111 protein-coding genes, 1 other RNA gene, 1 riboswitch and 1 other annotated feature (1 of these 114 running past the window's edge) are annotated in these 115343 nt (G+C 37.9%); of the genes, 95 read left to right on the plus strand and 17 right to left on the minus strand.

The genetic code is table 11. The annotated features are described in order from the left end of the window. Window positions 1-582 precede the first annotated feature (582 nt). From KI375_RS02600 to purU, 26 genes are all read left to right on the plus strand, one after another. Window positions 583-1908, plus strand: a complete 1326-nt coding sequence (locus KI375_RS02600; protein ID WP_212972018.1) for an ABC transporter substrate-binding protein — start codon at window positions 583-585, stop codon at window positions 1906-1908. 307 nt (window positions 1909-2215) lie between these two features. Beyond that, window positions 2216-2812, plus strand: coding sequence for a YphA family membrane protein (locus KI375_RS02605; RefSeq protein ID WP_212972019.1), 597 nt, complete (start codon window positions 2216-2218; stop codon window positions 2810-2812). Window positions 2813-3294: 482 nt separating this feature from the next. Continuing rightward, a complete protein-coding gene (gene der, locus KI375_RS02610; protein ID WP_212972020.1) occupies window positions 3295-4605 on the plus strand; it encodes a ribosome biogenesis GTPase Der in 1311 nt (436 codons plus the stop codon). 30 nt (window positions 4606-4635) lie between these two features. Next, window positions 4636-5691, plus strand: coding sequence for an NAD(P)H-dependent glycerol-3-phosphate dehydrogenase (locus KI375_RS02615; RefSeq protein ID WP_212972021.1), 1056 nt, complete (start codon window positions 4636-4638; stop codon window positions 5689-5691). Between the two features lie 666 nt (window positions 5692-6357). Further along, the gene (locus KI375_RS02620) at window positions 6358-6633 is read left to right on the plus strand and encodes a DUF2768 domain-containing protein (RefSeq protein ID WP_244852218.1); all 276 of its coding nucleotides are present in this window, start codon (window positions 6358-6360) and stop codon (window positions 6631-6633) included. Between the two features lie 51 nt (window positions 6634-6684). Next, entirely contained in the window at window positions 6685-7386 is a 702-nt protein-coding gene (locus KI375_RS02625) for a hypothetical protein (RefSeq protein WP_212972022.1), read from the plus strand. Window positions 7387-7539: 153 nt separating this feature from the next. Continuing rightward, complete coding sequence (gene spoIVA / locus KI375_RS02630; protein ID WP_212972023.1) at window positions 7540-9018, plus strand: stage IV sporulation protein A; 1479 nt, start codon at window positions 7540-7542, stop codon at window positions 9016-9018. 326 nt (window positions 9019-9344) lie between these two features. Continuing rightward, window positions 9345-9617, plus strand: coding sequence for an HU family DNA-binding protein (locus tag KI375_RS02635; RefSeq protein WP_057988285.1), 273 nt, complete (start codon window positions 9345-9347; stop codon window positions 9615-9617). 231 nt (window positions 9618-9848) lie between these two features. Next, window positions 9849-10073, plus strand: a complete 225-nt coding sequence (gene mtrB / locus KI375_RS02640) for a trp RNA-binding attenuation protein MtrB (RefSeq protein ID WP_207452271.1) — start codon at window positions 9849-9851, stop codon at window positions 10071-10073. 101 nt (window positions 10074-10174) lie between these two features. Further along, window positions 10175-10972: a heptaprenyl diphosphate synthase component 1 gene (locus KI375_RS02645; protein WP_212972024.1), complete on the plus strand. Its 798-nt coding sequence runs from the start codon at window positions 10175-10177 to the stop codon at window positions 10970-10972. Continuing rightward, window positions 10972-11679 carry a demethylmenaquinone methyltransferase gene (locus tag KI375_RS02650; protein WP_212972025.1) on the plus strand — a complete coding sequence of 236 codons (708 nt, stop codon included), beginning with the start codon at window positions 10972-10974 and terminating at the stop codon, window positions 11677-11679. The genes KI375_RS02645 and KI375_RS02650 overlap by 1 nt, the downstream gene beginning before the upstream one ends. A gap of 19 nt (window positions 11680-11698) precedes the next feature. Continuing rightward, window positions 11699-12661: a heptaprenyl diphosphate synthase component II gene (gene hepT / locus KI375_RS02655; protein ID WP_212972026.1), complete on the plus strand. Its 963-nt coding sequence runs from the start codon at window positions 11699-11701 to the stop codon at window positions 12659-12661. A gap of 86 nt (window positions 12662-12747) precedes the next feature. Next, complete coding sequence (ndk, locus tag KI375_RS02660) at window positions 12748-13194, plus strand: nucleoside-diphosphate kinase (protein WP_207452275.1); 447 nt, start codon at window positions 12748-12750, stop codon at window positions 13192-13194. A gap of 74 nt (window positions 13195-13268) precedes the next feature. Continuing rightward, window positions 13269-14042 carry a CheR family methyltransferase gene (locus KI375_RS02665; RefSeq protein ID WP_212972027.1) on the plus strand — a complete coding sequence of 258 codons (774 nt, stop codon included), beginning with the start codon at window positions 13269-13271 and terminating at the stop codon, window positions 14040-14042. Between the two features lie 57 nt (window positions 14043-14099). Continuing rightward, the gene (gene aroB / locus KI375_RS02670) at window positions 14100-15203 is read left to right on the plus strand and encodes a 3-dehydroquinate synthase (RefSeq protein WP_212972028.1); all 1104 of its coding nucleotides are present in this window, start codon (window positions 14100-14102) and stop codon (window positions 15201-15203) included. Window positions 15204-15323: 120 nt separating this feature from the next. Continuing rightward, on the plus strand, window positions 15324-16211 hold the full coding sequence (locus tag KI375_RS02675; protein ID WP_212972029.1) for a hypothetical protein: 888 nt from the start codon (window positions 15324-15326) through the stop codon (window positions 16209-16211). 169 nt (window positions 16212-16380) lie between these two features. Beyond that, window positions 16381-17643: a tetratricopeptide repeat protein gene (locus KI375_RS02680; RefSeq protein ID WP_244852221.1), complete on the plus strand. Its 1263-nt coding sequence runs from the start codon at window positions 16381-16383 to the stop codon at window positions 17641-17643. 26 nt (window positions 17644-17669) lie between these two features. Continuing rightward, window positions 17670-18230 (plus strand): ReoY family proteolytic degradation factor, encoded by a 561-nt coding sequence (locus tag KI375_RS02685; protein ID WP_212972030.1) that lies wholly within the window; start codon window positions 17670-17672, stop codon window positions 18228-18230. A 177-nt stretch (window positions 18231-18407) separates the two neighbouring features. Next, window positions 18408-18857 (plus strand): YpiF family protein, encoded by a 450-nt coding sequence (locus KI375_RS02690; RefSeq protein WP_212972031.1) that lies wholly within the window; start codon window positions 18408-18410, stop codon window positions 18855-18857. A 158-nt stretch (window positions 18858-19015) separates the two neighbouring features. After that, window positions 19016-19528 carry a QcrA and Rieske domain-containing protein gene (locus KI375_RS02695; RefSeq protein WP_280528620.1) on the plus strand — a complete coding sequence of 171 codons (513 nt, stop codon included), beginning with the start codon at window positions 19016-19018 and terminating at the stop codon, window positions 19526-19528. 17 nt (window positions 19529-19545) lie between these two features. Continuing rightward, entirely contained in the window at window positions 19546-20220 is a 675-nt protein-coding gene (gene qcrB / locus KI375_RS02700) for a menaquinol-cytochrome c reductase cytochrome b subunit (protein ID WP_158322321.1), read from the plus strand. A 36-nt stretch (window positions 20221-20256) separates the two neighbouring features. Beyond that, complete coding sequence (locus KI375_RS02705) at window positions 20257-21036, plus strand: menaquinol-cytochrome c reductase cytochrome b/c subunit (RefSeq protein WP_212972032.1); 780 nt, start codon at window positions 20257-20259, stop codon at window positions 21034-21036. 72 nt (window positions 21037-21108) lie between these two features. Beyond that, complete coding sequence (gene lhaT, locus KI375_RS02710; RefSeq protein ID WP_244852223.1) at window positions 21109-21705, plus strand: lipoprotein heptaprenylglyceryl N-acetyltransferase LhaT; 597 nt, start codon at window positions 21109-21111, stop codon at window positions 21703-21705. Window positions 21706-21777: 72 nt separating this feature from the next. Next, the gene (ypjB, locus tag KI375_RS02715; protein ID WP_212972033.1) at window positions 21778-22566 is read left to right on the plus strand and encodes a sporulation protein YpjB; all 789 of its coding nucleotides are present in this window, start codon (window positions 21778-21780) and stop codon (window positions 22564-22566) included. 65 nt (window positions 22567-22631) lie between these two features. Next, complete coding sequence (locus tag KI375_RS02720) at window positions 22632-23309, plus strand: zinc metallopeptidase (protein ID WP_212972034.1); 678 nt, start codon at window positions 22632-22634, stop codon at window positions 23307-23309. A gap of 501 nt (window positions 23310-23810) precedes the next feature. Beyond that, a complete protein-coding gene (purU, locus tag KI375_RS02725) occupies window positions 23811-24710 on the plus strand; it encodes a formyltetrahydrofolate deformylase (RefSeq protein ID WP_244852225.1) in 900 nt (299 codons plus the stop codon). A gap of 92 nt (window positions 24711-24802) precedes the next feature. Here purU and KI375_RS02730 read toward each other — a convergent pair whose 3' ends face one another. Next, a complete protein-coding gene (locus KI375_RS02730; protein ID WP_212972414.1) occupies window positions 24803-25678 on the minus strand; it encodes a YitT family protein in 876 nt (291 codons plus the stop codon). Between the two features lie 323 nt (window positions 25679-26001). On the opposite strand from KI375_RS02730, the gene KI375_RS02735 reads away from it, so the two are divergent. From KI375_RS02735 to nth, 15 genes are all read left to right on the plus strand, one after another. Further along, entirely contained in the window at window positions 26002-26343 is a 342-nt protein-coding gene (locus KI375_RS02735) for a nucleotide pyrophosphohydrolase (RefSeq protein ID WP_212972036.1), read from the plus strand. Further along, entirely contained in the window at window positions 26340-27143 is an 804-nt protein-coding gene (gene dapB, locus KI375_RS02740) for a 4-hydroxy-tetrahydrodipicolinate reductase (RefSeq protein WP_212972037.1), read from the plus strand. Before KI375_RS02735 ends, dapB begins: the two co-directional genes overlap by 4 nt. Before the next feature lie 135 nt (window positions 27144-27278). After that, window positions 27279-27995: a bacillithiol biosynthesis deacetylase BshB1 gene (gene bshB1, locus KI375_RS02745; RefSeq protein WP_212972038.1), complete on the plus strand. Its 717-nt coding sequence runs from the start codon at window positions 27279-27281 to the stop codon at window positions 27993-27995. Further along, window positions 27992-29119, plus strand: a complete 1128-nt coding sequence (gene bshA, locus KI375_RS02750) for an N-acetyl-alpha-D-glucosaminyl L-malate synthase BshA (RefSeq protein WP_212972039.1) — start codon at window positions 27992-27994, stop codon at window positions 29117-29119. The genes bshB1 and bshA overlap by 4 nt, the downstream gene beginning before the upstream one ends. 13 nt (window positions 29120-29132) lie before the next feature. Continuing rightward, complete coding sequence (locus KI375_RS02755; RefSeq protein ID WP_244852227.1) at window positions 29133-30350, plus strand: CCA tRNA nucleotidyltransferase; 1218 nt, start codon at window positions 29133-29135, stop codon at window positions 30348-30350. Then, the gene (locus KI375_RS02760) at window positions 30311-31291 is read left to right on the plus strand and encodes a biotin--[acetyl-CoA-carboxylase] ligase (protein WP_212972041.1); all 981 of its coding nucleotides are present in this window, start codon (window positions 30311-30313) and stop codon (window positions 31289-31291) included. The genes KI375_RS02755 and KI375_RS02760 overlap by 40 nt, the downstream gene beginning before the upstream one ends. Before the next feature lie 274 nt (window positions 31292-31565). After that, window positions 31566-32399 (plus strand): 3-methyl-2-oxobutanoate hydroxymethyltransferase, encoded by an 834-nt coding sequence (gene panB, locus KI375_RS02765; RefSeq protein WP_212972042.1) that lies wholly within the window; start codon window positions 31566-31568, stop codon window positions 32397-32399. A 1-nt stretch (window position 32400) separates the two neighbouring features. Continuing rightward, window positions 32401-33252, plus strand: a complete 852-nt coding sequence (gene panC / locus KI375_RS02770) for a pantoate--beta-alanine ligase (protein ID WP_212972043.1) — start codon at window positions 32401-32403, stop codon at window positions 33250-33252. Window positions 33253-33264: 12 nt separating this feature from the next. Continuing rightward, window positions 33265-33648: an aspartate 1-decarboxylase gene (gene panD, locus KI375_RS02775; RefSeq protein ID WP_207452293.1), complete on the plus strand. Its 384-nt coding sequence runs from the start codon at window positions 33265-33267 to the stop codon at window positions 33646-33648. A gap of 320 nt (window positions 33649-33968) precedes the next feature. Beyond that, the gene (gene dinG / locus KI375_RS02780; protein ID WP_212972044.1) at window positions 33969-36773 is read left to right on the plus strand and encodes an ATP-dependent DNA helicase DinG; all 2805 of its coding nucleotides are present in this window, start codon (window positions 33969-33971) and stop codon (window positions 36771-36773) included. Between the two features lie 216 nt (window positions 36774-36989). Then, window positions 36990-37469 (plus strand): cell wall elongation regulator TseB-like domain-containing protein, encoded by a 480-nt coding sequence (locus KI375_RS02785; RefSeq protein WP_212972045.1) that lies wholly within the window; start codon window positions 36990-36992, stop codon window positions 37467-37469. A gap of 17 nt (window positions 37470-37486) precedes the next feature. Then, the gene (locus tag KI375_RS02790; RefSeq protein ID WP_280528621.1) at window positions 37487-38677 is read left to right on the plus strand and encodes a pyridoxal phosphate-dependent aminotransferase; all 1191 of its coding nucleotides are present in this window, start codon (window positions 37487-37489) and stop codon (window positions 38675-38677) included. A 263-nt stretch (window positions 38678-38940) separates the two neighbouring features. Continuing rightward, a complete protein-coding gene (gene asnS / locus KI375_RS02795; protein WP_212972046.1) occupies window positions 38941-40233 on the plus strand; it encodes an asparagine--tRNA ligase in 1293 nt (430 codons plus the stop codon). A gap of 133 nt (window positions 40234-40366) precedes the next feature. Beyond that, window positions 40367-41059: a DnaD domain-containing protein gene (locus KI375_RS02800; RefSeq protein ID WP_212972047.1), complete on the plus strand. Its 693-nt coding sequence runs from the start codon at window positions 40367-40369 to the stop codon at window positions 41057-41059. Window positions 41060-41068: 9 nt separating this feature from the next. Next, the gene (gene nth, locus KI375_RS02805; RefSeq protein ID WP_212972048.1) at window positions 41069-41734 is read left to right on the plus strand and encodes an endonuclease III; all 666 of its coding nucleotides are present in this window, start codon (window positions 41069-41071) and stop codon (window positions 41732-41734) included. Window positions 41735-41850: 116 nt separating this feature from the next. Here nth and KI375_RS02810 read toward each other — a convergent pair whose 3' ends face one another. Both KI375_RS02810 and recU read right to left on the minus strand, forming a co-directional pair. Next, window positions 41851-44490, minus strand: a complete 2640-nt coding sequence (locus KI375_RS02810; RefSeq protein WP_212972049.1) for a penicillin-binding protein 1A — start codon at window positions 44488-44490, stop codon at window positions 41851-41853. Between the two features lie 25 nt (window positions 44491-44515). After that, window positions 44516-45127, minus strand: a complete 612-nt coding sequence (recU, locus tag KI375_RS02815; protein ID WP_212972050.1) for a Holliday junction resolvase RecU — start codon at window positions 45125-45127, stop codon at window positions 44516-44518. Window positions 45128-45552: 425 nt separating this feature from the next. Between recU and KI375_RS02820 the strand changes: the two genes are divergently transcribed. The 3 genes from KI375_RS02820 to KI375_RS02830 all read left to right on the plus strand — a co-directional run bounded on the left by KI375_RS02820 (window position 45553) and on the right by KI375_RS02830 (window position 47259). Then, the gene (locus tag KI375_RS02820) at window positions 45553-45747 is read left to right on the plus strand and encodes a hypothetical protein (protein WP_212972051.1); all 195 of its coding nucleotides are present in this window, start codon (window positions 45553-45555) and stop codon (window positions 45745-45747) included. A 641-nt stretch (window positions 45748-46388) separates the two neighbouring features. Continuing rightward, a complete protein-coding gene (locus KI375_RS02825; protein ID WP_212972052.1) occupies window positions 46389-46751 on the plus strand; it encodes a YppE family protein in 363 nt (120 codons plus the stop codon). 58 nt (window positions 46752-46809) lie between these two features. Continuing rightward, window positions 46810-47259 carry a YppG family protein gene (locus KI375_RS02830; RefSeq protein WP_212972053.1) on the plus strand — a complete coding sequence of 150 codons (450 nt, stop codon included), beginning with the start codon at window positions 46810-46812 and terminating at the stop codon, window positions 47257-47259. Between the two features lie 51 nt (window positions 47260-47310). Here the strand turns inward: KI375_RS02830 and KI375_RS02835 are convergent, their stop codons facing one another. Then, entirely contained in the window at window positions 47311-47772 is a 462-nt protein-coding gene (locus tag KI375_RS02835) for an Hsp20/alpha crystallin family protein (RefSeq protein ID WP_212972054.1), read from the minus strand. 349 nt (window positions 47773-48121) lie between these two features. On the opposite strand from KI375_RS02835, the gene KI375_RS02840 reads away from it, so the two are divergent. The 4 genes from KI375_RS02840 to KI375_RS02855 all read left to right on the plus strand — a co-directional run bounded on the left by KI375_RS02840 (window position 48122) and on the right by KI375_RS02855 (window position 49679). Continuing rightward, window positions 48122-48433: a spore coat protein gene (locus tag KI375_RS02840; protein ID WP_212972055.1), complete on the plus strand. Its 312-nt coding sequence runs from the start codon at window positions 48122-48124 to the stop codon at window positions 48431-48433. A 192-nt stretch (window positions 48434-48625) separates the two neighbouring features. Beyond that, window positions 48626-48931, plus strand: coding sequence for a cell division regulator GpsB (gpsB, locus tag KI375_RS02845; RefSeq protein ID WP_212972056.1), 306 nt, complete (start codon window positions 48626-48628; stop codon window positions 48929-48931). A 72-nt stretch (window positions 48932-49003) separates the two neighbouring features. Beyond that, window positions 49004-49389: RNase P RNA component class B (gene rnpB, locus KI375_RS02850), an RNA gene on the plus strand. A 116-nt stretch (window positions 49390-49505) separates the two neighbouring features. After that, window positions 49506-49679, plus strand: coding sequence for a hypothetical protein (locus tag KI375_RS02855; protein ID WP_212972057.1), 174 nt, complete (start codon window positions 49506-49508; stop codon window positions 49677-49679). Between the two features lie 106 nt (window positions 49680-49785). Here the strand turns inward: KI375_RS02855 and KI375_RS02860 are convergent, their stop codons facing one another. Beyond that, window positions 49786-50874, minus strand: a complete 1089-nt coding sequence (locus tag KI375_RS02860; RefSeq protein WP_244852230.1) for a bifunctional 3-deoxy-7-phosphoheptulonate synthase/chorismate mutase — start codon at window positions 50872-50874, stop codon at window positions 49786-49788. Between the two features lie 362 nt (window positions 50875-51236). Next, window positions 51237-51464, plus strand: a binding site (T-box leader). 45 nt (window positions 51465-51509) lie between these two features. Here KI375_RS02860 and aroC point away from each other — a divergent pair. The 10 genes from aroC (at window position 51510) to KI375_RS02910 (ending at window position 64244) form a co-directional block, all read left to right on the plus strand. Then, window positions 51510-52682, plus strand: a complete 1173-nt coding sequence (gene aroC / locus KI375_RS02865; RefSeq protein WP_212972059.1) for a chorismate synthase — start codon at window positions 51510-51512, stop codon at window positions 52680-52682. Between the two features lie 15 nt (window positions 52683-52697). Continuing rightward, a complete protein-coding gene (hisC, locus tag KI375_RS02870; protein WP_212972060.1) occupies window positions 52698-53771 on the plus strand; it encodes a histidinol-phosphate transaminase in 1074 nt (357 codons plus the stop codon). Between the two features lie 23 nt (window positions 53772-53794). Then, window positions 53795-54898 (plus strand): prephenate dehydrogenase, encoded by a 1104-nt coding sequence (locus tag KI375_RS02875; protein WP_212972061.1) that lies wholly within the window; start codon window positions 53795-53797, stop codon window positions 54896-54898. 356 nt (window positions 54899-55254) lie between these two features. After that, window positions 55255-56538 (plus strand): 3-phosphoshikimate 1-carboxyvinyltransferase, encoded by a 1284-nt coding sequence (gene aroA, locus KI375_RS02880; RefSeq protein WP_212972062.1) that lies wholly within the window; start codon window positions 55255-55257, stop codon window positions 56536-56538. Window positions 56539-56581: 43 nt separating this feature from the next. Then, the gene (locus tag KI375_RS02885) at window positions 56582-57664 is read left to right on the plus strand and encodes a type III polyketide synthase (RefSeq protein WP_212972063.1); all 1083 of its coding nucleotides are present in this window, start codon (window positions 56582-56584) and stop codon (window positions 57662-57664) included. A 2-nt stretch (window positions 57665-57666) separates the two neighbouring features. Then, on the plus strand, window positions 57667-58182 hold the full coding sequence (locus KI375_RS02890; RefSeq protein ID WP_212972064.1) for an isoprenylcysteine carboxyl methyltransferase family protein: 516 nt from the start codon (window positions 57667-57669) through the stop codon (window positions 58180-58182). A gap of 127 nt (window positions 58183-58309) precedes the next feature. Beyond that, window positions 58310-61915: a dynamin family protein gene (locus tag KI375_RS02895; protein WP_212972065.1), complete on the plus strand. Its 3606-nt coding sequence runs from the start codon at window positions 58310-58312 to the stop codon at window positions 61913-61915. Between the two features lie 12 nt (window positions 61916-61927). After that, entirely contained in the window at window positions 61928-62764 is an 837-nt protein-coding gene (locus KI375_RS02900) for a sulfurtransferase (protein WP_212972066.1), read from the plus strand. A gap of 255 nt (window positions 62765-63019) precedes the next feature. Next, the gene (locus KI375_RS02905) at window positions 63020-63928 is read left to right on the plus strand and encodes a 5'-3' exonuclease (protein WP_212972067.1); all 909 of its coding nucleotides are present in this window, start codon (window positions 63020-63022) and stop codon (window positions 63926-63928) included. A gap of 25 nt (window positions 63929-63953) precedes the next feature. Continuing rightward, window positions 63954-64244 (plus strand): DUF6123 family protein, encoded by a 291-nt coding sequence (locus tag KI375_RS02910; RefSeq protein ID WP_244852232.1) that lies wholly within the window; start codon window positions 63954-63956, stop codon window positions 64242-64244. 14 nt (window positions 64245-64258) lie between these two features. Here KI375_RS02910 and KI375_RS02915 read toward each other — a convergent pair whose 3' ends face one another. Then, entirely contained in the window at window positions 64259-64645 is a 387-nt protein-coding gene (locus KI375_RS02915; protein ID WP_212972069.1) for a reverse transcriptase-like protein, read from the minus strand. 84 nt (window positions 64646-64729) lie between these two features. Here KI375_RS02915 and KI375_RS02920 point away from each other — a divergent pair, with 84 nt between their 5' ends. Beyond that, window positions 64730-65395, plus strand: coding sequence for a reverse transcriptase-like protein (locus KI375_RS02920; RefSeq protein WP_212972070.1), 666 nt, complete (start codon window positions 64730-64732; stop codon window positions 65393-65395). 133 nt (window positions 65396-65528) lie between these two features. Beyond that, window positions 65529-65594, plus strand: a complete 66-nt coding sequence (locus tag KI375_RS27890; protein WP_374706799.1) for a hypothetical protein — start codon at window positions 65529-65531, stop codon at window positions 65592-65594. Window positions 65595-65631: 37 nt separating this feature from the next. Here the strand turns inward: KI375_RS27890 and cspD are convergent, their stop codons facing one another. Beyond that, window positions 65632-65835, minus strand: a complete 204-nt coding sequence (gene cspD, locus KI375_RS02930) for a cold-shock protein (RefSeq protein ID WP_207452320.1) — start codon at window positions 65833-65835, stop codon at window positions 65632-65634. A gap of 244 nt (window positions 65836-66079) precedes the next feature. Here cspD and mntR point away from each other — a divergent pair, with 244 nt between their 5' ends. The 12 genes from mntR to KI375_RS02990 all read left to right on the plus strand — a co-directional run bounded on the left by mntR (window position 66080) and on the right by KI375_RS02990 (window position 78827). Next, a complete protein-coding gene (mntR, locus tag KI375_RS02935) occupies window positions 66080-66520 on the plus strand; it encodes a transcriptional regulator MntR (protein ID WP_207452321.1) in 441 nt (146 codons plus the stop codon). 122 nt (window positions 66521-66642) lie between these two features. Then, the gene (locus KI375_RS02940; RefSeq protein ID WP_212972071.1) at window positions 66643-68538 is read left to right on the plus strand and encodes an ABC-F family ATP-binding cassette domain-containing protein; all 1896 of its coding nucleotides are present in this window, start codon (window positions 66643-66645) and stop codon (window positions 68536-68538) included. Between the two features lie 144 nt (window positions 68539-68682). Then, on the plus strand, window positions 68683-69804 hold the full coding sequence (locus KI375_RS02945) for a conserved virulence factor C family protein (RefSeq protein ID WP_212972072.1): 1122 nt from the start codon (window positions 68683-68685) through the stop codon (window positions 69802-69804). Window positions 69805-69875: 71 nt separating this feature from the next. Continuing rightward, window positions 69876-70307, plus strand: coding sequence for a BrxA/BrxB family bacilliredoxin (locus KI375_RS02950; RefSeq protein ID WP_212972073.1), 432 nt, complete (start codon window positions 69876-69878; stop codon window positions 70305-70307). Window positions 70308-70944: 637 nt separating this feature from the next. Next, window positions 70945-72027: a Gfo/Idh/MocA family protein gene (locus tag KI375_RS02955; protein ID WP_212972074.1), complete on the plus strand. Its 1083-nt coding sequence runs from the start codon at window positions 70945-70947 to the stop codon at window positions 72025-72027. A gap of 38 nt (window positions 72028-72065) precedes the next feature. Continuing rightward, window positions 72066-72788, plus strand: coding sequence for a ThuA domain-containing protein (locus tag KI375_RS02960; protein WP_212972075.1), 723 nt, complete (start codon window positions 72066-72068; stop codon window positions 72786-72788). 239 nt (window positions 72789-73027) lie between these two features. Next, on the plus strand, window positions 73028-74224 hold the full coding sequence (locus tag KI375_RS02965; RefSeq protein ID WP_212972076.1) for a Gfo/Idh/MocA family protein: 1197 nt from the start codon (window positions 73028-73030) through the stop codon (window positions 74222-74224). Between the two features lie 271 nt (window positions 74225-74495). Then, entirely contained in the window at window positions 74496-75107 is a 612-nt protein-coding gene (locus KI375_RS02970) for a YpjP family protein (RefSeq protein WP_212972077.1), read from the plus strand. 118 nt (window positions 75108-75225) lie between these two features. Then, window positions 75226-75912 carry an anthrax toxin lethal factor-related metalloendopeptidase gene (locus KI375_RS02975; RefSeq protein WP_212972078.1) on the plus strand — a complete coding sequence of 229 codons (687 nt, stop codon included), beginning with the start codon at window positions 75226-75228 and terminating at the stop codon, window positions 75910-75912. A 20-nt stretch (window positions 75913-75932) separates the two neighbouring features. Beyond that, window positions 75933-76727: a thymidylate synthase gene (locus KI375_RS02980; RefSeq protein WP_212972079.1), complete on the plus strand. Its 795-nt coding sequence runs from the start codon at window positions 75933-75935 to the stop codon at window positions 76725-76727. Next, on the plus strand, window positions 76724-77209 hold the full coding sequence (locus KI375_RS02985; protein ID WP_212972080.1) for a dihydrofolate reductase: 486 nt from the start codon (window positions 76724-76726) through the stop codon (window positions 77207-77209). Before KI375_RS02980 ends, KI375_RS02985 begins: the two co-directional genes overlap by 4 nt. A 307-nt stretch (window positions 77210-77516) precedes the next feature. Beyond that, window positions 77517-78827 (plus strand): ABC transporter substrate-binding protein, encoded by a 1311-nt coding sequence (locus KI375_RS02990; protein ID WP_244852234.1) that lies wholly within the window; start codon window positions 77517-77519, stop codon window positions 78825-78827. A gap of 61 nt (window positions 78828-78888) precedes the next feature. On the opposite strand, the gene trhA is transcribed toward KI375_RS02990, so the two are convergent. Continuing rightward, on the minus strand, window positions 78889-79539 hold the full coding sequence (gene trhA, locus KI375_RS02995) for a PAQR family membrane homeostasis protein TrhA (protein ID WP_207452332.1): 651 nt from the start codon (window positions 79537-79539) through the stop codon (window positions 78889-78891). A 140-nt stretch (window positions 79540-79679) separates the two neighbouring features. On the opposite strand from trhA, the gene KI375_RS03000 reads away from it, so the two are divergent. The 7 genes from KI375_RS03000 to deoD all read left to right on the plus strand — a co-directional run bounded on the left by KI375_RS03000 (window position 79680) and on the right by deoD (window position 84974). Further along, on the plus strand, window positions 79680-80522 hold the full coding sequence (locus KI375_RS03000) for a DegV family protein (RefSeq protein WP_212972081.1): 843 nt from the start codon (window positions 79680-79682) through the stop codon (window positions 80520-80522). 732 nt (window positions 80523-81254) lie between these two features. After that, window positions 81255-82052, plus strand: coding sequence for an SGNH/GDSL hydrolase family protein (locus KI375_RS03005; RefSeq protein ID WP_244852236.1), 798 nt, complete (start codon window positions 81255-81257; stop codon window positions 82050-82052). A gap of 20 nt (window positions 82053-82072) precedes the next feature. After that, window positions 82073-82657, plus strand: a complete 585-nt coding sequence (locus KI375_RS03010; protein ID WP_212972082.1) for a YpmS family protein — start codon at window positions 82073-82075, stop codon at window positions 82655-82657. Between the two features lie 119 nt (window positions 82658-82776). Further along, window positions 82777-82947, plus strand: coding sequence for a YjcZ family sporulation protein (locus KI375_RS03015; protein ID WP_212972083.1), 171 nt, complete (start codon window positions 82777-82779; stop codon window positions 82945-82947). A 786-nt stretch (window positions 82948-83733) separates the two neighbouring features. Further along, window positions 83734-83958, plus strand: coding sequence for a YozE family protein (locus tag KI375_RS03020; RefSeq protein WP_212972418.1), 225 nt, complete (start codon window positions 83734-83736; stop codon window positions 83956-83958). Window positions 83959-84004: 46 nt separating this feature from the next. After that, window positions 84005-84175: a YozD family protein gene (locus KI375_RS03025; protein ID WP_212972084.1), complete on the plus strand. Its 171-nt coding sequence runs from the start codon at window positions 84005-84007 to the stop codon at window positions 84173-84175. Between the two features lie 97 nt (window positions 84176-84272). Further along, window positions 84273-84974 (plus strand): purine-nucleoside phosphorylase, encoded by a 702-nt coding sequence (deoD, locus tag KI375_RS03030; protein ID WP_212972085.1) that lies wholly within the window; start codon window positions 84273-84275, stop codon window positions 84972-84974. Between the two features lie 795 nt (window positions 84975-85769). On the opposite strand, the gene KI375_RS03035 is transcribed toward deoD, so the two are convergent. Beyond that, the gene (locus KI375_RS03035) at window positions 85770-86225 is read right to left on the minus strand and encodes a DinB family protein (RefSeq protein ID WP_212972086.1); all 456 of its coding nucleotides are present in this window, start codon (window positions 86223-86225) and stop codon (window positions 85770-85772) included. Between the two features lie 201 nt (window positions 86226-86426). Here KI375_RS03035 and KI375_RS03040 point away from each other — a divergent pair, with 201 nt between their 5' ends. Further along, on the plus strand, window positions 86427-87905 hold the full coding sequence (locus tag KI375_RS03040; RefSeq protein WP_244852238.1) for a lmo1851 family serine protease: 1479 nt from the start codon (window positions 86427-86429) through the stop codon (window positions 87903-87905). Window positions 87906-88000: 95 nt separating this feature from the next. Here KI375_RS03040 and KI375_RS03045 read toward each other — a convergent pair whose 3' ends face one another. Next, a complete protein-coding gene (locus KI375_RS03045) occupies window positions 88001-88243 on the minus strand; it encodes a DNA alkylation repair protein (protein WP_212972088.1) in 243 nt (80 codons plus the stop codon). Window positions 88244-88690: 447 nt separating this feature from the next. On the opposite strand from KI375_RS03045, the gene KI375_RS03050 reads away from it, so the two are divergent. Continuing rightward, window positions 88691-89464 (plus strand): CAP domain-containing protein, encoded by a 774-nt coding sequence (locus KI375_RS03050; protein WP_212972089.1) that lies wholly within the window; start codon window positions 88691-88693, stop codon window positions 89462-89464. A 550-nt stretch (window positions 89465-90014) separates the two neighbouring features. Here the strand turns inward: KI375_RS03050 and KI375_RS03055 are convergent. Next, window positions 90015-90578 (minus strand): GNAT family N-acetyltransferase, encoded by a 564-nt coding sequence (locus KI375_RS03055; protein ID WP_212972090.1) that lies wholly within the window; start codon window positions 90576-90578, stop codon window positions 90015-90017. 322 nt (window positions 90579-90900) lie between these two features. Between KI375_RS03055 and KI375_RS03060 the strand changes: the two genes are divergently transcribed. Together KI375_RS03060 and KI375_RS03065 are read left to right on the plus strand one after the other, a co-directional pair. Further along, a complete protein-coding gene (locus KI375_RS03060) occupies window positions 90901-91251 on the plus strand; it encodes a DUF4870 domain-containing protein (RefSeq protein WP_242698428.1) in 351 nt (116 codons plus the stop codon). Between the two features lie 192 nt (window positions 91252-91443). Beyond that, window positions 91444-92136 carry a hypothetical protein gene (locus tag KI375_RS03065; protein ID WP_212972091.1) on the plus strand — a complete coding sequence of 231 codons (693 nt, stop codon included), beginning with the start codon at window positions 91444-91446 and terminating at the stop codon, window positions 92134-92136. On the opposite strand, the gene KI375_RS03070 is transcribed toward KI375_RS03065, so the two are convergent. Next, entirely contained in the window at window positions 92126-93976 is a 1851-nt protein-coding gene (locus KI375_RS03070; protein WP_244852240.1) for a DNA ligase D, read from the minus strand. The genes KI375_RS03065 and KI375_RS03070 overlap by 11 nt on opposite strands. A 280-nt stretch (window positions 93977-94256) precedes the next feature. Here KI375_RS03070 and ku point away from each other — a divergent pair, with 280 nt between their 5' ends. After that, window positions 94257-95084, plus strand: coding sequence for a non-homologous end joining protein Ku (gene ku, locus KI375_RS03075; RefSeq protein WP_212972092.1), 828 nt, complete (start codon window positions 94257-94259; stop codon window positions 95082-95084). A 318-nt stretch (window positions 95085-95402) separates the two neighbouring features. After that, the gene (locus KI375_RS03080) at window positions 95403-95603 is read left to right on the plus strand and encodes a cold-shock protein (RefSeq protein ID WP_207452638.1); all 201 of its coding nucleotides are present in this window, start codon (window positions 95403-95405) and stop codon (window positions 95601-95603) included. Between the two features lie 134 nt (window positions 95604-95737). On the opposite strand, the gene KI375_RS03085 is transcribed toward KI375_RS03080, so the two are convergent. The 4 genes from KI375_RS03085 to KI375_RS03100 form a co-directional block, all read right to left on the minus strand. Beyond that, a complete protein-coding gene (locus KI375_RS03085; protein ID WP_212972093.1) occupies window positions 95738-96778 on the minus strand; it encodes a ribonucleotide-diphosphate reductase subunit beta in 1041 nt (346 codons plus the stop codon). Continuing rightward, window positions 96754-97197, minus strand: coding sequence for a flavodoxin (locus KI375_RS03090; RefSeq protein ID WP_212972094.1), 444 nt, complete (start codon window positions 97195-97197; stop codon window positions 96754-96756). The genes KI375_RS03085 and KI375_RS03090 overlap by 25 nt, the downstream gene beginning before the upstream one ends. Then, complete coding sequence (locus KI375_RS03095) at window positions 97182-99455, minus strand: ribonucleoside-diphosphate reductase subunit alpha (RefSeq protein WP_212972095.1); 2274 nt, start codon at window positions 99453-99455, stop codon at window positions 97182-97184. Before KI375_RS03095 ends, KI375_RS03090 begins: the two co-directional genes overlap by 16 nt. A 229-nt stretch (window positions 99456-99684) precedes the next feature. Further along, window positions 99685-99869, minus strand: a riboswitch (cobalamin riboswitch). A 308-nt stretch (window positions 99870-100177) separates the two neighbouring features. Then, window positions 100178-101359, minus strand: coding sequence for an ROK family transcriptional regulator (locus KI375_RS03100; protein WP_212972096.1), 1182 nt, complete (start codon window positions 101357-101359; stop codon window positions 100178-100180). 131 nt (window positions 101360-101490) lie between these two features. On the opposite strand from KI375_RS03100, the gene xylA reads away from it, so the two are divergent. The 9 genes from xylA (at window position 101491) to panF (ending at window position 111116) form a co-directional block, all read left to right on the plus strand. After that, a complete protein-coding gene (xylA, locus tag KI375_RS03105; protein ID WP_212972097.1) occupies window positions 101491-102816 on the plus strand; it encodes a xylose isomerase in 1326 nt (441 codons plus the stop codon). A 27-nt stretch (window positions 102817-102843) separates the two neighbouring features. Further along, complete coding sequence (xylB, locus tag KI375_RS03110; protein ID WP_212972098.1) at window positions 102844-104343, plus strand: xylulokinase; 1500 nt, start codon at window positions 102844-102846, stop codon at window positions 104341-104343. A 187-nt stretch (window positions 104344-104530) separates the two neighbouring features. Then, window positions 104531-104863 carry a four-helix bundle copper-binding protein gene (locus KI375_RS03115; RefSeq protein ID WP_212972099.1) on the plus strand — a complete coding sequence of 111 codons (333 nt, stop codon included), beginning with the start codon at window positions 104531-104533 and terminating at the stop codon, window positions 104861-104863. Between the two features lie 604 nt (window positions 104864-105467). Next, window positions 105468-106172, plus strand: a complete 705-nt coding sequence (locus KI375_RS03120; RefSeq protein ID WP_212972100.1) for a response regulator transcription factor — start codon at window positions 105468-105470, stop codon at window positions 106170-106172. Continuing rightward, window positions 106169-107530, plus strand: coding sequence for a sensor histidine kinase (locus tag KI375_RS03125; protein WP_212972101.1), 1362 nt, complete (start codon window positions 106169-106171; stop codon window positions 107528-107530). The genes KI375_RS03120 and KI375_RS03125 overlap by 4 nt, the downstream gene beginning before the upstream one ends. 366 nt (window positions 107531-107896) lie before the next feature. Further along, window positions 107897-108439 (plus strand): PepSY domain-containing protein, encoded by a 543-nt coding sequence (locus tag KI375_RS03130; RefSeq protein ID WP_212972102.1) that lies wholly within the window; start codon window positions 107897-107899, stop codon window positions 108437-108439. Between the two features lie 102 nt (window positions 108440-108541). After that, entirely contained in the window at window positions 108542-109126 is a 585-nt protein-coding gene (locus tag KI375_RS03135; RefSeq protein WP_212972103.1) for a PepSY domain-containing protein, read from the plus strand. Window positions 109127-109413: 287 nt separating this feature from the next. Then, window positions 109414-109689: a YhdT family protein gene (locus tag KI375_RS03140; protein ID WP_306419769.1), complete on the plus strand. Its 276-nt coding sequence runs from the start codon at window positions 109414-109416 to the stop codon at window positions 109687-109689. After that, window positions 109686-111116, plus strand: a complete 1431-nt coding sequence (gene panF / locus KI375_RS03145) for a sodium/pantothenate symporter (protein WP_212972104.1) — start codon at window positions 109686-109688, stop codon at window positions 111114-111116. Before KI375_RS03140 ends, panF begins: the two co-directional genes overlap by 4 nt. 139 nt (window positions 111117-111255) lie before the next feature. Here the strand turns inward: panF and KI375_RS03150 are convergent, their stop codons facing one another. After that, window positions 111256-112524 (minus strand): MFS transporter, encoded by a 1269-nt coding sequence (locus KI375_RS03150; RefSeq protein ID WP_212972105.1) that lies wholly within the window; start codon window positions 112522-112524, stop codon window positions 111256-111258. A gap of 337 nt (window positions 112525-112861) precedes the next feature. On the opposite strand from KI375_RS03150, the gene KI375_RS03155 reads away from it, so the two are divergent. Then, a protein-coding gene (locus tag KI375_RS03155; protein WP_212972106.1) for a 2-oxoglutarate dehydrogenase E1 component crosses the window boundary here: on the plus strand, window positions 112862-115343 show its 5' portion. It continues 359 nt past the right edge of the window; 2482 of the gene's 2841 nt are visible here — the first part of the coding sequence; its start codon is at window positions 112862-112864; the stop codon falls past the right edge of the window.

A 115343-nucleotide genomic window follows, 5' to 3' on the forward strand; every position in this document is an offset into this window, starting at 1 on the left:
AACCTCCTATTTTTAGTGAGTGGGTGATGAGATTGAGTTCCCTGTTAGGTACTTTAATCTTACATGAAGTCGCTGGGGATTTTTTATGTTTCTTTTTGGTAATTACATTATTTCATACACCAGGAAATTATAAAATTCTTGGCTTGTGGATAAGTTGTAATTTTGAGTTTTGCCATCCAGCTCCAGCACCTAGCCCCTCGAGGTCAAATAACCCTGAACCTATGAAGGGAAAAAGCCCCTTCCTAGGTTCAGGAACATTTGCTTGTCGGGGCTTACCAAGGCGCTTGCGCTTTTGTTCTTTTGTTCAACCATTCGTAAGTCCCCACTTAGAGACGATAAGATTCCAGAGAAGTCTAAGTAAGAGCTTCCTATTTATAAAGGAAAAGAAGACCACAGACTAATACCGAATGTCTGCACGTCTTCATCTACAACCTGCCTGCCAAAGCGAGGGGATCTTAAGTATTTGTATTTTTGTTGCATTTATTGTTTTGTTGCATTTTGTTGTTGACTTTGCTGTGTCTGCATCGTAATATCATATTTAGTAAGCGCTTACTAAAAATCCAAAAAAGAGGGAGGGGTATTATGATAAAATTTGGAAAATTTATTATTATTAATCTATTAGGGATAATGCTTATTCTCGTTCTGACTGCCTGTAAATCAGAACGAGGGGCGGTGAAGAGTGAGACCGATAATGTTGAAGCATCTGAAGATAACCCTGTAGAAGATATTACCTTAAACGTTGTTTATCCTGACGCATGGGAAGAAAAACGGTTTAATGAGGAGATTAAGGAGCCAGTTGAGAGAGAATTTCCTCATATTAAACTAAAGTATCTGGATCAACCGATTGAGGATTTGCTGGCCAAGAAAATTATGCCTGACATCATTTTTTTGGGGAATCCTTCAGGACTGCCCAATTTTACAGAGCATGGATTAACGATGGATATGAGTGAGTTAATTGAGAAACATGATTTTGATTTAAATAGAATTGAACCAAGCCTTTTAGCTGAATCACGGATGTTCGCTGATGGCAATTTGTACACATTACCATATACTCGAGGAATCACAGTGTTGCACTATAATAAAGACATTTTTGATATGTTTGGTGTAGACTACCCAAAAGATGATATGACTTGGGATGAGATCATTGATTTGGCCGCTAAATTGACTGGAGAAAAGAATGGTGTGCACTACTATGGATTACAAATTCCATATGCAAGTATTATGTTAGACCAACGCGGTGTACCAAAAGTGGATCCAGAAACAGATGAGCCAACATATACAAGTGAGAAATATATGCCGCTATATCAGGAGTATCTAAGAAAGATGGAACGTGTATATTCAATCCCGGGCAATGTACCGGAAGGTGATGATGATAGGGATCCTAGCATCGGGCCATTCTTCGGGGACCGGAACGTGGCGATGAACCCAATTTGGTCGCAAGTTGAACTTTTTTCCGAAGACGAAGGTTTCAACTTTGATATTGTGACATATCCTAATTGGAAAGATCGTCCTGGCATTTCACGGCCTTCAAGATCGGGAAATATCGGTGTCGCATCATCTTCCGTACATCCTGATGAAGCATTTAAAGTGATTGCATATTTATTTACAGATGAGATTCAACGGACGACGGCCAGAAAAGGCCGTGCATCCTCATTGGCCGATCCGGCAATAAATGATGACTACCTAGGTGACTTAATCGAAGAACGCCCATGGATGGAGGAGCTGAATATCGATGCAATGACGAAGCACTCCTATCCGACGGATTTGGATCGCTTTTCTCCGTATGAGGAGGATGCTTACGCGGGTTTAGAAGAGAGGTTGCTAGACGGGGTAGACATTAATACGATTTTAAGAGAAGCTCAAGAGGAAGCGGAAACAACGGTAAAGGAAGCGAAGGAAAAGAAATAGTAAGAGCCTGGATCAGAAACAGTTTGGAAGGATTATATTGAAGGGTGGAAACACCTCTTAATCTAGGACACATACAGAGTGAACAGGCAGTTATTGAAGTTTTGTCTCACAGAAGATGGTACAGAAAACTATGGTTTTTGATGATATTTCTTAAGGCTCGCATTTTTTAAATAGCAACAAACTTTATGTCAACAGCCACTTACTTTCAAAGTGGCTGTTTTAAGTTATATTTACTCTTTTCTCTCATGGATTAAATAATTGATTAAATTCTGTTTTCCTTTCCTATAATGGGAAGGGAGGTGGTTAAATGGCGGGAAGCATATTTTTACTTTTTATTTGGGTAATATGGATTTTTGCTACCTTTTTAATGGACAAACAAGAAGTACACCGATGGACGATAGCCATATTTGCACTTGTGATGATTATTTGTCTACCGATAAAGCTATCTTTAAATGGCTTTATGATTAGTGGGCAGAGCCTAGTTGTCTTAATCACTTGTTATCTGATCATGGTGAAGCTATCTTTTAAAAAGCAAGTTGTCTTACTTATAGCCGTTGTTTCTCTTATATTGGGGTACACGGGCGCCCGATTATTCGAATTATTTGATCCGATTTTAATGATAGTGGACAGAAAGATTTTACTGTCTTTTATATTGATTGTAGTGAGTTATATTGTTTACCCATTTAATTTTTTAGAAAGAGCCTTATTTATTTGCCTCGGTGTTTTACAGGGGGATTTTTTATTGGCTATTATATTATCTAAGTGGGAAATCCCTTATGTAATCGGCTCTCTGGAAATACTCGATATTTTATCGATTACTATTTTTACAATGATCATAAGCTATATTTTCTCGAAAATTCTCGTGCTAATGAGAGTAAATAAAAACAAAAAAGTTTTACATTAAATTGTCCATTACTATTTTTTCGGCTTTCAGGACGACTTGCGCTTGCTCGCAGGATGCGAGCCCATCGGCGAAGACATGCAGACGGGGTGTTCTTCGTTGGTGTTCCACTAAATAACCTGAGCCAATAAAAGGCTTGTCGGAGGCCAACAGGATGTTGGTCAGAAAGGCGTTGCGACGTACAGGATGTACTAGTGCAGACGAAACGGCAGGACGTCGCGTTTGAGTCTGCCGCCAGGATGGCACGTTTTTAGACGGTTCAGAAAGTTTGTACGTCACTAAACGGGCGCTTGCGCTTTTGTTCTTGTCTAAGATTTTATAAAATGGTATATTGTGGACTATACGTCTAGCTTGAGTATAATAAGATGAGGAGTAGGGTGTCAATTTACTGAGCAAACAAATATTGAAAGATGTTCTGAAATTTCCACCAAACTTTCTGAGAATGAAAAAGTTTTTGAAATTGACTTGAAGTGAGTGATGATAATATGGCTAAGGCTACTGTTGCAATTGTAGGACGTCCTAATGTAGGAAAGTCTACGATTTTTAATAGAATTGTTGGGGAGCGGATCTCCATTGTAGAAGATTCACCAGGTGTAACGCGAGATCGGATTTACGGGACGGGTGATTGGCTCACACATGAGTTTCACCTGATTGATACAGGTGGAATCGATCTAGGAGATGCTCCTTTTTTAGTCGAAATTCGTGAGCAAGCTGAATTAGCCATTGAAGAAGCAGATGTCATAATTTTCATTGTAAGTGCTCGAGAAGGTGTCACATCTACAGATGAGGAAGTTGGAAAGATTTTATTTCGCTCGAAAAAACCGGTTGTTCTAGCAGTTAATAAAGTGGATAATCCGGAGATGAGAACAGATATTTTTGAGTTTTATTCTCTTGGTTTTGGAGAACCTTTTCCAATCTCTGGCTCTCATGGACTTGGGCTAGGAGACATGCTAGATGAGATTGTACGACATTTTCCAAGCGATTTGGAAGAAAATGAAGATGAGGATATTATCAAATTTAGTCTAATTGGCAGACCAAATGTGGGAAAATCCTCAATTGTGAATGCGTTTCTTGGTGAAGACCGTGTAATTGTTAGCGATATTGCTGGTACAACAAGGGATGCGACCGATTCTTCCTATGAATTTGAAGATCAAAGGTACACGATTATTGATACGGCTGGAATGCGGAAAAAAGGAAAAGTGTATGAGAAAACAGAAAAATATAGTGTATTGAGGGCTCTAAAGGCAATTGATCGTTCAGATATAGTTCTGGTTGTGTTGAATGGGGAAGAAGGAATTTTGGAGCAAGACAAAAAGATAGCTGGTTACGCCCATGAAGCCGGTAGAGGAATCGTCATTGTGGTCAATAAATGGGATGTTGTCGAAAAAGACGACAAAACGTTGAAAAACTTTGAAGAAAAAATTAGGGCCCATTTTCAGTTTCTTGATTATGCCCCGATTGTCTTCGTATCTGCGAAAACGAAGAAGAGACTTACGACGCTACCTCCTATTATTAAAATGGTGAGTGAGAATCACTCCTTACGTGTCCAATCAAGCGTTTTGAACGAGATTATTATGGATGCGATTGCCCGTAATCCGGCACCAACTGATAAAGGTCGTAGGTTAAAAATCTTATACGCTACACAGATTGGAGTCAAACCACCCACTTTTGTTGTTTTTGTGAATGATCCCGAGCTCATGCACTTTTCTTATGAACGATTTTTGGAAAATCGGATTCGGGAAGCATTTGGGTTTGAAGGAACTCCGATAAGGATGATTGCTAGAGCGAGAACGTAAGACTTAATAACTACAGAGTAGGTGAATGTTTTGGCTAATGAAAAAGAAAAGCTTGCGGTGATTGGGGCTGGCAGTTGGGGAACAGCTCTAGCTCTCGTATTAGCTGATAATGGGCATGAAGTAATATTATGGACGAGAAATGATGAACAAAAGCAGGAAATAAATACAAAACATGAGAACTCAAAATACCTCGCAGGAATTTCCTTGCCGGAAAATATTATTGCGTCCACTTCATTGGAGAAGACACTTGCAGGAGTAAAGACTGTGATTATGGCTGTACCAACAAAAGCAATTAGAGAGCAATTGAGAGCGATTCTGACCTTCCAGCAAAGTCCATTAACGTTTGTTCATGTTAGCAAAGGAATAGAACCAGATACGCTGTTACGTATTTCGGAAATGTTTGAAGAAGAAGTCGAAGAAAATATTCTTAAAGATATCGTCGTGTTATCAGGACCAAGCCATGCGGAAGAAGTTAGTTTAAGACATCCTACGACAGTGACGGTTTCGTCTAAAAATATGGAAGCAGCAGAATATGTTCGTGATCTATTTATGAATCAGAACTTCCGAATCTACACAAATCCAGATTTAATTGGAGTAGAAATTGGAGGAGCATTAAAGAATATTATTGCGCTTGCAGCAGGAGTGTCTGATGGATTAGGCTTTGGGGATAATGCTAAGGCTGCCCTAATTACAAGGGGACTGGCTGAAATCTCTCGTCTTGGTACAAAGATGGGGGCCAATCCACTAACATTCTCCGGTCTAACAGGTGTTGGTGATTTAATTGTGACATGCACAAGTGTTCATTCGCGGAATTGGCGAGCCGGGAATATGCTTGGACAAGGACAAAATTTAGAAGATGTACTCGAAAAAATGGGGATGGCAGTGGAGGGTGTAAGAACTACGAAGGCTGCTTATCAACTTGCTCAAAAATATCATTGTCAAATGCCTATCACTGAAACGTTGTATCATGTGTTATTTAATAATGTAGAGCCCAAACAAGCTGTCGAAAGACTAATGGCACGCCTAAAGAAAAATGAAATGGAAGAACTTGTGGATATTTTAAGTGCACAAATGGAACAGCGGTGAGATGGGCAAGAGATGGTGCGTTATTGCGTTTTGTTGCATATACTAACTTTGAAGCGATCATGCTTGAACTACTGGCATGGGTACTGGGTTGTCACTATGGAGCAAGGAAATTTCCTTTGCTTCATATTTTTTTATGTTATTCAAGAACAAAAGCGCAAGGCGCCCGCCTATCGGCGACAAGCAAATGTTCTGAGACAAAGAAAGGCGTTCTTTGCCTTTCATTGGCTCAGGTTATTTCGTGGAACATCGGCTAAGGTCGCCACGTCCGCATGTCTTCGCCGATGGACTCGCTCCTGCGAGCCTCGAGCCGATGGCGCCTGGAGCTAGACACCAACTGTAAGGTAAGCTAGTTATTCAAAGGCTACAATTTTATAGCTTCCTAAGCTAGAACAAAAGCGCAAGCGCCTTGATTTAACGTAGAACAGCTTCAGACCGCCCTATTGGCGATGTACGTTGTTGCCGTTGTCTGAATAGCATCTGCGAGCCTCTCGTGGCTAGGTACTGGAGCTGGATGACGGTGGCATAAGTAAGTTATCTACAAGCTAGGATTTTATAATACACTAGGCAAGAGCGAAATTAGTGTTCAGTTTTCACATTGTTTATTTCTATATCTGGAAAAATGTTATAATAAAAATGAAATTTCATTCAGTCTGGGGCTAATGCCAGTTGATTCAAGTTAACATAAACCTTAAAAATGAAATTTTCCAAACAAATGAGATAAAGAGTAACGGAGGAAAAATGATGTCAGTGTCTATGCAAAAGATGTGGATTTCAATAATAGGTATGGGCTTATTTGCAATAGCTATGTTTGCAATGTATTTAGTCCGTTATAAACTGAAAAATAGGTGGATGAAAGTGATTATAGGTATTATTGGTTGGTTGTGTTTGATTATCGGAGGTCTCATCACATTATTTATAGTGCTGTCAGGTCCAACTTACTAAATTTCACTAGATTCTTATGAGTGGTGTGAGTAATTGAAAGGATGAACATGGATGTCATTACGTTTTATTATGCCATTACTTCTTATATTGTTATTATCAGGTTGCATGTATCCGGATGAAAGAAAAGCTGAAAATAAGATCCCGTACGAAGATCAACTTGAGTCAGTTCAAAAGGCAGTGAACCAATATCAAGATGAAAAAGGTGGAATTTTACCGATTAAAACTCGGGATCAAGACACACCTATATACATAAAGTACCCCATTGATTTTTCAGGAATTGTACCGAATTATCTATCTTCACCTCCAGGAAATTCATTTGAGAGTGGAGGGGTTTTTCAGTATGTGCTTATAGATGTGGAAACTGATCCTACCGTAAAATTAGTGGATTTGAGAATAGCTGAAAAAATAAGAGAAATAAAAATTAGGCTACAATCACATAAATATCCTCCATTTAAGGAGGCAATAGCAGATAATGTCTACTCGATTGATTTTTCGAAGTTAGGTTATAAAAATGAGCCATATATTACATCGCCTTTTAGCCAAAACAATTTATCTTTTGTTATGGATGGAAAAGGAGAAATATATGTTGATTATATAAGTGATTTGTACCAAGCGTTAAAAGAAGGGTCTGAATCCTATCAAACTGGTGATAATATAGTTGAAATTCTTACGAAAGATTCTCCTTTTGTTCCAGCATATTCTTTACCTTACACAATCGATGAAAACAATGAACCGATTTATATGGCTAAATAGGAATATTCCTTCTTTCACTAAATATAATGTGGAAGAAGGATTTTTTAATTGGTAATAATTATGGTCATATGAGAATCGGACAACATCATAAACATATATTGACGAGCATCTATTATGGTTTGTCCCTTGAACTTAATGATAGGAGGGAACCTCTTGGAAAAGGTGGATATTTTTAAAGATATTGCGGAAAGAACGGGCGGGGACATCTATTTGGGAGTAGTAGGAGCTGTTCGTACAGGTAAGTCCACATTCATTAAGAAGTTTATGGAATTAGCTGTTCTACCGAATATTAAGAGTGAAGCAGATCGAGCACGGGCTCAGGATGAGCTGCCACAAAGTGCGGCAGGAAGAACGATTATGACAACTGAACCGAAATTTGTCCCCAATCAGGCAGTTACTGTTCAGGTGGATGAGGGGCTAGAAGTAAATGTAAGGCTTGTAGATTGTGTTGGGTATACAGTCCCAGGGGCAAAAGGCTATGAAGATGAGAACGGGCCGAGAATGATTCACACACCATGGTATGAAGATCCCATCTCATTTCACGAAGCAGCTGAGATTGGAACACGAAAAGTTATTCAAGAACACTCTGTGTTAGGTATTGTTATTACAACAGATGGCACCATTGGTGATATTCCACGTAGTGATTATATTGATGCAGAAGAACGTGTGATAAATGAGCTGAAAGAGGTAGGAAAGCCATTTATAATGGTGATTAATTCTTCCCGTCCGCATCACACTGAAACAGAGGCACTGAGAAAGGAATTAGAAGATAAATATGATATCCCTGTACTTGCTATGTCTGTTGAGGGGATGAGAGAAGAGGATGTCATGAGTGTCCTCAGGGAGTCTCTCTATGAATTCCCAGTCCTTGAAGTAAATGTGAATTTGCCAAGCTGGGTCATGGTTTTAAAAGAAGATCATTGGTTAAGAGCTAACTATCAAGAAGCTGTAAAAGAAACAGTGAAAGACATCAAACGTTTACGTGATGTTGATCGTGTTGTCCAGCAATTCTATGAATATGATTATATCGATAATGCTGGTATGGCAGGAGTAGATATGGGGCAGGGCATCGCTGAGATTGATTTATTTGCCCCAGATGAACTTTATGATGATGTGTTAAAAGAAATTGTGGGAGTAGAGGTTAGAGGGAAAGACCATTTGTTAGAATTAATGCAAGATTTCGCGGATGCGAAAAGAGAATACGATCAAATCTCAGATGCGTTGGTGATGGTGAAACAAACGGGTTACGGGATTGCGGCTCCCTCCTTAACAGATATGAGTCTTGATGAGCCTGAGATCATTCGTCAAGGATCAAGATTTGGTGTTAGGTTAAAAGCCGTAGCCCCTTCTATCCATATGATTAAGGTGGATGTTGAATCAGAGTTCTCGCCAATTATTGGAACAGAGAAACAAAGTGAAGAACTTGTCCGCTATTTAATGCAGGACTTTGAAGATGATCCATTATCCATCTGGAATTCAGATATTTTTGGTAGAAGTCTAAGCTCGCTTGTGAGAGAAGGAATACAAGGGAAAATTGCCATGATGCCAGAAAATGCTCGGTATAAACTAAAGGAAACACTCGAAAGAATTATTAACGAAGGATCAGGAGGCTTAATTGCCATTATTTTGTAAAGAAAATGAAAAGCTTGTAATACTAAATTAAAGTTTGTGAATACATTAAATTTAATGAATGAAACGCGTGGTAACGCACTTTTTATTAAAAAAGATGCCGAATTTGACGAAATTCGGCATCTTTTCCATTTTTCGCCGCATTAATTCTTGCTAACCGATATTTATTATGTTAATCTTTTAAACAGAATTGCTGATGAATCCCTGATTTCCAGCAATTGTGATAGGATTTCTGCCGTTGCATGTTTAGAAATTCATAAAATTGTTTACAAATGTAATAGCGGTTGAGAAACTTGGTTTCTCTATTTTCTTAGAAGGAGGTGAATGGCATGAACAAAACTGAACTTATTAATTCTGTTGCCGAAGCAGCTGAGCTTTCTAAAAAGGATGCAACTAAAGCAGTTGATGCCGTATTTCAATCAATTCAAGATACATTGGCGAATGGCGATAAAGTAGCATTGATTGGTTTTGGAAACTTTGAAGTGCGCGAACGTGCAGCACGTAAAGGTAGAAACCCACAAACTGGTGAAGAAATTGAAATTGCAGCAAGCAAAGTTCCAGCTTTCAAACCAGGTAAAGCATTAAAAGATGCTGTAAAATAATATTTTTACATACATTCTTGTGAAAGAGTGTAGGGAGGAACTGTCTATTTAGGCAGTTCCTTTTTATATTGCAAACAATTTGTGGTACTATGTACAATAAAATAGCGGATGCTTTATTCCACATTAATGGGCACTAATCCCCCTCACTGATAGAAATTTCACTTTATGAATATGAATGCATAGAATTGGATATTGATTAAGAATAAGATGAAAGCGAAAGGAGTGTAATGATTGAAGGAACAGTCGGATTTTATTATTATTAAATCGCTAGAAGATGGTGTGAATGTAATTGGACTCACAAGAGGGTCCGATACTAAATTTCATCATGCAGAAAAGCTAGATCAAGGAGAAGTGATGATTGCTCAATTTACTGAACATACTTCTGCTATTAAGGTTAGAGGAGAAGCCAAGATTTTAACGGCTTTTGGCGAAATAGATAGTGAAAGAACAAAATAGCCTCTTAATAGACAATCGCCATACTCCGCACCATTATGTTATAATGAATTTTGTGCAGAAAGGAACATATTGATTAATGCGATAGAAATGAGGCTTACTAAATGGCGGTTTTTAATTATGAGCAACAAATTCATAACTTAAAGAAAAGGGTTGAAAAAAAGAGCTTTCATCCTTATTTCAGTCAATACGTGAAACCGTCGATGATTGATGAAGACCGAATTCTTTTTTTGGTCCATTCCTTACGAAATGCAGATTTTCAAAAAGAAGAAATGGATACATATATTTCAGCGGCTATGCTTGCTCATTATGCGATTGATATGCATGAGAAGGTAACAGAACACCAGCTAACAACTGTAAAAGAAAAACAGCTCAAGGTTTTGGCTGGTGATTACTATAGCGGTCTATACTATAGTTTATTAGCTGGATACCAAAATATAGAATTAATTAAAAACTTAGCAGATGCGATTAGGATAATAAATGAACAAAAAATAAGTATTTTTCAAATGGGTGAGGGGAATGATCACCTATTTATGAAATGTATTAAACAAGTGGAATCCATCCTGCTTACGAAATTTAATGATCATTTTGATCAGGCATCACATTATAACGAATTGATCGAGGAATTTCTATTCTTAAAAAAACTATTAAATGAAATCAGAAATATGAGAGAAGGTAAGAAAAACCTATTTTTCGAAAGCTTGGCAGGCTGTTGCTTACCTCATGTTCCTGAAACAACTACCCTTGAAAGTATTTGCTTTAAGTATGCTACCGAATCAAAAATAAAGCTTGAAGATATCATGAAGTCCTTGCCTAATTTACCTGCAATTGTGAAAACACGATTGAATCAGTTGAATCGTCATTACTTTGATCTCTCAAGCCTGCGGGTGGAGGAAAGATAATGGTACAACCAAAAGAAGAGCATGTTCATAGCGTCTTTGAAAATATCTATCAAAATTATGATAAGATGAATTCAGTTATCAGTTTCCAGCAACATAAAAAATGGCGAAGAGAAACGATGAAGAAAATGAATGTCCAGCCTGGTCAGAGTTGTTTAGACCTTTGCTGTGGCACAGGGGACTGGACGATTGCTTTGGGAAAAGAAACAGGACCCGAAGGGAAAGCAATTGGACTAGATTTCAGTCATAATATGTTGCATGTAGCGGAAGAAAAGATCGAGCATGAACAATTAGCAAATGTTGAACTTGTTCAGGGGAACGCTATGGAATTACCTTTTGAAGATAATCAATTTGATTATGTCACAATTGGTTTCGGTCTACGAAATGTCCCTGATTATGAGCAGGTTCTACAAGAAATGGAACGAGTTTTAAAGCCGGGGGGAATGGCTGTATGCTTGGAAACGTCTCAACCGAATCTTCCTGTGTATCGCCAAGGCTATTATATTTATTTTCGATTTTTAATGCCGCTTATGGGCAAGTTCTTGGCGAAGAGCTTTAAAGAGTATTCTTGGCTGCAAGAATCTGCACGCGATTTTCCCGGAATGAATCAATTGGCCCAATTGTTTTGGAGAGTAGGATTCGTGGATGTGATCTACAAATCTTTTACAGGCGGTGTCGCAGCGGCCCATATCGGAATAAAAAAGAAATAATAACCCAGGTGGAAATGAAATGAAAATTAATTTAATAAATTCTCCCTTAAAAACAGATCTAGAATTAATTGAAACCGAATTGGAAGCATCGATCCATTCCGATATTGATTTATTGCAACAGGCATCCATTCAATTATTAAAGGCTGGGGGAAAACGAATTCGCCCGATCTTTGTTCTTCTATGCGCAAAATTCGGGACTTATAATATACATACTGTTAAAAATGCTGCCATAGCTTTAGAACTTATTCATATGGCTTCTCTAGTTCATGACGATGTGATTGATGAGGCTGATTTAAGAAGAGGCCAAGCAACGATTAATTATACATGGAACGATAGGGTAGCAATGTATACTGGTGACTATATGTTAGCAAGATCTCTCGATTATATGACGAATATTAAAGATTCCATTGCTCATCGTACTTTGGCAAAAGCGATTGTTGAAGTGTGCAAAGGAGAAATTGAACAAATAAAAGACAAATATCGTTTTGATCAAAATATAAGAGATTATTTGCGCAGAATAAGGAGGAAAACAGCTTTATTAATTGCTGTAAGCTGTGAACTCGGTGCCATTGCAGCAGGTGCAGACGAAAAAACATACAAAACACTTTATCGATTCGGCTATTGTATCGGAATGTCTTATCAGATTATTGACGATATCCTTGATTTTATTGCTACAGAAGAAACCTTGGGCAAACCTGCTGGAGAGGATTTACGGCAAGGCAATATTACGTTACCTGCCCTTTATGCTATGGAAGATAAACAGCTTCGAAAGCAAATCTTAAATGTCAGTGAAGATATTGATAAACGAGAAATGAAGCACATTATTACCCAAATAAAAAATTCACCTGCAATTGAAAAATCATATGATGTAAGTCAAAAATATTTAAACAAAGCGTTGCTTTTACTGAATGATCTCCCGGCAAATCCTGCAAAAAAAATGTTACAAGATATTGCAAAATATATTGGCAAGAGAAAATATTGAGAGCATTGCCAATAATAGGAAATAGTGGTATTATTTTGATAAGTTTTGTCAATTGTAATCGATTTTTAGCAGGAGGATCTAATAATATGGAAAAAACATTTTTGATGGTAAAACCTGATGGAGTTCAAAGGGGATTGATTGGAGAAATTATATCTCGCTTTGAAGCAAAGGGCTTTCAATTAGTTGGCGCAAAGCTAATGTCCATTTCTGAGGAACTGGCGGAAAGCCACTATGCAGAACATAAAGAACGACCTTTTTTCCCAGGACTCGTTCAATTTATTACCTCTGGCCCCGTATTTGCGATGGTTTGGCAAGGGGAGCAGGTCATTGCAACTGCAAGGCAAATGATGGGGACAACAAATCCGCAAGAGGCAGCACCAGGTACGATTCGCGGAGATTTTGGTTTAATTATGGGGAAAAACATTATTCATGGCTCTGATTCTGTGCAAAGTGCTGAAAGGGAAATAAAACTTTTCTTTCGAGATGACGAACTCGTGGAATATTCAAAACTCATCAATAATTGGATTTATTAATTAAACGCCGCCTGTTTAGACAGGGGGCTTTTTAATCTAATAGTATATTTCTTTAGATAGACGAGGGGAAGAATTTGAGTCAAGATTATGAGGTTTTTATCACTTCAATGAAAACAAAGACGGGAATTGACTTATCTTTGTATAAAGAAGCACAAATGAAAAGAAGACTTACCTCACTTTTTCAAAAAAAGGGATATCGATCATTTCGTGAGTTCTTTGAAAAATTAGATCAAGATCAAGATCTTTTAGAAGAATTTTTGGATAGAATGACGATTAATGTGACGGAGTTTTATCGTAATCGAAGTCGATGGGAAGTATTAGAAAATAAAATATTGCCCCGTTTATTAAAGGAAAATCAAACGCTAAAGGTTTGGAGCTCAGCATCTTCAACTGGGGAAGAACCTTATACAATCTCAATGATTTTATCGCGTTTTATGCCAATGCAGCAGATTTCCATCCTTGCTACAGATATAGATGAAGGGGCAATTGAAAGAGCAAAACTTGGAATATATGCAGAACGCTCTCTTGCTGAAATGTCAACTGAAGATAGAAAGAAGCATTTTGTTAAAGATGGTTCTGTTTATAAAATTAGCGATGTTATCAAGAAACCAGTTCAGTTTAAAAAGACGAATCTGCTAGCTGATCCATTTGACTCTGGCTATCATTTGATCGTTTGTCGAAATGTGCTCATTTACTTTACGGAGGAAGCAAAAGATCGTTTATATCGAAAATTTTCGCAAGCACTTGCTCCAGGCGGCGTCCTATTTGTTGGCAGCACCGAGCAAATATTTAATCCTGGACAATATGGATTAGTGGTAGAAGATACATTTTTCTATAAAAAAATGTGATAGCTATTTTTATAAAAATTGAGATGAAAAAAGAAGATGAATCAAGGAGGAGAATTTATGTCGATCCATATTCAAACTTCATCGAAAACATATCCTGTTGTTATTGGTGAAAAGGCGCTCCAATCGCTTATTGATCATGTAGAAGAAAAAGATTATACGAAAATTCTTATTATGACAGATTACACAGTAGCAAATCTACATTTAAACGAGTTGCAATCTTGTTTATCTGGATTGGTTGATTATTCTGTTTATAAGATGCCTATCGGTGAAAAAGCAAAACAGTTCTCTGTTTATGAGGAGGCACTTACGTTTGCGTTAGACAATGGCCTTGATCGGAAATCTTGTATCATTGCTTTTGGTGGAGGAGCAGTTGGAGATTTAGCTGGTTTTGTTGCTGCGACTTTTATGAGAGGAATTCGTTTTATACAAGTTCCCACAACAATCTTAGCTCATGATAGTGCAGTCGGGGGAAAAACAGGAATTAATCACCCACTAGGAAAAAATATGATTGGAGCCTTCCATCAGCCAGAAGGTGTGTATTATTATACCGATTTTTTAGACACACTTCCGCCAGTAGAAATCCGTTCAGGGTTTGCTGAGGTAGTCAAGCATGCTTTCATAGCAGATAATGAACTGCTTGATTTTTTAATGAATTCAATTACAGATTTAACAAATATTAACAAGCAGGATTTAAGTTATATATTGAAAAAAGGCATCGAAATAAAGGCGGAAATTGTTCATCAAGATGAGCGGGAAAATGGGCTTCGCGCCGTTTTGAATTTTGGTCATACATTAGGTCATGCGATAGAAGCCAATGCTGGCTATGGAGCCGTGACGCATGGCGAGGCGATTATGACTGGTTTGGTATATGCCTTATATTTAAGTGAAGCTGAAACGGGGCTCAAGATGGATATTCAGCGTTTTGAACAATGGTTACGAACATTAGGCTATCAGCTGGAAATTGCTGAACAATTTGACTTCGATAAAGCCGTCATCTCCATGAAAAGAGATAAAAAATCATTTGCAAACAAACCAAGGTTTATCCTACTAGAGGAAATTGGAAAACCAGTTATCAAAGAAGTGGAAGAAGAGCAATTAAAGAGAACCTATGAAAAGTTCATTTTAACAACACAATTACAAAGAAAATCGTTAAATAGCTAATGAAAGTTTTCGCATGATTCCTTCCGATTGAGCATAGTTTGTTTTAAGCACGTGTTTAAAAAGCACCGGACTTTTTGAACATTCCTTATAACAGCTATTTTCACAGAAAGGAAGGAATCGATGCACTACTTGATGGAAGATGTGACGCTCTTATTTGCGGACCAATTAAAAAAAGTCTCTGTACTTGTTCAAAAAAATGAAATACGTTATATTGGGTACTCAGCGCCAAAATTTAATGTGATGAAAGTAAATGTACAAGCTTTTTTACTTACTCCTTCATTTGTTTTTTATTCTCCCAACATTCCTAGTTTTTCCTTCGAAGCATTTAAAACGTACTTTTCGCAAGAATATTTGTTAAAAGGCTGTGGCTGTATATTGACTGATTTTGCAATCCAGTATCAGCATCAGTTTTTAGAAAAGCTGGAGAAAAAGCGATTAGAGCTCTTGAATAGTCCGATTGATTATGTATTAGGTGTGAAATTGAAGGCAAATAAATTGACACCTAAAATCGTTCAGCTATGTAATAGGGAGACAATTCCAGTGTTATTCATAGAATTGGAAAATAGCCAAGAATTAGAGGAAATTCCCTGGGGATGGATAAGAGAAACTTCTTATCCGAATAAACCATTATTCATTCCGGATGTTTCTAATGTAGTTAAACCTTTACAGCAAAGACATTTATTAAAAAAGTGGCATGAATTTCTTCAATATGAAAAGATTAATCATCTTCCAACCCCTCCACCTTCAAACAAACCTTTAAACCCTGATATTTTGAAGAAAATTGGTTTGTATCCGAAAAAAGGAGTTTTGAAAGCGGGTGGCGAAATAAGTTATAACCTTGTTTTAAAACAAGCTAAACGAGGTAATCTTTCATCCTGGAATGATCGTAGCATCGTTCCACATATTTCTGTTCATAATGGAAAGTTTGTCATCTTAAACCAAAGTCCCATTTTTCGACCCGGCTTTGGTAAGGAAATGAAAATTCAGCAAACTGGACTTTTTATATAAGAAACTATAAGTGTGTTCAAAAAAGGATCAAGTCGACTAAAGGGGCTGACGTTCTGTCAGCATACATCCGTGTTGTGGAGAAGAGGTGTTGGTATTTAGTCGAAGGGCCTTTATCTCGCAGTGACATTTGAACATCCTCTATAAGAACTGTTTAGAAAGGAATTTTATTGTGAATGCAGCAGAACGAATGATTCAACACTTACAAGCAGAAGATATTGTAGAAGCTGAAAAACAATTAGAACTAGTCATTTCAAAGGGAACAGATGAGGAAAAATTATTATCTGCTGAGGAATTGGCAAGGTTTGGTTATTTATCGGAATCGAAAGAATTATATGAAAGTTTATTGCAGACCTATCCTGAAGAAAGTGAGCTTAAACTGCGTTTAGCAGAATTAAGCATTGAAATGAATGACGATGAGCAAGCATATGCTTACTTAGAGACAATTACAACAGATGACCCTGAATATGTTTCGGCGCTTTTAATAGAGGCTGACTTATACCAAATGCAGGGGTTATATGAAGTAAGTGAACATAAACTTTTACTTGCCAAAGAACGTTTACCACAGGAGCCTGTTATTGATTTTGCTTTGGGAGAATTGTATATGACGCAAGGTCGTTTCTTAGAAGCTTCAAGATATTACACACTTTTATTGGAGAAGGAAGAGGTCGAGTTTGCGGGCATGAATGTTCACTCACGGATGGCGGAAGCTTTGAGTGCAGGGGGAGCTTTTGAGGAAGCTTTGCCATTTTATCAAAAAGCATTGGATCGAAAAGTGGAGGCAGATACACTTTTTGGTTATGGGTTGACATCCTTCCAAGTCGGGCAACATTTTTTAGCCATTAAAGCATTTAAGCAACTTAGGGAGCTTGATCCTGATTATCTTTCCCTTTACCTCTACTTAGCTAAAAGTTTTGAACATGAGGAGCAACTAGAGGAAGCACTAGAAGCAGTGCAAGCAGGGATCGAACTGGACGAATTTAATAAAGATCTAATTTTTTATGCCGGAAAGCTATCATTAAAGGTTGGAGAAGAAGTTCAAGCCGAGAGCTATTTCAGAAATGCACTTGCATTAGACCCTGAATTTATCGAGGCTGCAACAACTTTAAACAAGCTGCTACTTCATCAGGAAAGGTATGAGGATGTTCTGGAAATAGCAGAACTGTTTATTCAAGAAGGGGGCATCGAACCACAATTTTATTGGGATTCGGCTATCAGCTTTCAATCGCTTGAAAAATATAAAGAAGCATTAAAACAGTATGAGCTCGCATATAATGATTTTAAAAATAATCAAAGCTTCTTAAAAGATTATGGGTACTTTTTATTAGAAGAAGGAAGAAAATCCGAAGCAGTCAATGTTTTTAAACAATTGGCAAACATAGAACCAACAAATGAGGAATGGATTTCTATTTTAGAAAGGCTGACTGAAGAATAGTCTGAATCGCAGAGGAGGGATATTAAATGGAAACCCCTGTATCTGTCAACGAGAAGAAGGAATTTATCCGCTGGTTTCTAAATCGTTATCAACTAAAAAGAAGGGAGTCTGTTTGGATTCTAAATTATCTGATGAGTCATGAGAAGCTTCTGCAAAAAGTTCATTTCGTTGAAGATGCACAATTTTGCCCTAGAGGACTTGTGATGTCTACGCATTGTTCAAGGGACGTGCCTTTTCGTTTTTATAAAGAAAACATTATGACGACAGATGCGGAAAAGTCTTTTCACGATATTAGGTTAAATCGCGATGAAGAGATTTATATTCAGATTAATTTTAGGGCAGCCCATTTATCTTATCAATATGCTGCTGTGTTGGAAGAAAATCCATATATTCAAACAAAGGTCCTGTTAACAGAGAAGGATAAAAAGTATGCTGAGGATTTTTTATCGCAAAGTATTCTATTGCATCAAAAAGAAAAATTACAAAAAGAAATTGATGCTGCTTTAGATCAGCGAGATCAATCCAAATTCGAACAGCTTGTTCAACAACTAAATCATTTGCAGAAATCTAAAACGCCTTCTTCTTAAGAGAAGGCTTTTTAGGTTTGTCTAGTGTTTGGATCTAGCTCCAGCACGGCGCGAATTTAGCCTTTCTTCCTAGTTCAAGGCGCTCGCGCTCTACTATTAGCATGCCTAATCCTGTACAAGCAATTAATATGAATGATAAAATACAAATAAGAACATATTAGAAAAGAGGGTATATTTTTGAAGTGGAATGTGAAAGATGTTGAACTTTTTATTCGCGAAAAAGAGTATGTTGATACGGCTCTTATTCCTCTACTACCCGTAGATTTTGGTGCAAATATGAAACGAGCAGCAGAGCAAGGTGAGTTTATTCAATTGCTTTCTATGCATCTTGAAAGACAGTTTAAAGGAAGATTGGTTTTATTGCCATCGATTACTTACCTTCAAGAGCCAGAGGTTGAAGGGGAGATATTATCATCGTGGAGAGTTCAGGCTAAGGAAGGCGGTTTTAGTCACGTTTTCTTTTTAACAGCAGATAAACGCTGGAATTCTCTTGGAGAAGAAGAATTGGGATCTTTTTTTTATGTCCCGAGCATTCCTCTCGAACATATGGAAGAACAATATAAGCATGCGGCAATGGAAGACCAACTAAAATCTTTAATTCCCAAAATGATTAAAAATTGGGGGTGAAGAAAAAGTGTTATGAATTTGCCACATTGTTGACAATGTTTGCCTTCCTATATGATTGACCTCTCGCGTTTATTGATATATCATAATGATGTCCTAGTTTGAATAATGTGCATGAATTGTCCGTTGGACTTACCTTACTGACAGAGGGGGGGATAAGGATGAGCAAGAATCCTGTAACAAGACGTCAATTTTTAAGCTATACTCTCACCGGAGTTGGTGGTTTCATGGCAGCTGGAATGCTGATGCCAATGCTTCGTTTCGCTATTGATCCAGTTTTACAAGTAGAAGCATCTGGTGACTTCAGAATGACAGACAAGAAAATAGCCGATATAACGGCAGATCCAGTTCGTGTCGATTTTGAATATGATCAAGTTGATGCATGGTATGAATCAAAAGTTACGAACTCAGCATGGGTTTACAAAGATGATGCTGGCGAGATTGTTGCGCTGTCACCAATTTGTAAACATTTAGGCTGTACGGTTAACTGGGAAGGAAGCGATAAACATCCTGACATGTTCTATTGCCCTTGCCATGGCGGCCTCTATGAAAAAAATGGGAAAAACGTTCCAGGAACTCCGCCAAGAGGGCCTTTGGATGCTTATCCAACACAAGAAAAAGATGGCTTTTTGATGCTGGGAACACCTGTTGAAAATCCATTCGTCAAAAAATAGTAAAGGAGGCTAATATCTTGCTAAATAAGATGTACGACTGGATTGACGAGCGTATGGATATTACGCCGATATGGAGAGACATTGCGGATCATGAAGTGCCTGAGCATGTAAACCCTGCTCATCATTTTTCTGCTTTTGTTTACTGTTTTGGCGGATTGACATTTTTCATAACCGTTATACAAATCCTTTCAGGTATGTTTTTAACGATGTATTATGTACCTGATATTAAAAACGCTTGGGAATCCGTATTTTATTTGCAAAATCAAGTTGCTTTCGGACAAATTGTTCGTGGTATGCACCATTGGGGTGCAAGTCTTGTTATTGTCATGATGTTCTTACATACATTGCGCGTATTTTTCCAAGGAGCTTACAAAAAACCGCGTGAGCTAAACTGGGTAGTTGGTGTACTTATCTTTTTCGTTATGCTTGCACTTGGCTTGACCGGTTACTTGCTTCCTTGGGATATGAAAGCTTTGTTTGCTACAAAAGTAACACTTGATATTGTTGAATCTGTTCCACTTGTTGGAATGCATTTGAAAACGTTAATTGCTGGAGATCCTACAATTGTTGGTGCTCAGACATTAACACGTTTCTTTGCAATCCATGTATTTTTCCTGCCAGCTGCACTTATCGCCTTAATGGCAGCTCACTTTATTATGATTCGGAGACAAGGTATTTCTGGACCATTGTAAAAAAATTAACAAAATGCACATAAAGGAGGGGACAGAATGCATCGTGGAAAAGGAATGAAATTTGTTGGTGATTCCCGTATTTCGGCAACACGGAAGTCGAATTTACCAAAAGACTATTCCGAATATCCGGGAAAAACGGAAGCTTTCTGGCCGGACTTTCTTTTGAAAGAGTGGCTAGTAGGGGCTGTTTTCTTAATTGGATTTTTATGTCTAACTGTAGCTCATCCAAGTCCATTGGAAAGAATTGCAGATCCTACTGATACAGGATACATACCGGTTCCTGACTGGTATTTTATGTTTTTGTATCAGCTGATTAAATATACTTATGCTTCAGGCCCTTATAACGTAATAGGTACTTTAGTTATTCCTGGTCTTGCATTTGGCGCTCTTACTCTTGCTCCATTTCTTGATCGCGGGCCAGAACGTCGTGCATCTAAAAGACCTTTTGCAACAGGTTTTATGCTACTAGCTTTTGCGGGTGTTTTCTATCTTACTTGGGAAGCAGCAGCCAACCATGACTGGGCAGCAGCAAAGGCTCAAGGAGCAATTGAAGAAAAAGTAGATGTTGAAATTGACAAGGAATCTGAAGGTTATCAAGTTTATTCAGCACAAAGCTGTATAAATTGCCACGGGGAAAATCTAGAGGGTGGTCCTGCAGCTCCAGCGCTTGTTGACACTGGTCATTCAGTTGATGAAGTGAAAGACATTGCCCATAATGGAATTGGAACGATGCCCGCTGATCAATATGACGGTTCAGAGGAAGATCTTGACAAGCTTGCTGACTTTATTGCAAACTTGAAAAGTGAAGAAGAATAATAAGTAATTCATAATAGCCGGCGAATAGCCGGCTTTCTTTCTGTACATTAAACACTCGGAGGAATATTGCTAGTGAGCTTTGTATATCTTATTTTAAGAAACCGCTTATTTTTATGGATGTTGTTGATTATTAATATTTTGGGAACAATTTATGGCTATATTTGGTATGGATATCAATTGTCCGAAACGCCTGCTATTTTTATTCCATTTGTTCCAGATAGTCCAACCGCAAGTCTATTCTTTGTTTTTGTTTTAATAGCTTTTCTTTTAAAAAGAAATTGGCCATTATTTGAAGCTTTGGCCTTAATCACGCTCGTTAAGTATGGAGTTTGGGCTGTCGTGATGAATATCCTGACTTTAAAGGTAACAGGCGATCTGCCTTGGGAAGGGTATATGTTAATGGTTTCCCATGGAGCAATGGCACTCCAAGGACTGCTATATGCAATGTTCTATAAAATGAAATGGTGGCATGTAACGGTTGCGGCTATTTGGACCTTGCATAATGATGTCATTGATTATGTGTACATGCAGTATCCTGTCTACCCTGGATTAGAGGGATATATTAACCATATTGGCTATTTTACTTTCTGGTTAAGTATCCTCACTATTGGGATCGCGTATTATTTCGCCCGTCAATATCTGCAAAATCGAACGCTCACGATTTACTAAATTTCAATCCTATATGGTCTAATCTTGTCCTTTTCATCATACAGATAACAGTAGTATGAGGAGGGACAAGGTATGAAATTTAAAGTTGTTATCCTTCTGTTCGCTTGCATAATCCTTTTTGGCCATTCCGTATTGGCAAAATCGCAAACGGCAATGCAAGAACTCAATCACATAGCCGATGAGGCATTACAGCTGACAAAATTTGGCCGATTTGAAGAAGCAAAGAATCTACTAGAACAATTTGGAGATACTTTTGCGAAGCAAGGAACTAAACCGGAATCTTTAACAATGGATGAATTACGTGTAGTCACTGCTGTTCACTATGAGGCATTAAATGCATTAACAAGTGTTACATTAAGCCATGAAGATAGAGTCAAGCGAGTAACGTCATTTCGCTTGGCGACAGATGCTGTTACCTCTCAATATCAACCGTTATGGTTTGGGATGGAAGATAACATTCTGGGGTCCTTTCAAAATGTGAAAAATGCCGCTTTGGAAGGAGATAAAGTTTTATATAACGAAGAATTAAATGATTTTCTCACGAAATATGCAGTGATCCTACCGAGTTTGAAAATCGATTTATCTGTCGAGAAAGTTCAAAAAGTAGACTCGAGAATTACTTATTTGGATCGGAATCGTTCTTCTTTTTCTGAACAAAGCTGGTTACAAGAATTAGATCAAATTGAAGCCGATCTTAAAAGTCTCTTTTCTGGAACACAAAAAGATGATACAGATCCTTCCATTTGGTGGGTTATCATGATGACAGGTGGAATTATTATCACGACTTTATCTTATGTAAGTTGGAAACAATATAGAGGAGAAAAGAAGTTCAAGAAAAGTTCAAAAAAACGAAGGGTATAAATAATTGACCATTCTTGTCCTTTAGAATAAAATAGAAGTATCTCAATATGATATGGAGGATATAAATGGTACAGTATCTGATTTATTTGGCCATTATTATTTTAATACCGATTTGGGCGCAAATGAAAGTGAAGAGCACCTATACTCGATTTTCCAAAGTTCCAACTTCAGCAGGGATGAGTGGGGCAGAGGTAGCTAGAAGGATTCTGGATGCGAATGGACTTTCAAATGTAGCAGTTGTAGAAACAAAAGGGGTTTTAAGTGATCACTATAATCCCATGAAAAAGACTGTTCATCTTTCTCCGGAAAACTACCGTAAGCATTCTGTGGCTGGTGCTGCAATAGCTGCCCATGAGGTTGGACATGCTATCCAAGATAAAGAGGGATATGCAGCATTACGTTTCCGACATGCTTTAGTACCGTTAGCAAATATAAGTTCAAATATGGCATGGTTCTTTATTTTAGCCGGTATCTTCTTTACAGCTCTTTCTCAGTTGATGCTTGTGGGGATTATTCTGATGGCTGTTGGTGTTCTATTCCAAATCGTCACCTTACCCGTCGAATTTAACGCTTCATCAAGGGCGATGAATCAAATTGTGACATTAGGAATTATTAATAACGAAGAAGAGCGCGATGCAAAAAAGGTTCTAAATGCCGCGGCTATGACTTATGTAGCTGCTGCGGCTGTTGCAGTCCTTGAACTATTAAGATTGATCTTAATATATACAAGCGCTAGAGACTAGTGATTTAAACCCGGAGATTCCGGGTTTTTCCTTTGAACTGGAATAAATGTTTTTTTGATATGGGCGCCTTGCGCTTTTCTTGTGGTTAAGGAAACTATAAAATTCTTGGCTTGTGGATAAGTTGTAATTTTGAGTTTTGTCATCCAGCTCCAGCGCCTAGCCCCTCGAGGTCAAATAACCCTGAACCTATGAAGGGAAAAAGCCCCTTCCTAGGTTCAGGAACATTTGCTTGTCGGGGCTGATCAAGGCGCTTGCGCTTTTGTTCTGGTTTAGGAAATTATAAAATTGTAGCTTGTGGATAACTGCTTACCTTGCGGTTGATGTCTAGCTCCAGGCGCCATCGGCTCGAGGTCAAATAACCTGAGACAATGAAAGGCAAAGAACGCCTTTCTTTGTCTCAGAACATTTGCTTGTCACCGATAGGCGGGCGCCTTGCGCTTTTCTTGTTATTTGTTAAACTATTTAAAATAAGATTTATATTAGTTAAAGGGGTATGAGATGTTGAAAGATTATCGAAATACATTGGAAGAATATCGTCAAAATAATTTAGATCGCGCAAGATTACTTATTAAATGTCCAGACCAGCCAGGAATTGTTGCTACAGTTTCAACATTCTTACAAACACATGGTGCAAACATTCTTGAATCAAGTCAATATTCTGAAGATCCTGTAGGAGGAAACTTTTTTATCCGGATGGAATTTGCTTGCCCAAAATTAACGGAAAAGAAAGCGAAAATAGAAGCAGAGTTTGCTGAGATTGGCTCTCGTTTCAATATGAAATATGAGTTTCGTTATGTAAGTTCCCTTAAAAAAACCGCCATTTTTGTATCGAAGGAACCACATTGCTTAAGAGAGTTATTGTGGGAATGGCAAAATGGAGATGTAATGATGGATATCTCCTGTATCATTAGTAACTATGAGGATTCACGAGAATTAGCGGCATCACTAGGAATTCCCTTTTACTATATCCCGGCAAACAAAGAAATCCGAAATGAAGTGGAAGAGAAACAACTGAAGATTTTAAAGGATCATGGTATAGAGTTAATTATCTTAGCAAGATATATGCAAATCTTAACACCAAATTTTGTTTCCCATTATCCAAAACAAATCATCAATATCCATCATTCGTTTTTACCTGCATTTATTGGAGCAAGACCGTACGAAAAAGCGTTTGCCCGTGGAGTTAAATTGATTGGCGCAACTTCGCATTACGTGACAAACGATCTAGATGAGGGCCCGATTATTGAGCAAGGGGTAGAACGAGTGAATCACCGAGACCAAGTACAAGATTTAAAGAAAATTGGTAAAAACATTGAACGAAGTGTATTAGCACGCGCTGTTAAATGGCACTTGCAAGATCGAGTCATTGTAACAGGTAATAAGACGATTGTTTTTGATTAATACATTTGAAAAAAACCTTACCCATTTTATTTGTGGGAAGGTTTTTTTCATAATATAAAGTGGTTTGAAGGGATGTTATGCAATCTTAAAGGCTACACATCGAGTGGTCTTTTATTCTCATCCAAAGTAAATCCTTCTCCCATTACATCATGGACAGTCGTTACGGAAACAAAAGCGGCAGGGTCAACAGCATTAACGAGCTTTTTTAAATGGACGATTTCATTTCGGGCAACAACACAATAGAGAATTTCTTTCTCATGCTTTGTGAATGAGCCATAACCTCTTAGAACGGTTACTCCGCGCCCCATGCGCATCAAAATCTCACTCGCAATATCGTCATGCTTGTTTTCCGATATAATGAATACGCCTTTTGCTGCATAGGATCCTTCTTGAATAAAATCAATCACTTTGGCTGCTACAAAAACGGCTACCAAGGTGTACATTGCCTCAATATGATCTAAATAAGTTAATAATGAGATGGTAATCACGATAGCATCAAACATGAACATTGTTTTTCCCATACTATAACCTTTATATTTCAAAAATAGTCGAGCAATAATGTCAACACCGCCGGTTGTTCCCCCATATCGAAAGATGATTCCTAAACCAATTCCAATAAAAACACCGGCAAATAAAGCAGCCAAAAACATATCATTATTTAAAGGAATTGTAAAATGGAATCTTTGAAAAATAAATAAAAAGACTGAAACAGCGACAGTACCAATTAGAGTATAAGTAAATGGTTTTGGTCCAAGGAGCTTCCAACCAATAAAAAATATTGGAATATTCAAGACTAAGTTGGAAATAGATGGATCGATTTCAAAAACAAAATACAGTAAAAGTGTGATTCCAGTAAAACCACCTTCAGCTAAATTGTTCTGCATATTGAAATGAACGAGTCCAAACGAGAAAATTGCTGCGCCAAATAAGATAAGCACCACATTTTTAGTTTTTATACCAAACATGATTTTTGCCCCCAAGCATATACTGAAGTCTATAAATTTATCGCAACATGAGAAAAAATCTCGCTGAATGAAGTTTCTTTTTATATTATGTAAGCTCATCTATTATAATCATTGTGTTCTTAGGATGCAAAAATAAAGGGAAGTACAGATAGCAAATAGCTCAGGATCCAAGCGGTAATATTTGTATATAAAAAAAGAATTCGATAATATAAAGTGAAGCATCTTAAGATGTATTAGTTAATCATTCCCCTTTGTCTGCCATCATAAGCGTAAATGAAATGGCTGGGCAGATTTCAATTGTGATCATATTGGAAAGGTTGATTTATATGAGTAATCAAAAAACAATACAAGCATTGCAAAAAGAAGTTGATGATTATATCAGCCAATTTAAAGAAGGATATTTTAGTCCACTGGCTTTAACGGCACGATTAACAGAAGAGTTAGGCGAATTAGCTCGTGAGATTAATCATTATCATGGTGAGAAGCCAAAGAAATCTTCGGAAGAAGAAAAAACAATAGAGGAAGAATTAGGTGATGTATTATTTGTGATGATATGCATGGCTAATTCGTTAGATATTGATTTACAAAGTGCTCATGATCGAGTGATGAAAAAATTTAATACGCGGGACAAAGATAGATGGACAAAAAAAGAGGGGGAAATCCAATGACTGATTTTATTAAGATTGTAGTTGCAGGACCACGGGGAAGGATGGGACGAGAAGCAGTCAAGCTTGTAGAAGAAACAGAAAACTTCCAACTAGTGGCCGTGATTGATCATCGACATAATGGAATGAAGTTAGCGGATATTTTGGAAACATCGCAATCACAGGTAAAAGTATACACAGACATAGAGGAATGCTTTCAAAATGAGCAAGCCGATGTTCTTATTGATTTAACGACACCTGAAACCGGCTATTTACATACGAAAACAGCTTTAACCTATGGCGTTAGACCTGTAGTCGGCACAACTGGATTTTCTCAAGAGGAATTATCAGAGCTCAAAAGCTTAGCGGAAGCAAAAGGACTAGGGTGTATTATTGCTCCAAATTTTGCAATTGGTGCCATCTTAATGATGAAATTTTCACAAATGGCCAGTAAATACTTTCCTGATGTTGAAATTATGGAAATGCATCATGATCAGAAATTAGATGCACCATCGGGGACTGCAGTGAAAACAGCAGAAATGATCAAAGAAAATCGCCCATCTCATCGCCAAGGACATGAAGATGAAAAAGAAACAATCGATGGTGCAAGAGGTGCGGACTATGATGGAATGCGAATTCATAGTGTTCGTCTTCCAGGCTTGATTGCTCATCAACAAGTATTATTTGGTGCGGAAGGACAAACTCTTACTTTGCGTCACGATTCTTATAATCGCGCATCGTTTATGTCAGGTGTAAAAGTTTCCGTAGAAACAATTATGTCTTTAGATACGTTAGTATATGGTTTAGAGCATATTCTTGTATAAAGCGGGACTGTTGAAGTGAGGACACCCTCACTTCCCATTCTGATTTCTGCTCGAATTCTTGCAAGGGAAATATTACTACCAGTTGATTCGAGGAAAAGAAATTTGGAATAAGTTAGAGAAGGGGGAATAGAAGGTATGAATGAACAAGGGATAGATGTCCTTGCTTTCGGTGCCCATGCCGACGATGTTGAGATCGGGATGGGTGGATCATTAGCGAAATGGGCAAAGGAGAAGAAGGAAATCGTTATATGTGACTTGACAGAAGCTGAGCTATCATCAAATGGAGATGTTATTACTAGACGAGATGAAGCTGAGAAAGCGGCCAGTTTGCTTGGTGTGCGGGAAAGATTAAATCTTAAATTTCCTGATCGTGGGTTGAGTATAGAAGATAAGCATATACGAGAAATGGTACAAGTGATACGCGAATATAAGCCTAAGGTTATTTTTGCGCCATATTATAAAGATCGGCATCCCGATCATGAACATTGTGCACAACTGGTGACGGAGGCTTTTTTTTCAGCGGGCATTAGAAAATATCTAGTTGCAGGTGATGCAAAGGCTCATAAACCTACTTTTTTATATCACTATATGATTAACGGTTTTGCAACACCTACTTTTATGCTGGATATTACCAATCACATAGAACAAAAGATTCAAGCTCTTCAAATGTATCAGTCACAGTTTTTTCAGGCGGAGAAAGGGGTCCAAACACCCCTAACAGAAGGATATATTGAAACAGTAACAGCAAGAGAAAAATTATTTGGAAAAGAAGTGGGCGTTTCTTTTGCAGAGGGGTTTGTGGCCAATAAACCACTATTATTACATGAGGATTTATTTGGTGAGAAATTATGAAAATTGGTATAACGTGTTATCCAACTGTTGGTGGTTCTGGTGTAATAGCAACGGAACTAGGGCAATTATTGGCTGAAAGAGGACATGAGATTCATTTTATAACTTCTAATGTACCGTTCCGTTTAAATGTTCTACATCCCAATATATTTTTTCATCAAGTATCGGTTAATCAATATTCTGTTTTTCAATACGCCCCTTATGATATTGCTTTGGCAAGTAAAATGGCTGAGGTGATAAGAAGAGAAGAGCTTGATCTCCTGCATGTTCACTATGCAATTCCTCATGCGGTTTGTGCCATCTTAGCAAAACAAATGGTTGATCGCGATGTTAAAATTGTGACGACTTTACATGGCACAGATATTTCTGTGCTTGGGTATGATCCTACTTTGGTTGAAGCGATTAAATTTGGAATAGAAAAATCGGACGCCGTAACAGCTGTATCACAGGCTTTAAAAATGCAGACAAATGATTTGATCCATCCTGATAAAGAAATACGTGTTATTCATAATTTTATTGATGAGCGAGTGTATCATAAGGTGAATTCGGAGAAATTAAAAGAAGCTTACGGCATTCATCCACATGAGAAGGTATTGATTCATGTTTCTAATTTTCGCCCGGTTAAAAGAGTCGATGATGTTATTTCAGCGTTTGCGAGAATTGCTAAAGAAGTACCTGCTAAACTTCTGCTAATCGGTGATGGACCGGAGAAGTCAAATTTATGTCATTTAACAAAAGAGTTGGACATTGAAGACAAAGTATTATTTTTAGGAAAACAAGATCATTTGGAAGAATTATACTCAATCAGCGATCTTATGCTGCTGCTTTCAGAAAAAGAAAGTTTTGGATTAGTAGCATTAGAAGCAATGGCCTGTGGTGTCCCCTGTATTGGAACGAATATCGGTGGGATTCCGGAAGTGATTATGGATAATTTTAATGGATTTCTTTGTGATATCGGAGACGTAGAATCGATCGCGGAAAAAGCGATTTTAATCTTGACGGATCCGACTCTGTACAATCAACTTTCGGAAAATGCGACCATTACCCCTGAAAAATATTTCCCTTCGCATATGATTGTGGAGCAATATGAGCAGTTGTATCAATCTTTTACCCAAAAGGTAAAATAAGGAGTTTATGATGATGGACAGATTATTCATCCAGGCAAAGCCAATCATTCATCGACTAAAGGAAGCGGGCTATGAGGCATATTATGTTGGTGGAGCAGTGAGAGATTATATCCTTAAAAGGGAAATTCATGATATCGATATTGCGACTTCAGCCACTCCAATGGAAGTAAAATCCATTTTTTCTTCTACGGTGGATGTTGGGATCGAACATGGAACGATATTGGTTATTCACGAAGGACGGGGGTATGAAGTCACGACATTTCGGGCTGAAGCCAGATATGTTGATTTTCGTAGACCTGAAAGTGTCTCTTTTATTCGTTCTTTAAAAGATGATTTAAGGCGCCGAGATTTTACGATCAATGCAATGGCTATGGATGAAGAAGGAATCATCAAGGACCCCTTCAATGGCAGAGAAGCGATTGAAAAGCGCTGTATAAAAACTGTTGGCTCCGCAACAGAACGATTTGGCGAAGATGCTCTAAGGTTAATGAGGGCCATACGCTTTGTCAGCCAGCTTGGCTTTAAACTCGATTCAAGGACGGAAGAAGCATTAATCCAACAAGCTCCATTACTCCAAAATATTGCTATAGAAAGAATTTTATTAGAGATGGAGAAACTTTTAAAAGGAAAAAAAGTAAAACGCGCTTTAAAAATAGCAAGAAAATCCAAATTAAATCATTATTGGCCTGCTATTTTTAATCAAGATTATATAATCGATCAGCTCATCGAAATGCCTATAGAGGAATTAACTCTTATGGAACGATGGTTACTAGCGTTGTATTTAGAAAAAGCGGAAGAACCTCAAAAACAATTAAAAAAGTGGAAAATGCCGACAAAAGAAATAAAGAAGCTACAACGAGCATTATCATTTTTGACCTGGCGAATGAAAAATAAATGGACAAATGTCCAACTTTACCGAGCAGGTAAGGAGATTGCAGGGATGGTTGAGAAGGTAGTTTGTGTTTTACAAGATAAAAGCCCTCATTTAGTAACAGCTATAATCTATGAACAGTTTGCTGAATTTCCAATTACGGACCGTTCGCAATTGGCCATTACTGGAACAGATGTGTTGAAATGGACGCAAAAAGCGCCGGGTGCATGGATAAGTCAATTATTGAATCAACTGGAAGAGGAGATTCTTAATCAAAGAATTCCAAATGAACGGGAAATGATTCGGGGGTGGGTGAAGGCGTGGGAAAATCCATCAAGCAACAAATATTCGAAGCATTAGCTGAAGCGGAGGGGCAATATTTATCAGGTCAACATCTTGCCGATCTAATTGGTTGCTCTAGAACGGCCATTTGGAAACAAATAGAGGAACTGAGAAAATCAAGCATTGAAATTGAGGCTGTTCGAAAAAAAGGTTACCGTTTAATTCATTTACCAGATGGGCTTACGGAAAATGAAATTTTATACGGACTCGAAGCAACTATACTGGGAAAAAAAGTGATTCATTTGGAAACAACTACTTCCACTCAGGAAATTGCTCATCAAGAGGCAGCTAAAGGTGCGCCTGAGGGCACGCTGATCATTTCTGAAGAACAAACAAGTGGGAGGGGAAGAATGTCACGTGTATGGCATTCTTCTAAACAAAAAGGGATATGGATGAGTTTAATTTTACGACCAATCGTACCTTTAGAAAAAGCACCACCATTTACACTCATTACCGCCATTGCTGTAGCGAAAGCGATTGAGGACCTGTTTGAGCTAGAACCTGAAATAAAATGGCCAAATGACCTATTATTGAATGGCAAAAAGATTACAGGCATTTTAACGGAATTACAAGGAGAAGCAGATCAAGTCAATTATTTAATTATTGGCATGGGAATCAATGTGAACCAGGATATTCAAGATTTTCCTAATGAATTACAGGATAAAGTAACTTCTTTATTTATTGAGTCTGGGAAAAGAATAAAGAGAAAAATAATTGTTCAACGTATTTTGAAGAATTTAGAGAAATATTATTTGATTTACATAGAAAAAGGCTTCGCACCCCTGAAGATTATTTGGGAAGAATATGCCATCAGTATTGGAAAAGTAATAACGGCCCAAACGAGCAGGGAAAAGATAACAGGCATTGCCGAGGGAATCACAAACGACGGAGTGCTTCTGATTCGCGATGAAAATGGTCAAGTTCATTCTATTTATTCAGCAGATATTTTCATTCATTAATGGTCAGATGGAAAAGAGTTTGTTATAATTTAATTGGGCAGTATCTAAACGAACTGCACCTACAAATATAATGATTTTGGATTTAGCTCCAGTAACTAAAAGTGAGCTACTCTACAATCTGCCTTGATCCATTTTGTGACTGGGACAGAGGACCTGTGAATAATGAATGAGAGATGTAAGAGTCCTTCTGCCTATTTGCAGAGGACTCTTTTGTTAATTGATGGTAATCTCGCAATTCATTACGGTATCCTCGGACAAAAAAGGAGGAGACGAAATGAAGAAGACAACAGATTTTCAGCAAATGAAACAAGCGAAAGAAAAAATTGCTATGGTGACGGCTTATGATTTTCCGCAAGGCAAACTGGCTGAAAAGGCGGAAGTTGATTTAGTGCTTGTCGGAGATTCTTTAGGTATGGTGGTTTTAGGTTATGATTCGACTGTACCTGTGACCTTGGATGATATGATTCATCATACAAAAGCGGTTAAAAGAGGAGCAAGTGATACGTTTATTGTCGCAGATTTGCCGTTTATGACTTATCATGTGAGCAAAGCGGAAGCAATGAAATCAGCTGCAATGCTTATGCAAAAAGGTGGAGCACATGCGATTAAAGTTGAAGGGGGCGGCGAGGTCATCGAAACGATCCGTGCTTTAACGACAGCTGGGGTTCCTGTAATGGCGCATTTAGGGCTTACTCCGCAAACAGCCGGTGTTTTGGGTGGTTTCAAAGTACAAGGAAAAACCGCCGAAGCTGCATCGCTCTTAGTTGAAGAAGCCAAAAGATGTGAAGAGGCTGGGGCATTTGCTCTTGTGCTTGAATGTATTCCCAAGCAACTAGGGCAGATTGTAACTGAGAGTATTTCAATTCCGACCATTGGCATAGGTGCGGGAAATGAAACAGATGGTCAGGTGCTTGTTCTTCATGATCTCATTAATTTTGGCGTTGATCGTGTCGCGAAGTTTGTGAGACAATATGGTGATGTAAATCAAGTCCTTGAAACTGGCATTCGAGATTATATAGAAGATGTTAAGCAAGGTACGTTTCCATCTGAGAAACATTCATTTACGATGAATGAACATGAGCTCGAATTATTATATGGAGGAAAATAGCATGGAGATTTTCACCACGAAAAAAGCATTGCAAAAGCATATACAGCATGTCATAACAAGTGGAAAGTCTATAGGATTTGTTCCCACAATGGGGTCTTTACATGAGGGACATTTAACTTTGGTTGAAAAGTCCGTTGCGGATAATGATTGTACAGTCATGAGTATTTTTGTGAATCCGCTCCAATTTGGGCCCAAGGAAGATTTTCATGCTTATCCAAGGAATCACGACCAAGATCAAAGTCTAGCTGACAGAGCTGGTGTCGATATTTTATTTATCCCGGATGTTGCAGAAATGTATGACCAAGAACGTTCATTTAAAATAGATGTACTGCAACGAACGGATCAGCTTTGTGGGAAAAGTAGGCCTGGGCATTTTGACGGTGTTGCCACGATTTTAATGAAATTATTTCATCTTGTTAGTCCTGACCGAGTGTATTTTGGGTTAAAAGATGCTCAACAAATATCAGTGGTAGATGCACTGATTCACTATTTTGATTTCCCAATTGAGCTGGTTGCTGTTGATACGGTGAGGGAACATGACGGCTTAGCTAAAAGCTCTCGAAATGTGAATTTAACTAGCCTAGAACGTAAAGAAGCTCCTTCTCTATACAGGGCTTTACGAATCGGTGAGCAACTCATTAGTCAAGGTGAAAGAAACATAGCGAATGTTACAAAAGAGATTCATCATCATATAGAAAAACATACAAGCGGAAAAATCGACTATATCGAGCTCCTGCGATTTCCAGAATTGCAGCCAGTACAAATGATTGAAGGGAAAGTGATTATTGCGATAGCGGTCCAATTTTCCAAAGCACGGTTAATTGATAATATGATTTTGAATGTTGAGAGGTAAGGAGAGGATTAGATGTTCCGGACAATGATGAACGGAAAAATTCATAGAGCGACTGTAACGGAAGCGAATTTAAATTATGTTGGCAGCATTACGATTGATCGGGATATTCTCGATGCTGTTGATATGGTTGCAAATGAAAAAGTACAAATCGTGAATAACAATAACGGGGCACGATTTGAAACATATATTATTGAAGGAGAAAGAGGTTCTGGTGTTATTTGTGTAAATGGGGCAGCAGCGCGCCTCGTTCAACCTGGTGATATTATTATCATTATCTCCTATGCGCTTATTGCAACAGATCAATTGCGCACCCATCAACCGAAAATAGCGATTATGACGGAAGATAACCAAATTAAAGAATTGATTCATCATGAACCAGAGTCAACTTTTTGTTAGTTGCTTCTGTAGCTTGCCAGTCCTTGGGAATAAAGGGACTGGTTTTTTTGATCAAACTCTAGCGCATAGCCCAAGAGGCTCGTAGGATACGAATCCAGCGGCGATCCAGGATATACTAGTGTATAGGGGGTGGAGATCACCGTTTGAGTCTGCCGCTAGGACGGTCTAAACTAAGCCTTTCTTACTGAATAAGCCGTTTGTGTTTTCTTACCATGAATAGAAAGATATGGTACAATGATGAAGATCAAGTAGAGGTATTAGTGCCCGCTAATATTAAAGCGGGATAAAGTATGGGCCAGATTAAAAAAGGTGAGATTAGCATGTCACAAAAATATGTTGTTGTTGATTTAGAAACAACAGGAAATATGTGGGGAAAAGGAGATCGCATTATTCAATTATCCGCAGTCGTGATTCTCGATTCCCAGATCATTGATCAGTATACAACGTTCATTAATCCAGGAATTTCCATTCCACCCTTTATTGCTGAACTAACTGGCATTGAAGATGAAATGGTAGAGGATGCGCCCCATTTTTCCGAGATTGCTGAGAAAATCCAAACGTTACTTCGCGATGCTGTTTTTGTCGCACATAACGTTTTGTTTGATTTAGGATTTTTACGAAAAGAAATGGAAGTGGCAGGGTATTTTAATGTTTTTTCAAACGCCATTGATACAGTAGAGTTAACTAAAATTTTATTACCAGAGTCTCCAAGCTATAAATTATCTGATCTCTCCGATGTCTTAGGCTTTGATCATGATCGTCCTCACCAAGCTGATAGTGATGCCTTAGTCACGGCAGAATTGCTGTTAATGCTTATTGATAGAGCTAAACAATTACCTATCATAACGCTAGAAAAATTAACGGAGCTTGCTTTTTATTTAAAAAGTGATATAGGCCCCTTATTTCATGAACTTTTACGTGAACAAGAAGCAAAGATAGAAAATTTAGCGGACGATTTGGAAGTACATCGAGGCATTGCTCTGAAGAAGAAAAGCAAACCAATTCATAACCAAATCCAAGACCATCATCCATATCCGGTGATAGCGGAAGAAAAAATCCGCTTGCTTTCCCCTCATATAAATGGTTTTCAAGCTAGGGAAATGCAGTTTGATATGATGGACACGATTTATGAAGCCTTTATTGATCAGCAGCATATGGTGGTTGAAGCAGGAACCGGAACTGGAAAGTCATTAGCCTATTTACTACCTGCGCTTTATGTGGCAATTGAAAAGCAACAACCTGTTGTGATCAGTACATATACGACACAAATGCAAGAACAAATATTAAACAATGAAATCAGAAGATTAGCTGAAGCCGTACCATTCCCAATTCAGGCTTGTATTGTAAAAGGTAGAAACCACTATATTCATTTATTAAAATTTGAACAAACTTTACGTGAAAAAGAGAGCCACTCCGATATTGTCCTGACTAAAATGCAAATTTTAGTTTGGCTTACACGAACAGAGACAGGTGACTTAGATGAGCTCAACTTTACTAGTGGAGGTCAATTGTTTAGATACAGAATTCAACATGATGGTTGGTTTACGGATAAAGAAAAGGACGCATGGCTGTCAAGAGATTTCTATCTTTTTGCACGTGAAAAAGCTCAGGAATCCAATATTATTATTACAAATCATTCCATGTTACTTTTGGATACAGAAAAGGAAATTCTGCCGAAATATCAATATGTGATAATAGATGAGGCTCATCATCTTGAACGAACGGCAAGAAATTCCTTTGGTGAAAAATTAGAATATAATTCGGTGAAATATTGGATCGGGCGATTAGGAACATTGGAAAAAGACTTTTTCTTTAAAACGCTAGAGTCACTTATTAAAAGCAAAAAATTAACACCGGCTATACTTTCGATGGAATTAGAACAGGCGATCCTGCAAATGGATGAAGAACTAGATATTTTATACGGCCAATTAGGGAAATTATTAGCTGATTCAAAGCAAAAAAATAAAGGAGTGCAAACGAGAAAAGACTTTTTCCGTATTACGAATGAAATGAAAGAAAAGCGTACATGGCAATCGATTGTCATGTGTGCGGAAAGAGTTTATGATCAACATCGATTGATCAAAAGAGGGTTGGAAGAGCGACTAGTATTAATAAAAGACCATAAAGAAAAACTTACGATTGCCGAACAGGCTTTTATTGAGGAAATGAATAGTTTTATTCGAGAATGGATGGCAATAGGCAAGAGGATAAAAGACATCTTTATTTCCCCTGTGGAAGAAGAAATTCTATGGCTGCAAGGTGATATAAAAGCATTGCCAACAAGTATTACAATTCGAAACGAACCTACGGAAATTGGTCCTTTCTTAAGGGAGCAACTATTTCAGCAAAAAAAGTCGATCGTATTAACATCAGCTACTTTATCTATTCAAGGATCTTTTCACTATTTTTTATATGAGTTGGGACTTACAAAGGATGAGCTGATTCAGAAAATTTATCCATCTCCCTTTAAATTTGAAAAAATGGCTAAGCTTCTAATTCCAACAGATTTACCTGAAATTCGTGGTCAGGCGATGGATCATGATATTGAAATGATTGCCAGTCATCTGTTGGCGATTGCAGAGGTAACCAATGGCAGGATGTTAATTCTATTCACATCTTATGACATGTTAAAGAAGACGTATTATTTGGTAAAAGAGGCAGGGTGTTTGGAAGATTATGCGATTTTAGCGCAAGGAATTTCAGCCGGAAGTAGATCAAGACTCATTAAAAACTTTCAACAATTTCAGAAGGCCATTCTTTTTGGTACTAGTAGTTTTTGGGAAGGTGTAGACATACCTGGAAAAGATCTTTCTTGTCTGATCATCGTAAGGCTTCCTTTTGCACCACCTGATGAACCAGTGACAGAAGCAAAGTATGAAAAGATAAAGGAAAAAGGGATGAATCCTTTTACTACTTATGCCTTACCTCAAGCGGTACTCCGCTTTAAACAAGGATTTGGGAGATTGATACGCGGTGAAGAAGATCGTGGTGTTGTGGTTGTATTTGATAAACGGTTAGATACAACTTCATACGGGAAGGTATTTTTACAATCCATCCCACTGATCCCAATTGAGAGAGGACCGCTGCCTGTCATATTGGATGAGATCCAGCAATGGCTTGAATGAGGCTGTAGGATTTCTACAACCTCAATCATGTGGGCTAAAATTTATTTTAAAACGCAAAATCCATCATCTTTCAACAAAAATCCTGTTATAATGATGGGAGACATTGCTTACCTAGTAGTATGACCTTTTTATGGAGTGATATGATGACATTTTTTATGCGCAATAATCATGTAAAAAGGAAAAATGTAAAGGAATGATGGTAGTGAGAGGGCTCGTATGAAAAAATGGATTTTAATTGTAATAGCAAGCATTATCCTTTTGGGTTCGGCACTCTTTTTTTACATATACGAATCAAGTCGTGCTCCGTTAAAGGAGATGAAAGCATATGCTGAAGAAAGAGCAAAAGCGGAAGCTGAACTAACAAAAATCGACGAATTTTACTTATATAATGGCACTGAGACTCATTATGTCATTGTAGGAGAGAACAAATCTGGAGAAAAGTTAGCTGTTTGGGTTCCGGAAAAGAAAGATAAAGAAATAGTCGAGAAAAAAATGGCCGATGGTATCTCAATGCAGGATGCCATTGCAAAATTAAACCAAGAAGAAAACCCGAAAAAAATTATGGGAGTAAAACTTGGAATGGAAAAGGATTTGCCACTTTGGGAAATTTCGTATCTAGACGAACAGTCGAAACTCAATTATTATTATATTCATTTTGATACTGGTAAATGGTGGCGAAAAATTGAAAATTTATAGTAGAGAGAGGAATTATCATGACAATTCATTTGGCAAATCGTGTTGAAACACTAACTCCGTCCACAACTTTGGCTATTACCGCTAAAGCAAAAGAATTAAGGGCGCAAGGGATGGATGTCATCGGTCTTGGAGCAGGAGAGCCTGATTTTAATACACCAAATAATATAATTGAAGCAGCTTATCGTTCTATGAAAGAAGGGAAAACGAAGTATACACCTGCTGGAGGATCACCTGAGCTTAAGCAGGCAATCATTGCAAAATTAAAAAAAGATCAAGGTCTTGAATATACCCCTGCTGAAGTGATCGTAGGGAATGGGGCAAAGCATATCCTATACACATTATTTCAGGTTCTTTTAAACCCTGACGATGAGGTTGTTATCCCGACACCTTATTGGGTTAGTTATCCTGAACAGGTGAAATTAGCAGGGGGAGTACCCGTTTATGTAGATGGAGAAGAACAGCAGGACTTTAAAATCACACCTGAACAATTAGAAGAAGCTATTACACCTAAAACAAAAGCATTTATACTAAATTCACCCAGCAACCCAACAGGTATGCTCTACACGAAAGATGAATTAGTTGCATTAGGGGAAATTTGTTTAAAACATCAAGTGTATATTGTGTCTGATGAAATTTATGAAAAGTTGATTTATGGGGATAATAGTCATACATCGATTGCAGAAATTTCTCAAGACCTGAAGGAAATCACCATACTGATCAATGGTGTTTCCAAATCGCATTCCATGACGGGATGGAGAATAGGTTATGCAGCAGGAGACAAACAGTTAATTGCAGCTATGACAGACCTTGCGAGTCATTCTACCTCTAATCCGACGACTACTTCTCAGTTTGGTGCGATTGAGGCTTATAATGGTTCACAAGCGGCCGTAGAAACCATGAGAACAGCTTTTGAAGAAAGACTAAATATTATCTATCCAAAACTAGTCTCGATCCCAGGAGTGACATGTAAAAAGCCACAAGGAGCCTTTTACTTATTTCCGAATGTCAAAGAAGCTGCAACTTTAACAGGCTATGAAACAGTGGATCAGTTTGTAGCGGGATTATTGGAGGAAGCGTTAGTGGCGGTTGTACCGGGGTCCGGTTTCGGCTCAGCAGATAATATCCGTTTGTCTTACGCAACATCTTTAGAAAATCTAGAAGAAGCGATTAAAAGAATCCACACTTTTGTTCAAAATAAAATAAAGTAAATAGTAAAGAGGATGTTCAAAAAGTCTGGTGAAAATGACACTGTGAGCTAAAGGTCCTTCGACTATGTGCTGACACGTCTTGTGTCAAACAGTGAAGTTTCCACAACACGCGGAAGTCCCCCTAGGATGTACTAGTGTTGGCCGTTCATCCTTATTAAGAAAGTTTGTACGTCGCTAAACGGGCGATTGCGCTTTTGTTTTTTTATTCTACTTTTTGAACATGTATTTAAACGAATTTTTTGTATGATGAAAGGACGACTAGTATGAAAGTATCAATTTCTGAAGTAAATAAATATGTAGGACAGGAAGTTACAATTGGGGCCTGGTTGGATAATAAGCGCTCAAGCGGGAAAATTGCATTTTTGCAATTACGTGATGGAACTGGCTTTATCCAAGGTGTTATGGTTAAGAGTGAAGTAGACGAATCCCTTTTTCAAAAAGCCAAATCCTTATCTCAAGAAACATCTCTATTTGTTACAGGGGTAATCCAAGAAGATAGTCGTTCTTCATTTGGCTATGAATTATTAGTTTCAAATGTAGAGGTGATTCATGAAGCAGTTAATTATCCAATCACACCTAAAAATCATGGAACCGAGTTTCTGATGGATCACCGTCATTTATGGCTCCGTTCTCGCCGCCAACATGCTGTAATGAAAATCAGAAATGAGATTATTCGGGCCACTTATGAATTCTTTAATTCACATGGATTTGTTAAAATCGACCCGCCAATTTTAACAGGCAGTGCCCCAGAAGGAACAACAGAGCTTTTTCATACAAAATATTTTGATGAAGATGCCTTCCTATCGCAAAGTGGGCAGTTATATATGGAAGCTGCGGCAATGGCGCTGGGAAAAGTATTTTCTTTTGGTCCTACGTTTAGAGCGGAGAAATCAAAAACTCGTAGACATTTAATTGAATTTTGGATGATTGAACCTGAAATGGCCTTTTACGAGTTTGAGGACAGTTTAAAAGTTCAAGAAGAATATGTCGCATTTATCGTACAATCCGTATTAAAAAATTGTTCCCTAGAATTAGAACGACTTGGAAGAGATACAACGAAGTTAGAAAAAGTGGTGGTTCCATTCCCACGTATCACATATGATGATGCAATTGAATTTTTACATGAACAAGGCTTTGCTGATATAGAGTGGGGAGATGACTTTGGAGCTCCTCATGAAACTGCCATTGCTGATCATTTTGATCAACCCGTTTTTATTACAAAATATCCAACGAAAATAAAGCCGTTTTATATGCAACCGGCGCCTGAAAACGATGATGTTGTCCTTTGTGCGGATATGATTGCACCTGAAGGCTATGGAGAGATCATCGGTGGATCTGAAAGAATTCATGATTTGGAATTATTGAAGAAGAGAATGGAAGAACATCAGTTGCCACAAGAAACCTATGAATGGTATTTAGATATTTCTCGCTATGGTTCTGTCCCACATTCCGGATTTGGGTTAGGTCTAGAACGGACTGTGGCATGGATAGCTGGAGTGGAACATGTTCGAGAAACAATCCCATTCCCGCGTTTATTAAATCGTCTGTATCCTTAAGTGCGTAACATTTTGGTGACTAAGAGGAAACCAGAAGCTCGTTTATGAAAACATCCAGATAAAGAGACTATCCACGATAGGTTAGTCTCTTTCACTCATGTTCCTAAGAAAACGAAAAGCGAGGTGTTACAAAATGGATCAAGACTTAATGGTATCGTGGATTGAAGCAGGAACAATACAAATTCCTGTTCTGCTTATTCAAAAATATCGAAACTTAGGATTGGATGAGAAGGAGCTTTCTTTAATCCTTCAAATTATTGCTTATAAAGAAAAAGGGAATGAGTTTCCAACGCCTGAACAAATTGCTGAGAGAATGACGATTACTCATAATGAATGTTCATCCATTCTTCGTAAGCTCGTTCAACATGAGCTGATAAAGATTGAACAGCAAAGTAACAAGGGGTTAGGCTTTGATCAATATTCTCTTACACCTCTCTGGTATCGGCTTGCAGAAGAAATGATAAAAGAAAGAAAACAAGACAATCTTAAAAATGTGTTAGAAGCAGAACAAGATTTATACACGATCTTTGAGAGCGAATTTGGCAGGCCGCTATCTCCAATGGAGTGTGAGTCATTAGCAATGTGGGTCGATCAAGATGGACAAGAGCCAACATTGATAAGGGCTGCCTTAAAAGAAGCAGTGATGTCAAATACGCTTAATTTTCGCTATATTGATCGAATTTTATTTGAGTGGAAGAAAAATGGTATACAAACTGTTGAGCAAGCAAAGATTCATAGTTCGAAATTTAGACAAAAATCAAAAGCCAGCAAACCAACACAATCGACATCAAAGACAATGCCTGTTTATAATTGGCTTGAGCAATAGGGTGAGAGAATGTTAAATAAACAACAAATACGCTTCTGTTTGGACGAGATGGGGAAGATGTTTCCGGATGCTCATTGTGAACTGGTTCATTCCAATCCTTTTGAGCTTGTTATTGCGGTTTCCTTATCTGCGCAATGCACGGATGCATTAGTCAATCGGGTAACAGAGCAATTATTTACAAAATATAAAAAACCTGAAGATTATTTAGCCGTTCCTTTAGAAGAGTTGCAAACGGACATTCGTTCGATTGGCTTATTTCGTAATAAAGCAAAGAATATTCAAAAGCTATGTCAAATGCTATTAGCTGAGTTTGGCGGGGAAGTTCCGAGAAATCGTGAAGAACTTGAGAAATTACCTGGTGTAGGAAGAAAAACAGCGAATGTTGTTTTATCAGTGGCATTTGGCATCCCAGCGATTGCTGTTGATACCCATGTAGAACGAGTCAGTAAACGACTAGCTTTTTGTCGCTGGAAGGATAATGTACTTGAAGTTGAAAGGACTTTAATGCGGAAAATCCCTGCAGAAGAGTGGTCTGTTACACATCACAGAATGATTTTCTTTGGTCGTTATCACTGTAAAGCGCAAAAACCACAATGTGTAACCTGTCCCTTAAACGAGATATGTAGAGAGGGAAAAAAACGCTTGAAAAAGCAGACACAAGGAGCGATCTCCTAAGTAGTAGGACTTAATATTAATATAAAAAAACGTCAATCTCTTATTAGCTTGAGAGATTGACGTTTTTTTATAGCTGTGTTAGAAGGAGGGAGAGGAAGGATTCCTCCTTCTAACTCTTACTCTGATTCTCCCGCATTTGCGTCCTCTTGGTCAGGATTATCATCTGCTTCATCCTGATTGGTTGTTTCTTCTGATTCTTCTTGTTCCTCTTGTTCCTCTTCTTCCTGAGCTTGCTCTTCGTCTTCATTTGCCTCGTTCTCTTCTGGTTGTTCTGTGTCTTCTTCCTTTTCCTCGTTTTCCTCTTCTTGTCCCTGATCATCCTGATCTTCCGCTTCATCAGAGGCATCATCCTCAGGAGGGGTAGCTTCTTCTTCCTCTTCCTCCTCTTGTTTAGGCACGGTCACACTTGCTGTTCCAGCACTACTTTTTTGGCCTTCGAAAACAGCTGTGACTTCTACGCTATAAGTCTTTTCAGGTTCTACATCCTTCAGCACATAGCTTCGGTCCGATACGTCTCCGAGCGATTTCTTCTCACCATCAATTGTTATGGAAACATTGAATACTAAGCCCTTTTTATCGCTATCAGGGTGATCCCAACTAAACTCAATTTCATTGGAGTCTTCATGATATTTCCCATCTACTGATGGTGTATCTAATTTATCAAAACTTGTAGAAGTTTCCTTCGGCTCTGTTCCAGCTACAAAATATTCATAAATGATATTACTCTCTGGTGTATATTTACTTGGTTTCTTTGCTGGGTTAGAGCCTTTTTCAACAGCTGCTTTTACTACACTTTTCGGCATTGTAAAATCCGGAGTATCAATGCCTTGAGAGACATGAGTCATTAAGTTTTTATATAATTCTTTAGCAATTTGTTGATCACTTCCGGCGCGTAAAGGCTTTTTGCGATCTTCATAACCCGTCCATACGGCTATCGTATAATTGGTTGTGTAGCCTGCAAACCAAGCATCAGGAACATCTTTTCCTTCAGGGTCAAGACCCCAATCTTCAATTTGTTGGGCAGTGTAATTAGTCGTACCCGTTTTTCCCGCTGCAGGGAGTCCAGGAATAATTGCACCACTTCCCGTAGCACCAGCTTTACTTGAGATGACATCTTTAAGCATACTTGTAATCATATAGGCGGTTGAATCCTTCATCGCCAGTTGTGGTGATACTTTATTGACAATTTCTGTTTCATTATCCTTCAGAATAATTTTCTTCACGGTATGTGGCTTATTATATGTTCCGTTATTTCCAAAGGTTGCATATGCTCCAGCAAGCTTTAATGGAGAAACATCTTCAATAGCCCCAATAGACGCTGATTCATTTTCAATTTTGTCATATTCCATTCCAACCTTGGCAGCAAAGTCTCGCACTTTATCATTACCTACGGCTTGAAAAGCTTTAAGGGCTGGAATATTTCTCGATTTATATAGGGCTTCCCGAATCGACATTTGGCCATCGTACGTGTTATTCCAATTTCCAATCGATTCACCAGTGCTATACTGATAAGGTTCATCAACAATTTGCTCATAGGTTGACCAATTTAAGTTCTCAATCGCAGGTCCATAGTCGAATATCGGCTTAATAGTAGAACCTGGTTGCCGCTCTGAGAGCGTCGTAGCAAAGTTTCTGCCCCGTTTTATATCTTTGTAGCGATTCCCGCCAATTGCGCGGATTTCACCTGTTTGCGTGTCTGTGAGTACAAGTCCAGCTTGCATTTCTTCATCCGGGAATTGGACAACATCATTATCAAAAAACATTTTCTCTGTATATTTCTGTGCTTCTGGATCAAGTGTAGTGTGGATCGTTAACCCATCCGCATACACATTATAGTCACCCATTTCTTCCACTTCACGAATCACTTGATCAACGAAGGAATCATATTTATAAGAGGATTCTTGATTTTCCTCTTTTGGAATCACGGTATCTGTAACGGATATCTCTTTAGCCGCATCCATTTCTTCTTTATTTATTTTTCCATGCTGATACATTAACGACAAAACAACATTTTTTCTTTTATCTGCTTGTTCAGCATGGTCGTATGGCTCATAGCGGTTAGGCGATTGTGGTAGCCCGGCTAAAAAGGCTCTCTCCTGTAATTCTAACTCGTCTAAATCTTTGCCAAAGTAATAATCAGCAGCTGTAGCAATGCCGCTCACACCATTCCCATAATAAATTTTGTTCACATAAATTTCAAAAATTTGTTCCTTAGAATATTCCTTTTCCAATTTTATCGAAAGCCAGGCTTCTTGTGCTTTGCGTTTTAATGATTTTACATCTGATAAAAATGAAAGCTTTACAACCTGTTGCGTAATAGTAGAAGCACCTTCAGCCCCAAATCCACGCGTAATATTAGCAAGCACGGCTCCGGCAAGTCGTCGGAAATCAATGCCTCCATGTTTATAGAAGCGAACATCCTCTGTTGCTAATACTGCATCAACCACCTCATCGGGGATCTGATCAAACTCGACAAAATCGCGATTTTCTGTACCGACTGTGGCAAAGACATCACCATTTACATCAAGCAAATCTGATGCGACTGGGTCAATTAATAGTACCTTATCCAGTGGGGGGGCACCCTTTGCATAAACCGCAAATGTTGTACCTCCAGCAATGACACCGACGAGACCAAGAATAAAAATGGTTAGAAATATCGTTTTAAAGACTTTTCTTGCTTTTTTAGGTTGTTTCTTTTTATTTGAAGGTTGTTTTTTTCGTGCAACCCGGCTTTGACTTTGATTATTATCTGCCATATGGAGTTCCTCACTTTCAAAGATGTTAAAGAAGGTTTAATGCTTGGATTTTTTTTATATAGTCAATTCTCGGTTGTAATCCATAGGGGATGTGAATCCCGTTTTGTATAATCTCATCCTTCTTTATGGATTTTCTCCCTCCATTCATCATGCGTTCCCAATAAAAGAATAAAACTTTCCCTTCTAGCAGAAAAACTTCATCTGTTGTCGCAAATCTTACAATCACAAAGGTGATCCCATTTTGCTCAACCACACTTTTCATATGCTCAATTTGGTGTTGGTGAAAATTTTTTAAAGGAAAAGAGCTATTGCTTTTTGTTTCTTTTGCTTCAAAATCGATATATTTACCATTCCAAACGCCATTATAATCTGTCGTGGATGCCTGACGAAAATAGGCCTCCTTGATGACAGCGGCACTTCTTGAAGGATAGTCTACATTCACAATTTGAATAGGGGTAGGCTTCTTATGAATAACCGCAATATTATGGGTAAGATAATATTGATTGGTTTCGTTTAAATCCTCCTCTAATGTCATTCCTCTGTTACTATACGATCTTTGTTTGCCTATCTGTTTTCTTTCGTTTTTACCATTTGTATTGCCTTGGTATTTTTTCCCATTGGGGTAATGAAAAACCATCAAGATCCACCTCACTCTAATTATATCATACCCTTCATAAAGGAAAAATCTTACATATGGGAGTGTAGCTTTTTTTCCTACGATTGTATATACGTTTCAAATGCAAAAAAGATACATGAAGTTCAGTTAAATGGACAAGTTAAACACGAAAAGGAAGTAGAAGCTAAGGAAGGATGATAAATGTGGCAAAAAATAAACAAAAAGAAGAAAAGAAAAGAATAAAGGACCAACCAACAAAAGCAGGGGAAGGAAATCCTAAACTAAATGGTCCCAACCGACCATCCACTTAAAACTTGTCGAAAAAATGAAAAAGAGAGAAGGTAACCACTTTGTTTGCCGAAATGCTTCTAGTTTTGTCAGCCTAGCAGGGATCGCTACGATAATGGTGAAATACTAATGCAAAGGCAGAGGATGGAGGCAGGAATGTGACTAAAAAAGAGTTATTAAACCGGTTGGAAGATATCCAAATGCAAATGAATTTAGTGGAACAAATGCTGAAAGACAAATCTGCACTGAGCAAAAGGCAGGTTACGCTTGATGGGAAACAAAAGGAGTTTATCAATCTAGAGCAGGATAAAGCAAGAGTTGGGCTAGAAACAACGTATGCTTTAGCAGAATAGTCCATTCATTTTTTGTTAGACTTATTTGCTTCGATATGTTAATAGCAGTAAAATGGAAAAGTAGCGGGATTATAACCAGCTACTTTTTCTTTTTAAAAAAGTTAGTTTATACATAACGAGATCCATCATAACTGGTCAAGAAAAGCGCAAGGCGCCCGCCTATCGGCGACAAGCAAATGTTCTGAGCCAAAGAAAGGCGTTCTTTGCCTTTCATTGGCTCAGGTTATTTCGTGGAACATCGGCTAAGGTCGCCACGTCCTGTGGCAACGCCGATGGACTCGCTCCTGCGAGCCTCGAGCCGATGGCGCCTGGAGCTAGACACCAACCACAAGGTAAACAGTTATCCACAAGCGACAATTTTATAGTTTCCTTAACAAGAACAAAAGCGCAAGCGCCCGTTTAGCGACGTACAAACTTTCATAGTAAGAATGAACGGCTAAGACGTGCCATCCTGGCGGCAGACTCAAACGCGACGACAATCGCAACGTCTGCACTAGTACATCCTCTACGTCGCAACGCCGATGGACATGCAATCCTGTGGAGCCTGCGCTGGAGCTGGATGTAGACCGCGACATAAGCTAGTTAGCCACAAGCCAAGAATTTATTATTTCCTAAATCACAAGAAAAAGGGGGAGGTAGGAATGGAAATAAATAATCTAAAAAAATTAACAGAACAATTATATACATTTAATAACGATGCCCATAAGACTTTTCTTAAACATCGAGAAACGGGTGAAAAAGGGGACTTTTTTAAAGAGGTAAAGCCTTTTGCAGATCAAGTAAAGGTCTGTTGTGATCAATGGGAACCACTTGCGGTGGAGTGGTCGATGCAAGAAAAACCAAAAAATCTTCACCCCATGCAAATTCGTAATACAGCAGAAAATATTCAAATGGTTTCAATCCGTGCTTTTTTCCCTGAATCCAGTTTGAAGCGATTTAATTCTCATATTCAATCGATTGATTTTATTCTGCGGAGGATGCTAGAAGAATTAGCGGAGGAGTAGCACCATTTTCAAAGGTTGGGCATAAGGTGTAGTAGAAATTTATAGAAGGAGGGGTAAAATGCAGCCATTTCCGATCATAAACGGTCAACAACGATATTATCGAAATGCCTACCCTTACGCTCATCCTTATCCTCCTACACCATATCCAACAAACTATCAACCAGGCATTCAGTACGGAATGAATAACCCTTATGCTGTACCTTATCAAAATCAACCGCCATCTTTACCGCAGAAGCAATATAATAATTCTGCCTATTTATTTCAAAACCCTCTACAATCTGAAGAGGAGTATCAGTACAATCACCAAACAATCCCTTATGCAAAACCACATTCACAATTAAATCAAGCAAAACCAGCGAAACCGCTCAATTCCGTATTTCAATCATTTAAATCGCAAGATGGATCATATGACTTTAATAAGATGGTGAACACTGCTGGTCAACTCGCAAATGCCATTAATCAAGTGTCTGGAATGGCAAAAGGGATTGGCGGTATGTTTAAACTTTAAAAAGGAATCGATTTTTTGTGATCGATTCCTTTTTACATTAATCTTTTCATTTTAATCAATGGATAGCTTTTTTCCACGTTCTTTCGGAATCCTAATATTGAGAATGCCATCTTTGTATTGAGCAACGGCTTTATGTTGGATTGTAGGCTTTGAAAGTGGAATGGTTCTAGAGGATTTTTTCCATAAGCCCTTTTTATGAAAGCCTTGGTTTTTTGTATCTTCTTTTTCATACCGTTCTTCCTGTTGAACATTGATCGTTACATATTGCGGCAAGATTTCTAGTTCAATTTGTTCTTTTTTTACACCAGGAAGTTCTGCTGTAATGAGATATTCCTTACTGTTTTCAGTAAAGTCTACTGGAAATCCTCCGAATGGTTTTGCTTGAGTAAAAAAATCGTTCATACTTTGTAAAAGTCCATGATTTGGCGATTCCGTAAATAAGCGATCCATACTATGAATTAAATGCTGAAAGGGTTCACTTATATTATTCATATTCTTAGGCTTTTCCTTCAATTTTTACACCTCCTACATAGTCTGTTGTATCGTATGAATATTAATTTTAAAGAGTTCAATAAAAAATCCTCAATTTCTAACTTAATGGGGAATAATTGCTGTATCCAGATAATTCATTTCCCGGGCAAGCGCATATTTCGACGGACTTGTCAAGTGTTTAATCAACTAAAGGTGATTTACGGTAGAAATTTGTTGATTTTAGTATTTTTTCGTCAGTTGTTATTGCAGATTTAATTTAAACTTCTCACATTTTAATTCAGAAATTGGGTTTTATGATTAGTACATGTATCCACTAATTTTCATAGGTTATAAATGAAAGGAAAAGATGACAAGAGAGAGGAGCTTTTTTATGAATAAAAATTGTTGTACTAAGGTGTTGCCAGCGGTTGTTCATCCAACGAAATGTTGTGTGAATCATACGTGTCAAAACTATATCGTTCCAGAAATCCATCCTAGTCATACAACAACAGTAAATCATGAAAATTTTATTCATGAGCATTATTTCCCGCATACCCAGTCTGTTGTGAATGAGGTATCCAATCAACAAGTGATGATGCCGGGTTCAGGGCCAATGTCTGGTGGGCCTATGTCAGGACAAATGTCGGGACCAGGTTTTGGACCACGCCCAGGATTTGGACCAAGACCCAATTTTCCATATTAATTTATTTTGCGAGGACATTATGTCCTCGCTTTTATATTTCTGAACCCATATAGCCTTTTTGGGACGAAGGTTGGGCCTATAGTCATAGATTTTGTACAAGTATAAAATAAACCATCTTGAAAAATTGACAAAATGGCATTATTTTGGAAGAATAATGATATGGTAGTGTGAATTTTAAGGTGGTGTTTTGGATTGTTAGCAGATCGACTAAAATTAACTGCTAAAGAAATATTAGAAAAGGAATTTAAAACAAAGTTCCGCGGTTATAAACAAGATGAGGTAGATCATTTCTTAGATCAAATTATTAAAGATTATGAAGCCATGCATCAAGTAGTAGAAGAATTGCAACAAGAAAATACTAAGTTGAAAAAGCAAGTAGAAGATCAATCCCGTCGACAGCCGCCACCAGCACAACCTGCTGGAACGACTAATTTCGACATTTTAAAGCGACTTTCTAATTTGGAAAAACATGTATTTGGCAGCAAATTGGACGAATAATTGTCCATTCTTTTTTTACCACTTGCATGTAAGGGAAAAAAGAGATAAAATAATATCTTGGTATGAATCATAACATCTGGGTAATCGCTGCTCATCGCAGAGGAAAGTCCATGCTCACACGGTGCTGAGATGCCCGTAGTGTTCACGCCTAGCGAAACAATAAGCTGGGGCAGCTAAGATCATTCTTAGTTGACGGCAGGGAAAATACCTACGTTATTTTGATAATATGGTGTTGCTACCTTTAAAGTGCCACAGTGACGGAGCTCTGTTGGAAACGACAGAGGTGGAACGAGGTAAACCCCGTGAGTGAGAAACCCAAATTTTGGTAGGGGAACTTTTTCGCAGGAAATGAACGAAGAAAAAGGCAAGATGAACTTGCAGATAGATGATTACCACCGGAGTACGAGGTCTACCTATGATCGCTTGGAGTACGATGGTACAGAACATGGCTTATAAGATGTTATGATGGAACTCTCACCTTTTATCAGGTGAGTTTTTTTGTTGTTTAGAAAACGTGAATAATACTCTTTCTTACTGAATATACTGTTGTATATGAGGGAGGGGTAGTTGTAATATGACAAATAAAATAACGGAATTTGAAACAATTTCGAAGGCTCTTCAGTCGACGTATCATTTATTAGATACAAATAAACAATATGCGCCATCAGCCATGGAGGGACTAAAAGAAGCGGAAGATTGCCTAAATAAAGCGATTGATTACACATTATTTCATCGAAAAGAAAACTAAGCTTCTACATAATAGTGCATTAATTAAAAACAACCCTGTGTGAATCATACAGGGTTGTTTTTGGATTATGGTTTTGAGATTATAAAATTCTTGGTTTTTATTCTAATTATAGCGCTGGTGTTTTTTGAATAGCATCTGCGAAGCCTTTTGCTTCAGCCATAAACTGGTTGAATTCATCAATATCCATTTGTTGAGCTGAATCAGAGAGTGCGACAGCTGGATCAGGGTGTACCTCAGCCATTACCCCGTCTGCTCCAATTGCTAATGCGGCTTTGGCTGCTGGAAGCAATAAATCTTTTCTACCTGTAGAGTGAGTGACATCTACTAATACAGGCAAATGTGTTTCTTTCTTCAGAATCGGGACAGCAGAAATATCTAACGTATTACGTGTCGCTTTCTCGTAAGTCCTAATTCCTCTTTCACAAAGCATGATTTGGCTATTTCCTTGAGAAATAATGTATTCAGCTGCGTAAATGAACTCCTCAATTGTAGCAGACAACCCGCGCTTCAATAAAACAGGCTTTTGGACAGAACCGACTAATTTTAATAGTTCGAAATTCTGCATATTACGAGCACCAATTTGAATCACGTCTACATAATCTAAAGCAGATTCTACATCTCTTGTATCAAGGACTTCACTAATGATAGACATTCCTTCTTCATCGGCAACACGGCGAAGAATCTTTAGGCCTTCAAGTCCTAGTCCTTGGAAATCATATGGAGAAGTTCGAGGCTTGTAGGCACCGCCGCGCATTAAAGACAGACCTTGCTTTTTCATAGCTTGGGCAACAAGCTTCACTTGCTCATAGCTTTCTACAGCACATGGTCCCATAATAAAATGTTGGCTTCCATCTCCTATATTTATATCGTTGACATTAACAACCGTATTTTCTGACTTTTTCTTACGTGATACGAGTAATGCTTTGCGGTTGTCATCTTCCTGAAGTTCCAAGCTTGCTTTTAAAATTTGCTTGAAAATATGTTGAAGGGTTGATGTTTCATATGGCCCTTTGTTATGAGCGGCAACCATATCCATTATTTTTCGTTCTTGAACAGGGTCAAATCGTTTTACACCCTGTGTTTCCTTTTGTCGTCCAATTTCTTTGGAAATTTCTCCTCGTTCATTTAGTAGTTCTAGGATCTCAAGTGTTTTCTTCTCAATCTTGTCACGCAATAATTCTAATTCCGACATCATAAGCCCTCCCAGGTTTTATTGAATGTTTCTTCAACACTTCAACGCTGTAAAGCGTGTTAGAATTTTATAAGTTGTTAGCTCAATACGATAGACTGAAACAATAAAATTGTCAATAGAAAATAAAATAAAAATTAGAATATGATTACAATTTTATGTGATAAAGCTGTGATTGACAATCAAAAAATGATAAAAATAACTTGAAAACGCTATCAATAAGACTCTTTTAGAAAATAATGAAATTTTGCTTTACAATGCTTCGACATTGTGATAAAAATTAGACTTAACAATACCTAAATCGGATGTTCAAAAAAGAGGGTAAAAAAGACCAAGTGTCATTTTTACCGTACCTTTTTGAACCTCTTCTAAAAGCAAAGACGGGGCATAGTAGCTTCATGAATTTGTAGTACCAGAGAACTGATGGATAGTGTGAATCAGTACAATCATGAATGTGAATTACTCTCCCGAGCTTCTTTTTCGAACATTTGAATTCTCAAATTAGTAAAAAAAGACGGTAACAGCCGTTATGTTATAAGAGAGGCGGAAATAAGTCCGCAAATTAGGGTGGTACCGCGTAACATAACGTCCCTGCTTCGGCAGGGGCGTTTTTATTATTTTATCTTTTAGGAGGAATGAAAATGAGATACTTAACAGCAGGGGAGTCCCATGGTCCCCAACTTACAACCATTTTAGAAGGTGTACCAGCTGGTCTTGAATTAACGGAGGAAATGATTAATACAGAATTACAAAGAAGACAAAAAGGGCATGGTCGCGGACGCAGAATGCAGATTGAAAAAGATCAAATCCAAATCACGAGCGGAGTTCGTCACGGGATTACAATGGGTGCTCCAATTGCCTTGATTGTACAAAATAATGATTTTAAGCATTGGAGAAAAATCATGGGTGCCGCACCGATTAGCCCTGAAGAACAAGAAGAAGTAAAAAGAAAGATTACTCGTCCACGTCCTGGTCATGCTGATTTAAATGGTGCAATTAAATATGGTCATCGAGATATGAGAAATGTACTTGAGCGTTCCTCTGCAAGAGAAACAACAGTACGGGTAGCAGCAGCAGCAGTTGCTAAAAGAATACTAGCAGAAGTTGGCATAAATGTTGGCGGACATGTGCTGGAAATTGGTGGAATAAAAGCAGAGAAGTCCTCCTATTCAACGTTAGAAGAATTGAAGGAAAAAACGGAAGCTTCTCCTGTTCGTTGTCTTGATGAGAAAGCTGGAGAAAAGATGATGCAAGCTATAGATGATGCCAAAAAACAAGGGGATTCCATCGGAGGTATTGTTGAAGTTATTGTTGAGGGCATGCCGATCGGAGTAGGGAGTCATGTTCAATATGATAAAAAGCTAGAAGCAAAACTAGCGGCAGCGATCATGAGTATTAATGCCTTTAAAGGGGTGGAAGTAGGAATTGGCTTTGAAGCAGCCCATCGACCTGGAAGCAAAGTCCATGATGAAATCCAATGGACGGAAGAAGAAGGGTATACTCGCCGAACAAATAATGCTGGTGGATTTGAGGGCGGAATGACAACAGGGATGCCAATTGTTATAAGAGGGGTTATGAAGCCTATTCCGACTCTTTACAAACCACTTGAGAGTGTTGATATTGATACAAAAGAGCCTTTTAAAGCAAGTATTGAGCGCTCTGATAGTTGTGCTGTTCCTGCTGCTAGTGTCGTTGCAGAAGCTGTTATAGCTTGGGAATTGGCTGTTGCGATCGTAGAGCAATTTGGTCATGATCGGATGGATTCGTTAAAGGATTCGATTAAAAGGCATCGAAAATACTCTAAAGAATTTTAATAAGGTGGGAAAAATATGAATGTAAAAGCTCAGCTTTCAGAGTTGAAAGCATACACACCTGGTAAAACAACAGATGAAGTAAAAAGAGAATATCAATTAGATAAGATTGTGAAATTGGCGTCCAATGAGAATCCTTACGGTTGTTCTCCAAATGTTTTAAAAGCTATATCGCAAACTAATACATTGGCAATTTATCCAGATGGTGCAGCTGTGAATTTAAAAAAGGCCGTTGCAGAACATCTTGAAATCAATCAAGCGAAGTTGATTTTTTCGAGTGGATTAGATGAATTAATTCAAATCATAAGTAGAGCCGTGTTAAGTCCTGAATCGAATACTGTAATGGCGAGCGAAACATTCTCACAATATCGTCATCATGCGATTATTGAAGGGGCTGAAGTGAGGGAAATCCCCTTACTAGAAGGCACCCATGATCTAGACAAAATGGCCGAAGCAATTGATGTTAATACAAAGCTTGTTTGGATTTGTAATCCGAATAATCCAACAGGAACATACGTTTCAAAAGAAGAACTGATCCGATTTTTAGATAAAGTTCCGAGTGATGTACTTGTGGTTGTCGATGAGGCTTATTATGAATACGTCACGATAAATGATTATCCGCAAACCATCCCGTTGCTAGATGAATACGAAAATGTATTGGTTATGAGAACTTTTTCTAAAGCCTATGGATTAGCGGGAATTCGGATTGGCTATGGGATAGCCTCACCTGCATTAATTAACAAGCTAGATGTCGTTCGTTTGCCGTTTAACACCTCTTCTTTAGCGCAAACAGCGGCAATAGCAGCGTTGGAAGATCCGGAGTTTATTGAGGAATGTGTCATCATCAACACCAATGAATTGCAGAAGTATTATCATTTCTTTAATCTGCACCAAATATCTTATTATCCATCGCAAACGAATTTTATTTTTCTACGATTAAGTGAACCTTCTATAGAGAAAATGTTTCAACAATTGCTAGAAAAAGGGTGGATTGTAAGAAAATTTCCAAAGGGTATTCGGATTACCGTTGGAACAGAACAGGAAAATGAAGAGCTATTAAACATTTTAAAGGAAGTTATCCCAAGGATATAATAGATAGATGAGGCTGTGTGAAGATGAAGGAAAGTAAGTTGGTTTTATTAATTGGTGTCGGGTTGATTGGCGGGTCTGTCGCGCTAGCTATTAAACAGGAACATCATGCGCATGTGATCGGTTATGATGTTAATATTGATAATTGTAAGCTTGCCCAGAAGCTAGGTATTATTGATGATTATACGGAAACGTATGAAAGTAGTGCAGAAAAAGCAGATTTAATTATTCTTTCCTGCCCAGTAGAAATTGCAGAAGGCTTTCTTGAGAAATTAGCAAAGCTTTCTTTAAAAAAAGATGTCCTTATTACGGATGTTGGGAGTACGAAAGCACGAATAATGGAAAGAGCGGAACGCCTTTTTGGCCGCTCAAATGTTTATATTGGGGGACACCCAATGGCAGGTTCACATAAGGTTGGACCAGGAAGTGCAAAGGCACATTTATTTGAAAATGCTTATTATGTTTTGACACCTTCCCAAAATGCAAATGGGAGAGTAGATCAATTAAAAGAGTGGCTGAAGGGTACAAAAGCACATTTCATTGTGATGGATCCTAAGCAACATGATCTAGTGACCGGTGTTGTTAGTCATTTTCCGCATGTTGTAGCGGCGAGCCTAGTGCGACAAGTACAAGGTCATGCCACCCAGGATAAAAATATTCAATTTCTTGCAGCAGGTGGTTTTCGAGATATAACAAGAATTGCTTCAAGTAGTCCAGTGATGTGGAGAGATATTGTCCAACACAATCAACCAGTTCTTCTTTCGTTACTTGAAGAATGGATAAATGAAATGAATGCTGTTAAGCAATTGATTGAGAGTGGAGATGCAGATCCATTATTTGCTTATTTTGATGGGGCAAAGCAATTCAGGGATTCGCTACCTGTACGTGCAAAAGGTGCCATTACATCATTTTATGACTTATTTGTTGATGTTTTGGATAAACCTGGTGTTATTTCGGATATTACCACCATCCTTGCTCAGAAATCGATTAGCATAACAAATATCCGGATTATTGAAGCGCGAGAGGATGTCTATGGTGTCCTTCGGATTAGTTTTCAAACAGAAGAGGATATGGAATCTGCAAAACAATTGTTAGAAAATGAAGGGTATGAAACGTACATTAGTATGTGAATTCGCCAATGACCAAAAGTTTACTGGGAATCTAGGCTTTAGTAAACAATGTCTACTAAGATCGTGCTCCGCTAAAGTTGCTCGCGTTCTGCGGGGCGCCGTCCTGGCGCAATGCCTGTATGACCTGCATCCTGCAGGCCTCCGGAACGCGTCCGCCTAGAACAGAAATCAACGGTGATTAGCAGACTCGGCATTTGTAGATGATGATCTCGTTCAATATAGAGTGGAAGATCTACAAAAAGTGAAATATCCCTTATAGAATGTAGGATTAGAAATAAAAAAATAGTACAAGAAAACCTTGTACCATCCAACTCGGTGAATGCCAAAAGTCTATTAGTATGTAAGGAGGGCAAATATTGGAAACACAAAGCGCAAAAATTTCCCCACTAAGGGGCACGATCAAAGTACCAGGTGATAAATCGATTTCCCATCGATCCATTATGCTGGGATCCATTGCGAAAGGAAAAACTACTGTTCATGGTCTTTTAACAGGGGATGATTGTCTTCATACAATTGAATGCTTTAAACAGATGGGTGTTCATATTTATCGTGATGGAGAATACGTCGAGATTGAAGGAAAAGGGGTAGATGGATTAATTGAACCAATGGATGTATTGGATGTTGGTAATTCAGGTACCACCATTCGTTTGATGCTTGGGATATTATCTAATCTCCCGTTCCATTCCGTTGTGAAAGGGGACAGTTCCATTGCCAAAAGGCCGATGGATCGAGTAACTAATCCTTTGAGACAGATGGGAGCCAATATTAATGGACGTGATAATGGCAAGCTAACCCCACTAGCTGTGAGAGGGGGAGGTTTATCAGGCATTGACTATATTTCACCTGTTGCAAGTGCTCAAGTGAAGTCCGCTATTTTACTAGCTGGTCTGTTTGCAAATGGTATGACGAGTGTCACGGAACCTGAGGCTTCTCGTGACCATACTGAACGGATGATTCAGGCATTTGGTGGAGAAGTGAAAACCACTGGCTTGAAAAAGACGATTCATGGCCAGCAGCAATTAAAAGGAACAACTATTACGGTGCCTGGTGACATCTCATCTGCTGCTTTTTTCCTTGTGGCTGGCTCTATTATTCCAGATAGTCATATTACATTGAAAAATGTAGGCATTAACCCTACCAGAAGTGGAATTTTAGATGTACTAAAGGAAATGGGAGCAGATGTAGTGATTGATCAGCTACACGACCAAGTTATGGAGCCCTATGCAGATCTTACTGTAAATGCTTCTTCTTTAAGGAGCGTAACAATAGAAGGGGATATGATTCCAAGGCTGATTGATGAAATTCCGATACTTGCTCTAGCTGCTACACAGGCTGAAGGTACGACCATTATTAAAGATGCGGCAGAATTAAAGGTGAAAGAAACGAATCGAATTGATACAGTTGTGGAAGAATTAAAGAAAATGGGTGCAAAGATCGAAGCAACATCAGATGGAATGAAGATTTATGGTAAAACTTCTTTGCATGGCGCCAATGTGAATAGTCATGGCGATCACAGAATTGGCATGATGTTGGCGATTGCTAGTTGCCTCACACATGAAAAGGTAGAGATTGAGGATAAAGAAGCCATCACGGTGTCTTATCCAGGATTCTTTCAACAATTAAAAGCTTTAACAAATTAACAATGATGATGTCTTTGCCCCAAATTAAAAGGAGAGTCATCAGATGCCCCGTATAATTTCGGTCGGAACTGCAACACCTGAATTTGTTGTTCATCAAGAAGAGACAATGCAACTCGCCAAACGGTTATTTTCCGATTCTATGAAAGAGGTTGATCGTTTATTAAAAGTGTTTAAAAACGGAGAAATTAAAAAAAGACATTTTGTTAAGCCTTTAGATTGGTATACAGAACCGCATTCTTTTTCTGAAAAAAATAACGTGTTTATTGAATCAGCAGTAGGACTTTGTCTTACTGCTATTCGGGATTGTTTCGCACAGGCAAAGACGAAAAGAGAAATCGGTTATGATGAGATTGATGCGATTTTTCTAATTAATACGACTGGCCTATCCACTCCTAGTCTAGATGCAAGAATCATCAATCAATTGCCATTTTCCTCCCAAACGAAAAGAATTCCCATTTGGGGATTAGGCTGTGGAGGAGGGGCTAGCGGCCTATCGAGAGCCCATGAATACTGTCTTGCTTATCCGAAGGCAAAGGTCTTGGTCGTAGGAGTAGAATTATGTAGTCTTACATTTCAGCTGAATGATCGAAGTAAAAGTAATTTTATTGGGACCTCACTTTTTTCCGATGGAGCAGCGGCTGTGTTGATTGGAGGCGAAGATGTTCCTTACAATGAACTGGTTGACCGATCATTGCCGGCAATTTTAGAGACGCAGTCAACTATTATGAAAGATTCACTTGATGTGATGGGATGGCAATTTGAAGATGATGGGTTTTATGTTGTTTTTTCTAAGGACATTCCGACCCTTGTCAGAAATTGGCTTCAACCCGTGATGTTACAATTTCTTGAGCAAAACAATCTGAACGAAGCTGAAATCGCTCATTTTATTGCTCACCCAGGCGGAAAAAAAGTAATTAAGGCGTATGAAGAAGCTCTACAATTGCCAGAAAGTAAAACCGCCCAATCATTGGAAATACTAAAGGAGTATGGAAATATGTCTTCTGTGACCGTTTTCTTCGTGTTAGAACGTTTTATGAACCAGTCAATATCTTCTGGGGATTATGGAGTCATTGCCGCCCTGGGGCCCGGTTTTAGTTCTGAATTGTTGTTATTAAGGTGGGAGTAGATATGTTTTTTCTGATAATCCTTACTTTTTTGCTGATCCAAAGATTAACCGAATTATTCATAGCTAGACAAAATGAAAGATGGATGCTACAACATGGAGCCATCATCTACGGACAAAGCCATTATCCTTATATGATTCTTCTTCATGTTGGATTCTTTCTGTTTTTCATCGTTGAGGTGGTTATTTCTGGTCAGAGACCCGCACGTTTTTGGCCAATCTTTTTAAGTATCTTTTTTCTTCTCCAATTCGCGCGTTATTGGGTGATTATCTCACTAGGTAAATATTGGAATACAAAGATTATTGTTTTGCCGAATGCTGCTCTTATTCGCAAGGGACCCTTTCGATTTATAAAACATCCAAATTATATGATTGTTACATTGGAACTTTTGGTAGTTCCGCTTATGTTTCACGCATATATAACCGCAATTCTCTTTTTCTTTTTAAATCAATGGATGCTTTTCATTAGGATTCGTGAAGAGGACCAGGCTCTTCAGCAAAATTTGGTTGGAAATAAGTAAATACATATTGGAGTTGTCGCGGTTTCACGGCAGCCTGAGATTTCGGTAATGCTTTCAAGTTCAATGATTTTCAGGTAGAATAGATCTAATTAAATGAAAAGTATTAAAAGAGGAGTTTGCTTAATCCATGGATAACGTTTTATTAACTTCAAGCCGGGAACGCCAGCTTGAACAGGCTCTAACATTGTTGGAACGCTTTAAACAACATGAAGATCAAGAAAGAGTCGAGAAAACATTAAAACTAATTGAAAAAATATATAGGCAAGAAACAGTGATTGCTTTTAGTGGGCATTTTTCAGCTGGGAAATCAACGATGATCAACCAACTAACAGGGGAGAACATTTTACCATCAAGTCCAATTCCTACAAGTGCAAACATTGTGAAGGTTTATCGTTCGGAAAAGGACTTTGCTAAAGTGTATAGTCATGGTGCACCGCCGCTACTTTTTACTGCACCATACGAATTCACTGCAGTACAAAACTATTGTAAAAAAGAGAATATTACTGAAATTGAAATAGGCAGGAAGGGTTTGGAACTTCCTGATGGTTTAACGATCATGGATACTCCTGGAATCGATTCTACTGATGAAGCGCATCGTCTTTCTACAGAATCTGCTTTACATATTGCGGATGCTGTTTTTTATGTGATGGATTATAATCATGTTCAATCAGAACTGAATTTTATGTATACAAAAAATCTGCTGCGACATGGGGTTAGACTGTATTTAATTATTAATCAAATTGATAAGCATCAATCTGAAGAATTATCTTTTCAAGCTTATAAACAATCGGTGCTTGATGCGTTTGCATTCTGGAATGTCCGACCTGCTGGGGTCTTTTTTACAACCTTAAAACAAATGAAGCATCCAGAAAACGAATTTACTTCAATCAAAATGATGATTCAAGATATTTTCTCACATCAAGATGAATGGAGCTTAGCTGCTTTTACTTCTTCTTTTAACAAATTGGTAGAAGAGCATGAAGAGTGGCTTGACGAAAGCTTTCAAAATGAGGCAGTGAGCTTGAACCAAGAGATTTCTCTCTTTGCTCAGGATCATCAGGATGTTTTTCAAACAGAAGATAGGTTAAAAAACGAAAAAAGGCAGATAGTAGCCGGATTGGAAAAACTTGGGGATGAGTATACAACAGAATGTGAAAAAATACTGCATAATGCTTATTTAATGCCTTTTGAAACAAGGGAGTTGGCAGAACAATTTCTGCAAGCAAAACAAACTGATTTTAAAGTCGGTCTATTATTTAGCAAAAAAAAGACAGAAGATGAGCGCAATAGACGACGGCAAGAATTTACAGAAGCCTTAACGAAACAAGTGGACTCTCAAATTGTATGGCATTTACGACAGTTGGCTAATGCAGTCCTTGATAAGGAAAAGGCCAATAACAGGGAATGGCAAGAAAACGCGCAGTCTCTGCAGGTGAACTGGTCTGAAAAGCTACTAGATGAAACGGTTAAAAAGGGAGCTGGTGTAAATGGCCAATATGTCCTGCAATATTGTGAGGAAATAGCGGAAAAGATCAAGCGGCTCGCAAAAAAAGAGTGGGAGCAATTTTTGGAACCCGTTATCACCCATGGACAAGAGAAAATGACCAATACACTCGAAAAACTAGATGAGCAACTCATCGCAATTTCAAAAGCATCAAGAGCAAAACGACAGCTTGATCAACTAGAAGATTTATATACGAAAATGAAGCAGGAAATCACTGTCTTAACAGGTACCGAGGAAAATACTTTACAAAAACTACGTGAACAATGGAAAAAGGCTGCAGAGAACTTCACCATTTATCAAGAGGATGAGCATGAGGAAAGTGTAAAGAAGGATAGCGGTACGAACGTACCAACCCATACAGATGAAACACAGGTAAGTATACTTGAATCGTCTCAGGTGATCCAGCAATTAGAGCGTATGGTCCAGTTATTACAAGAAGATCACTATTTTAAAAGAATCAGATCACAATTACAAGATAAAGTAAAAACGTTAACTGAACGAAATTATACGATCGCTTTATTTGGAGCATTTAGTGCGGGGAAATCTTCTTTTGCTAATGCCTTGTTAGGGAAGGCAGTACTACCAGTTTCCCCAAATCCGACCACAGCAGCCATCAATCGAATTTGTCCACCAACAGCAGAATATACACATGGTACAGCTGTTGTAAGTTTAAAAAGTGAGCAGGATATGTTGGCTGATGTAAATAAGTCATTATCGTATTTTGATCAATCTTGTTTGTCTTTAACAGATGCTTATCAAAGGGTGCTTAATCTAACCATTGCTTCGAATCAAAATGAGAAGGAGAAAGTCCATCTTTCGTTTTTAATGGCTTTCCAAAATGGCTTTCTGGATCATCAGCAACAATTAGGGCAAACATTCAAGACAGATATGGAAAATTTCCGGGAGTACGTAGGAAATGAGGCGCAATCCTGTTTTGTTGAATCGATTGATCTTTACTATGACTGCTCATTTACAAGGCAAGGCATTACGCTAGTTGATACACCTGGGGCAGATTCGATTAATGCGAGACACACAGGTGTAGCCTTTGATTACATTAAGAATGCAGATGCTGTATTGTTTGTCACTTATTATAATCATGCCTTTTCAAAAGCAGACAGGGAATTTTTGATCCAGTTAGGACGGGTGAAGGATAGTTTTGAATTAGATAAAATGTTTTTCATCGTTAATGCAATCGACCTAGCTTCTTCACAAACTGAAATGGAGGAAGTGCTTGATTATGTTAAGGGTGAACTTATTCAAAATGGGATTCGTTTTCCAAAAATATTTGGTCTTTCAAGTAAATTAGCGCTTCATGATCTAGATCGAGAAAAATCCCAAATTGATCTGTTTCAAACGGCATTTGATCATTTTCTCCAACATGATCTGCAGAAAATGGCAGTACAATCCGCAAAAATAGAGTACAACCGTGCTTTACAATTTTTAGATCAGCTGATTAAAACAGCAAATGAGGATCAAGAACTTAAAAACGAACGTCGTAAAGAGTGGCAGCAGGCCAAAACAGAAATGTTAGATATATTGTCTAACGATCATGTTAAAGTTTTATCACAACAAGCGGAGCAAGAGGTAGAGGAATTGACCTTTTATGTGAAACAAAGAGTGTTTTATCGCTTTCCGCAATTTTTTAAGGAAGCTTTTAATCCAGCTATACTAAAGAAAAATGATCGCTCTTTGCTACAGAAATGCTTGCAAGAACTATTAGATACTGTTGGTTATGACTTTTCACAAGAAATGCGCGTCACTTCTTTAAGAGTGGAGAAATATACTCAAAAATTACTAGCCAACTTTTATTCCAATTTGCAAAGAGAACTACAAGCCATTAAAGCAGATATAACTTTCTCGCAAATGGAATGGAATGCTATTCCAACACCTGAATTTGCAGCAGCTTTTGCCGATAGTGAAAGAAAACCATTTGAAGCTCAGTTTAAGTATTTCCGTAATCCAAAAGCTTTTTTTGAACAAGATGAGAGGAAAAAAATGGAGGAAGCCTTTCTTGAGATACTCTCTCCTTTAGCTGATGACTATTTACAACAGGAATATAAACGGATTACCGAAGTATATCTACATTATCTTTTTCAAGAATATGGTAGCTTAATTAACCATGCTGAGCAGGAAGTTATGGACCAGTTTGATTCATGGTTTGAGGCTTTAGAAGGCCAAGAAAATGTAGCTGAATGGATGAAAGTAAAAGAAACACTACCACTTATGTAAGGAGGATCTGCCATGCAGTCCATTAAATCTACACAATGGCTTTTTGATCATCTACATTCAGATTCATTGTGTGTGATTGATTGCCGCTTTTCCCTAAAGGACCCTAGCTATGGGGAGAAGGTTTATCAAGAAAATCATATCCCAGGAGCTGTCTATTTTGATCTCGAGCTCGACTTGTCTGGCCCCGTGAAAAAACATGGAGGGAGACACCCTTTACCAAATATCCAGGAACTAGTAGAAAAACTGGAGAACAAAGGGGTGAGTCACCAAGATACGATCATTATTTACGATGATGGGGATAGTAGTTTTGCTGCACGATGCTGGTGGTTATTAACCTATTTGGGCCATCGACAAGTTTTCCTATTAGATGGAGGGATAAATGCGTGGAGGGAAAATGACTATCCTCTAACGAATAAGCCGTCAATTAAGAAAAAGGCGAAATTTATCCCTTTTCTTCAAACAGATATGCTAGCTACTTATGAGGAAGTAAAGCAGCGAAGTCAGGACCAACAGGCCATATTAATCGATTCACGGACAAAAGAACGCTACTTAGGGATTGTAGAACCGTTGGATCGCATTGGTGGTCATATTCCAAGTGCACTCAATTACGATTGGTCAGAAGGTTTGAAGAATGGAAGATGGAAAACATTAGAGGAGCAAAAACAGAGATTTGACTCGCTTGGTTCGGATGATGAAGTGATCGTTTACTGTGGTTCAGGAGTGACCGCAACCCCTAATGTCCTAGCTTTAATGGAAAGTGGCTTTAAAAAAGTAAAGCTGTATGCGGGCAGCTATTCAGATTGGGTTTCTTACCCGGAAAATCCTGTTGTCACGACAAATAAAGACTAGGTTATAATAACTTTTTGCACTTTTGTAACCCTGAACCTATGAAGGGAAAAAGCCCCTTCCTAGGTTCAGGAACATTTGCTTGTCGGAGGCCAACAGGATGTTGGTCAGAAAGGTGTTGCGCCAGGACGGCGCGAATTTAGCCTTTCTTCCTAGTTCAAGGCGCTTGCGCTTTTGTTCTAACTCATCCTTCTTAAGACGTAAGTGGTCATTTATGGTATAATCATTATTTAGTATGCTGAAAAGGGGTCCTCACAATTGAAACATCATTTGTTGTTAGTGGATGGAATGGCACTATTATTCCGAGCGTTCTATGCTACAGCTGTGCGGCGAAATTTTATGGTTAACAGTCAAGGAGTGCCAACGAACGCGGTTCAAGGCTACTTAAAGCACTTATTAGCAGCGGTTGATCATGTGCAACCGACACATATTGCGATTTGTTGGGATATGGGGAGTGTCACATTTCGGAATGAGATGTATACAGAGTATAAAGCAAATAGGCAAGCACCACCTGTTGAAATGGTTCCACAATTTGATCTAGCAAAAGATGTGACAACAGCGTTAGGAATTTTGAATATCGGTGTAAAAGGCTATGAAGCCGATGATTGTATAGGTACTCTTTGTCATGAATTAAAGCAAGATGAAGAGCTAGTTTTGACTGTATTAACAGGTGACCGTGATCTCCTACAGATTGTTGATGATAAAGTAACTGTTTTATTGCTGCAAAAGGGAATTGGCAATTATCTTCATTATTCTAGAGATGCTTATGTCGATGAATTTCAATTAGAGCCTAAGCAATTAATCGATGTCAAGGCTTTGATGGGAGATCCAAGCGATGGATATCCAGGTGTTAAGGGAATTGGTGAAAAAACGGCTTATAAGCTAATGAGAGAGTATGAAACAATTGAAGGTTTATTCACAAATTTGGCTCTATTGACACCAACGATTCGAAAAAAATTGGAACAAGACGAGGAAATGCTATACCTCTCTAGAAAGCTGGCAACCATTCATTGTCAAGTGCCATTAGATTTTTATATAGACCAGGCTAAGTGGCAAATACACCCAACTAAAACAATGAATGTCATAGAGCAATATGAATTAAAGAGTGTTCGGAATGCTTTATTAAAGCTTAATCAAACAACAACACAAACAAGTTTGCCGCTTTAATAGGATGGTAAAGGGAGTAAGAACATTGATTGGAAGAAACGATCAGCTTGGAAATTACTTACTTCGTTTAGAGGAGAAAGGTTTTAAATTTGGCGAAGATGTTATCAGCTTTATTTATTTTGGTAAGCAATCGACAGGTTCATCGGATTATTTAGCAATATTATCCATTGAATTCACACTGAAATGTCAGAAGCGTTTTGATTCAAGCTTCTATTTATCTTTTCTTGAAAGATTGCAGACACATAAAATTACCACCAAAAAACAAGCATATGCACTTGCAAAACAGTTAGGATTATTAGCGGTCCAAGAGACGTAAATCTTGGAGCGCTATTAATTTAGATGAATAGCTTTCCTTGCGAGAAGATCAGCTTGTTTATTTTCTTTCGATGGGATCCACTTAATAAAAAACAGATCAAATTCTGTAATTGTATGTAGTATTTCGCTTAAAAACGGTTGATATTTTTTATTACGAACAAATTGTCTTTCAACAGCTTGAACAACCGCTGATGAATCTGACCTGACGGAAACGATCGAAGCTCCTTCTTTAACGCAAATTTCTAATGCTTTTAATAAAGCGTGAAATTCTGCTTCATGATTTTCCATTTCTCCAAGTGGAAATGAATATGATTCGGTACTACCCTCGTTTTTAATGAAAATGCCAGCACCAGATGGACCTGGATTACCAGCACTTGCACCGTCAATATACACCTCTAACAAATCTTGATCACTCCTTACGATTAATTTTCTAGAAGAACGGGAACGCTTTTATAAAGAAGAATTTGTGAATAGGATGTTGACACCATGAAAGTAAAAGTAAAATTCACTTATAAAACTGAACCTAAGATTGTGATTCCGATGGAGTCTAATTGGTTTAATCAGGAAATAGTTGGAAAATTCCTTAGTGATTTACAACATACCGGAAGAGCCCATGATATTATTATTATGGACGAAATGGAAAGAGAATGGAATCAAAAGCAATTCACGAAGTTACAAAAAAAGCTGGATGAAGAGCCGACTGAACCAGTCGTTTATTTTGATGGTGGCTATAACAGAGATGTAAGAAAAGCGGGAATTGGAATTGTCATTTATTATAAAAAAGGAAGCACTGCATACAGAGATCGAATGAATGTACTGTTGGAGGAATTAGAGAATAATAATGAGGCTGAATACGCAGCACTTTACAATTCACTACTCTTAATAGAAGAAATTGGTTTTAAACATGTACCCGTTTTGTTTAAAGGGGATGCACAAGGTGTGATCAAGCAACTTGAGGGAGAGTGGCCATGCTATGAAGAAACACTCAATAAATGGCTGGATCGAATAGAGAAGAAAATCAATATGTTGGGATTAAAATCGAAGTTTGAGATTATTCCACGAAAAGAAAATAAAGAAGCAGATATGCTTGCAACGCAAGCATTAGAGTATAAAAACATACGCAGTCATACGGAAATAAATGCGGAAAGTTAAAGGATTGATTGAATGCAACGTATAGAGCTACTAAAAGAAATGAATGATGTAATGGAAACCTATTGCGAAGGCTGTTTTCTAAAAAGTCATTTTAGACAAACATACGGAAAAAAATTATGCTCATCGATTTTGCATACAAAGTTGCACCGTGGGCGAGGAGTTACAAAAAATAGGTCGAGGATTAATTAGTAAACAATAAAAGGCTGGAGAAAAACTCCAGCCCTAAAATTTATATGTTATGATAATTTAGCTACATTAGCTGCTTGAGGTCCGCGATTTCCTTCTACGATTTCAAAAGAAACTTCTTCGCCTTCCTCTAGTGATTTGAAACCTTCTCCTTGAATTGCAGTGAAATGTACGAAAATATCTTCTCCGCCTTCAACTTCAATAAAACCGTAGCCTTTTTCGTTGTTAAACCATTTTACTTTACCGTTTTGCATGTACCTTTTTCCTCCTAGACTTTAGCACTATTGTGCTTTGAAAAAATTATCATCAAAAAAATATAAAAAAACCATATTAAATTAGATGATATTTTCACTATACACTTAATTTGTAGTAGAGTCAAGGAACAAAAGAATACAGCAGTTAAATGATTAAATATCTCTATTTGCACTCCTAACTTGTTAATACGAACACATTATAGTACACTTTTATTGAATGAATGGAGATATAGGAGGGATTTTATTGCCAACTCCCAGTATGGAAGATTATATAGAACAAATCTTTTTGTTAATTGAAAATAAAGGTTATGCAAGAGTATCTGATATAGCAGAGGCACTGGAAGTCCATCCGTCTTCTGTGACAAAGATGGTGCAAAAACTCGATCGTGGAAACTACTTAGTATATGAGAAGTACCGTGGGTTAATTTTAACCTCTAAAGGAAAAAAGGTTGGCAAGCGCTTGGTCGAACGTCATGATTTGCTTGAAGATTTTTTGCGAATTATTGGTGTGAAAGAAGAGAACATCTATCATGATGTTGAGGGGATTGAACATCATTTAAGTTGGAATTCAATCGATCGAATCGGGGATTTAGTTCATTTTTTTGAAAAGAATCCTGATCAAGCCAAGGAATTGAGAGTTCTCCAACAAGCGAATGATCAAGACATTGACAAAGAACCGATATAACTGGTTCTTTTTTCGTTTAAGTTAACAGGAGAATTGTGGCTTAAATGAAGAGACTTGTAAACGTGTAATCTCAAGGAGTATGGGTATGTTCTTGGATTTTAACTTTTGAATGGATGATGAATATGAATATTTTTTCGGCTGAAAGCATCACAAAAACATATGGGGAAAAACATTTATTTAGAGATATTACATTCCATATTGAAGAAAAAGAAAAGATTGGCATTATTGGCATCAATGGAACAGGGAAATCTAGCTTATTAAAGTTAATCGCAGGGCTGGACGACCCTGATGCAGGTTTTTTTGACCATCCTAAAGATTATTCAATTGCTTATTTATCTCAGAATCCAGAGATGGATGGAAATTTAACTGTATTAGACCAAGTATTTCAAAGTAATGCTCCTGAAATACAATTAATGAATGCCTATGAACACACACTAATTGAATTAGAAGAAGCTACAAATAATAGCCAATTACAAAATAAATTATTGGAACTGCAAAAAAGAATGGATGCGGAAAATGGTTGGAATGCTAGTACGAATGCAAAAGCAATTTTAATGCGGCTAGGTATTCAAGATCTAACACAATCGATAGCTTCATTATCAGGCGGACAAAAGAAACGGGTTGCACTAGCACAGGTATTAATAGAGCGCCCTGACTTATTATTATTAGATGAACCTACTAATCATCTTGATTATGAATCGATTATTTGGCTAGAAACTTATTTGAATAATTACCCTAATGCTGTGATAACTGTAACGCATGACCGCTACTTTTTAGATCAAGTAGCCACACGTATACTAGAAATTGATCAAGGTCGTTTATTCTCTTATACAGGGAATTATGCCTCCTTTCTTGAAGCAAAAGCGCTAAGAGAAGAACAAGAGGCGCAAATAGCGGGAAAGAAGAAAAATTTATATAGACAAGAGCTTGCTTGGATGAGACAGGGAGCAAAGGCAAGATCGACAAAACAGAAGGCCAGAATCCAACGCTTTGAAAAACTTGAACAGGAAATTGGCAGCAAGGGTAAGAATGATGAGTTGAATCTTACCCTAGAAGGAAGTCGATTGGGGAAACAGGTTTTTGAATTAAAAAACGCCAGCAAGGCTTTTTCAAATCAGCAAATCCTCGATGATTTTCAGTTGTTAGTAAATCGCGGCGACCGCATAGGCATTGTTGGGAAAAATGGTAGCGGAAAATCAACATTTTTAAATATATTAGCAGGTCAAGTCCCCTTAGATCATGGTGAATTTATTGTTGGACAAACAGTAAAATTTGCTTACTACACACAGGAAAATGAACCCACCTCAAAAGATCAACGAATGATTGCTTATATTCGTGAAGAAGGGGAAACAGTGGAGACAAGGAATGGGGAAGTTGTTTCAGCTACTCAAATGCTAGAACGATTTCTTTTCCCCACACATACTCATGGAACATGGATTAGCCGCCTGTCTGGTGGCGAAAGACGACGTTTGTTTCTATTAAAACTGCTTATGGGAAAACCAAATGTACTGCTATTAGATGAACCTACCAATGATCTTGATACAGAAACGCTAACAGTCCTTGAAAACTATATAGAAGAGTTTCCAGGGGTAGTTATCTCTGTTTCTCATGATCGCTACTTTCTTGATAAAACAGCGAACCAATTGCTTATTTTTGAGGGGAATGGAAAGATCGTCCCTTATACAGGAACATACACTGAACACATTCAAGAATCCCAATGCCGTGTTCAGGAAGAGAAAAAGCAGCAAGCGAACAAAAAGCAATTAAAGGTCATTAAAGAAGACATACAAAAAGAAAACAAAAAGAAAATGACTTACAAAGAAAAAATGGAATGGGAAAGTATTGAAGATCACATAATGGAAGTTGAGCTAAAAATAGAACAAATGCAATCTGAATTAAATGAAGTAGGAAGCAATTATGAAAAAGCAGAAGAGCTATCCAGGGAAATAACGGAAACAAATAGTCAATTGGAGGATCTCATTGCACGCTGGACCTATTTGTCTGAGTTAGATGAATAATCGGGATTTTAAAGCTAAATGAACATGTCTGTGCTTTTTCTAAAAACATCCCGATTGGAATATTAGAGAGTGTGAATCTGATGTGATACAATGATGTCAAATCTCATTGAAAAATGATGCATCATTCCGAAAGGGGGAAGTGTATTGAATATTAAATCGATCGAACCGACGCCTAGCCCAAATACAATGAAAATTAACCTAGATGAGGAATTACCTGCTGGGAAGAGTAATAATTATAAGAAAGAGCACGCTCGAGAGGCTCCACCTTTAATAAGAAACATATTAGAAATTGAAGGTGTAAAGGGTCTTTACCATGTAGCGGATTTCCTTGCAGTGGAGCGAAATGGAAAGTTTAGTTGGGAAGAAGTACTGCCACAAGTTAGAGAGGTTTTTGGAGAAAAAAATGTCGGGACAGCCGCTCAAATGGAAGAGGCGGATGAACATTTTGGGGAAGTAAACGTCCAGATTCAAACATTCAAAGAAATTCCCTTGCAAATAAAATTAGTCACGAACGAAGAAGAAAAACGCTTTGGTTTACCAGATCGCTTTTTAAAGGCAATGCAGGCAACGCAAAAAGAAGACGATAATTATATTATGTTAAGAAGATGGAAAGATATGGGAGTACGTTATGGGGATCTGGAGCAATTAGGGGAACAAATCGCGGAAGAAATGAATGCCGCTTATCCGGATGAACGATTGAAATCACTTGTTGAGCGTGCACATCGACCCATTAGCGAATTACCGAAAAGAACATTAATAAAACTAACACCCAAGATGTTAGATGATCCAGACTGGCGTACACGATTCCAGCTTCTAGAACAAATGGAAGATCCAACATTGGAAGATCTGCCTGTTCTGGAAAAAGCTTTAGAAGATGAAAAATCCTCCATTCGTCGTCTTGCTGTTGTTTATTTAGGAATGATTGAAGATAAGCACGTATTACCTTTACTTTATAAAGGTTTACAGGACAAAACTGTGCCGGTTAGAAGAGCGGCTGGTGATTGTTTATCAGATTTAGGCTTCCCAGAAGCGATGAATGAGGCGAGCAAGGCACTTGCTGACAAAAGTCGAATTGTTCGTTGGAGAGCAGCGATGTTTCTCTATGAAGTGGGAGATGAAAGTGTGCTCCCTGCTTTAAAAGAAGCAGAGAACGACCCTGAATTCGAAGTTCAATTACAAATCAAAATGGCGATCGAACGTATAGAAGAAGGGCAGACTGCAAGAGGATCCATTTGGAAACAAATGACAGAAGCGAGAAATAAGTGAACTCACTATAATGATGAGTGTATCGCGTTTGCTATAACATAGTTGATAGTAAAGAATAGGAGTGAATGAAGATGTCTATGGCATATGAAGAATATATGAAACAAATTGTTCAACCTATGAGAGCAGAATTAACGAATGCTCAATTTAAGGAATTATTATCAGAAGAAGATGTGATCAATTTTATGGAAAACGTGCAAGGAACCACACTGGTTGTGGTCAATTCTGTTTGTGGTTGTGCAGCTGGTCTTGCAAGACCAGCCGCGATCCATGCCATATCATCAAGTGAAAAAAAACCTGATCATCTTGTAACAGTTTTTGCTGGGCAAGATCGTGAAGCAACCGTGAAAATGCGAGAATATATAAAGGGTTATCAACCGTCCTCACCATCAATGGCTCTTTTTAAAGATAAAAAACTAGTTCATTTTATTCCCCGAGAAGATATTGAAGATTACGATGTTGAAACAATTGCGCAAAATCTGACCAATGCTTTTACCAATTTATAAAGTGAAACTTCAATCAGTGGGGGAGCTTATCCCCCCACTATGACTTCTTTAGAATCTACTTGATTTGAAATGCATCATATGGATAGATTCCACCAGGATAAAGAAGTTCCCCTAATAGCTGACAGAGGAACCTTCTTGAATGAGATATTTTTTAAAAATTTAATAAGCAAAGAATATTGACTAGTGATATTATTTATTTTACTGTAAAGGTATACTCTCTTTGTATATCCGTTAAACAAACTTAGGGGTGGCTTCATTAGTATAGAAGATTAAAACGGAATGGATGTAAGTAAGAGAACAATAGAATAGTTGCATACTAGTCACTTAGTTTCTAAGTTGTTATGACATCGCTTACAGAGAAATAGTTTTTTTAAGAGATAAGATAGTATAAAGTTTTTCTTAAGATTGCTTTTAGGCTGGGCAGTTGTTGTCCAGCTCCAGGCGCCATCGGCTCGAGGCTCGCAGGAGCGAGTCCATCGGCGTTGCGCTAGGACGGCGCGAACTTAGCCGATGTTCTGCATAATAACCTGAGCCAATGAAAGGCAAAAAACGCCTTTCTTTGTCTCAGAACATTTGCTTGTCGCCGATAGGCGGGCGCCTTGCGCTTTTCTTAATTAACGTATATGGAGGTAATAGGATGAGCAATGTGAAAGTCGGTATTATCGGTTGTGGAAATATAAGCAGTATCTACTGCCAAGCTGGCCAAAAGTTCGAGGGGCTAGAAATTCATGCTTGTGCAGATCTTGATTATTCTCGTGCTAAAGCACGTGCTGTAGAATTTAATATTCCGAAAGCTTATACAGTGGAGCAACTATTAGCAGATCCCGAAATCGAAATTATTATTAATTTGACTATTCCTCAAGCCCACGCGGAAGTCTGCATCCAGGCGCTTAAGGCAGGAAAACATGTGTATGTTGAGAAACCGCTTGCCATTACACTTGAAGACGGTAAAAGGATCCTAGAGATTGCGGAAGCAAAAAACTTAATGGTTGGTGGCGCACCTGATACCTTCCTTGGCGGAGGCATTCAAACATGCCGAAAGCTAATTGACGAAGGAGTGATCGGTGATGTGGTAGCGGCTACAGGCTTTATGATGTCACCAGGACATGAATCATGGCACCCGGACCCCGCTTTTTACTATCAATATGGAGGAGGCCCAATGCTTGATATGGGACCTTATTATATAACGGCTTTGATTAACTTAATCGGACCGATTCGTAGAGTGACAGGTTCTACAAGTATTACATACAAAGAAAGAACGATCACAAGTAAGCCAAAATATGGCGAAAAAATAAAAGTAGAAGTTCCAACACATGTAACAGGTTTGCTTGACTTTGAAAACGGAGCCATCGCTACGCTGATTACAAGTTTTGATGTTAAAGGTTCAACACTTCCGAATATTGAAATCTACGGATCAATGGGAAGTATTCTTGTTCCAGATCCTAATACTTTTGGTGGCCCCGTTCGTTTGAAGAGACAAGGTGATTCAGAATGGGAAGAAATCCCCTTAACACACGGATTTACAGAAAACAGTCGAGGCATAGGTGTAGCCGATATGGCAAAAGCATTGCAGAACGGTCGAAAACATAGGGCGAATGGCTTGTTAACACTTCATGTATTGGAAGTGATGCATGGGATCCATGAGGCTTCTGATAAAGGAGTCCACTATGAGCTTACGACAACATGTGAACAGCCAGAGGCTTTACCAATTGATTTTTAAAAATAATCCATAGAAAGAATGAAAGGAATGTGATGAAGATGAGTAAGAAAGCTTTAATTGTGTGGGGTGGCTGGGATGGTCATGAACCCGAACAAATAGCAGGTCTATTTAAAGAGATTTTGGAAAAGGAAAATTTTGCAGTGGAAGTCTCTAATACTTTAGATGCTTATGCAGATGGGGAAAAGCTGAAAACATTTGACCTAATCGTCCCTCATTGGACAATGGGAAAAATCGAAAATCAATATGTTGGTAATGTTTCAGAGGCTGTCGTGAGTGGTGTAGGATTGGCAGGCTGTCACGGAGGAATGTGTGACTCTTTTCGAAATGATGTAGACTGGCAATTTATGACCGGCGGGAATTGGGTAGCACACCCCGGAAATGATGGGGTAGAGTACGAAGTGAATATAAAGCATTCTTCCAGTCCTTTGTTAGAAGGAATGAGTGATTTCAAAGTAATCAGTGAACAATATTATTTACATGTTGATCCTGCTATTGAGGTATTAGCTACAACTCGATTTCCGGTAGTTGATGGACCACACTCAACGAATAGGGCGGTTGATATGCCTGTTGTGTGGACAAAGCGTTGGGGAGAAGGTCGTGTATTTTACAATTCACTTGGACATCACGCTGACATTATAGCAAGACATGAAGTAACAGAAATGATGCGAAGAGGATTTTTGTGGGCTGCCGAGGGAAAAAGCGTAGCGGAAAAATCTTCAGGAAAAATAAGTTTTTATTCTGGAATGGGAGACAGTCAATAAAGCGAGACTACCATCAGTGGGGGGCTCCCACTGATGGTTAGCGAGACTTATCGGGGTGTTAACGTCCGTTATTCCCCACTAGACTTCTTTGAAATCTTCTAGTCTTGAAGTGGGATCTTACGGACGTTTGCACCAGGTTAAAGCGAGACTGCCTATCATCGGGAGGCCTTATTCTCCACTAATGATTGGCTTGCTTGCACTGGGATAAAATATTCTGATAAAGAAGGGAATGGTGTAGGATGGCAGAAAAGAAACAAGTAAGAATCGGGATGGTTGGTTATAAGTTTATGGGTAGAGCTCACTCTCATGCCTATCGTGATGCTGCTTTTTATTTTGATCCGTCGGTGGAGCCTGTCTTGCAAGCGATATGTGGACGAAATGAAGAGAAAGTGAAGGAAGCCGCCGATCAGTTCGGCTGGAATTCTTATGAAACGGATTGGCGCGAATTAATCAATCGTGAAGATATTGATTTAATTGATATAGTAACCCCCAATCATAATCATGCTGAAATCGCCATCGCTGCTGCAGAAGCGGGGAAACATGTCTTTTGTGAAAAGCCATTAGCTCTTAATTTGGAACAATCACAGCGTATGCTAGAAGCGGTTGAGAAAAATAAGGTAATGCATATGATTAATCACAATTATCGATTTGCCCCTGCAATCCAGTTTGCAAAAAAGTTGATTGAAGAGGGGCGCCTTGGGAGAATCTATCATATTCGTGCAACCTATTTACAAGATTGGATTATGGACCCACAATTCCCACTCGTTTGGCGCCTGAATAAGGATGTTTCTGGCTCAGGTTCACATGGTGACCTGGCCGCACATAGTATTGATCTTGCTAGATTTCTAGTAGGAGAATTTAAAGAAGTATCGGGCATTCTCGAGACATTTATTAAGCAACGTCCACTTGTAGAAGATAGTGATGGCTTAAGTGGTACCGCCTCAAGTGAAAAGGTAGGAGATGTGAATGTTGATGATGCCAGTGTCTTTATAGCACGGTTTGTTAATGGGGCTATCGGTACCTTTGAAGCCACTCGGTTTGCGGGCGGGAACCGAAATGGAAATCGATTTGAGATTAATGGTGAAAAAGGATCGATTCGTTGGGATGTGGAACACATGAATAATCTAGAGGTATATTTCCATGATGATGAGCCAGGCCTCCAAGGTTTTCGAACGATTACGTGTACAGAGGAAATCCATCCTTTTGCAGGAGCTTATTGGCCAGCAGGTCATATTATCGGCTATGAACACACTTTTATAAATCTTGTAGTGGAATTATTAAATGGAATAGATCAGGGCTGTAGTCCGTCCCCAAACTTCTTTGACGGAGTAAAAAACCAAGCTGTTTTGGAAGCGGTTGAACAATCTTCACAAACAAAACAATGGATCAATATTCCAGATGTAATGCAACAGCTTGAACCAGTAAAGAAGGAGTGAGAAGGAAAAAATAGCTTTGGGCGAAAGCCCAAAGCTATTAGTCCGCTATTGCTAAATACACAAAGTAAGCAATCATAATAAAAGCGCCAATTGTAATTATTGAACTAGTCACAATCATAGCCTCCTTACATGACATGATTTGAGATACATACATTATAACTGAATATAATTATTTTGCCATTTTTAATCATTTTGTCATCTTTTTTTAATAGCTTTATTAATAGAAAATAGTATAAAATAGACGTATATATAAAGAAGGGAATCGTTACTTATGAGAACTTGGATAAGAAAATCACTGATTATATTAGTTTCAGTTCTTACTTTCGGTGTCGTCACCCCTTCACATGCCTTTTGGTCGCAAAATCAGGAAGTAACAAAAACATTACAGCGTACCCCTAATTCAAGCTCAACTTCTGAAAATCGCCCATCTGAGCATGAGGTGCAAATCCCTGTTACTCTTTCAGAAAAAGTTCCAGAGGATGACATTGTTGATTCATTAATTGGAAAAGCGGAACAACAAGCCCTGCTAAAATTCGGTCCGAAAATTTCTACTGTCATTGAGTCTGAATTTAACGATGTAATTATGCCACGAATCAGTGAGGCCATTGAAATGACGGTAGCCCAATATCCAGGGGACGAACTTAAAAATCTAGCAATCACTGAGAAACCAGGAGGCGGAGTAAGCGAAAAAATCTTTAATATTTATCATGCCGAGACTGGTAAAGATCTGATTTTATTTCATGTCCGCAGAGACAAGCCCCCTTTAGCAGGCTATCAATTTAATTTTCATTACCACACTTATCATGATCAATTCCAGGCCCACTATACAATGGGAACGATTTACTGGAGTAAAGATACCCCTCCTAATTGGCACACCGTATAAGAAAGCAAGTTCGCTGATTTTATAGCCGAACTTGCTTTCTTGCATTTTCCATTTCTTCACATGAATGCCCATGATATAATAAGATATCGATAGATTTAAGTGGAAGTAGGAAATCGAAATGCGAAAATGGTTCATTATTCCCATTATGCTTTTGGCTATTTTTTTTATATCAGATAAAACTCGTGCCGATTATAAGGGAATATTATTGGGCGAAAGCGATTTATATTCAACAATACAGCTTCGTGCCGACGGTCTACTTAAGGAAATCGTTGTACTTCCCCAAAATGATTACAACCACAATGAAGCAAAAGCAATCATTCATAGGCTGGATCAGTTACCAAAATCGATTTTGCAAAAAACAGTTCATCAGCATATAAAAATAATCTTGTTTAATGGAAAACTAACAGATCATGATCGTGTCCCCTTTCTTCAGGGGGAAATACCAAGAGGTTATACAGAGCCGGTCGTCTGGGATGATGTTCCTGGAATAGGGGGCACTGAGCTTGTTTATGTGAAGATCGGTCATAGCGAAAGAGGAAAAGGACATGGATCTGTAAATTTAGAGTATCACGAGCTTGCTCATTCCTTAATGAATTTAGTGTATAATGATACAATAGTTTCTGATGAAATAAGTAATCTATGGTCTGTGGAGGCAGAATCGATTTTTCCTAGAAATCAATACTTTTTGAATTATAAAGAGGAATATTTCGCAGAATGCTTTGCCTATTACTTTTTTTCTCCTGAAACAAGAAAGGTTTTACAGCAAAAGGCCCCTAAGACATATGAATTTTTTAATAAGTTATAAGTAGTGAGGATGTGGATGGCTTGGAACAATATTTGAATTTATGCAAGCAGGTATTAGATAAGGGTCAGGTTAAAGAAGATCGAACAGGAACGGGGACCGTTAGTGTTTTTGGACATCAAATGCGATTTGATTTACAAAAGGGGTTTCCATTATTAACAACAAAAAAGCTTCATACAAAATCCATTATTCATGAACTGTTGTGGTTTTTAGCTGGGGATACGAATGTGCATTACCTCCAGGAAAATGGTGTGAGAATTTGGAACGAATGGGCAGATGAGAACGGAGAATTAGGGCCAGTTTACGGGAAACAATGGCGTTCTTGGGAAACGGCTGATGGTAGAACAATTGACCAAATTAAAGATGTTCTTGAACAGATCAAAACAACTCCTGACTCCCGAAGAATGATCGTCAATGCTTGGAATGTAGGAGAAATTAATCAAATGGCTTTGCCACCTTGCCATTGTTTATTCCAATTTTATGTGGCGGATGGAAAGCTTTCATGTCAGCTTTACCAAAGATCTGCAGATATCTTTCTTGGTGTACCTTTTAATATTGCTTCATATGCATTGCTTACTATGATGATGGCGCATGTTACAGGTTTACAACCAGGAGAATTTATTCACACTTTTGGAGATGCCCATATCTATTCAAATCATTTTGAGCAAATTAAATTACAGTTACAGCGAGATCCTCGGCCATTGCCAGAGTTGAAAATAAACCCTGAAGTAACTGATTTGTTCCAGTTTAAATATGAAGATTTCTCACTTGAGGGTTATGATCCCCACCCAGCTATTAAGGGAGTGGTCAGTGTATGATCTCCTTTCTATGGGCTGAAGATGAAAATCGCCTTATTGGCAAGGATAATCAGCTGCCTTGGCGACTTCCAGCAGACTTGCAATATTTTAAAGAAACGACAATGGGACATCCAATTGTAATGGGAAGAAAAACGTATGAATCAATTGGAAAACCGCTACCTGGAAGGACAAATATTGTAATGACGAGAAATCATTCATTTATAGCAGATGGATGTGAGATCTTCCATTCCAAAGAGGAATTTTTATCATGGGCTGATAAAATAGAGGAAGAAATATTTGTGATTGGTGGAGCGGAAGTATATCGTCTATTTATTGAAGAGGTTGATCAGTTATATGTAACAAAAATATTTGATCAGTTTGAAGGGGACGAATATTTTCCGAGAATTAACTGGGAAGCATGGAAGCTCGTCTCAAAAAAGATAGGACGAAAAGATGAAAAAAACCCTTATGATTATGAGTTTAGATTATTTATACGTAAATAGATGAAGAAAAATTTCCTAAAACTATTATGTTAGCTTGGAGCATGCCTCCAAGCTTTTTTCTGTTTATATGTCTTCATTATCGATATTTAATTATGTTCCCAATTACTTATGGATTGAATATGGTAATACAGTAAAGATGTTTATAACAATATGAATACGATTACAATATAGGGTGAATTTTTTACAGGGATTGTGTGGGTTAAACTTTCTAGTGAAGAAAATGAAAGGATCTCTAAAGAAACAAAGATTTACGGACTATCCTTAATTGCAAGGGAATCTCGCTAAGAACAATAGGGAGGGTTATCAATTGAAAAAGAGATGGAGTCTGTTATTATTTGTGGGTTTGCTAGGAATAGTAACGTTGATTGTTTCAGGTTGTAGTTCATCTACAAAAGGGAACCCAGATTCTAGTTCAAAAAAAATCCAATTAACGATGGCGGCATGGGGAAACCCGGCTGAAATTAAAGTGTATCAACGTGGGCTTGATGAATACGAAAAGACACATAAAAATGTAAGTATTAAATTAATTCCTGTACCTAGTGATAATTATGAACAAAAGCTTTTGACACAATTATCTGGCGGGCAAGCGCATGATATTTTTTATGTCGGTTCTGAGACGATGCCAAAGTTGGTTGAAACTGGAAAGATTGCAGAGTTAACCGAGTTTCTTGATAGTGATGAAAGCTATGTAAAAGCCGATGAATTTGCAGATGGTTTATGGGGAGCAGCAAGACAAAACGATAAGATTTATGGAGTTTCTGTTGATAATAATCCTTACCTCATGTACTATAATAAAAAAGTTTTAAAAGAAGCCGGTATCGACAAAACACCACAGGATCATTTTGAAGAGGGGACTTGGAATTGGGATACATTTGCGGAGATGACAGATAAGCTTGTTGAGGCTGGAAAACGTGGGTTTGTAGCTGAAAACAATAGTGGACATTTATTCTCTTGGGTTTGGTCAAATGGTGGACATTTATTTGATGAAGATGGAAATTATATTTTAGAAGAAAATGTGCAAGCACAAGAAACCTTTAAATATCTTGAGAAATTGGTGAAAGGCGGAAATATAACCTATTCTGGCTCATTACCGAAAGGGCAGGGTGCGGATGCAATGTTTATGTCAAATCAAGTGGGATTTGTTGCGGCAGGCCGCTGGTTAACGCCGATGTTTAGTGAGAATAAAGCATTGGAATTCGATTATATTCCATGGCCAACAAATACGGGAAATGAAATGGAACCTGCGGCTATTGCGATTGCTTATATGTCTGTTTCGAAAGAATCGAAGCATATTGATGAAGCGATGCAGTTTTTATCTTATTATACTTCCGCTGAAGGGCAGAAGGCTCGACTTGCTGATAATGGCAATGCTGTTCCGTCTGTAAATGGTGTTGATGAGCTCATTACAGATGATGCGATTCCAGAACATGCTGATTATTTAATCGAAGCTAGAAACATCGGAAAAGTTGAAGACCAACAAGTCATGATTCCGGGAATGGAAAGTGAAATAAAGGATCTAATGGACCTTATGTACCTTGGAAAGCAAGATGCTGAAAAAACAATAGAAGCAGTGTCAAAAAAGGCGAAAGAAATGATTGATGAACATCGGGGGAAATAAAGATAAATTAAAAAGTGAGTCCAAAGAGGCTCACTTTTTTTATAACTTTTAATCGTAAATATTAAACATAGAACAAAACGCAAAAGTACATAAATGCACTTCCAGCAATAACAAATAAATGCCAAATTGCATGTGAGTATGGTAAATTTCTCCATATATAGAAGATGGCTCCGACTGAATAAAAGATTCCGCCTGTTAGTAACAAGTAAAATCCAGCCGGACTTAGACTTGTATATAATGGTTTAATTGCAATAATGATCAACCAACCCATAAGCAGATAAAATACTGTGGATAGAACTCTAAATTTATTTACTAGGAAGCATTTTAACGTAATCCCAGCAATAGCCAGCCCCCAAATAATTCCAAATAAGGTCCAACCTAAACTTCCATTTAAAGAAACGAGAGTAAGTGGTGTACATGTTCCAGCAATCAAAACATAAATAGCTGAATGGTCTAGGATGGCAAATACATTTTTAGTCTTAGAGGGCTTGAAACTGTGAAGCATAGTAGAAAATAGGTAAAGTAAAATCATTGAAACGCCAAAAATGGTAAAACTCACCACATGCATAGCATTTCCATTATTAACAGCGGAAACAATTAAAATGACTAGAGCTGGAATACTTAAAAGAAAGCCGATTCCGTGTGTGATCGCATTCGCTAGCTCTTCTTTCCAATTAAAAGTTGCACCGTCTGTGTAGTATGAGGTTTCCATCGTCATTCCTCCATTCTTTTTCATCATAGTGGTTTCTAGGGACAATAGCAATTATTATATTTCGAATAGAGCATTTTTATTCTGTCGTTTCATGTCCTAAACCTGTATAATTAAGATAACGATCATGAGGATGTGAAGCATTGAAAAAAATTAAAATTGTAACAGATTCAACGTCTGACTTAACAGTCGAAGAGATTGAATATTTAAATATACATGTGATTCCTTTATCAATTTTTATTAATGAAGAGACATATACTGATGGAGTAGACATCACTCCAGAAATGTTCATGATTAAAATGAAGATGGCCCAAGAACTACCTAAAAGCTCCCAGCCGTCTGTTGGTGAATTTATCAAGCTTTATGATGAACTTGGAAAAGATGGCAGTGAGATTATTTCTATTCACATGACTGGCCATATGAGTGGGACCGTAGAAACAGCCAAATCTGCTGCGCAAATGTCCAATTCTAAAGTAAAAGTAATTGACTCTAAATTCATTTCCAAGGCTTTGGCTTTTCAAGTGAGAGAAGCTGCTAGACTTTCTCATTTAGGGCATAGTCTAGAAGAAATTCTAGTAAAATTAAAAAAGATTCGTGAAAATACGAAACTATATGTGGCGGTGAATACTTTAGAAAACTTAGCAAAAGGCGGAAGAATTGGAAAGGGTAAGGCAATGATTGGTTCATTGTTAAATATTAAACCGATTGCTCGCTTAGATAATGGTGCGTACTCCCCCATCACCAAAGTTAGAAGTAAATCGCAAATATTGAATTTTTTAATAAAGCAGTTTATGGAAGAGAGTAAAGGGAAAAGCATTAATAGTATCGGCATTTCCCATGCTGATGGCTTGGAGCTTGCTATGAAAATGAAAGAGAAGATTGAAGAAATTACAGGCTTTCCCAAAGTTGAAATTGATTATACGACGCCGGTTATAAGTACCCATACAGGTCCTGGAGCTATAGGATTTATGTATTATTTTGATTAACATTATTTAATCGGAACGATCTAAAATTAGATCGTTTTTTTAAGGTCAAGGAAACTATAAAATTGTCGCTCGTGGATAAGTTATAATTTTGAGTTTTGTCGTCTAGCTCCAGCGCCCAGCGACTAGCAAACTTTCAGCTTCTTCCTATGATAAGTCAACATCGGCTCATTCTTCGCCGTGCTGTCTAGCTACAGACGGCAAGAGCTCGAGGTCAAATAACCCTGAATCGCAGAAGGGGAAATTCACCCTTCTTCGTTTCAGGAACATTTGCTTGTCGCTCCTAATCAGCCGTCTTTCGCATTTCATGTATCCTTTATCTCAGGGCTACAGGATGTAGGTCAGAACAGCGTTGCGCCAGGACGACGCGTTTTTAGCTGTTCATCCTTATTATGAAAGTTTGTACGTCGCTAAACGGGCGCTTGCGCTTTTGTTCTTGTTAAGGAAATTATAACATTCTTGGCTTGTGGATAAGTTGTAATTTTGAGTTTTGTCATCCAGCTCCAGCGCCTAGCCCCTCGAGGTCAAATAACCCTGAACCTATGAAGGGAAAAAGCCCCTTCCTAGGTTCAGGAACATTTGCTTGTCGGGGCTGATCAAGGCGCTTGCGCTTTTTTTCTTGATAATCGGATAGGACTCTGACCATTTTTTTCATTCAATATAGGATATGGTTATTTGCTAAATATGTTCGTATGTTATAATAAAATTTGATTTTATTTAGGGGGATGTGAAACAATGAAGAAATCTTTTATATTGTTATTCTGCATTATGTTTGTACTTTCCGGTTGTTCAACCCCCTATAAAGAGCAAAAAATACGTACGCTTGAACACGGATATAAACAGATGCCACCAGAGGATTTTTTACCGAAAGATCTTACGATTGTCTCAATAGGGGATTCATTAACACAGGGAGTTGGGGATATAAAAGAATTAGGTGGTTATATTCCCTATTTAAAAGAAAAATTAGAAGGTCAAAAAGATATAAGAACAGCAGACTTCGTAAATTTTGGTATAAAAGGGAATCGATCCGATCAGCTGCTAGAACGGCTAGGTCAGCCAAAAGTACAATCAGCCATTCAGAATGCTGATGTTGTTATCATCACAATTGGTGGAAATGATGTGATGAAAGTTTTTAAACAAAACCTTGCTCATTTAAAAGTAGAAACATTTCTTCAAGAAGAAAAGTATTATCAAGAACGATTGACCGATATCATTGAGACTGTTTCCTCTTATAATGATCAGACGGAAATTATTCTCATGGGGATTTACAACCCCTTTATGAGGTGGTTTGCTGATATTAAAGAAATGGATCAAATCATTTCAACCTGGAATGATACAAGTTCACAAGTTGTGGATCAATTTGAACATGCTTATTTTGTGCCTGTAGCCGATATTTTTAATAATTATGAAGAAGATCTTTTATATACTGATTATTTCCATCCTAATAATAAGGGATATGAATTAATTGCTAATCGATTTTATACTTATTTTAATGAACATAGCCTTATTGAAAAGATCTTTGAAAATGGCTAAATGTTAGGAGTAGTGATGATATGAAAAAGAAGAATATTTGGAAAGTCCTGTTTTTTGCTCTTTTAGCAATAAATATTCTTTTCTTTTTCGTTATAGGTATTTTTTTATTTCTTGCTGGGGAAGAACAACCCATTCCAGAATCACAAGCTGACTCGAAGCAAATGTCAGAGTTTTTGATCCAGACAAATAAAGATGATCTAAATGAATTAATTAATTACTATATCGAAAAAGAAAATCTAAATGGTCCGATTGATTACTCGGTTGTCTTATCAGACGTAGTGGAATTAAATGGGGAACTGAATGTATTCACAAGTACACTGCAACTAAAAATGACCTTCGAGGCCAAAGCTTTGGAGAATGGTGATTTACTTCTTGAACAAAAATCACTTTCTCTTGGTGGAATCCGTCTCCCGGTTTCTGAGGTTCTTAAAATTATCCGAAGCGCCTATAAGTTACCAGAATGGGTGATTATTCAGCCAAATGATAAGCAAATTTATGTATCTTTACAAAGCATGCGATTAAATAATGATATCCAAGTACGGGCAGAAAAATTTGATCTAACCGAAAATGAAATTGTGATGAAAATGTTAGTGCCTGTTGAATAGTTACTATTAGGTCATTCACTCACTTGTTTTTTTATCCTTCTAGGCAAACACACAAACCGCCCACCCATGGATTACATATGCTATAAGCGTAAGACAAAAGAATCAAGGAGTGGATTGTTATGTATTATGGCGGATATGATGGATGCTGCGATGGCGGCTATCCGGCATATGGTGGTTATGGCGGTGGCGGAGGTTGCGGCTATCCTGCAAGAGGTGGTGGCTTTGCGCTGATTGTTGTCTTATTTATTTTGTTGATCATCATCGGCGCTTGCTGGTGCTTTCCGAACTAGATAAATGCAGGAGCTGTCCGAAAAGTCTATTTAAAGTGAAATTTGCCCAATTTACAAACCCGAGAATGTTGATGAAACAGCATTCTTGGGTTTTATTTTTTAGGAAAAAATTATAAAATTCTTGGCTTGTGGATAACTGTTTACCTTGCGGTTGGTGTCTAGCTCCAGGCGCCATCGGCTCGAGGCTCGCAGGCGCGAGTCCATCGGCGAAGACATGCGGACGTGGCGACCATAGCCGATGTTCCACGAAATAACCTGAGCCAATGAAAGGCAAAGAACGCCTTTCTTTGTCTCAGAACATTTGCTTGTCGCCGATAAGCGGGCGCTTGTGCTTTTCTTGTTGTTAAGGAAACTATAAAATTCTTGGCTTGTGGATAACTGCTTATGGCGCGGTCGGCATCCAGCTCCAGCGTCTAGCCCCTCGAGGTCAAATAACCCTGAACCTATGAAGGGAAAAAGCCCCTTCCTAGGTTCAGGAACATTTGCTTGTCGGGGCTGATCAAGGCGCTTGCGCTTTTGTTCTTCAACCAGTTAAAAAAGTTACTTTTTAGACACACTCCTGTCATTTTTTTGTATCTAAGCGGTTTTCGCCTTTTGCAGATGAGCATTCATGCATGATTACTAACTGCGTGCATACATTATATTAATATTCCATGCGAATAAGGATATTTGCGTAGCTGTTTTAATCCGCTATACTGATTAAATAAAGAAACTCCATTTAGTGAATGTGTTTCATCCATGAAATGTGAGTAGACATCCACACAATCAGAAAGGCGGTATCATATGATGGAAAAATCCTTTTATCATTTTTTAATGAAATTTCGTCAGCATACAACTAGTGATGAGATTAGTCAATTTGCTAATAATGCTTATCAGGACCATAGCTTTCCAAAGCACTCTAAAAATTATCAAGAGCTTAGCAATTATTTAGAATTACAAGTAGATTATTTACCAACCGTTTCTCTTTTTGACCAGGTCTGGGAGTTATATGTAGAGTCCGAGAACAAATAATAGCGAAATTCAATTGGATAGGAGATTCAGAAGGGAGCGAAAAGGATTGGAAGAGATGGAGGTTATTATAGATACGGAAGAAATAGCTGAATTTTTCTATCATGAATTGCTAAAAAGAGGATATACACCTGGTGATAAGGAAGTCATGGAATTAGCCGATATTATGTTCGATTATTTAATCGCTAAAAGGATTATTGATGAAGAAAGTGAAAATTGAATAGTTGGAAAAATCCACCCCTACTTGTACTTACAATCTAAGTTGCATGGTAGACAAGAAAGAATTAAAATGGGAATAAGATAGGAGGTGGCGTGATTTGAGTATTCATATTGGAGCAAAAAAAGGTGAAATTGCAGATACGGTATTATTACCAGGAGATCCTTTACGGGCAAAGTATATTGCAGAAACCTTTTTAGATGACGTGAAATGCTATAATGAAGTAAGAAATATGTTTGGCTACACCGGTACATATAATGGCAAAAGAATATCTGTTCAAGGAACAGGGATGGGAGTCCCATCTATTTCAATTTATATTGAAGAATTAATGCAGGAATATGGTGTACAGAATCTTATTCGAGTTGGAACATGTGGAGCGATCCAAAAGGATGTGCAAGTCCGTGATGTTATTTTGGCTATGACAGCATCAACGGATTCCCAGATGAATCGTTTGACTTTTGGGGGTGTCAGCTATGCCCCAACTGCTTCATTTTCTTTATTGAAGGCAGCATATGAGCAAACTATTGAACAAGGTTTAAATGTGAAAGTGGGAAATGTATTTACAGCTGATTTATTTTACAACGATAATGCCGAACATGAAAAATGGGCAAAATATGGCATTTTAGCGATCGAAATGGAAACAGCTGCTCTTTATACTCTTGCTGCAAAATATGGGAGAAATGCTTTGTCTGTACTCACAGTGAGCGATCATATTTTAACAGGAGAAGCTACATCGTCAGAAGAAAGACAAACTACATTTAATGATATGATTCATGTAGCTCTTAAAACGGCGATAAACTGAGACGGCAGCAGTGAGAGTCTTACGGACAATTAAGCCGATATAAAATAAATGGAATTTGATAAATTCGTGAAAAGCTAAGTTCTTACACTATAAGAACTTAGCTTTTTTTCTGCATAAATTAGAAAAGGTAAGGAGTAGGACCCTAGAAGAATTCAAAAAGAGATCTGATGAGTGGTTATATGAGGAAGCACTATGGGATGATAATATGTCCAATAATTATTTCATATGGTTCCATACTTTCGAAGATGAAATAAACCATCGAGGGCAAATTAGAATAATAAGAAAAATATTACCTGATTTTTGATCCATTCAACAGTGGCTCGATGAGGCTGTCCCAAGAGTCGAAATCGCCAAAAAGATTCCTTCGCTCCGGTTTCCCCATATATGGTTAGCATTTGAAGCAAATTCATAATTTAGTCCATAATGATTACAAATATATAAGCGAATCCTGAACAAATGGGCTTTGGAAAACATCTCGCAACTACATGTTTTCGGGAATCTTTCTATAATAGGTCGAACCTAAATATGAAACCTTAAGGGTGTGCACCAGTCCTAAATAATGCAAAGACTGTCCCTTAGCGAATGAGGACCTCTGTCAAAAGACAAACTTAGTTGATTGGAGTGAAAGGCGGCGACTCCTGGGGGATTAGAGTGACAAGTGAGATCCCACAGGAGCGCTGCGACTAGGAAGCTCACTGCACGCCCCCTGCAACGAAAATCAACGGTTATAAGCTCTCATATTGTATTTTATATTGACAGAATAGTTACTTATAAAAAGGGAATTATAAGGTTGGTTTAATTATGCAATTTATTGTTAATCTGGTTAAGATGGTGGCTATCATGTTTTTGAAAAATTCGAATAAAACTATCTACACCAAATTTTCTTTTTCCAGAACCAATAGTAAAACGATCTTTACTATCTATTATTTCAAGACTTGAGCATAATTGTTGTCTAGTATCTATAAATTTATCAATTATTTCATAGACGGATGAATCTTTTAATTTTTCTAGTCCTTCGTTATTATAAGCATCATGATCAGGGAATTCTCTTAAATTTGCTTTGTCTTCCATAAAAGGAACCATATTTTCTAGATTAAACTTGTCCCAATAATAAAGATGGGCAACAATTTCTCTAATAGACCATCTACCAGGTTGTATTGGCTTACATAATTCCTCCTCATCGACTTGTTTTAACTCAGTAACTTCAGTAATCATATTTTTAAATGCGTCTATTTCTTTTTTTGCAGCCATTAGATATGATTGACCTCCTTTAATAATTTATAGGTTCACTCTATCATATGGTTATAATAAAACAACTAAATGATTGATTAAATGATACGATTAGCAGTAGCTTCTTTCATAATTTAGCAAAAACTGTTAGAATAAAGAGGTTGTAATGTTAACAATAAAGAACAGCCTGAATTTAATTGGAAGATGAAAGTGGTGAGCAGAGTGGAAGATGAAAATCAGACAAAAGATCATTCTCCCGAACATAATAGCTATATTCATATGAAGAAATTTAAATTTATTATGCTTATATTCGTGTTGATTTTCGCTACGTCGGGTGTAACGCTATTAGCATTATCATTAGGTGGAGAAAGCCCTGCTAATGTGATTATCCAAGAAAGAAAAGAATTTAATAAGTTATATCAAGCATACGATGAGTTAGATAAGAACTATTTCGAGGAAGTCAATTCAGAAGATCTCATTAATGGGGCAATAGATGGTATGGTGAATGCGTTAGGAGATCCGTATTCTGATTATATGACACAGGAAGAAAATGATCAATTTGAGGAAAGTATCACTTCTTCTTTTGAAGGAATTGGTGCAGAAATTCAGGAGAGAGAGGGAAATATTGTTGTCGTTTCTCCAATCAAAGATTCTCCTGCGGAAAAAGCCGGCATTCAACCCAATGATAAGATTATTAAAGTAGACGAGAAAAATATTCAAGGAATGAGTTCAAATGAGGCTGTTTTATTAATTCGTGGTAAGAAAGGCTCAAAGGTAGACCTCACCATTTTAAGGGGAGAGAAGGACAATGAAATTAAGCTCACCCTTACAAGAGATGAAATTCCCATCAACACTGTGTATGCTGAAATGCTAGATGATGGAGTTGCTAAAATTCAGATTACAAGTTTCTCACAGCATACAAATGAGGAATTAGAGGAAGCCTTGAACGAAATGAATGATAAAGGCATGAACTCTCTAATCATTGATTTAAGAAGGAATCCTGGTGGTTTGTTGGATCAAGCGATCTCTTTATCTGAGCTTTTTGTACCAAAAGGGCAAAATATTGTCCAAGTAGAAGATCGAAATGGTGCAATGGAAGAAACTATTGCTCAAACAGCGGACAAAATTGATGTGCCATCTGTCATGTTAATTGATGAGGGGAGTGCCAGTGCCTCAGAAATATTAGCGGCGGCTGCTAGCGAAACGGCTAATATCCCTTTAATTGGGGTGGACTCCTTCGGAAAAGGAACGGTTCAAACACAGAAAAAGTTTTCAGATGGATCGAATGTAAAATATACAATTGCCAAATGGTTAACACCAAATGGAAATTGGATTCATGATGAAGGCATCAAGCCTGATTATGAAGTGAAGCTTCCAGAATATGCAAATTTACCTTATATTAGTCCGGATGATGAATGGAAGGTTTCTTCAACCTCTGAGGAAGTAAAAGCCGCTGAGGAAATGCTAAAAGTATTAGGTTATGATCCAGGAAAAGTAGATGGCTTTTTTGATGATAAAACGAAGAAAGCCATAGAAAAATTCCAAAAGGATGAAAAACTAAAAACTACAGGGGTGCTTTCAGGCGATACAACCGTAAAATTAATGACAAATCTAAGCGAACACCTAGTAAAAGAAGACCCCCAAGTGAAAAAAGCGGTTGAAGTATTAAAGAAAGATAAACAGAAAAAAAAGGCGTCTTAATATAGAACAAATAAAAAACGAAGCGAGCACCTACAAAGTGATGTGGGGTGGCAGCTTCGTTTTTTTTGTATGAAATTTTAATATAAGGTGATTTACTAGTAATTCTCCCCGAATTTTATAAAGGTTCTTTCATCCTCGATCAAGCCGCAAGAGCCACACTGAACTCTTTTTTCTGGGCCTTGGTATTTCGTGTGAAAAGGTCCTGGGTCCATACCATGATAATCCTCTATGACCTCCCCTGATTGGGGATCTAAGCGAACAGCAGTGACAACTTGATCAATAATATTAAAGCGAGCACGATTCGTTTTGCAATTAGGGCAACAGTAAGGATTTGTCATTGTAAGCCTCCTTTAATGTGAATATCCTTAGCTTAACCGAAACGACGGAATAATATCGATATTAAGATCATGTTATGTTCACAGCATAAGAGAGGGCAGAATTAGTGCATGAAAGTCGTGAATAGGAGGAGTCGTTAAAATGTTAAAGATGACATTGCTTTGTAATAAATGTTATATAATCGCTGGTCGCAAAAGTTGTCAATATTAATTTTATACCAGTTTTTGGAGATATCTCCTAAATATAGGTATAGATGGAAATGGCTACCAGTTAGAGGAGTTGTTTAAAACTCGTTTATTTTTATAGCTATTTTAAGAGATGTACAAGTGAAAAGCGATAATCAAGTGACTATTCTACTAACTGGGATTTTCTCCCTTAAATATTACGTAGAATCATATGATAATATACTTGTGCAAGCGAAAAAATAGAATCAAAGGGGAGAAACAAAAATGAAAAAAGATATAAAGAAAGTTATTCTATCTACGGTGGCAGCTACAGCTTTAATGGCATTGCCTTTTACAGGAAATGCTGATGCAGCTTCTAATACAGAGCAAAGTCCATCTCAAAGTCCTTATAAAGTATTCTATTATAATGGCAAAGCATCAAATAATGATGATTGGTGCAAATATGTGTTTAATTTTGATTGGAAGCAAAAAAATGAGCAAGACGCTCAAAAGCAGAACAATCAAAAAGAGCAAAAACCAGAAGCAAATGAGGACAAACAAGATACAAATCAAAGTAAACCACCTGTTAATGTTGAACAACCTGAACAGCAACCGACACAACCAGAGCAAAAACCATCAGAATCGCAAAATAATAACCAAACAACTGAATCTACCACTACATTAAATGAGTTTGAACAACAAGTAGTAGATTTAACAAACCAAGAGAGAGCGAAAAATGGATTATCAGCATTGAAAGTAGATACAACACTAAGTAAAGTGGCTAGAGAAAAATCAAGAGATATGTCAGCAAATAATTATTTTGATCATAATAGCCCAACTTACGGATCTCCGTTTGATATGATGAAGCATTATGGTGTTGATTATCGTTCAGCTGGAGAAAATATTGCGATGGGTCAACGTTCCCCACAGGAAGTCATTGATGGTTGGATGAACAGTCCAGGACATCGTGCTAATATCTTGAACGAAAGCTATACTCATATTGGTGTTGGTTATATTTCTAATGGGAACTATTGGACTCAAGAATTTATTGGAAAATAAGAATTGAATCAGTTGCATGTAAAATCCAGCCATCTAATCCAAAGATGGCTGGATTTTTTCTTTGTTTTGGAAACTATAAAATTCTTGCTCGTGGAAAATTGTTTGCGTTGTGGTTTGACATCCAGCTCCAGCGCCTAATCCGAGAAGCTCACAGGATGAGATCATCGGCATTGCCACAGGACGTGGCGAACTTAGCTGATGTTCTGCATAATAATCCTGACCTATGATGGGAAAAAGCCCAAGCCCCTTCCTAGGTTCAGGAACATTTGCTTGCCTGAGGGCAACAGGATGTTGGTCAGAAAGGCGTTGCGCCAGGACGGCGGGAATTTAGCCCTTCACCCTAGACCAAGGGCGCTTCCGCTTTTGTTCTTATTTCGGAAACTATAAAATTGTCGCTTGTGGATAAGTTATAATTTTGAGTTTTGTCGTCTAGCTCCAGCGCCTAGCCCCTCGAGGTCAAATAACCCTGATCTATGAAGGGAAAAAGCCCCTTCCTAGGTTCAAGAACATTTGCTTGTCGGGGCTGATCAAGGCGCTTGCGCTTTTGTTCTTATGCTTCCAATTGTTGTAGGGAGGTTTGTGTATCTGTTTTTCTCATATAAGTCATGGTGAATAAATCTCTTGGAATCTCATATAGATCATATAGATAAGAGCCTGGATTTAATTGCTGAAAAACCAAAGGTTTCGTTTCATTTGCTTTTAAGACATAGGGTAATTTTCCGGCAGCTTTTTTCGAACGGTAATTTTCGGTTTTGATTCTCATGTAGACCGTTTCTATTGCCTTTTCAAAAAACAATTCTTGTAAAAATAATTCCTTCACCAATGAATTATATCCTTTGCCGTGATAGGCTTTCCCAAGCCAAGTGCCTAGAAAACCAGCTCCATGCTGAACATCAAATAAATTAATGATGCCAATTGGATTTCCCCATTCATCTAAAATCGTCCTAGAAATGAGTTCACCTTGATCTTCTGCTTCAATTGTTTGTTTGGTAATAAATAAAAATTCCTCAAAGGAATATGCTTTTTGACGCACAAAAGGGAAGACATCCGGGTGCGTCATTAATTCATAAAGAACTTGACATTCATGCCCAGTTAACTCGCGTTTTTTGAGCATCATGACCCCTCCTAGTTGGGGCAGTCCTAAATAGTCGATTCTGCCCCACGAAATTTTTTAAAATTGCATAAAAAATTTCGGGGTGGGAATCGAACCCACTAGAACCAGTTAATCACTGGTGGCGCACCATTTGCCTTCCCTCAATTATGAGCGATATGAAATTGTAATCTTTATACTGACATCATACAAAAAAATTTCAAATTTGCATAGTAGTAAATATAGCGAATCGTCATTTTTTTTAACGGAAAGGGTGAAAATATTTGAAACTTATACTATAGTTAATACGTAGAATAGATAAGAAGCTAGAAATGGAGGAATTAGAATGGAAACGAACATGGATAATAAGGTGGAAAACAATAATAATGACAGAGTGCTAGCAGCTGTAATTTATATCATCAGCTTTGTCTCAGCTTTTATCGGTCCTTTAGTTATTTGGTTAATCAAAAAAGATGAATCAGCCTTTATTGATTATCATGGAAAAGAATATTTGAACTTTTTCATCTCTTACGCCGTTTATGGGATTATTTCTGGTATTTTAATGATTGTTTTAATTGGTTTTGTTCTTGCTCCTATCGTTGGAATAGCAGCAACTATTTTTACCATTATTGCTGCTGTTAAAGCCTACGATGGGCAAGCATATCGCATCCCATTTATTTTCCGTATTATTAAATAATGAAAAAATCTGAACAGCTCTTGATAATTTGTTTATCAAGGGCTGTTTTTCTGTTGAGTGCCGGCATTTTGTCATAAGCCTGTCCCGTTTTTCATATAGTAGTTATTACATTCAATAAAGTGAAACTCCTCTGAAAAAGCCGTAAGGTAGGGGAGATTACTGCTCATTTATGCGGGATAAAAGGTGAATCATATGAATATAAGGGATTATTACTCTGGAATGTCAAAATTATATATACATCAAAGCATTTTATGTGTGATTGTTTTCTTGGTTGTCATCTTTCCAGCTCTACAGATAACAAATTTTTTTCCGACGAACACTGCAGGTATCTTACTATTCGTCATGCTAATTTATTATGCTCTGCGTCACATTTATTTTGCCTATAAAAGTCATAATCTCCCGAATCCAGCCATTTTTCGAAATGAAGGTGAAGTTTTACTTATGCTAGCGCCATCGCCTGTTACAGCGTATCAGGGAAAGCTATTCACTGGGAGTGGATTTTGTGCCTTCTCCATAAAAAAAGGGAGAAAAGCGAAGGAGCAGCTCTTTACCGTAACAGACCATCGGAAAAATACGTATTGGGTTGTTCAAATGAATGCTTTAGGTATGCGATTATTAGAGGCCGGAAAAAAGAATCCCCTGAGGATGCTCAAAAGTGAAAAACGTGAATATCGTACAACGGATGGCCAGTATTACCGGATTGTAAAATCTGTGTATACATTTTCAATTAAGAAGAATGGAAAAAAAATCATGTCTGTTTCTCAAGGACTAATGCCCATCAGTATGCAGCGCATCTTCTCATCTAGTACACCGATTATAGAATTTGATCGGCAAATAAACGAAGAAGAACGCATTTTTTGTTTACTGCTTTATTTTACAAATTAGGAGAATCCCTGTGAATCATTTGGAGAACTTGATCAAAGGGTTGCTGTTCTTTACTAGTGAAAAATGTTGAAAATGGATTCCCAATTGTTTCGACCCTTTTGCTTACTTCATCGATCGTAAAACTTTTCGGATCCAATTTTTCGTTTATTTCATACCAGTATAATGGAGCGGCGACAAGTCCTTTTGAAGGTAAACGAACAGAATATGGAGCTATAATTGTCTTTCCTTCGGCATGTTGGATAAAGTCAACATACAGCTTTCCTTGCCTGTTTTTTTTCAAGCGTTCAATGGTAAATAAATGAGGATGATAGCCCACAAGGAATTTTGCTAAGAATTCCGTAAATACTCGTGTTTCATCCCAAGTATATTGGGATTCAGGTAAAGGAATATACACCTGCATGCCTTTATTTCCAGAAAACTTCACAAAGCCGGTTAATGAAAAAGAATCCAATACTCTCTTGATAATAAGTGCTGCTTGTACAGCTAGCTGAAATTCCTCCTGAGAAGGGGGGTCTAAATCAATCACAATTTCGCTGACAAAGCGATCGTTAATCGTCTGAAAAGGAATATGATACTCAATTGCTAGCTGATTTCCAAGCCAGATCAATGTTTCTAAATGATTGCAAACAATCATTTGATTATCTTCATATGGTATCGATTCAACGAAATCTGGTGCACTGTTAGGTTTATTTTTTTGATAAAAAAACTCACCAAACTCTCCATGTGGTGCTCGAATCACGGTTAATAAACGATTTTCTAAAAAAGGTAAGAGATAAGGAGAGATCTTTCTTAAGTAGCGCAAAAAATCAATTTTCTTCACATGATTTTCTTCCCATAGGGGTTTTTCAGGATGAGAGATATCAATTTCACTTGGGAAAGCTGCATCCTTGATAAGAAACTCATTAAATGAACATTGATCAGCAGTAAGGTCTAATCGTAACTGCTTGAAAAAAGGTTCTCTTAGTTGTGCCCCTCCTTTCCATTCTAAGAAGTAAAGATCCAGACAGATAGCGGGCTCCATTATAAAAAGTGAACCTTCTTGAGAGTGGGAATTGCTTATGACCGTTTCGCGAAGCGCATTTTTTGTTTCGGTATCTAAGCCATTTATAAACACACCTAATGGGATAATAGATTGCTTCTCATCAAATACTCCTATATAAAAGTAATGATTTTCTTCATCGTACCCAGTGATAAAGCAAGAGACTGTTTTCCAATTTTTGATTTTCATCCAGTGTCTACTTCTTTTTCCTTCCTCCCATATACTACCCTTTTGTTTTGCAACAATGCCTTCACTATTATAATCGTACATTCTTTTTGCAAGCTGTTCAAAGTCTTCCTCATAAGGGATAAATTGAAGCAGTTTATCATCCTCATAAGCTGGAGATAAAGGAAGATCAAGCTGATTGAAAAGAGAGGATAGTTGTTGTTTTCGACTGTCATAAGCCATCTGTGTCGTCGATTGTCCAGTCATTTCTAATAAATCGAACGCTAAAAACCGACAAGGGCGAAGCTGGGAGGCCTCCCCGATTTTACCTTTTGTCTTTATACGGCCACGGATCTGCAGTTGTGAAAAATTGGCTTTATAATCATTTTCAAGCATGACTAATTCTCCGTCTATTTTCAGAGGAAGCCATGGCTTCAATTGTTCTTGAAGAGAGGCTAAATACTCCGTCAACTCTGGAAATTGCGGTAATAAATTTTTCCCATTACGGCTCCACAGAAAGCATTGATGTTCTTGGCAATCAAGGATGCCGCGAAATCCGTCATATTTTATTTCATACAACCATTTTCCATGTTTTGGATGATCAAAAACTAAGGTAGGAAGCATTGGTTTCAGCATAGAATCACCTTTATCCCGCATTAACTAGCTGTAAGCTCTCCACTTAAGAATTCGTGGGAAAACATCGAATGACATGTGGAGATCAACAGCCCGTATAAGCCCGATTTGTTCAACTAACAAACAGTGGAAATGAAAAAACCTCACTGATTGAAGTTTCACTTTATGTTAGTTATTGAAATTAGCATACCCAACTTTCTATGGATTTTTCCCAATTGTTACTTGGGATAATTTTTTTCATGAATGCAAATGCTATTAAAAAAGCGAAGAAGAAGGTGTATGAATGCATACAATGTGGAAGGGAAGCATCAGTTTTGGCCTCGTGAATATTCCGATTAAATTACATGCAGCGACAGAAGATAAGGATATTAAATTTCGTTCTCTTCATAACAAATGTAATACGCCAATAAAATACGAGAAAATCTGTCCGGTATGTGAGGAAAAAGTAAAAACAGATGATATTGTAAAGGGGTATGAATTAACAAAAGGAGAGTATGTGGTAGTTGAGCAGGACGAATTAAAAGCATTAGCGGGGGAAAAAGGAGAAAAAGCTGTAGAGATCATCGATTTTATTCATTTAAATGAAATTGATCCAATTTATTTTAACCGAAGCTATTACATGTCTCCAGACGGTGGAGCAAAAGCATACAGTCTTTTACGAAAAGCTCTAATAGAAAGTGGAAAAGCTGGCATCGCTAAAATCATCATTCGCTCAAAAGAGCAATTAGCTGTTATTCGTGTATATGAAAAAACACTTTTAATGGAGACCATTCATTATCCTGATGAAGTTAGAAAGGTGACGGAAGTGCCAAATGTACCAAATGAAGATGAGGCATCTAAAAAGGAAATTGATACAGCTATTTTATTAATTGACCAACTAACGACACCATTTGCACCTGAAAAATACGAAGATGAATATCGAAACAAAGTCATGGAGCTTATCCAAACAAAGCAAAAAGGGGAAAAAACAGTCACTGCAAAACCGGAAAAAACGACAGAAAATATTACGGATTTGATGGCTGCATTACAAGCCTCTATTGACAAATCAAAACCGGAAAAGAAAACAACAAAGCGGAAAAAGACGACAAAGAAAACAGCAGAACCTAGATAAGCTGTTAGGTGATAGAAGGTGTGAATCCCTGAAAAAGCGGGAATTTTGGCGAAAAAAGACGAAAAGTTTTTCGCTATTTTCTTGCTTTTTCCAATTTCCTCATGTATGATGAAGTTGCTTAGCATTGTTGATTGAAAGTTTAATAATTCTAACTAATTTTTATGGCAGATACCGGCCACAGTTTTATTTTGGAGTTAAAATTCACATGTTATAATGAATATCTGCTCCTAAAAGTGGGTATTGATTATAATATGTGATTTTTTATTTACTTGGTAAATATGAAGAACATATTAAAAATTTTTTGGAGGTTTTATACCAATGGCAACAGGTACAGTAAAATGGTTTAACAGTGAAAAAGGCTTTGGCTTCATCGAAGTTGAAGGCGGAAATGATGTATTCGTTCATTATAGTGCAATCGGTGGAGAAGGCTTCAAGACACTTGACGAAGGTCAACAAGTTGAATTTGATATCGTTGAAGGACAACGTGGCCCACAAGCTGAAAACGTTGTGAAACTATAATGAAAAAAACCTAACTCATGATTTGAGTTAGGTTTTTTTCATTTTTAAAAGTATGAGAATGCACATCGGCGTTGCGCCAGGACGGCGCGAATTTAGCCTTTCTTCTTACATCAAGGCGCTTGCGCTTTTGTTCTTTACAGTTCATCAAATCCATTTAGATCACTTGTTTTTGTGTACTGTCGCGATTTTTGCTCAAAGAAATCTGTTTTAGTGTCGTCAAAGTTATCAACATAAGCCCGAATCCATTTCATTGGGTTTTCCGTATGTTCTTGATAAATTTCACTCAAGCCTAACAAACGTAGCATTTTATTTGCTCGGTATTTAATATAACCTTCCATCTCCATTAAATCGATGCCATCAATATCGGCAAGAATGTAATGACTCCACTTTGTTTCCTGTTCAACTGAATGACGAAATTGTTCATAAACCCAATCCGTAAATTCATTTGTGTTAAGTTCTGGATGTTCCGCCAAGGTAGCGCGAAAGAGATCGCTAATAAAACGCCCATGCTGCAATTCATCTCGATTAATATAACTGATCATCGTAGAGGTACCAACCATTTTTTGATCTCTAGCTAAGTTATAAAAAAAGGCAAAGCCGGAATAAAAGAATAGGCCTTCCAGTAATGACGTATATACCATTGCTTTTAATACATTTTCAATCGTAGGATTTTGCGCAAATTCATTATAGACTTCCATAATGCGAGTGTTTCGCTCTAATAACACTTCATCCGTTCGACCAGTTTCAAAGGATTCGTTTTGTTTATCTAAAGTTGTTACAGAGGAAAGAACATAGGCGTAGCTATGATTATGTTCACTTTCCTGATCAGCGATGGTTGCCATCACAGATTTAACAGAGGGATCAGTTGAATATTGAGCAATTCTAGCTGCCATATCCGTTTGGGGTCCATCTAATGTGGCTAGTAGTCCAATAATTTTTAGGAACGCTGTTTGTTCTGTCATCGTTAAATTCGGAAATTGCTTTGTATCATGAGTCATATCAACCTCGCTGGATCGCCAAAAAAGCGCCCGGATTTGCTCACGATGTTTATAGAAATGGGGATATTTTAAATCATTCCAATTCAAAATCCCACTGGCTTTCCCACCGAAAAGGGCAGTAGATCGGTTTGGATGAATGGGCTCTAAGATATTTACTTTACTAAGTGTAGTGGACAATGTTTAATAACTCCTTCCGTCCAGCGGATCACTTTTTTCTCTTGTGATCCTCTAGGACTTTGTTCGATTTTCAAAGGGAGAAGGGTAGAGTGATAGAATTTAGCCAATTTTACAGCCGCATGGCAAAATAAATCATCTCCACCAAATTGGGTATCACCTGTTCCAAAGACAAAAACAGAGGGAGGTTTATAGCCAATCTCGTATACAAACTCTTTTACCTCTTCAGGTGTTCCGCCTCTATCCCATGTAAACGTACCGATAAGCATTGCATCGAATGCAGCTGGATCTGGGATTCTACCTGTACCAATCCAATATTGTTCTGTATAAATACCTTCCTGTTGCAGCTTATAATTAATTAATTCAGCGACTTCCTTTGTATTACCGCTATAGCTGGCATAACAAATTAAGATTCGCACCATTCACACTCCTCAATATCTGAAGCCGTAGAGCGCACATAGTAAGTAGTTTTTAAACCTGAATCCCAGGCTTGTAAATGTAAATCAAGTAACACTTTTGCCTTAATATTATTTGGTACATAGAAGTTAAAAGAGATCGATTGATCAATATGATGTTGTCTAGCAGCATTTTGCTGTATAGACCATCGTTGATCCACAATATAAGCCGAGCGTCGGTACACATCATACGTACGATGATTTAAGTCAGGTGCTACGAATGGTAATTTGTAGTCTTTCTTTTCTTCATAATAAAAAGGTTTGAAAATTGGATCGATACTGGCTGTTGAACCCGCAATAACAGAAGTACTGGAGTTTGGAGCAACGGCCATTAAATAACCATTTCTTAATCCGAAGGTTGCGGCCTCATCCATAATGGAACGCCATTCTTCATCATTTTCATAGCCTCGCTGTTGAAAATACTGGCCAGTTTGCCAGTCACTTCCCGCAAACATTGGATAGGCGCCTTTTTCTTTTGCCAAATCAATGCTCGCTTGAATGGTCAACTTTGAAATACGTTCATATAATTGATCGGCAAATTCAACGGCTTCTTTGGATTCCCACTTCAAGTTTTTCAGAGCCAAGATATGATGCCAGCCAAACGTTCCTAACCCAATCGCGCGATATTTTTTATTGGTGATCATCGCTTGCTTAACATCAATCGTGTTAAGATCAATGACATTATCCAGCATCCGAACCTGAATAGGAATGAGACGCTGTAAAACTTCTTGCTCATCATCATCCAACTGAACCGTTCTGCCAAGATTAATAGAGGAAAGATTACATACGACAAAATCCCCTGGTTTTTTATACGTGATAATAGTTCCGTCTTCTACAATTTCTTCTGATTGAAGAGTAGGAGACATATTTTGCATGATTTCTGTACATAGATTACTTGAATAGACCATTCCAGCATGTTTATTTGGATTTTTTCGATTCACTTCATCGCGATAAAACATAAAAGGTGTGCCTGTTTCGAGTTGAGATTTCATGATACGTACCATGATTTGAATAGCAGGAATTTTCGTTTTCTTTAGTTGTGGATGTTGGACACATTCCTCATACTTTTCTCGAAAGCTGCCATTTCCTCTTTGTTCATCATAATAATCTTCGAGAGAAAAGCCTAATAGATTTCGCACCTCATGCGGATCAAACAAGAACCAATCTTCACGATTCTCTACTTTCTCCATAAATAGATCAGGTAGACATACACCGGTAAAAATATCATGTGCTCGTTGTCTTTCATCACCATTATTTAATTTTAAATCCAAAAATGACAAAATATCAGCATGCCATACATCTAAATAGACGGCAATAGCACCTTTTCTACGACCAAGTTGGTCCACGCTAACGGCTGTATTGTTTAACTGTTTAATCCATGGCAGTACACCAGAGGATGCTCCTTTAAAGCCTTTTATGGATGAGCCTCGACTTCTAACTTTTCCCATATAGACCCCAATACCACCGCCATCTTTCGAAAGACGAGCGACATCTGTATTGCTATTGTATATGCCAATAAGAGAGTCTTCGACTGTATCAATAAAGCAACTAGATAATTGGCCATGAGCAAGTCCAGCATTTGCGAGTGTGGGGGTTGCTACAGTCATGTAGAGATTAGATAAAGCCCAGTAAGCTTCTGTGATCAGTGCAAATCGCTTCTCTCTTGGCTCATCTTTCATTAAATGCATGGAGATCACTAACCAACGCTCTTGTGGTAGCTCATATGTATTTTTTTGATGATCTGTTGCTAAATATCGCGTTGCTAGCGTGTGTAAACCGATGTAATCAAATAATAAATCTTTTTCAGGGTCCAATAAAGTGGAAATGTGTTCAATTTCTGCCTTTTCATATTTTTCTAGAAGCTGTGGTGTGTAAATACCCTCATCGGTTAACTGTTTTAATAAGGAATAGAAATTACCATATCTCTGTTCCTGATCATATCCTCGATGAGAGCTCGCTTGTCTATAGAGTTTGTGTAAATAGATTTTCGCTGCTTCGAAACTCCATTCAGTATTGACTTCATCCACATTTTCTAATGCGGCATTAATTAAGATGGAAGTGACCTCATCGGTGCTAATTTGCGCTTTTGCTTCAATAGCTCGGATTACTTTATCGATGTATTCCTGGGATTGAATAGAAGTAACTTTTTGAATGTATGCTTGGATTCGCTCCTGGTTAAAGTGGGTAGGATGTGTTTCTTCTTGTTTTGAAATAATTGTAGTCAATGATAATCACCTTTCTATCAATAGAATAAAATCAGAAAAACTCAACTATCTTTGGGGAGGTGTGTAGCACACCTGTGTAAGAGTAAAATATTCTTGTAGCATTCTACGCAAAACTTATGGACAGGGTGAAGTAAATAAAAAAAATCGCCATAGAAAAAGGCGAATTAAACGATAGGAAAGAAAGGCATATATTCACTATCGCTTCACCTTCTTGTTCCCCGAAGAAATGAAACTCCGACAAATAAAGGTAGGTCTCCTGACTTATGCTTCATCCTACTGGGGCCTTCCCAGTTCGAGTTTTGTCGAACCAGTGGCGAGTCCGTTCGTTCGCATTTACAATTGCGGGGACAGTTCCGGAATTCCACCGGATTCCCTTTTAAAGCCTTAACAGGCGCCTTTATTTGTTGAAATCAATATATAGTATGATGTTTGCTGTTGAAACACAAAATGTAGTATCTTTAATGATATTACCATGATTGATTCTGAATAGCAACCATTACTATGCTTAAAATTGTCCAAAGGTAATCATGCCATTTTTCTACAATATTTGGCAATTAATTTGATTGCCATAAACATCATTATATCCAAAAAGTTGCCGTTGTTCATAGAAAAAATTTCAAAAAAAGCAAGAAACATCCAAAAGTCATAGAACTGGCTTTTGGATGTTTCATGTAGAAAGGGTCTTTATGATGATACCATTCGCTTTCCGTAGGCTCTAATCTTTACTTGTTCTTCGCTTTTAAAAAGTTTTCTGTTGAAAAGGCTGCGGCTCCCAATGCGGCAGAATATGAGGAAAGCTTCGAGAACTTAATTTGCAAATCATGTTTTTGAAAGAATTGAATACGGTTAGCTAATTGTTTTTCTAATGATGGTTGAATCCACTTTTTTGTACTAGCCATTCGGTTTCCGATGACTATCTCCTGAGGATTAAAAATATTAATGATATTATTTATACCTACCCCCAGATATTCCCCGATTTCATGAAATAAATTGATAGCATGTTCATTACCACTTTCAGCAAGCTCTACTATATATTCAAGTGAAAGATCAGTCTGGTTAGCTGGAAGGAGATTTGATTTTTTTGCTTGTTGAATAAGCGCCTGTTCTGAGGCATATAGTTCCCAACAGCCTTTATTTCCACAGCGACAAAGATCTCCGTTTACATTAATCGACATATGACCAAGTTCTCCAGAAAATCCTTTATTGCCTTTATATAACTGGCCATTTAAGATCATTCCTACTCCAATACCGATGCCAACACTTACATAAATCAAATGTTTTGAATCTTTGCCAACACCATACTTTTTCTCTCCATATGCACCAGCGTTCGCTTCATTTTCGATAATCGTCGGGATCTTGAATTCTTCTTCCAATATGGATTGGAGTTCAATATTTTTCCAGGAAAGGTTAGGAGCAAGTAATATTTTTCCAGATTTATTAACTGTTCCTGGGACACCTACTCCTATGCCAATTATACTATAAGGACTTTTTGGTGTGGAATGGATTAAATCTCGTATCATTGCAAAAAGTTTCTCTTTCCATACTTCAAATGATTGGGAATGTATTTTTATCTGTTTTTCTATATGGATATGCCCAGTTAAATCAGTTAAAACACCAAGTAAATAATTCACGCCAATGTTTATTCCAATGGAATAGCCAGCGCTTTTGTTAAAAAGAAGCATAACGGGTCTTCTCCCACCACTTGATTCACCTGGGCCTGATTCATAAATAAACTCTTCTTCTATTAACTCGTGGACAAGGGAAGAAACCGTTCCTTTATTAAGTCCAGTTTTTGTCGCAATTTCCGCTCTTGAAATAGGCGAGGATTGGATAATCGTTTTAAAGACTAAAAATTTATTTTCCTTTTTGACGACATGTTGGTTCCAAGTCTTTTCACTCTTCATACTTTTCAACTCTTTCGATTTTAATCATCATTAGTATACACTTAGTTTATCCGATAGACAAACTTCTGAATGATTGTTATAATGCAATTGCAAACATTTACATGATACTTAAATTTCAAGGAGGTTTCAATATGAGCTATTTTAATAACATTGGTAAAATTAATTATGAAGGACCGAAATCAACGAACCCATACGCATTTAAATTTTATAACCCAAAAGAAGTCGTTGCAGGTAAAACGATGGAGGAATACTTGCGATTTGGAGTAGCTTATTGGCATACATTTGTGGCAGATGGTTCAGATCCATTTGGAGTGGGGACGATGCAAAGACCTTGGGATCAATATGATGGAATGGATCTTGCCAAAGCTCGTCTTGAAGCTGCCTTTGAGTTCTTTGAAAAATTAAATGTTCCTTATTTTTGTTTCCATGATGTAGATATAGCTCCTGAAGGAAATAGCTTGAAAGAAACGTACCAAAATTTAGATACAATCGTTTCCATGATGAAAGATTATATGAAAGATAGTAAAACAAAATTGCTTTGGAATACAGCTAATAATTTCACACATCCACGCTTTATTCATGGTGCTGCTTCTTCTAATCATGCGGATGTATTTGCCTACTCTGCAGCAAAGGTGAAGAAAGGGTTAGAAATTGCCCAAGAGTTAGGGGCAGAGAACTATGTGTTCTGGGGAGGACGTGAGGGATACGAAACGCTTCTTAATACAGATATGAAGCTTGAACTGGATAATCTTGGTCGATTCTTCCATATGGCTGTAGACTATGCAAAAGAAATTGGTTTTAACGGTCAATTCCTTATCGAACCAAAACCAAAAGAACCAACTACACACCAGTATGATTTTGATGTGGCAAGCGGCTATGCGTTTTTACAAAATTATGGTCTCCAAAACGATTTTAAATTTAATATTGAAGCGAACCATGCGACACTTGCGGGTCATACGTTTGAGCACGAATTACATTATGCGCGGATCCATGGAATGCTAGGTTCAGTAGACGCAAACCAAGGCCATCCGTTACTAGGATGGGATACAGATGAGTTTCCGACTGATCTTTATTCTACAACTCTCGCTATGTACGAAATTATTAAAAATGACGGTCTAGGCAAGGGTGGTTTAAACTTTGATGCAAAGGTTCGACGTGGTTCCTTCGAACCGGAGGATTTATTCCACGCCCATATTGCCGGGATGGACGGTTTTGCTGTCGGACTTAAAGTCGCACAAAAATTAGTCGATGATAAGGTGCTTGATCACGTGATTGAAGAGCGCTACAGCAGTTTTAAGGAGGGAATTGGCCTTGATATCGTTCAAGGAAAAACTGATTTCCATCAACTTGAAGAATATGCATTAGGACTAAAGGACATTCAGCATCAATCAGGACGTCTAGAAAAAATTAAAGCAACGATTAATCAATATTTATTAACTGCATTTGCTGGCGAGTAAACGTAATAGAGGAATGAAGGTGACACGATGAAATATGTGATCGGTGTTGATTTAGGCACAAGTGCTGTGAAAATTTTATTAGTGGACCAAATGGGTGAAGTGGTGGAAGAGGTTTCCAAGACTTATCCACTTTATCAAGAAAAAACAGGCTATAGTGAGCAATATCCAGAGGATTGGGTTGATCAGACAATCAAGGGATTGTCTGATCTCTTGCAGAAGTTTACTGGCGATATAGAAGAGATTGAAGGGATTAGCTTCTCTGGTCAAATGCATGGACTTGTATTGCTAGATGAAAACAATGAGGTTTTGCGTCCTGCAATCCTCTGGAACGATACGCGAACAACAGCTGAATGCCAGCAAATTTATGAACAAGTAGGCAAAGACCGTCTGCTTGCAATTACAAAAAACCCCGCTTTAGAAGGTTTTACATTACCTAAAATATTATGGGTGAAGAAACATGAACCGGATATATTTGCGAAGGCGACAACCTTCGTACTTCCAAAGGATTATGTACGATATAAATTAACTGGGCACATTCATATGGATTACTCAGATGCTGCTGGAACGCTTTTGTTGAATATAAGGGAGAAAGCGTGGAGCGAGGAAATATGTGACTTAGTTGGAATAGATCCAGCACTTTGCCCGCCATTGATAGAAGCTTCTGGCGAAGTGGGGACTATACAAGCGGAAATGGCAAAGGCAACAGGCTTATCCTCTGCCACTCGCGTGTTTGCGGGGGGAGCTGATAATGCTTGTGGCGCAGTCGGAGCGGGAATACTTGAAGACGGTCAGACACTGTGCAGTATCGGTACCTCTGGTGTTGTGTTGTCTTATGAAGAAAGTGAAAAGAAAGATTTCCAAGGGAAGGTTCATTATTTTAACCACGGCGCCCCTAACGCCTATTATACGATGGGCGTCACATTAGCAGCTGGATACAGCTTAAGCTGGTTCAAAGACGTATTTGCTCCAACAATATCATTTGATGATTTGCTAGCAGATCTTCATACGGTTCCGGCAGGATCGAAGGGCTTGCTCTTTACCCCATATATAGTAGGAGAGAGAACACCTTATGGAGACGCTGCGATCCGGGGCAGTTTTATTGGAATGGACGGTTCTCATCAGCGAAAGGATTTTGTTCGTGCTGTATTAGAAGGCATTACTTTTTCATTGAATGAGTCAATCGATATCTTCAGAAAAAATGGTAAACAGATTGATACAATTATCTCGATTGGCGGAGGTGCTAAAAGTGATGAATGGCTGCAAATTCAAGCAGATATCTTTAACGCAAAAATTGTAAAATTAACGAGTGAGCAAGGGCCAGGCATGGGGGCTGCTATGATAGCCGCCTATGGATGTAAATGGTTTGAATCGCTAAAAGATTGTGCTGATACATTTCTAAAGGTAGAGAAGAAAGTTCTACCAAACCAAGAAAATGTAGAGAAATATAAAAAGTTATTTGCCATCTATCAAGAGATTTATCCGCAAACGAGAGAAATCAATGAACAACTTAAAGCATTTCGCGTATAAAGTGAAACTTAAATCAATGGGGATTTTTGCCGCACAGGATATGCTAGTGCAGATATGACAATTGCCGCCGCGAATTTAGCCTTTGGCCCTTCCTTTCTGAACATCCTTTTTAAGAAAGAATAAGAAAAAGGGTTTTATCAAGACTAATAAGGATAGAAGTATTAGTAAACAAAGGAGGAGGGACCAAATGAATCAGATTCAGGAGTACCAGTCCGCATTAACCGCCTTAAATGAATGTGTTCTCGCATGTAATAATTGTTATCAGGCATGTTTAAAAGAGGATGATTTGCAAATGATGGTTGAATGCATTCGATTAGACAGGGAATGTGCCGATATTTGTGCTTATTTTGAGCAAGCCATTACGAGAGGGACACCTTATGTAGCTGAACTTGCGACCCTTTGTATAACCATTTGTAAAGACTGTGGCAATGAATGTAAACAACATAACCATGATCATTGTCAAAAGTGTGCAGCGGCTTGTTTAAAATGTGCGGAAGAATGCCAAGCACTACTCTCATAATAGGGAATGGCTGGGGTTTGTCCAAAATTTGGGCAAACCTTTTTCTCTGTTAAGGAAACTATAAAATTCTTGGCTTGTGGATAAGTTGTAATTTTGAGTTTTGTCGTCTAGCTCCAGCGCCTAGCCCCTCGAGGTCAAATAACCCTGACCTATGAAGGGAAAAAGCCCCTTCCTAGGTTCAGGAACATTTGCTTGTCGGAGGCCAACAGGATGTTGGTCAGGAAGGCGTTGCGCCAGGACGGCGCGAATTTAGCCTTTCTTCTTACATCAAGGCGCTTGCGCTTTTGTTCTTGTTAAGGAAATTATAAAATTGTCGCTTGTGGATAACTGTTTACCTTGTGGTTGCTGTCTAGCTCCAGGCGCCATCGGCTCGAGGCTCGCAGGAGCGAGTCCATCGGCGTTGCCACAGGACGTGGCGACCTTAGCCGATGTTCCACGAAATAACCTGAGCCAATGAAAGGCAAAGAACGCCTTTCTTTGTCTCAGAACATTTGCTTGTCGCCGATAGGCGGGCGCCTTGCGCTTTTCTTGTTTAGTGCTTTTCTTTTCAAAAAAATGTCTCTAGTGTAAACTAAACAAAAATCAATTATTGGGATGATGAATGATGGAGGAATTAAAAAGTAAAATTCTAATTGTTGAGGACGAGGAGAAAATTGCTCGTCTATTGGAACTCGAACTCACGTATGAGGGGTATGAAACCGCCAAGGCACTTGATGGCCTTGAAGGATTAACGATGATACGTGAACAATCATGGGATCTGATTCTGTTAGACGTAATGTTGCCTGGCTTAAGTGGGATAGAAGTATTACGTAGAATAAGGACTCATGATCAAGCGATACCTGTAATTTTACTAACTGCAAAAGATTCTGTTGAAGATAAAGTCTCTGGGTTAGATTTGGGCGCTAATGATTACTTAACAAAACCTTTCCAAATCGAGGAGTTATTTGCCCGAATTCGTGCTGCTTTAAGATTAAACCAGAAACAAAACACGTCTCTTGCTATTGAAGATTGGTTACAGGTTGGGGATTTAAAGTTAAGTGAATCAACTAGGGAGGTTTTTCGCGGGGAAGCTGCCATCGATCTGACGCCAAGAGAATTTGATCTGCTTACCTACTTAATGAAGAATGAAAAAATTGTTTTAAATAGGGAGCAGTTATTAAATAATGTGTGGGGATATGACTATTATGGCGATACCAATATAGTGGATGTATATATCCGCTATTTGCGAAATAAAATTGACAAACCATATGAACATTCACTAATACACACAATCCGTGGCGTCGGTTATGTATTGAAGGATAAGATATGAAACTGAGAAGTAAGATTAATTTATACACCTCTGTGCTGATCATTTTTCTCCTAGTCTTGATCAATAGCTCCATTTATTTTACATTCAATCATTTTATTTTAAAAAATGAGTTAGAAAAGGCTACTTTTCAGGCTCTAAATATTGTTAGGGAGATGGAGCAAACCGAATCAAGTAGGACAACGCAACATGTCCTACGGGCTTACGTCCCTGTAGACAGTATGATTCGGGTGGTAAAACAAGATGGAACATCCGAAACTGCCACTACAGCTAAACAACAAGAGCAGCTTATTGATCTCCCGATAACATTCGTAGGGAAAGAGCGACATCAGATTGTGAAAAATAATGAGATCGTCTATGCGTTTGTTTCCATTCCGATAATCTGGGAACCTACAGGGGAGGTGGTAGAATTCCAATTAACAGAAAATCTCTCCTCCTCTGTCCAAATTTTATCCACTTTAAAATGGGTGCTCATTATTATTACGATCTTAGCGGCAATCCCAGTTATTCTCTCTTCACGTCTATTAGGAAATTTCATTACAAGGCCAATTACTAATTTAATTCGTACAATGAATGAAATACGAGATAGTGACCAATACAAACGCATTGATCTTCCAAAAACGTCTAATGATGAACTTTATCAAATGGGAAAAACATTCAATGAAATGATTCTTCAACTAGAGAAGAATTATGAGAAACAAGAAGCCTTTGTTTCGAATGCTTCTCATGAATTAAAAACTCCGCTTACCATTATTGAATCATATGCAAATTTATTAAAACGACGTGGTAAAGAGCGAGAAGAAATATTTGATGAATCTGTAGAGGCTATACACTCAGAAGCGATACGCATGAAGGAATTAACTCAGCAGCTCTTACTCTTAGCAAAAAATGATACACAATGGAAAGTGGAAATAACGCATATTGCTTTAGATGAGGTAATAAAAGAATCTGTTCAATCTTTTCGTACTACTTTTCAACGCAATATTATTCTTCAAATTGAGCAGCCAATTGTTGTTCAGTCAGATTTACAAAAGCTAAAACAGCTTCTCTATATTTTAATGGATAATGCTTTGAAGTATAGTGAAGGTTCAATAGAAGTAAAAGTAGGGAATTCAAAAGAATATGGCTGGGTTGAGATTTCGGACCATGGCATTGGAATTCCAGCGGAGGAATTATCTAAGATATTCGATCGTTTCTATCGAGTGGATAAAGCGAGAACTCGAAAATCAGGTGGGTTTGGACTAGGTTTACCGTTAGCAAAGGAAATGGCCAATGCGATAAATGCGACACTTAATGTGAAAAGTATTGAAGGTCAAGGAACTAGCGTACGAATCTTTTTGCCTGTAGCTTCCAGCAATTAGTTTTTTGTATGTTTTGTTTTTGACGTTATAATTCTCATTAAATTCTCATGAATAGAGGATATAATGGTCAAGAAAAGCGCAAGGCGCCTTGATGTAAGAAGAAAGGCTAAATTCGCGCCGTCCTGGCGCAACGCCTTCCTGACCAACATCCTGTTGGCCTCCGACAAGCAAATGTTCTGAGATAAAGAAAGGCGTCCTTTGCCTTTCATTGGCTCAGGTTATTTCGTGGAACATCGGCTAAGGTCGCCACGTCCTGTGGCAACGCCGATGGCGCCTGGAGCTAGACACCAACCGCAATGTAAACAGTTATCCACGAGCTACAATTTTATAATTTCTTAAACAGTAAAAAAATGGAGAAGGATCATGATGAGAAGAAAATTTTTAAAACCCCTTATAATCCTTAGTTGTATAGGTGTACTTGCTTTTGCAATTTGGCAGCTGTTTCAATATAAAACCTCAGCTGAACCTATAACAGAGGTGGATGCTGAAAATATTGTCAATGATGTTTATAAAGCAGAAAGTACAAAAGTTACGAGCACCACTAAAGGGTTTCTGGTGACAATCGAGTTGAAAACAGGGATATATGAAATCGAAGTAGATCGTCAATCAGGTGACATCCTTGAGATTAACAGGGTGAAAGCAATAGAACCAAAACCTGATAAAGAAACTCCTGGAAAAACAGAAGAGGATGGGAGCAAAACAGAAGATTCCAACGTAATTATTACAAAGGAAAAAGCGCTTGAAATTGCACTTAATGAAGTTGAAGGTGAAGTAGATGATATTGATTTTGAAGAAGAGGATGGAGTTAGCTATTATTTTATTGAAATTGAACGCTCTGACGATATGGAGGCAACAATCCAAATTAACGCTGTCACAGGTGAGGTAGAAACCACTACATGGGAGGATTAATAGCAATCAATCGATTTCTCATGAAATTCTCATCATCCTATTCTTCTTTCCACATTTAAATTGGTTATGATAACAACATGATCAAGGAAAGGAGAGTAAAAAATGAGGAAAAAATTATTCATTCTTTTTGTAGCAGTTGCAGTTATTTTTAGTGGTGCCATTGGGGTCGCGGCGATTTCCAACCCAAATCCATCAGATTCAAGTCGCTCAAATAATATTCCAGTAAGTGAAAAAGCGAAAGAGACAGCGTTGATTTCATGGGAGGAGGCACGTGATATAGCTCTACAAGAAATAGATGGAACAATCCAAAGTTTAGAGCTTGATAAAGAGGATGGCCATTTTGTCTATGAAGTGGAATTAATAGTGGATGACCATGCTCAAGCTGAGCTGGAGATTGATGCTCAAACAGGAGTGGTCCTTGAATTCGATTATGATGCAAAGGTTTCAAACGTCGAATCGGCTTCATATAAAGACCCTATAGTTAACGGTTCAAATACAAAGAGCAAGATTACATTGGACGAAGCCGTATCCATTGCCTTGAAAGATACTCCAGGGACCATAGCGGAAATAGAATTCGATTCTGATGATACAGAATATGAAATCAAACTGTATTCAGGAGAAACTCCAATCGAATTAAAGTTAGATTCTAACACAGGAAAAATTATATCAAAAGAAGTTGATGATTAAGAAAGACCCAATGCGGTTCTACAGAAAAAAATAATCTTTCTTAGCTTTTAACTAAAAAGTTAAGCTTTAAAGCCGAACAATGCATTACCTTAGCGAAGTATATTTCCGGAGCGGGGTAAATGCATCATACTAGTTCGGTTTTTTCTTTGATGAAAACACTTTGTCCCAGTTTCTCTCGATGGTAATGAATAAATTGCATAGCAGTTGAGTAGCCCCATCAGTTTTTATATAATAGAACAGGAAATATTTTGGAATATAAGAGCAACACCGGAAGGAGTAGAAGCCTGGTGAAAAAACTTGAGATGAGCGATAAACAGATCCGCATTTCTCGAAGGGAAGCACGGATCGGAGTTGGTTTAGTGATCTTTCACTTTCTTTGGTGGTACGGATTTGCATATGGATTAGGAAATAAGCCGGTAGAAGAATATCAATATATACTAGGGTTTCCAGCTTGGTTTTTTTATAGCAGTATTCTAGGTTTTATCATCATTTTTTTATTAGTAGTTCTTTTCGTAAAAACATTTTTTCATGAACTATCGTTTGAAGAGGAGGATGAAAATTGAATCTCCAAGTTATCACACCACTTCTTCTCTTTCTTGTCATTATTTTTATTGCTGGGTTCTATGCAGCAAGATTTGTAAAATCCTCTGATTCCTTCATCCAAGAATACTTTTTGGGAAATCGACAATTAGGCGGCTTTGTGTTAGCAATGACGATGGTGGCGACTTATGGAAGTGCCAGTAGTTTTTTGGGGGGACCGGGAGCAGCTTACCATTATGGATTGGCTTGGGTATTACTCGCTATGTCTCAAGTGGTGACAGGCTATTTTGTTTTAATGGTCCTTGGCAAAAAATTTGCCATCATGTCGAGAAAATATAAAGCTGTTACCATAACCGATTTTTTACAAAGTCGTTATCAATCCAAATGGGTAAGTATTTTATCTGCCGTTAGTATTACTATTTTTTTATTTTCTGCGATGATCGCTCAGTGGGTGGGCGGAGCAAGGTTGATTGAATCCGTTATAGGAGTATCTTATTTATCTGCTCTTGTCATCTTTGCGGTTTCTGTTCTGGTTTATGTTGTTATCGGTGGATTTAGAGCTGTTGCCATTACTGACAGTATTCAAGGAATTATTATGTTAGGTGGAACGGTTATTTTGCTGATTGCAGCCATTATTGCCGGTGGTGGTATCGACACAATCATGTCGGAGTTAAGAAATGAGAACCCTAATTTATTAAGCCCATATGGAGCAGATCGCAGTTTAACACCATTATACATATCATCCTTTTGGATATTAGTAGGAGTTGGCGTTGTAGGACTCCCACAAGTGACAGTAAGAGCGATGTCTTATAAAAACTCGAATGCTATGCATCGAGCGATTATTATCGGAACTTTTGTCACTGGGGTGATTATGCTTGGAATGCATTTAGCGGGTGTGTTTGCCAGGGTTATCATCCCCGGCCTGGAAGATGCTGATACGGTGATGCCGTTATTAACTCTTGAAATATTGCCCCCATGGGCTGCTGGTATCGTGTTAGCAGCTCCAATGGCGGCAATTATGTCCACCGTAGATTCTTTATTGTTATTGGTTTCGTCCGCATTAGTCAAAGATCTTTATTTAAATTTTATTAATCCAAACGCCAATATAAATAAAGTCAAGAAAATCAGCCTCTGGATGACAGCCATCATTGGAGTGGCAGTTTTCTTTTTAGCGATCCAGCCTCCAGATTTCTTAATTTGGCTAAATTTATTTTCTTTCGGCGGATTAGAGGCTGTATTTATTTGGCCGATTGTGTTAGGGCTGTATTGGAAAAATGCGAATAAATACGGCGCCATTAGTTCAATGGTTGCTGGGATGGGCACTTATATCTGTTTTCATCTCTTTTGGCCAAATGCTTTAGGCATGCATACTGTCGTACTGCCTGTACTGATTTCCCTCGTTGTCTTTGTATTTATCTCAAAGATCACAAAACCCGCTTTCACCCTATAAATCAAGACTGCCAATAGTATGAAGCTTCCATTTCGCACTGATGGCTCAAAACTTATCGGCGTGTTAGCGGCTGTAATTTCCCACTTAGTCTCTTTTGAATCCCATATTGCCTTAAAGTGAGGTCTTTATGGAATAATGTTCATTCTAAGACAGGCTTCACTTTGGTGGCCTGTTTTTTCTGTTCAGGTTTTATGGCTTTAAAGGAAAGCCAGGCTCCAATGACACTAAGGACGCCTAATACAATAACCATATCAAGTATTTTGCCTTTCATGAGCAAAGCAATGATCGGTGGCCCAGCAGCAACACCTAGAAAGCGCATGGAACTAAAAATAGCAGTGATCGTGCCACGCATTTCCTTTTCAATACTTTGCGTCAAAATTGAATCCAGACAAGGTAAAGCAGCCCCAATTCCAATCCCACAGAATAGAAAAACAACAATTAAGTAAATAAACTTTTCAGAGAACATAGTGGCAGCAATTGATATAGCTGTTAAAACCGTGCCGAAAAAAGTGATCCATTTCATCCTTTGTAAATTATCTTTAATCACCTTTCCGGCTATAAAAGAAGCTATACACAAGGCAGCTAGAGGTATGGCAAGCAAGAATCCCTTTTTTACCCCATCATAATGATATTTATCCTCCAAGATAGAAGACAGATAAAAAAGTAAGCCGAATAAAATAAACATTAAAATAGCCCCAATCATAAAAACAGCAATAAGCCATCTCCAATGCTGGCTAAATATCTCCTTTATATTTTTAGTAAAACGACCAAAAGAAAGTTCATGCTCATCTTCTTTAGGTTTCTTGACAAAAAATACAATTAATAATAAAGAAAGAAGGCTTAGTATTGGAATGGAAAAAAAAGGCATAAACCAAGTGATTCCCGCAATTAATGCTCCTAAGATTGGACTTAGTACTTTTCCAAACGTATTAGAGGTTTCAATGATGCCGAGGGAAGCACTTGCCTCAGCCTCTTCCTTACAGATATCACCAACTAAAGGTAAAACAATTGGAAATGCTCCCGATGCACCAATCCCTTGAAAAACTCTTCCAATAATAATCCAAGTAAAGGCAGAATCGAGTTGCCAAGCTGCCCAACCACAAATGATTCCTCCGATCCCCGTTAAGATCAACGATGGGATAATTACAATCTTCCGTCCGTATTTATCGGAAAGAAAACCAGCAACCGGAATTAAAAATATAGAAACAATGGAATACACCGTTATGATCAAACTAGACTGAAATTTAGAGATATCAAGTTCCTTTTCCATTAAAGGTAGGATTGGAATTAACATTGAATTCCCCAGTGTCATGATCAGCGGAATAGAAGCAATCGCCATAATGGCTAACTTTTTATTGGGTTTCGTATGATTATTATTTATTGCTGCTTGTTCATTATTTGTTTCCATCGTTTTATCCTTTCAATCATGATAATTTTACTATTAACGGTTTTTTTCTTTTTATCCTGGTAAACGTTTTTTTAAGGAAATAAATTTTGGACTTAGTAGCTAGATTTGGAAGGAAAAGAATACCAAACAAAATCGTTGCATTTTTATGGAATAATAGTAAGATTGATATGGTTGAATTTTCTATTAAAACTCTATTCAACAATCTATTTTAAAACCTTCATAAATCAGACAAATTTCCTTTAATTTATGTAGGTTCAATGCTAGAATAATGATAGGGTTTTATATTTTTTATATTTCTTCAAAATAAATTGGTTGCAATCGTGGAGGCGTATCACAAATGAGTAAAAACTCTTCATACCAAGCGTCGCCCTGGCAGAATTTTTCAGGTCCGAATCTTGGTTATGTAATGGAAATTTACGATGAGTATGTCAATGATCCCAGTAGTATTGATCCAGAGTTAAAGGCATTATTTGATCAATGGGGTGCACCGCAGGCTGAAGAAGCAAGCGGAACAACAAAAGGTCAGGTGGATATTTCTTTTCAAATTCCGGAAAGCCCTGACATGTATAGTAAAATTGCGGGTGCTATTAAGCTTGCTGATAATATTCGTACATATGGGCATTTAGCTGCGGACATTCGGCCCTTAAATCGGGATATTGATGAGAGATACATTGAGCCATCTCAATTTGATTTAACGGAAAATGATCTTAAAAAAATTCCACCATCTTTTATTTCTCCAAATGCACCGTCAGATTTAAAGGATGGACTTGAGGCTATTGACCATTTAAAAAAAGTATATACAAAGAAAATTGCTTTTGAATTCAGTCATGTTCATGAATCGGAAGAGAGAAATTGGCTTCAAAAGCAAATTGAATCTGAGCGTTTTTATCCTTCTCTTACGAAGGAAGAACGAATCCAAGTATTACACCGTCTTGCAGAAGTAGAAGGATTTGAACGGTTTCTCCATCGGACATTCGTTGGTCAAAAAAGATTTTCTATTGAAGGACTCGACACACTTGTTCCATTAATTGACAAAATTATTAACTCTACAGTGGAAACAGGAACGAAAGCAGTCAATATTGGTATGGCGCATCGTGGACGTTTAAATGTTCTGGCCCATATCTTGGAAAAACCTTATAAATTAATTTTCTCCGAATTCCAACATGCGCCGAATAAAGACGTGATCCCATCTGAAGGATCCATCGGTATTACGTATGGTTGGACAGGAGACGTAAAATATCATCTTGGTGCTGATAGAAGAGTCAAACGAGGGAGTGCAACTCAAACACGGATTACCCTTGCTAACAATCCTAGCCACTTAGAAGTTGTGGGTCCAGTTGTGGACGGTTACACACGTGCAGCTCAAGAAGATAGGAGTCAAGCTGGGATCCCAAAACAAGATATGTCAAGTAGCTTAGCAATTTCGGTACATGGGGATGCCGCGTTTGCTGGAGAAGGCATTGGCCAAGAAACATTAAATATGGGTCATTTGAGGGGCTATGACACTGGTGGAACCATTCATATTATTGCCAATAACATGATCGGATTTACAACGGACAGTTTGGATTCACGATCCACTAAATATGCGTCCGATATTGCAAAGGGTTTTGAAATTCCAATTGTTCATGTGAATGCAGATGATCCAGAAGCTGTATTAGCGGCAGGGATCTTGGCTTATAAATATCGCGAAAAGTATCATAAAGACTTCCTAATCGATTTAGTTGGTTATCGTCGTTATGGCCATAACGAAACAGATGAACCAATGGTAACAAATCCTATTATGTACAATATTGTACATAAACATCCAACAGTAAAAGAAATTTATGCTGATCGTTTAATAGAGAAAGGACTTCTCTCGAAAGAAGAAGTTACAAAGATAGACGAAAAGATTATTCAAAAACTTCAAAATGAGTTTGATGGGGCGGCAAAAAGTACGGATGACCCCGATATTTCAATGAATCCACCTGAGAAAGTCATGGAAGCTTTGCAAAATGAACAAACTCCAATCTCAGAAGCAGATTTGAAATTGATTAATGAGGCATTATTAGACTGGCCAAAGGATTTTAAAGTTTTCCAAAAATTAAGCAGGATCTTAAAAAGAAGAGAAACCATTTTCTCTGGTAAAGGGAAAATTGATTGGGCGCATGCAGAATCACTTGCGTTTGCAACGATTTTAAGAGATGGCACGCCAATTCGCTTTACTGGTCAGGATACACAAAGAGGAACATTTGCTCAACGACATCTTGTTCTTCACGATGAGGAAAATGGCCAAGAGTTAATCCCAATGCATCATATTCCTGATGCACAAGCTTCTTTTGCTGTATACAACAGTCCGTTAACAGAGGCTGGAGTAGTTGGTTTTGAATATGGTTATAATGTCTTCGCACCAGAGACGCTTGTCCTGTGGGAAGCACAATTTGGTGATTTTGCCAATATGGCACAGGTGTATTTTGACCAATTTATTGCTTCAGGAAGAGCGAAGTGGGGTCAAAAATCTGGCTTGGTATTACTTCTTCCTCATGGGTATGAAGGTAATGGTCCAGAGCATTCAAGTGGAAGAGTGGAAAGATTTTTACAAAGTGCGGCGGAAAATAATTGGACAGTTGCCAATCTTTCAAGTGCAGCGCAATATTACCATCTACTTAGAAGACAAGCAAGCTCGCTTGGTAAAGAAAATGTAAAACCACTTGTGATTATGACACCGAAATACTTATTGCGTCATCCACTGGCATCGGCAGAGGTACAGGACCTTGTGAAAGGACGGTTCCGAACCGTTATGGAACAAGCTGGACTTGGTCAACAGAAAAAAGCCGTAGAAA

Origin of the sequence: Bacillus sp. J14TS2 (assembly GCF_018333015.1) — a bacterium.
Taxonomy (GTDB): Bacteria; Bacillota; Bacilli; order Bacillales; family Bacillaceae_C; genus Lederbergia.

Coding starts and splice junctions, on each gene's coding strand:
- KI375_RS02600 (WP_212972018.1), top strand. CDS start 583: ATGATAAAATTTGGAAAATTTATTATTATTAATCTATTAGGGATAATG.
- KI375_RS02605 (WP_212972019.1), top strand. CDS start 2,216: ATGGCGGGAAGCATATTTTTACTTTTTATTTGGGTAATATGGATTTTT.
- der (WP_212972020.1), top strand. CDS start 3,295: ATGGCTAAGGCTACTGTTGCAATTGTAGGACGTCCTAATGTAGGAAAG.
- KI375_RS02625 (WP_212972022.1), top strand. CDS start 6,685: ATGTCATTACGTTTTATTATGCCATTACTTCTTATATTGTTATTATCA.
- KI375_RS02635 (WP_057988285.1), top strand. CDS start 9,345: ATGAACAAAACTGAACTTATTAATTCTGTTGCCGAAGCAGCTGAGCTT.
- KI375_RS02645 (WP_212972024.1), top strand. CDS start 10,175: ATGGCGGTTTTTAATTATGAGCAACAAATTCATAACTTAAAGAAAAGG.
- KI375_RS02650 (WP_212972025.1), top strand. CDS start 10,972: ATGGTACAACCAAAAGAAGAGCATGTTCATAGCGTCTTTGAAAATATC.
- hepT (WP_212972026.1), top strand. CDS start 11,699: ATGAAAATTAATTTAATAAATTCTCCCTTAAAAACAGATCTAGAATTA.
- ndk (WP_207452275.1), top strand. CDS start 12,748: ATGGAAAAAACATTTTTGATGGTAAAACCTGATGGAGTTCAAAGGGGA.
- aroB (WP_212972028.1), top strand. CDS start 14,100: ATGTCGATCCATATTCAAACTTCATCGAAAACATATCCTGTTGTTATT.
- KI375_RS02675 (WP_212972029.1), top strand. CDS start 15,324: ATGCACTACTTGATGGAAGATGTGACGCTCTTATTTGCGGACCAATTA.
- KI375_RS02685 (WP_212972030.1), top strand. CDS start 17,670: ATGGAAACCCCTGTATCTGTCAACGAGAAGAAGGAATTTATCCGCTGG.
- KI375_RS02695 (WP_280528620.1), top strand. CDS start 19,016: ATGAGCAAGAATCCTGTAACAAGACGTCAATTTTTAAGCTATACTCTC.
- KI375_RS02705 (WP_212972032.1), top strand. CDS start 20,257: ATGCATCGTGGAAAAGGAATGAAATTTGTTGGTGATTCCCGTATTTCG.
- ypjB (WP_212972033.1), top strand. CDS start 21,778: ATGAAATTTAAAGTTGTTATCCTTCTGTTCGCTTGCATAATCCTTTTT.
- KI375_RS02720 (WP_212972034.1), top strand. CDS start 22,632: ATGGTACAGTATCTGATTTATTTGGCCATTATTATTTTAATACCGATT.
- KI375_RS02735 (WP_212972036.1), top strand. CDS start 26,002: ATGAGTAATCAAAAAACAATACAAGCATTGCAAAAAGAAGTTGATGAT.
- dapB (WP_212972037.1), top strand. CDS start 26,340: ATGACTGATTTTATTAAGATTGTAGTTGCAGGACCACGGGGAAGGATG.
- bshB1 (WP_212972038.1), top strand. CDS start 27,279: ATGAATGAACAAGGGATAGATGTCCTTGCTTTCGGTGCCCATGCCGAC.
- bshA (WP_212972039.1), top strand. CDS start 27,992: ATGAAAATTGGTATAACGTGTTATCCAACTGTTGGTGGTTCTGGTGTA.
- KI375_RS02755 (WP_244852227.1), top strand. CDS start 29,133: ATGGACAGATTATTCATCCAGGCAAAGCCAATCATTCATCGACTAAAG.
- panB (WP_212972042.1), top strand. CDS start 31,566: ATGAAGAAGACAACAGATTTTCAGCAAATGAAACAAGCGAAAGAAAAA.
- panC (WP_212972043.1), top strand. CDS start 32,401: ATGGAGATTTTCACCACGAAAAAAGCATTGCAAAAGCATATACAGCAT.
- panD (WP_207452293.1), top strand. CDS start 33,265: ATGTTCCGGACAATGATGAACGGAAAAATTCATAGAGCGACTGTAACG.
- dinG (WP_212972044.1), top strand. CDS start 33,969: ATGTCACAAAAATATGTTGTTGTTGATTTAGAAACAACAGGAAATATG.
- KI375_RS02785 (WP_212972045.1), top strand. CDS start 36,990: ATGAAAAAATGGATTTTAATTGTAATAGCAAGCATTATCCTTTTGGGT.
- KI375_RS02790 (WP_280528621.1), top strand. CDS start 37,487: ATGACAATTCATTTGGCAAATCGTGTTGAAACACTAACTCCGTCCACA.
- asnS (WP_212972046.1), top strand. CDS start 38,941: ATGAAAGTATCAATTTCTGAAGTAAATAAATATGTAGGACAGGAAGTT.
- KI375_RS02800 (WP_212972047.1), top strand. CDS start 40,367: ATGGATCAAGACTTAATGGTATCGTGGATTGAAGCAGGAACAATACAA.
- nth (WP_212972048.1), top strand. CDS start 41,069: ATGTTAAATAAACAACAAATACGCTTCTGTTTGGACGAGATGGGGAAG.
- KI375_RS02810 (WP_212972049.1), bottom strand. CDS start 44,490: ATGGCAGATAATAATCAAAGTCAAAGCCGGGTTGCACGAAAAAAACAA.
- recU (WP_212972050.1), bottom strand. CDS start 45,127: ATGGTTTTTCATTACCCCAATGGGAAAAAATACCAAGGCAATACAAAT.
- KI375_RS02825 (WP_212972052.1), top strand. CDS start 46,389: ATGGAAATAAATAATCTAAAAAAATTAACAGAACAATTATATACATTT.
- KI375_RS02830 (WP_212972053.1), top strand. CDS start 46,810: ATGCAGCCATTTCCGATCATAAACGGTCAACAACGATATTATCGAAAT.
- KI375_RS02840 (WP_212972055.1), top strand. CDS start 48,122: ATGAATAAAAATTGTTGTACTAAGGTGTTGCCAGCGGTTGTTCATCCA.
- KI375_RS02855 (WP_212972057.1), top strand. CDS start 49,506: ATGACAAATAAAATAACGGAATTTGAAACAATTTCGAAGGCTCTTCAG.
- KI375_RS02860 (WP_244852230.1), bottom strand. CDS start 50,874: ATGATGTCGGAATTAGAATTATTGCGTGACAAGATTGAGAAGAAAACA.
- aroC (WP_212972059.1), top strand. CDS start 51,510: ATGAGATACTTAACAGCAGGGGAGTCCCATGGTCCCCAACTTACAACC.
- hisC (WP_212972060.1), top strand. CDS start 52,698: ATGAATGTAAAAGCTCAGCTTTCAGAGTTGAAAGCATACACACCTGGT.
- KI375_RS02875 (WP_212972061.1), top strand. CDS start 53,795: ATGAAGGAAAGTAAGTTGGTTTTATTAATTGGTGTCGGGTTGATTGGC.
- KI375_RS02885 (WP_212972063.1), top strand. CDS start 56,582: ATGCCCCGTATAATTTCGGTCGGAACTGCAACACCTGAATTTGTTGTT.
- KI375_RS02890 (WP_212972064.1), top strand. CDS start 57,667: ATGTTTTTTCTGATAATCCTTACTTTTTTGCTGATCCAAAGATTAACC.
- KI375_RS02895 (WP_212972065.1), top strand. CDS start 58,310: ATGGATAACGTTTTATTAACTTCAAGCCGGGAACGCCAGCTTGAACAG.
- KI375_RS02900 (WP_212972066.1), top strand. CDS start 61,928: ATGCAGTCCATTAAATCTACACAATGGCTTTTTGATCATCTACATTCA.
- KI375_RS02920 (WP_212972070.1), top strand. CDS start 64,730: ATGAAAGTAAAAGTAAAATTCACTTATAAAACTGAACCTAAGATTGTG.
- cspD (WP_207452320.1), bottom strand. CDS start 65,835: ATGCAAAACGGTAAAGTAAAATGGTTTAACAACGAAAAAGGCTACGGT.
- KI375_RS02940 (WP_212972071.1), top strand. CDS start 66,643: ATGAATATTTTTTCGGCTGAAAGCATCACAAAAACATATGGGGAAAAA.
- KI375_RS02950 (WP_212972073.1), top strand. CDS start 69,876: ATGTCTATGGCATATGAAGAATATATGAAACAAATTGTTCAACCTATG.
- KI375_RS02955 (WP_212972074.1), top strand. CDS start 70,945: ATGAGCAATGTGAAAGTCGGTATTATCGGTTGTGGAAATATAAGCAGT.
- KI375_RS02960 (WP_212972075.1), top strand. CDS start 72,066: ATGAGTAAGAAAGCTTTAATTGTGTGGGGTGGCTGGGATGGTCATGAA.
- KI375_RS02965 (WP_212972076.1), top strand. CDS start 73,028: ATGGCAGAAAAGAAACAAGTAAGAATCGGGATGGTTGGTTATAAGTTT.
- KI375_RS02970 (WP_212972077.1), top strand. CDS start 74,496: ATGAGAACTTGGATAAGAAAATCACTGATTATATTAGTTTCAGTTCTT.
- KI375_RS02975 (WP_212972078.1), top strand. CDS start 75,226: ATGCGAAAATGGTTCATTATTCCCATTATGCTTTTGGCTATTTTTTTT.
- KI375_RS02985 (WP_212972080.1), top strand. CDS start 76,724: ATGATCTCCTTTCTATGGGCTGAAGATGAAAATCGCCTTATTGGCAAG.
- trhA (WP_207452332.1), bottom strand. CDS start 79,539: ATGGAAACCTCATACTACACAGACGGTGCAACTTTTAATTGGAAAGAA.
- KI375_RS03005 (WP_244852236.1), top strand. CDS start 81,255: ATGAAGAAATCTTTTATATTGTTATTCTGCATTATGTTTGTACTTTCC.
- KI375_RS03010 (WP_212972082.1), top strand. CDS start 82,073: ATGAAAAAGAAGAATATTTGGAAAGTCCTGTTTTTTGCTCTTTTAGCA.
- KI375_RS03015 (WP_212972083.1), top strand. CDS start 82,777: ATGTATTATGGCGGATATGATGGATGCTGCGATGGCGGCTATCCGGCA.
- KI375_RS03020 (WP_212972418.1), top strand. CDS start 83,734: ATGGAAAAATCCTTTTATCATTTTTTAATGAAATTTCGTCAGCATACA.
- KI375_RS03035 (WP_212972086.1), bottom strand. CDS start 86,225: ATGGCTGCAAAAAAAGAAATAGACGCATTTAAAAATATGATTACTGAA.
- KI375_RS03045 (WP_212972088.1), bottom strand. CDS start 88,243: ATGACAAATCCTTACTGTTGCCCTAATTGCAAAACGAATCGTGCTCGC.
- KI375_RS03050 (WP_212972089.1), top strand. CDS start 88,691: ATGAAAAAAGATATAAAGAAAGTTATTCTATCTACGGTGGCAGCTACA.
- KI375_RS03055 (WP_212972090.1), bottom strand. CDS start 90,578: ATGCTCAAAAAACGCGAGTTAACTGGGCATGAATGTCAAGTTCTTTAT.
- KI375_RS03060 (WP_242698428.1), top strand. CDS start 90,901: ATGGAAACGAACATGGATAATAAGGTGGAAAACAATAATAATGACAGA.
- KI375_RS03065 (WP_212972091.1), top strand. CDS start 91,444: ATGAATATAAGGGATTATTACTCTGGAATGTCAAAATTATATATACAT.
- KI375_RS03070 (WP_244852240.1), bottom strand. CDS start 93,976: ATGCTGAAACCAATGCTTCCTACCTTAGTTTTTGATCATCCAAAACAT.
- ku (WP_212972092.1), top strand. CDS start 94,257: ATGCATACAATGTGGAAGGGAAGCATCAGTTTTGGCCTCGTGAATATT.
- KI375_RS03080 (WP_207452638.1), top strand. CDS start 95,403: ATGGCAACAGGTACAGTAAAATGGTTTAACAGTGAAAAAGGCTTTGGC.
- KI375_RS03090 (WP_212972094.1), bottom strand. CDS start 97,197: ATGGTGCGAATCTTAATTTGTTATGCCAGCTATAGCGGTAATACAAAG.
- KI375_RS03100 (WP_212972096.1), bottom strand. CDS start 101,359: ATGAAGAGTGAAAAGACTTGGAACCAACATGTCGTCAAAAAGGAAAAT.
- xylA (WP_212972097.1), top strand. CDS start 101,491: ATGAGCTATTTTAATAACATTGGTAAAATTAATTATGAAGGACCGAAA.
- xylB (WP_212972098.1), top strand. CDS start 102,844: ATGAAATATGTGATCGGTGTTGATTTAGGCACAAGTGCTGTGAAAATT.
- KI375_RS03115 (WP_212972099.1), top strand. CDS start 104,531: ATGAATCAGATTCAGGAGTACCAGTCCGCATTAACCGCCTTAAATGAA.
- KI375_RS03120 (WP_212972100.1), top strand. CDS start 105,468: ATGGAGGAATTAAAAAGTAAAATTCTAATTGTTGAGGACGAGGAGAAA.
- KI375_RS03125 (WP_212972101.1), top strand. CDS start 106,169: ATGAAACTGAGAAGTAAGATTAATTTATACACCTCTGTGCTGATCATT.
- KI375_RS03130 (WP_212972102.1), top strand. CDS start 107,897: ATGAGAAGAAAATTTTTAAAACCCCTTATAATCCTTAGTTGTATAGGT.
- KI375_RS03135 (WP_212972103.1), top strand. CDS start 108,542: ATGAGGAAAAAATTATTCATTCTTTTTGTAGCAGTTGCAGTTATTTTT.
- KI375_RS03150 (WP_212972105.1), bottom strand. CDS start 112,524: ATGGAAACAAATAATGAACAAGCAGCAATAAATAATAATCATACGAAA.